At 68.5% G+C, this 114,234-nt stretch carries 104 protein-coding genes and 2 pseudogenes (2 of these 106 cut by a window edge); 63 read left to right on the top strand and 43 right to left on the bottom strand.

Annotated features, from left to right (window positions below; all coding sequences use genetic code 11):
* On the bottom strand, positions 1-637 hold the 5' end (the start) of the coding sequence (locus FE263_RS13940; protein WP_205880384.1) for an aldehyde dehydrogenase family protein. The gene continues 839 nt to the left of window position 1, outside the view; the window shows 637 of its 1,476 coding nt (coding positions 1-637); the start codon lies at positions 635-637; its stop codon lies off the left edge, out of view.
* A 150-nt stretch (positions 638-787) separates the two neighbouring features.
* Between FE263_RS13940 and sppA the strand changes: the two genes are divergently transcribed.
* From sppA to FE263_RS13925, 3 genes and pseudogenes are all read left to right on the top strand, one after another.
* The gene (gene sppA, locus FE263_RS13935; RefSeq protein ID WP_138326612.1) at positions 788-1,738 is read left to right on the top strand and encodes a signal peptide peptidase SppA; all 951 of its coding nucleotides are present in this window, start codon (positions 788-790) and stop codon (positions 1,736-1,738) included.
* A 9-nt stretch (positions 1,739-1,747) separates the two neighbouring features.
* Positions 1,748-2,059: pseudogene (locus FE263_RS13930) on the top strand (integration host factor subunit beta); the annotation flags it as partial.
* Between the two features lie 118 nt (positions 2,060-2,177).
* A complete protein-coding gene (locus FE263_RS13925) occupies positions 2,178-2,381 on the top strand; it encodes a hypothetical protein (protein WP_138326610.1) in 204 nt (67 codons plus the stop codon).
* Here the strand turns inward: FE263_RS13925 and FE263_RS13920 are convergent.
* Complete coding sequence (locus FE263_RS13920; protein ID WP_138326609.1) at positions 2,372-3,319, bottom strand: helix-turn-helix domain-containing GNAT family N-acetyltransferase; 948 nt, start codon at positions 3,317-3,319, stop codon at positions 2,372-2,374. The two genes, FE263_RS13925 and FE263_RS13920, sit on opposite strands and share 10 nt — an antisense overlap.
* A 139-nt stretch (positions 3,320-3,458) precedes the next feature.
* Between FE263_RS13920 and FE263_RS13915 the strand changes: the two genes are divergently transcribed.
* From FE263_RS13915 to FE263_RS13905, 3 genes are all read left to right on the top strand, one after another.
* Complete coding sequence (locus FE263_RS13915) at positions 3,459-3,752, top strand: hypothetical protein (protein ID WP_205880382.1); 294 nt, start codon at positions 3,459-3,461, stop codon at positions 3,750-3,752.
* Between the two features lie 71 nt (positions 3,753-3,823).
* The gene (locus FE263_RS13910) at positions 3,824-4,816 is read left to right on the top strand and encodes a hypothetical protein (RefSeq protein ID WP_171034109.1); all 993 of its coding nucleotides are present in this window, start codon (positions 3,824-3,826) and stop codon (positions 4,814-4,816) included.
* Between the two features lie 36 nt (positions 4,817-4,852).
* Positions 4,853-6,310: a mannose-1-phosphate guanylyltransferase/mannose-6-phosphate isomerase gene (locus FE263_RS13905; protein WP_138326608.1), complete on the top strand. Its 1,458-nt coding sequence runs from the start codon at positions 4,853-4,855 to the stop codon at positions 6,308-6,310.
* On the opposite strand, the gene FE263_RS13900 is transcribed toward FE263_RS13905, so the two are convergent.
* From FE263_RS13900 to trxB, 6 genes are all read right to left on the bottom strand, one after another.
* Positions 6,307-7,455 (bottom strand): DUF1501 domain-containing protein, encoded by a 1,149-nt coding sequence (locus tag FE263_RS13900; protein WP_138326607.1) that lies wholly within the window; start codon positions 7,453-7,455, stop codon positions 6,307-6,309. The two genes, FE263_RS13905 and FE263_RS13900, sit on opposite strands and share 4 nt — an antisense overlap.
* 4 nt (positions 7,456-7,459) lie before the next feature.
* On the bottom strand, positions 7,460-8,872 hold the full coding sequence (locus FE263_RS13895; protein ID WP_138326606.1) for a DUF1800 domain-containing protein: 1,413 nt from the start codon (positions 8,870-8,872) through the stop codon (positions 7,460-7,462).
* Positions 8,873-9,042: 170 nt separating this feature from the next.
* Positions 9,043-9,270, bottom strand: a complete 228-nt coding sequence (locus FE263_RS13890) for a hypothetical protein (RefSeq protein WP_138326605.1) — start codon at positions 9,268-9,270, stop codon at positions 9,043-9,045.
* 147 nt (positions 9,271-9,417) lie between these two features.
* Positions 9,418-9,849 carry a hypothetical protein gene (locus FE263_RS22400; protein WP_205880381.1) on the bottom strand — a complete coding sequence of 144 codons (432 nt, stop codon included), beginning with the start codon at positions 9,847-9,849 and terminating at the stop codon, positions 9,418-9,420.
* A 124-nt stretch (positions 9,850-9,973) separates the two neighbouring features.
* A complete protein-coding gene (locus FE263_RS13880; protein WP_138326683.1) occupies positions 9,974-10,858 on the bottom strand; it encodes a LysR family transcriptional regulator in 885 nt (294 codons plus the stop codon).
* A gap of 76 nt (positions 10,859-10,934) precedes the next feature.
* Positions 10,935-11,918, bottom strand: a complete 984-nt coding sequence (trxB, locus tag FE263_RS13875; RefSeq protein ID WP_138326604.1) for a thioredoxin-disulfide reductase — start codon at positions 11,916-11,918, stop codon at positions 10,935-10,937.
* A 238-nt stretch (positions 11,919-12,156) separates the two neighbouring features.
* Here trxB and FE263_RS13870 point away from each other — a divergent pair, with 238 nt between their 5' ends.
* From FE263_RS13870 to motA, 5 genes are all read left to right on the top strand, one after another.
* Positions 12,157-12,645 (top strand): Lrp/AsnC family transcriptional regulator, encoded by a 489-nt coding sequence (locus FE263_RS13870; protein ID WP_240759568.1) that lies wholly within the window; start codon positions 12,157-12,159, stop codon positions 12,643-12,645.
* Positions 12,646-12,647: 2 nt separating this feature from the next.
* Positions 12,648-13,778 carry a glycosyltransferase gene (locus FE263_RS13865; protein WP_138326602.1) on the top strand — a complete coding sequence of 377 codons (1,131 nt, stop codon included), beginning with the start codon at positions 12,648-12,650 and terminating at the stop codon, positions 13,776-13,778.
* Between the two features lie 14 nt (positions 13,779-13,792).
* Positions 13,793-15,274: a glycosyltransferase family 39 protein gene (locus FE263_RS13860; RefSeq protein ID WP_138326601.1), complete on the top strand. Its 1,482-nt coding sequence runs from the start codon at positions 13,793-13,795 to the stop codon at positions 15,272-15,274.
* A gap of 68 nt (positions 15,275-15,342) precedes the next feature.
* Positions 15,343-16,506 carry a flagellar motor protein MotB gene (locus tag FE263_RS13855; protein ID WP_138326600.1) on the top strand — a complete coding sequence of 388 codons (1,164 nt, stop codon included), beginning with the start codon at positions 15,343-15,345 and terminating at the stop codon, positions 16,504-16,506.
* Positions 16,507-16,518: 12 nt separating this feature from the next.
* Positions 16,519-17,385 carry a flagellar motor stator protein MotA gene (gene motA / locus FE263_RS13850; protein ID WP_138326599.1) on the top strand — a complete coding sequence of 289 codons (867 nt, stop codon included), beginning with the start codon at positions 16,519-16,521 and terminating at the stop codon, positions 17,383-17,385.
* Between the two features lie 60 nt (positions 17,386-17,445).
* Here motA and FE263_RS13845 read toward each other — a convergent pair whose 3' ends face one another.
* The 4 genes from FE263_RS13845 to FE263_RS13830 form a co-directional block, all read right to left on the bottom strand.
* Entirely contained in the window at positions 17,446-17,916 is a 471-nt protein-coding gene (locus tag FE263_RS13845; protein WP_205880380.1) for an NUDIX hydrolase, read from the bottom strand.
* Between the two features lie 8 nt (positions 17,917-17,924).
* On the bottom strand, positions 17,925-18,383 hold the full coding sequence (locus FE263_RS13840) for a GAF domain-containing protein (protein WP_240759567.1): 459 nt from the start codon (positions 18,381-18,383) through the stop codon (positions 17,925-17,927).
* 46 nt (positions 18,384-18,429) lie between these two features.
* On the bottom strand, positions 18,430-20,226 hold the full coding sequence (locus FE263_RS13835; protein ID WP_138326597.1) for a putative bifunctional diguanylate cyclase/phosphodiesterase: 1,797 nt from the start codon (positions 20,224-20,226) through the stop codon (positions 18,430-18,432).
* A gap of 136 nt (positions 20,227-20,362) precedes the next feature.
* The gene (locus FE263_RS13830) at positions 20,363-20,944 is read right to left on the bottom strand and encodes a chalcone isomerase family protein (RefSeq protein ID WP_171034108.1); all 582 of its coding nucleotides are present in this window, start codon (positions 20,942-20,944) and stop codon (positions 20,363-20,365) included.
* Positions 20,945-21,137: 193 nt separating this feature from the next.
* Here FE263_RS13830 and FE263_RS22140 point away from each other — a divergent pair, with 193 nt between their 5' ends.
* From FE263_RS22140 to FE263_RS13800, 6 genes are all read left to right on the top strand, one after another.
* Positions 21,138-21,461 carry an acyl carrier protein gene (locus tag FE263_RS22140; protein ID WP_171034107.1) on the top strand — a complete coding sequence of 108 codons (324 nt, stop codon included), beginning with the start codon at positions 21,138-21,140 and terminating at the stop codon, positions 21,459-21,461.
* Positions 21,458-22,684, top strand: coding sequence for a beta-ketoacyl-[acyl-carrier-protein] synthase family protein (locus FE263_RS13820; RefSeq protein WP_138326595.1), 1,227 nt, complete (start codon positions 21,458-21,460; stop codon positions 22,682-22,684). The genes FE263_RS22140 and FE263_RS13820 overlap by 4 nt, the downstream gene beginning before the upstream one ends.
* A gap of 13 nt (positions 22,685-22,697) precedes the next feature.
* Positions 22,698-23,783, top strand: coding sequence for a type III polyketide synthase (locus FE263_RS13815; protein ID WP_138326594.1), 1,086 nt, complete (start codon positions 22,698-22,700; stop codon positions 23,781-23,783).
* Between the two features lie 44 nt (positions 23,784-23,827).
* Positions 23,828-24,550, top strand: coding sequence for a methyltransferase domain-containing protein (locus FE263_RS13810; RefSeq protein ID WP_205880379.1), 723 nt, complete (start codon positions 23,828-23,830; stop codon positions 24,548-24,550).
* Positions 24,547-25,665, top strand: coding sequence for an NAD(P)/FAD-dependent oxidoreductase (locus FE263_RS13805; RefSeq protein ID WP_138326592.1), 1,119 nt, complete (start codon positions 24,547-24,549; stop codon positions 25,663-25,665). Before FE263_RS13810 ends, FE263_RS13805 begins: the two co-directional genes overlap by 4 nt.
* 355 nt (positions 25,666-26,020) lie before the next feature.
* A complete protein-coding gene (locus FE263_RS13800; protein WP_138326591.1) occupies positions 26,021-26,407 on the top strand; it encodes a hypothetical protein in 387 nt (128 codons plus the stop codon).
* A 30-nt stretch (positions 26,408-26,437) separates the two neighbouring features.
* On the opposite strand, the gene FE263_RS13795 is transcribed toward FE263_RS13800, so the two are convergent.
* Positions 26,438-27,493 carry a methyltransferase domain-containing protein gene (locus FE263_RS13795; RefSeq protein WP_138326590.1) on the bottom strand — a complete coding sequence of 352 codons (1,056 nt, stop codon included), beginning with the start codon at positions 27,491-27,493 and terminating at the stop codon, positions 26,438-26,440.
* A gap of 22 nt (positions 27,494-27,515) precedes the next feature.
* Positions 27,516-28,307 (bottom strand): sterol desaturase family protein, encoded by a 792-nt coding sequence (locus tag FE263_RS13790; protein ID WP_138326589.1) that lies wholly within the window; start codon positions 28,305-28,307, stop codon positions 27,516-27,518.
* Positions 28,308-28,361: 54 nt separating this feature from the next.
* On the opposite strand from FE263_RS13790, the gene FE263_RS13785 reads away from it, so the two are divergent.
* From FE263_RS13785 to FE263_RS13770, 4 genes are read left to right on the top strand one after another with little or no spacing between them, the layout of a single operon-like run.
* A complete protein-coding gene (locus FE263_RS13785) occupies positions 28,362-28,937 on the top strand; it encodes a TIGR04282 family arsenosugar biosynthesis glycosyltransferase (RefSeq protein ID WP_138326588.1) in 576 nt (191 codons plus the stop codon).
* Entirely contained in the window at positions 28,934-29,659 is a 726-nt protein-coding gene (locus FE263_RS13780) for a glycosyltransferase (protein WP_138326587.1), read from the top strand. The genes FE263_RS13785 and FE263_RS13780 overlap by 4 nt, the downstream gene beginning before the upstream one ends.
* A complete protein-coding gene (locus FE263_RS13775) occupies positions 29,649-31,070 on the top strand; it encodes a dihydrolipoyl dehydrogenase family protein (RefSeq protein ID WP_138326586.1) in 1,422 nt (473 codons plus the stop codon). Before FE263_RS13780 ends, FE263_RS13775 begins: the two co-directional genes overlap by 11 nt.
* The gene (locus FE263_RS13770) at positions 31,058-32,038 is read left to right on the top strand and encodes a radical SAM protein (RefSeq protein ID WP_240759564.1); all 981 of its coding nucleotides are present in this window, start codon (positions 31,058-31,060) and stop codon (positions 32,036-32,038) included. The genes FE263_RS13775 and FE263_RS13770 overlap by 13 nt, the downstream gene beginning before the upstream one ends.
* Positions 32,039-32,042: 4 nt before the next feature.
* Here FE263_RS13770 and FE263_RS13765 read toward each other — a convergent pair whose 3' ends face one another.
* On the bottom strand, positions 32,043-32,444 hold the full coding sequence (locus FE263_RS13765; RefSeq protein WP_138326585.1) for a (R)-mandelonitrile lyase: 402 nt from the start codon (positions 32,442-32,444) through the stop codon (positions 32,043-32,045).
* Positions 32,445-32,544: 100 nt separating this feature from the next.
* On the opposite strand from FE263_RS13765, the gene FE263_RS13760 reads away from it, so the two are divergent.
* A complete protein-coding gene (locus FE263_RS13760) occupies positions 32,545-33,438 on the top strand; it encodes a LysR family transcriptional regulator (protein WP_138326584.1) in 894 nt (297 codons plus the stop codon).
* A 20-nt stretch (positions 33,439-33,458) separates the two neighbouring features.
* Here FE263_RS13760 and FE263_RS13755 read toward each other — a convergent pair whose 3' ends face one another.
* Entirely contained in the window at positions 33,459-33,653 is a 195-nt protein-coding gene (locus FE263_RS13755) for a hypothetical protein (RefSeq protein ID WP_138326583.1), read from the bottom strand.
* Positions 33,654-33,894: 241 nt separating this feature from the next.
* On the opposite strand from FE263_RS13755, the gene FE263_RS13750 reads away from it, so the two are divergent.
* Together FE263_RS13750 and FE263_RS13745 are read left to right on the top strand one after the other, a co-directional pair.
* A complete protein-coding gene (locus tag FE263_RS13750) occupies positions 33,895-34,365 on the top strand; it encodes a CBS domain-containing protein (RefSeq protein ID WP_205880378.1) in 471 nt (156 codons plus the stop codon).
* Positions 34,366-34,472: 107 nt separating this feature from the next.
* Positions 34,473-34,787, top strand: coding sequence for a hypothetical protein (locus FE263_RS13745; RefSeq protein WP_138326581.1), 315 nt, complete (start codon positions 34,473-34,475; stop codon positions 34,785-34,787).
* Here the strand turns inward: FE263_RS13745 and FE263_RS13740 are convergent.
* The 3 genes from FE263_RS13740 to adh form a co-directional block, all read right to left on the bottom strand.
* A complete protein-coding gene (locus FE263_RS13740) occupies positions 34,772-36,016 on the bottom strand; it encodes a c-type cytochrome (protein ID WP_138326580.1) in 1,245 nt (414 codons plus the stop codon). The genes FE263_RS13745 and FE263_RS13740 overlap by 16 nt on opposite strands.
* A gap of 11 nt (positions 36,017-36,027) precedes the next feature.
* The gene (locus FE263_RS13735) at positions 36,028-37,791 is read right to left on the bottom strand and encodes a PQQ-dependent dehydrogenase, methanol/ethanol family (protein ID WP_138326579.1); all 1,764 of its coding nucleotides are present in this window, start codon (positions 37,789-37,791) and stop codon (positions 36,028-36,030) included.
* A gap of 92 nt (positions 37,792-37,883) precedes the next feature.
* Positions 37,884-39,413, bottom strand: a complete 1,530-nt coding sequence (gene adh / locus FE263_RS13730; RefSeq protein WP_138326578.1) for an aldehyde dehydrogenase — start codon at positions 39,411-39,413, stop codon at positions 37,884-37,886.
* Between the two features lie 374 nt (positions 39,414-39,787).
* Here adh and pqqA point away from each other — a divergent pair, with 374 nt between their 5' ends.
* The 4 genes from pqqA to FE263_RS13710 all read left to right on the top strand — a co-directional run bounded on the left by pqqA (position 39,788) and on the right by FE263_RS13710 (position 42,538).
* Positions 39,788-39,868: a pyrroloquinoline quinone precursor peptide PqqA gene (gene pqqA, locus FE263_RS22925; protein WP_138326679.1), complete on the top strand. Its 81-nt coding sequence runs from the start codon at positions 39,788-39,790 to the stop codon at positions 39,866-39,868.
* Positions 39,869-39,983: 115 nt separating this feature from the next.
* Positions 39,984-41,135 carry a pyrroloquinoline quinone biosynthesis protein PqqE gene (gene pqqE, locus FE263_RS13720; protein WP_138326577.1) on the top strand — a complete coding sequence of 384 codons (1,152 nt, stop codon included), beginning with the start codon at positions 39,984-39,986 and terminating at the stop codon, positions 41,133-41,135.
* 5 nt (positions 41,136-41,140) lie between these two features.
* A complete protein-coding gene (locus FE263_RS13715) occupies positions 41,141-42,172 on the top strand; it encodes a GAF domain-containing protein (protein WP_240759561.1) in 1,032 nt (343 codons plus the stop codon).
* Positions 42,173-42,538 (top strand): DUF779 domain-containing protein, encoded by a 366-nt coding sequence (locus FE263_RS13710; RefSeq protein ID WP_138326576.1) that lies wholly within the window; start codon positions 42,173-42,175, stop codon positions 42,536-42,538. It begins immediately after the preceding gene.
* On the opposite strand, the gene pqqD is transcribed toward FE263_RS13710, so the two are convergent.
* From pqqD to ppdK, 6 genes are read right to left on the bottom strand one after another with little or no spacing between them, the layout of a single operon-like run.
* Entirely contained in the window at positions 42,527-42,781 is a 255-nt protein-coding gene (gene pqqD, locus FE263_RS13705; protein WP_408886191.1) for a pyrroloquinoline quinone biosynthesis peptide chaperone PqqD, read from the bottom strand. The genes FE263_RS13710 and pqqD overlap by 12 nt on opposite strands.
* A 16-nt stretch (positions 42,782-42,797) precedes the next feature.
* Entirely contained in the window at positions 42,798-43,541 is a 744-nt protein-coding gene (gene pqqC / locus FE263_RS13700) for a pyrroloquinoline-quinone synthase PqqC (protein WP_138326574.1), read from the bottom strand.
* Positions 43,538-44,464 (bottom strand): pyrroloquinoline quinone biosynthesis protein PqqB, encoded by a 927-nt coding sequence (gene pqqB, locus FE263_RS13695; protein ID WP_138326573.1) that lies wholly within the window; start codon positions 44,462-44,464, stop codon positions 43,538-43,540. The genes pqqC and pqqB overlap by 4 nt, the downstream gene beginning before the upstream one ends.
* 31 nt (positions 44,465-44,495) lie before the next feature.
* The gene (locus tag FE263_RS13690; RefSeq protein WP_138326572.1) at positions 44,496-44,966 is read right to left on the bottom strand and encodes an acyl-CoA thioesterase; all 471 of its coding nucleotides are present in this window, start codon (positions 44,964-44,966) and stop codon (positions 44,496-44,498) included.
* A complete protein-coding gene (locus tag FE263_RS13685; RefSeq protein ID WP_138326677.1) occupies positions 44,966-45,823 on the bottom strand; it encodes a pyruvate, water dikinase regulatory protein in 858 nt (285 codons plus the stop codon). Before FE263_RS13685 ends, FE263_RS13690 begins: the two co-directional genes overlap by 1 nt.
* Positions 45,824-45,852: 29 nt before the next feature.
* Positions 45,853-48,570 (bottom strand): pyruvate, phosphate dikinase, encoded by a 2,718-nt coding sequence (ppdK, locus tag FE263_RS13680; RefSeq protein ID WP_138326571.1) that lies wholly within the window; start codon positions 48,568-48,570, stop codon positions 45,853-45,855.
* Between the two features lie 235 nt (positions 48,571-48,805).
* Between ppdK and FE263_RS13675 the strand changes: the two genes are divergently transcribed.
* Positions 48,806-50,329, top strand: coding sequence for an acetyl-CoA hydrolase/transferase family protein (locus tag FE263_RS13675; protein ID WP_138326570.1), 1,524 nt, complete (start codon positions 48,806-48,808; stop codon positions 50,327-50,329).
* 27 nt (positions 50,330-50,356) lie between these two features.
* Here the strand turns inward: FE263_RS13675 and FE263_RS13670 are convergent, their stop codons facing one another.
* Entirely contained in the window at positions 50,357-51,778 is a 1,422-nt protein-coding gene (locus FE263_RS13670) for a helix-turn-helix domain-containing protein (protein ID WP_138326569.1), read from the bottom strand.
* 85 nt (positions 51,779-51,863) lie between these two features.
* Here FE263_RS13670 and FE263_RS13665 point away from each other — a divergent pair, with 85 nt between their 5' ends.
* Complete coding sequence (locus FE263_RS13665) at positions 51,864-52,403, top strand: UPF0262 family protein (protein WP_240759555.1); 540 nt, start codon at positions 51,864-51,866, stop codon at positions 52,401-52,403.
* A gap of 1 nt (position 52,404) precedes the next feature.
* On the opposite strand, the gene FE263_RS13660 is transcribed toward FE263_RS13665, so the two are convergent.
* Positions 52,405-54,345 (bottom strand): sigma-54-dependent Fis family transcriptional regulator, encoded by a 1,941-nt coding sequence (locus FE263_RS13660; protein ID WP_138326568.1) that lies wholly within the window; start codon positions 54,343-54,345, stop codon positions 52,405-52,407.
* Between the two features lie 296 nt (positions 54,346-54,641).
* Between FE263_RS13660 and FE263_RS13655 the strand changes: the two genes are divergently transcribed.
* From FE263_RS13655 to FE263_RS13595, 14 genes are all read left to right on the top strand, one after another.
* Positions 54,642-55,685: an NAD(P)-dependent alcohol dehydrogenase gene (locus tag FE263_RS13655; protein ID WP_138326567.1), complete on the top strand. Its 1,044-nt coding sequence runs from the start codon at positions 54,642-54,644 to the stop codon at positions 55,683-55,685.
* A complete protein-coding gene (locus FE263_RS13650; RefSeq protein WP_138326566.1) occupies positions 55,682-56,695 on the top strand; it encodes a CobW family GTP-binding protein in 1,014 nt (337 codons plus the stop codon). The genes FE263_RS13655 and FE263_RS13650 overlap by 4 nt, the downstream gene beginning before the upstream one ends.
* Positions 56,695-57,846 carry a WD40 repeat domain-containing protein gene (locus FE263_RS13645; protein WP_138326565.1) on the top strand — a complete coding sequence of 384 codons (1,152 nt, stop codon included), beginning with the start codon at positions 56,695-56,697 and terminating at the stop codon, positions 57,844-57,846. The genes FE263_RS13650 and FE263_RS13645 overlap by 1 nt, the downstream gene beginning before the upstream one ends.
* On the top strand, positions 57,839-58,015 hold the full coding sequence (locus FE263_RS22135; RefSeq protein WP_171034106.1) for a hypothetical protein: 177 nt from the start codon (positions 57,839-57,841) through the stop codon (positions 58,013-58,015). Before FE263_RS13645 ends, FE263_RS22135 begins: the two co-directional genes overlap by 8 nt.
* Before the next feature lie 417 nt (positions 58,016-58,432).
* Positions 58,433-60,058, top strand: coding sequence for an aromatic/alkene/methane monooxygenase hydroxylase/oxygenase subunit alpha (locus FE263_RS13640; protein ID WP_240759553.1), 1,626 nt, complete (start codon positions 58,433-58,435; stop codon positions 60,056-60,058).
* Between the two features lie 75 nt (positions 60,059-60,133).
* Positions 60,134-61,177 (top strand): NADH:ubiquinone reductase (Na(+)-transporting) subunit F, encoded by a 1,044-nt coding sequence (locus FE263_RS13635; protein ID WP_138326563.1) that lies wholly within the window; start codon positions 60,134-60,136, stop codon positions 61,175-61,177.
* A gap of 66 nt (positions 61,178-61,243) precedes the next feature.
* Complete coding sequence (locus FE263_RS13630; RefSeq protein WP_138326562.1) at positions 61,244-62,344, top strand: aromatic/alkene monooxygenase hydroxylase subunit beta; 1,101 nt, start codon at positions 61,244-61,246, stop codon at positions 62,342-62,344.
* Positions 62,345-62,405: 61 nt separating this feature from the next.
* Positions 62,406-62,729, top strand: a complete 324-nt coding sequence (locus FE263_RS13625; RefSeq protein ID WP_240759548.1) for an MmoB/DmpM family protein — start codon at positions 62,406-62,408, stop codon at positions 62,727-62,729.
* A 44-nt stretch (positions 62,730-62,773) separates the two neighbouring features.
* Entirely contained in the window at positions 62,774-63,793 is a 1,020-nt protein-coding gene (locus FE263_RS13620) for an amidohydrolase family protein (protein WP_138326560.1), read from the top strand.
* Positions 63,794-63,805: 12 nt separating this feature from the next.
* Positions 63,806-64,603: an iron-sulfur cluster assembly protein gene (locus FE263_RS13615; RefSeq protein ID WP_138326559.1), complete on the top strand. Its 798-nt coding sequence runs from the start codon at positions 63,806-63,808 to the stop codon at positions 64,601-64,603.
* 71 nt (positions 64,604-64,674) lie between these two features.
* A complete protein-coding gene (gene groEL, locus FE263_RS13610; RefSeq protein ID WP_138326558.1) occupies positions 64,675-66,312 on the top strand; it encodes a molecular chaperone GroEL in 1,638 nt (545 codons plus the stop codon).
* 43 nt (positions 66,313-66,355) lie between these two features.
* On the top strand, positions 66,356-68,341 hold the full coding sequence (locus FE263_RS13605) for a sigma-54-dependent Fis family transcriptional regulator (protein WP_138326557.1): 1,986 nt from the start codon (positions 66,356-66,358) through the stop codon (positions 68,339-68,341).
* Between the two features lie 54 nt (positions 68,342-68,395).
* Complete coding sequence (locus tag FE263_RS13600; RefSeq protein WP_138326556.1) at positions 68,396-69,292, top strand: transporter; 897 nt, start codon at positions 68,396-68,398, stop codon at positions 69,290-69,292.
* 81 nt (positions 69,293-69,373) lie between these two features.
* Complete coding sequence (locus FE263_RS13595; RefSeq protein ID WP_138326555.1) at positions 69,374-71,302, top strand: ABC transporter ATP-binding protein; 1,929 nt, start codon at positions 69,374-69,376, stop codon at positions 71,300-71,302.
* A 40-nt stretch (positions 71,303-71,342) separates the two neighbouring features.
* Here FE263_RS13595 and FE263_RS13590 read toward each other — a convergent pair whose 3' ends face one another.
* Positions 71,343-73,709, bottom strand: a complete 2,367-nt coding sequence (locus FE263_RS13590) for a TonB-dependent receptor (protein ID WP_138326554.1) — start codon at positions 73,707-73,709, stop codon at positions 71,343-71,345.
* 139 nt (positions 73,710-73,848) lie between these two features.
* Here FE263_RS13590 and FE263_RS13585 point away from each other — a divergent pair, with 139 nt between their 5' ends.
* Complete coding sequence (locus FE263_RS13585; protein WP_138326553.1) at positions 73,849-75,171, top strand: HAMP domain-containing sensor histidine kinase; 1,323 nt, start codon at positions 73,849-73,851, stop codon at positions 75,169-75,171.
* A complete protein-coding gene (locus tag FE263_RS13580) occupies positions 75,168-75,773 on the top strand; it encodes a response regulator (RefSeq protein WP_171034105.1) in 606 nt (201 codons plus the stop codon). The genes FE263_RS13585 and FE263_RS13580 overlap by 4 nt, the downstream gene beginning before the upstream one ends.
* A 62-nt stretch (positions 75,774-75,835) precedes the next feature.
* On the opposite strand, the gene FE263_RS13575 is transcribed toward FE263_RS13580, so the two are convergent.
* Positions 75,836-77,440, bottom strand: coding sequence for a cation acetate symporter (locus tag FE263_RS13575; RefSeq protein WP_138326551.1), 1,605 nt, complete (start codon positions 77,438-77,440; stop codon positions 75,836-75,838).
* The gene (locus FE263_RS13570) at positions 77,437-77,814 is read right to left on the bottom strand and encodes a DUF485 domain-containing protein (RefSeq protein WP_205880377.1); all 378 of its coding nucleotides are present in this window, start codon (positions 77,812-77,814) and stop codon (positions 77,437-77,439) included. Before FE263_RS13570 ends, FE263_RS13575 begins: the two co-directional genes overlap by 4 nt.
* A 222-nt stretch (positions 77,815-78,036) precedes the next feature.
* Here FE263_RS13570 and FE263_RS13565 point away from each other — a divergent pair, with 222 nt between their 5' ends.
* A complete protein-coding gene (locus FE263_RS13565; protein ID WP_138326550.1) occupies positions 78,037-78,387 on the top strand; it encodes a hypothetical protein in 351 nt (116 codons plus the stop codon).
* Between the two features lie 27 nt (positions 78,388-78,414).
* Here the strand turns inward: FE263_RS13565 and FE263_RS13560 are convergent, their stop codons facing one another.
* From FE263_RS13560 to FE263_RS13550, 3 genes are all read right to left on the bottom strand, one after another.
* A complete protein-coding gene (locus FE263_RS13560; RefSeq protein WP_138326549.1) occupies positions 78,415-78,819 on the bottom strand; it encodes a response regulator in 405 nt (134 codons plus the stop codon).
* Positions 78,820-79,135: 316 nt separating this feature from the next.
* Complete coding sequence (locus tag FE263_RS13555) at positions 79,136-81,400, bottom strand: putative bifunctional diguanylate cyclase/phosphodiesterase (RefSeq protein ID WP_171034104.1); 2,265 nt, start codon at positions 81,398-81,400, stop codon at positions 79,136-79,138.
* Between the two features lie 111 nt (positions 81,401-81,511).
* On the bottom strand, positions 81,512-83,809 hold the full coding sequence (locus FE263_RS13550) for an amylo-alpha-1,6-glucosidase (protein ID WP_240759545.1): 2,298 nt from the start codon (positions 83,807-83,809) through the stop codon (positions 81,512-81,514).
* Between the two features lie 98 nt (positions 83,810-83,907).
* Between FE263_RS13550 and ligD the strand changes: the two genes are divergently transcribed.
* A complete protein-coding gene (gene ligD / locus FE263_RS13545; protein ID WP_171034103.1) occupies positions 83,908-86,448 on the top strand; it encodes a DNA ligase D in 2,541 nt (846 codons plus the stop codon).
* 11 nt (positions 86,449-86,459) lie between these two features.
* Positions 86,460-87,356: a non-homologous end joining protein Ku gene (gene ku / locus FE263_RS13540; protein WP_138326545.1), complete on the top strand. Its 897-nt coding sequence runs from the start codon at positions 86,460-86,462 to the stop codon at positions 87,354-87,356.
* 99 nt (positions 87,357-87,455) lie between these two features.
* Here ku and FE263_RS13535 read toward each other — a convergent pair whose 3' ends face one another.
* The gene (locus FE263_RS13535; RefSeq protein WP_171034102.1) at positions 87,456-88,763 is read right to left on the bottom strand and encodes a uracil-xanthine permease family protein; all 1,308 of its coding nucleotides are present in this window, start codon (positions 88,761-88,763) and stop codon (positions 87,456-87,458) included.
* A gap of 29 nt (positions 88,764-88,792) precedes the next feature.
* Between FE263_RS13535 and FE263_RS13530 the strand changes: the two genes are divergently transcribed.
* From FE263_RS13530 to FE263_RS13470, 13 genes and pseudogenes are all read left to right on the top strand, one after another.
* Positions 88,793-90,166 (top strand): amidohydrolase family protein, encoded by a 1,374-nt coding sequence (locus tag FE263_RS13530; RefSeq protein WP_240759542.1) that lies wholly within the window; start codon positions 88,793-88,795, stop codon positions 90,164-90,166.
* Positions 90,163-91,152: a DUF2891 domain-containing protein gene (locus FE263_RS13525; protein ID WP_138326543.1), complete on the top strand. Its 990-nt coding sequence runs from the start codon at positions 90,163-90,165 to the stop codon at positions 91,150-91,152. The genes FE263_RS13530 and FE263_RS13525 overlap by 4 nt, the downstream gene beginning before the upstream one ends.
* A gap of 74 nt (positions 91,153-91,226) precedes the next feature.
* Positions 91,227-92,543 carry an adenosylhomocysteinase gene (ahcY, locus tag FE263_RS13520; protein WP_138326542.1) on the top strand — a complete coding sequence of 439 codons (1,317 nt, stop codon included), beginning with the start codon at positions 91,227-91,229 and terminating at the stop codon, positions 92,541-92,543.
* 64 nt (positions 92,544-92,607) lie between these two features.
* Positions 92,608-93,726, top strand: coding sequence for an OmpA family protein (locus FE263_RS13515; RefSeq protein WP_138326541.1), 1,119 nt, complete (start codon positions 92,608-92,610; stop codon positions 93,724-93,726).
* A 55-nt stretch (positions 93,727-93,781) separates the two neighbouring features.
* Positions 93,782-94,816, top strand: a complete 1,035-nt coding sequence (pstS, locus tag FE263_RS13510) for a phosphate ABC transporter substrate-binding protein PstS (RefSeq protein WP_138326540.1) — start codon at positions 93,782-93,784, stop codon at positions 94,814-94,816.
* A gap of 10 nt (positions 94,817-94,826) precedes the next feature.
* Positions 94,827-95,798 carry a phosphate ABC transporter permease subunit PstC gene (gene pstC, locus FE263_RS13505; RefSeq protein WP_138326539.1) on the top strand — a complete coding sequence of 324 codons (972 nt, stop codon included), beginning with the start codon at positions 94,827-94,829 and terminating at the stop codon, positions 95,796-95,798.
* A gap of 3 nt (positions 95,799-95,801) precedes the next feature.
* Complete coding sequence (gene pstA / locus FE263_RS13500; RefSeq protein WP_138326538.1) at positions 95,802-96,695, top strand: phosphate ABC transporter permease PstA; 894 nt, start codon at positions 95,802-95,804, stop codon at positions 96,693-96,695.
* 112 nt (positions 96,696-96,807) lie between these two features.
* Entirely contained in the window at positions 96,808-97,554 is a 747-nt protein-coding gene (pstB, locus tag FE263_RS13495) for a phosphate ABC transporter ATP-binding protein PstB (protein WP_138326673.1), read from the top strand.
* 15 nt (positions 97,555-97,569) lie between these two features.
* Positions 97,570-98,265, top strand: a pseudogene (gene phoU / locus FE263_RS13490) (phosphate signaling complex protein PhoU); the annotation flags it as partial.
* 200 nt (positions 98,266-98,465) lie between these two features.
* Positions 98,466-99,140, top strand: coding sequence for a phosphate regulon transcriptional regulator PhoB (gene phoB, locus FE263_RS13485; RefSeq protein WP_240759597.1), 675 nt, complete (start codon positions 98,466-98,468; stop codon positions 99,138-99,140).
* A 16-nt stretch (positions 99,141-99,156) separates the two neighbouring features.
* Positions 99,157-100,311: a sensor histidine kinase gene (locus FE263_RS13480; RefSeq protein WP_171034101.1), complete on the top strand. Its 1,155-nt coding sequence runs from the start codon at positions 99,157-99,159 to the stop codon at positions 100,309-100,311.
* Positions 100,312-100,458: 147 nt separating this feature from the next.
* Positions 100,459-102,210, top strand: coding sequence for a hypothetical protein (locus FE263_RS13475; RefSeq protein ID WP_138326534.1), 1,752 nt, complete (start codon positions 100,459-100,461; stop codon positions 102,208-102,210).
* A 103-nt stretch (positions 102,211-102,313) separates the two neighbouring features.
* Positions 102,314-103,897, top strand: a complete 1,584-nt coding sequence (locus tag FE263_RS13470; protein ID WP_138326533.1) for an aldehyde dehydrogenase (NADP(+)) — start codon at positions 102,314-102,316, stop codon at positions 103,895-103,897.
* 122 nt (positions 103,898-104,019) lie between these two features.
* On the opposite strand, the gene FE263_RS13465 is transcribed toward FE263_RS13470, so the two are convergent.
* From FE263_RS13465 to FE263_RS13425, 9 genes are all read right to left on the bottom strand, one after another.
* On the bottom strand, positions 104,020-105,507 hold the full coding sequence (locus tag FE263_RS13465; protein WP_138326532.1) for a tetratricopeptide repeat protein: 1,488 nt from the start codon (positions 105,505-105,507) through the stop codon (positions 104,020-104,022).
* 19 nt (positions 105,508-105,526) lie between these two features.
* Positions 105,527-106,579 carry an aldo/keto reductase gene (locus FE263_RS13460; RefSeq protein ID WP_138326531.1) on the bottom strand — a complete coding sequence of 351 codons (1,053 nt, stop codon included), beginning with the start codon at positions 106,577-106,579 and terminating at the stop codon, positions 105,527-105,529.
* Positions 106,580-106,625: 46 nt separating this feature from the next.
* Positions 106,626-108,095: an aminotransferase class I/II-fold pyridoxal phosphate-dependent enzyme gene (locus FE263_RS13455; RefSeq protein WP_138326530.1), complete on the bottom strand. Its 1,470-nt coding sequence runs from the start codon at positions 108,093-108,095 to the stop codon at positions 106,626-106,628.
* A 95-nt stretch (positions 108,096-108,190) separates the two neighbouring features.
* The gene (gene rutD / locus FE263_RS13450) at positions 108,191-108,958 is read right to left on the bottom strand and encodes a pyrimidine utilization protein D (protein WP_138326529.1); all 768 of its coding nucleotides are present in this window, start codon (positions 108,956-108,958) and stop codon (positions 108,191-108,193) included.
* Positions 108,955-109,380 carry a pyrimidine utilization protein C gene (rutC, locus tag FE263_RS13445; RefSeq protein WP_276611195.1) on the bottom strand — a complete coding sequence of 142 codons (426 nt, stop codon included), beginning with the start codon at positions 109,378-109,380 and terminating at the stop codon, positions 108,955-108,957. Before rutC ends, rutD begins: the two co-directional genes overlap by 4 nt.
* A complete protein-coding gene (gene rutB / locus FE263_RS13440) occupies positions 109,377-110,132 on the bottom strand; it encodes a pyrimidine utilization protein B (RefSeq protein WP_138326528.1) in 756 nt (251 codons plus the stop codon). Before rutB ends, rutC begins: the two co-directional genes overlap by 4 nt.
* Positions 110,133-111,221, bottom strand: a complete 1,089-nt coding sequence (gene rutA / locus FE263_RS13435; RefSeq protein WP_138326527.1) for a pyrimidine utilization protein A — start codon at positions 111,219-111,221, stop codon at positions 110,133-110,135.
* A 52-nt stretch (positions 111,222-111,273) separates the two neighbouring features.
* A complete protein-coding gene (locus FE263_RS13430) occupies positions 111,274-112,869 on the bottom strand; it encodes a S53 family peptidase (RefSeq protein WP_138326526.1) in 1,596 nt (531 codons plus the stop codon).
* A 57-nt stretch (positions 112,870-112,926) separates the two neighbouring features.
* Positions 112,927-114,030: a 2-aminoethylphosphonate--pyruvate transaminase gene (locus FE263_RS13425; protein ID WP_240759531.1), complete on the bottom strand. Its 1,104-nt coding sequence runs from the start codon at positions 114,028-114,030 to the stop codon at positions 112,927-112,929.
* Between the two features lie 93 nt (positions 114,031-114,123).
* On the opposite strand from FE263_RS13425, the gene FE263_RS13420 reads away from it, so the two are divergent.
* Positions 114,124-114,234, top strand: partial view of a lysylphosphatidylglycerol synthase domain-containing protein gene (locus FE263_RS13420; protein WP_138326524.1) — the beginning only. The gene runs 939 nt beyond the window's last position; 111 of the gene's 1,050 nt are visible here — the first part of the coding sequence; the start codon lies at positions 114,124-114,126; the stop codon falls past the right edge of the window.

The following is a 114,234-nucleotide window of genomic DNA, read 5'->3' as shown; positions in this document are numbered from 1 at the left end:
GCTCCAGCGTGACCGGCACCAGCCTGGCGGCGGCTTCCTGCATCACCGCGCGGCCGACGCCGGTCGAGCCGGTGAACAGCAGGTGGTCGAACTCCAGGGCGCAGAAGGCGCGTCCCACCGTTGCGTCGCCTGGCGTCACGGCGATCTCCGCGCGGTCGAATTCGTCGCCGAGCATGATGGCCAGCAGCCCGGCGCAGGCGGGGGCAAGTTCGGACGGCTTGAGCATGATCCGGTTGCCGGCGGCGAGCGCGTCCACCACCGGCTGGAGGGACAGCAGGAACGGGTAGTTCCAGGGCGAGACGATGCCGACGCAGCCGGCCGGCCGTATCTCCACCCAAGCGCGGCCGGGCTGGAAGCGCAGGCCGACCGGCACCCGGCGCGGGCGCATCCAGCGTCCGACCCTGGCCCGCGCGTAGGCGATGGCGTCCAGCAGCGGCAGGATCTCGGCGAGCACCGTCTCCGGCCGTGCGCGGTTGCCGAAATCCTCCATCAGCGCCCGCTGCATTCGGTCGGCATGGCAGTGCACCATTCCCTCCAGCCGTGCCAGCGCGGCGCGGCGCTGCGCGACGTCGGGGATCGGCTGGCGCATCGCCGCCTGTTTCTGGACGAGTAGGGTATGCTGCAACTGTCCGGTCATGTCGGCTCGCCTCTCTGTGCTGTCAGCAACGCCCGGACGCACGCCGGATCGATTTGCCGCCGCAGGATTTTGCCGTAGCTTCAGCGTCGCAGTCGCCCGACGAACCCGGTCGACCGATGAAGCCGGATGACAGATGAGCCCAGCAGCCTGATGAGCCTCGAATCGGATCTGGTGGCGGATCGGTTGCGTCTGAAGCGCAACCTGGCGTTCTGGCGCGTGGCGGCGGTGCTGGCCTTCATGGTCGCCGTGCTCGGCTTCGGCGGCTTCGGCCTGCACCACGCCGCCGGGCCGCATCTCGCGCGGCTCAAGGTGGACAACATCATCACCGACGATGCCGATCGCATTGCCCGGATCGACCGCGCCCGCAAGGATCCGAACGTCAGGGGCATGATCCTGTCGATCGACAGCCCCGGCGGGTCGGTCGCCGGCGGCGAGAACCTGCATGACGCCATCGCCCGCTTCGCAGCCGCCAAGCCGGTGGTGACCGTGATGGGCGGTACCGCCGCCTCGGCCGGCTACATGATCGCGGTGCCGTCGGCGCGCATCTTCGCGTCCAATGCGACGCTGACCGGCTCGATCGGGGTGCTTCTGCAGTCTCCGGACGTCTCCGGATTGCTCGACAAGGTCGGGATCGGCGTCGACGAGCTGGTCTCCGGTCCGCTGAAGGGGCAGCCCAGCGTCGTCAAGCCGCTGTCGCCGGAAGGCCGGGTCATGCTGCAGGGCGTGGTGATGGATCTCTACGACCAGTTCGTCGGCATGGTGGCGAGCGGGCGGCACATGGACGTGGCGCGGGTGCGCGAACTGGCGGATGGCAGGCCCTATACCGGCCATCAGGCGATCGGCCTCGGCCTGATCGACCAGATCGGCACCGAGCAGGATGCACGCGACTGGCTGAAGGCGAACAGGCACATCGCCCTCGAGCTGCCGGTGCGGTCCCTCGATGCGCCTGCGCAGGGGCCGTGGTGGCGCCGCAGGATGGGCGCCTCGATGGACGGCCTGCTGCTGTCGGCGCTGGATGTTCTCGTTTCGGGCACGGCCGCAAAAACCTTTGCAGCGCAAGGACTTGTCCTTGACGGCCCGGTGGCGCTCTGGCAGCCTTGAAGGCCTGTTCGGGGGGACAGGATGACCAAGTCGGAGTTGATCGCAGAGCTCGCTTCGGCCAATCCGCACCTGCTCAGCCGTGACATCGAGCTGATCGTCTCCACCGTCTTCGACGAGATCACCGCGGCCCTCGCGCGCGGAGCACGGGTCGAGTTGCGCGGCTTCGGCGCCTTCACCATCAAGCAGCGGGACGCCCGCACCGGACGCAATCCACGCACCGGCGAGGCGGTCGCGGTGGGCGAGAAGGTGGTGCCCTTCTTCAAGGCTGGCAAGGAACTGCGCGAGCGGGTCAACAAGCGTCCGACAGGCCGGCGTGCGTAGGCGTCGTAGTCTAGCGTTCTTGATTTGTTCAGGACTGGTTGCTATGGTTCCTGACAGGTCGGGGCAACCGGAGGGCCATTCGATGCGAGGGTCGTTGGGGGGCGCGATTTGCCTGCTCATGCTCGCCGGCATCGCCTGTCAGCCGGCGTCGGCGCATGAGCAACTGCTACGCTGCGCGACCTCCCCGGCCACGGCTCGCCCGGGCCATCGCGTGCAGCATTTCGCCGAGAGGCCATTTTACGCGCCGGTGCTGAACGCGATGTTCTTCTCCCACCCGGACACGCTCTGCCGCTGGAAGGCGCCTGCCCGCTATCACGGCTGATCCGAGGCCGGCGCGTCCCGAAGGGTCTTCTCCCAGGTCTCGCCCTGCACCGGCTCGCCGAATTCGTGGTGAACATCCGATGCGATGCAAACGAAGCCGTGGCGTGCATACAGGCGTCGGGCTGATTCCAGGACCGTATGGGTCCAGAGGGTGATCCGGTCGTATTCGTGCTCGCGGGCGAAGCCGGTGCAGGCGTCGACCAGCGCGTCGCCGATCCCCCGGCGGCGGGCGAACGGCTCCACATGCAGCAGCCGGAGCCGTGCCGCGTGCCCGCGATCAGTCGGGCCTTCGTCGGTCAGGAACACCGCGCCCGCCATGACGCCATCGAGCCCGGCGACCCAGCACTGCTCGCGCCCCGGTTTGAAGCGGCGCAGGAAGGCAGCCGCGGTCTCCGCGACCAGGGTTTCCAGCTCGTGTCCCCAACCATGGCTTTCGGCGTAGAGCATCGCCTGCCGCGCGGCGATCTGGCTGACCTCGCCGGCCTGGGCGGGTCGTAGCGCAAGCTCGGCGGGAGAGGCTGGATCCAGCAGCAGGCGTGCCCTGGTCAGCGCCTGCACGAGGTCGTTCCGTTCGGTCCGGCCGAGCCGGCCCAGATCCTGCGCCACGGCCGCGCGCTGGCGCTGGTCGATCGCATCGGCAACAGCTCGGCCCGCTGCCGTCACGGCGATGGCGCGGGCACGTGCATCGGCGCCGGTCCGCTCGCGGGTGATCAGGCCATGCTTCTCGAAACCAGCGAGCATGCGGCTCAGGTAGCCGCGATCCAGCCGCAGGGCGCCCTGCAGCATGTTGGCCATCACCGGCTGCCGCCGGACGATCTCGAACAGCAGCCGCGCCTCGGACAGGTTGAGGTCGCTATCCAGGAATCGTCGGTCGATCGCCCCGACATGGCGGGTGAAGAAGCGGTTGAAGGTCCGTACCGCCTCGATTGCGTGCTCCATGCAACCCACTACGACCATATAGTTGACCGGGTCAACTATACTGGAAAGGCTGCCCGGCAGGAAGCGGTCTTGCGACCGGCAGCCGGTTCGCCCAGAACAGCCCGGCGGCCCATCCGGTGCTGTTGCGGAGAGCAGTGCGATGTTCAGGAAGTCGACTGGCGAGGCAACCTCGTCCCGTCCGAAGGAAGCCGATGCCAAGCCCCGGACCGGCACGCCGTCCGCCGCCACGGCGGCTGCGACCAGCAACGGCAAGCTCGCCTACGAGGCGCGGCGGGCTGCCAAGGCGGGCGTCAGCCTCGACCGCTGGATGGCCGACAAGCAGAAGCGCGTGCAGGCCGAGCAGGAGGCCGAACGCCGCGCCGTGAAGGCCCGCACCCCGACCAAGCCGGGCCTGTTCAAGCGGCTGCTCGACCGGGCGCACAAGCCGATCTGACCGCCGACCCGCATCGCGCCTATTCGGTCGCCCTGCACGCCGACTGGAGCGTGCAGGCAGCGAAGCGCTGGATGACCATCGCGACAAGGCGCGACCGCGTCTGGAGCGTGGCTGCGCCTGAACCGGTCGGTGCGGTCGCGAGCCTGCTCGAGCGGTTGCGCGGGCTTGCCGCGCCACCCGGTGGTGCGATCGCCTTCGGCATCGACTGTCCGCTGGGACTGCCGCGCGCCTATGTCGAGCGCCATCCTGGCCCGGCGGACGATTTCCGCGGCTTCCTGGCGTCCCTGGCCGCGGATCCGGGATATCCGGAGGCAAGCTTCCTGCAGGTCTGTGCCGGTCTGAACGAGGTCGACGCCACACGGCCATTCTATCCGGCGCGTGGTGTGCGCGGCATGAGCCGCGCCGCGCATGCCGCAGCACTCGGGTTGGCCAGCGCGGCTGACCTGTCGCGCCGGTGCGATCGGGCGACGGCGACCCGCCCGGCCGGAGCGCCGGTGTTCTGGACACTGGGCGCCAACCAGTCCGGCAAGGCCGCGATCTCGGCTTGGCGCGAACTGGTGCTACCCGAACTCTGCGCCAGGCCCGACCGGCTGCGTCTCTGGCCGTTCGACGGCACCCTGGCCGCCTGCGTCGCGACCGGTGGCGATCCGGCGGGCGTGGTCACGCTGGCGGAGACCTACCCGGCCGAGGCGCTCGACCAGCTCGGCCTGCGCCTGGCTTGCGCAGGGCATCCATCCCCGGGCATGCGCGGCAGCAAGCGCCGGCAGGACGACCGGGCTGCCCTTGGCGGCGCGCTGCTCGCCAGCCTGGATCGGGTCGGCGCGGCCGCCGAGCCGCGCTTGCGCGACATGGCGCTGTCGGGCTTCGGCAGCGATCCCGCCGGCGAGGACCGTTTCGATAGCGTGGCAGGCCTGCTGTGCGTGCTTTCGGTCCTCGGCGGCTTCCGTCGCGACCACGTTCCGGACGATGCCTGGGTGCGGCGGTGGGAAGGCTGGGTCCTCGGCCAGGGGCCCGGCGATACCGGAAGCGCCAATGCTGGAAGCCTGGAAGCGGCATCGCTATGATCGCCTTGCAAAACGTTAGCGGGGGTCGTCCGGATCATGGACAGTGAGGTTCAGCTTGCGACGGTGCCCGTCGACGGCGTCACCGTGGTTCCGGTCATCCTGTCGGGGGGATCCGGCAGCAGGCTCTGGCCGGTCTCGCGTGCGAGCTTCCCGAAGCAGCTCTGGCCGCTGATTTCCGAGCGCTCGATGCTGCAGGAGACCGCGCTGCGCGGTGTCGGCAGCGGCTTCGCACCGCCGATCATAGTCTGCAACCAGGAGCACAGGTTCCTGATCGCCGAGCAGATGCGCGAAGCCGGGATCGAGGGCGCGCGCATCGTGCTGGAGCCGGTGGGCCGCAACTCCGCGCCGGCCCTGGCGGCGGCTGCCCTGCTCGTCGCCGAGGAGAACCCGCAATCGGTGCTCTGGATGATGGCCGCCGACGCCGCGATCACCAAGCCGGCGGCGCTGGCGGAAGCGGTCTCCGCCGCCGTCGCTGCCGCCATCGGCGGCCGCATCGTCACCTTCGGCATGAAGCCGGTGCGGCCGGAGACCGGCTACGGCTATATCGAGGCCGGTGCGCCGCTGGCCGGGCTGCCCGGCGTGCGCGAACTCACCGCCTTCGTCGAAAAGCCGGATGCCGCGCGGGCGGCCGAGCTGTTCCAGTCCGGGCGCCATCTCTGGAACTCCGGCATGTTCGTGTTCACCGCCGAGACGTTGCTGGAGGAGATGCAGCTCTATGCGCCGGCCGTGCTGGCGGCGGCGCGCAAGGCGGTGGAGGCGCGCACCAGCGACCTGCATTTCATCCGGCTCGACCCGGCGACGTTCCGCCAGGCGCCCGACATCAGCATCGACTACGCGGTCGCCGAGCATACGAGCCGGGCCGCCGTGGTCCCCGCCGATCTTGGCTGGTCAGATGTCGGAAGCTGGGACGCGCTTTGGGAGATCAGCCCGAAGGACGCCACCGGCAACGTGGCGATCGGCGACGTCTTCCTCGAGCATACCAACAATTGCTACGTCCGCAGCGACGGCATCGTCACCGCGGTGACCGGCCTGCAGGACGCCATCGTGGTGGTGACCGAGGATGCGGTGATGGTGACCCATCGCGACCGCGCCCAGGACGTGAAGAAGGTGGTCGAGCGGTTGCGCGCGCACGGCCGGCACGAGGCGGTGGCGCATAATCGCGTTTACAGGCCATGGGGCTTCTCGGAGAGCCTCACTGCCGGCGATCGCTTCCAGGTCAGGCGCGTGCTGATCTCGCCAGGCGCGCAGATCGCCATGCAGAAGCACTATCACCGCGCCGAGCATTGGATCGTGGTGGCGGGCGTGGCGCTGGTGACGCGCGAAGGCGAAGAGACGCTGGTGCGCGAGAACGAGAGCATCTACCTGCCGCTCGGCTGCGAGCACCGGCTGGAGAATCCCGGCCGCATCCCGCTCACGCTGATCGAGGTGCAGTCCGGACCCTATCTCGGCGAGGACGACATCGTCCGGTCGGGCGGCGGGGAGGCCGACAGCTAGGCGACGATCAGGCCGGTCATCGGGCGGCCCGGCGGGGCGGCGGCGAACAGGGCGCGTGCGACCTTGCCCGGGTCGATGCCCAGGCTCTCGCCCGCGACGCCGGCGATCAGCGCGTCGAGACCGGTGGTCGGGCGCAGGTCGCGCTGCTCATAGAGCTGCCCGGCGGCGAGACCCGGCCAGTCCGCGATCACCCGGCCACCACGGACCGCGCCGCCCGCCAGGATGGCCACCGCGCCGGTGCCGTGGTCGGTGCCGCCGGTACCGTTGATTGCCGCCGTGCGGCCGAATTCGGTGGCGATCAGCACGGTCGTCCGGCTCCAGACCGCACCGAGACCGTCCTGCAGGGCCGCCAGCATGGTGTCCAGCGCCTTCAGCTGCGCCGCGAGGCGCGGGGCCTGCGCATTGTGCGTGTCCCAGCCCCCGGTCTCGATCATCGCGATCCGGGGGCCGTTCTCCTGCACGAGGAAGCTGGCCGACAGCCGGCCGAGACTGGCCGGGTCCTGCTTGGCAGACACGTGCCCGGCCAGGGAGCTGGCGTTCAACGCGGCATCCCAGAGCGGGTGCAGCTGCGGATCGGCGTCGTACAGCGTCGCGACGCGCGTCATCAGGTCGTCGCTGGGTTGCGGCAGGCTGGACGGCGCATACGACGAGACCGGCGTCTTGCCGCGCAGCGCCATCGGCACGGTGTCGGCGACCGCGATGGCCTCGTCACGTATGCGCGGCAGCAGCGATGCCAGCCGGTTCAGCCATCCGTCCTTCAGCTGATAGGGACGCGAGCCGCCGGTCTCCAGCACGTTCTGGCCGTCGAAATGCGACCGGTCCCGATAGGGCGACGCCACCGCATGCACGAACAACGCCTGGCGTTGCGCATACATCCGGCCAAGTTCGACCATGGCGGGATGCAGGGCGAACAGCCCGTCCAGTCGGATCGGCTTCGACGCACCGTCCGCGAGGGATCCGCGCAGGGCACTGTACGCAGGGTCGCCACAAGGGCGCACGATATCCAGCCCATCGGCGGCGCCCCGCTGGATGATGAAGACGAAACGCCGATCGGTGCCGACGCTGGCCAGCGCCATCTGCGGGTTGACCCATAGGGCGCCGGCGCCGAGTGCAGCGCAGGAAAGGAAGTTTCGGCGGACAAGCATCGGCCTATCTCCTGAGGAAATCGGGCGAGACGAGCAGCAGCGCCAGCGCACTGGCGGGGCTCTCGGACCGCCTGACCTGCTCGGCGGTGGCTTCCGAGAGCGAGGCGGGCATGACACGTGCGCCGATCACGCGGGCATCGATGCGGTCGCCGAAGGGCGCTGCCAGCCGCGATGCGAACTCCACCCGGCGCAGCAGCGCATCCGGCGCCGCCCAGCTTGCGGCGGTGTCGTCCCATCCGGCCGGGGAGCCCGGCTTCCACACCGGCTGGCCGAGCGCCGACTGCACGCCGGCCAGCTGCAACTGACCGGGCCCGGTCTGGTCCATCCCGCGTAGAGCCGAGATGGTCCATTCCCAGGGCGTCTTGAACTTCAGCGGCGTGGCGGCCCAGGGCTCGGGGGACAGGATCAATACCCGGTAGAGGCTCGGCAGGTCGCCGCCGCTCCGCTCGAACTCCTGTGCGAGCCGCGCCACCAGACGCGGCGGCGGCGTGTCGCCGGCGAAATGACGCCCGAGCTTGGTGGCGACATGGCTGGCGGTGGCGGGCGACCTGGCAAGGTCGAGCAGCACGGCGGTCGCCTGGTCCTCGCCGGCCTGGTCGTAGGTGTGGCCCATGACCCGGCGCGGACCCGGCTCATGCTGCATCGGCCGGAAGGCGAACGCATCCGGATCGCCCTCGCGGTCATGGCCACGTCCAAGGCCATCGATGGTCCAGCCGGTCAACGCGCGGGCGAATTCGGTGACGTCGGCCTGGCTGTAGCCCGACCGCACGCCAAGCGTGTGCAACTCCATGATCTCGCGTCCGAGATTCTCGTTCAGGCCGAGCCGCCGTCCAGGCTCGCGTTGTTCCGCCTTCAGCGCAGCCGGGCTGTCCGGTCCGATCGAGGCGATCTGGTTGAGATAGATCAGCATCGCCGGATGCTGCTCGACGGCCAGCAGCATGTCGGAGAAGCGGCCGAGCACGTGCGGCCGGATGGCGTCGCGCTCGAAGCTGCCCGCATAGGCGGCAAGCTCCGGATTGTCTGTCGAGATGCAGAAATGGTTCGACCAGAAATGCACCATGCGTTCGACGAACGGCGCGGCCGTAGTCAATGCGCTTTGGGCGCGGGCCTGGACCGCATCGCGATACAGCGCACGCGTGGTCTGCATGTACGCCTCGCGGATCGGCTTCAGGCTGGCTTCCAGGGTTCCTGGAGCGGCACCCGCGGCCTGCTTGAGCGCGCGCTGCTGTGCGCGATATCGCTGCACGACGATGCCGGCATCCGCGAGCGTGGCCATTCCCGCCGGACGGATCTCGAAATCCCTGAACTGCTCGAGCAGCCAGCGCCGTGCTTCCATGGGCTGGTCGTCGCCCGGGCATGCCCCCAGCCCGAAGCGGTTGAGGGCGATCGCGGCGGCGGAGAGGGGGCGTGCGGTCATCGCCTGCTCAGGCAGGACGCAGCACATAGTGGCCGGGCGCCCAGAGGCAGGCGAGCAGAAGCAGGCTGGCGCAGATGCGCATGACGGCAAACTCCGTGCGAGGTCGGCAAAACTGCGTATCAGCCCCGGTGGCCCGGGACTTGGTGCGGACCGTTCCGGTGTGATCCTATTCAGACCGGGCCAACAACGACCGCCGCCGCCGCCCGTACCACCGGGCCGGGGGGCGCCCAGCCAAGGCCCGGGTGCCAGCGATAGCCGGCATGCCATCCCCAGCTCCGACGCCAGCCATCGTGCCAACCCCAGGCAGTGGCGGGCGCCGGGATGAGCGGGGTGATCGACGTGATGGCCATGACGGTCGCCACGACGCCATCATGCAGGTGCGTGATGAATTTTCTCATAACGGTGCCCTCACCAGATCCGGCAGCGTCCCGGATCGACGCCGCCATGGGGCACGATACGGCCAGGGCGGCAGGCGCATCCGCCGAGGGACGCAACCAGCAAGGCGACACCGGCGATGCAGCGGAGACGGGTGCCATGCCCGGCCATCATCGTTGTCCCTGCAGGGCCGGCGACGCGCCGTTCGCGAGATCACGCCGCGCTGCACGCCGTACCTGAGCGTAGTGCCGGACGTCATTCAGGGTGACGTAGCCCTTATGTCCAATATCGATGTCATCGAAATGATTTGCGACCATGCGCAAGTCGCCATCCTGCGCCTGCAACAGCGTAAGGTGGCCGTCATGCGTCGTGTTCGCCGCATCGAACCGTTCCTGCAGGCGATGTGCGTGTAGCGCCGGTGACGAGGCGGTTGGCGGCGTGTCCTGCGCGAACACTGCCGAGAGCGGCGCCGCGGCCACCAGGCACGCGGCCACCAACCCGAAGATCCTGCGTGCTGACAGGCCTGTTTGCCTTCGGAAAAAAACTGCCGACATCGTCGGGTGCTTCTTGCGGTTGCGCACTTCCCGCGCGCCGGCTGTCATCAGCGGCAGCGCGGCATGGTGGTGGAATGCATGACGATCTCCTTCCTGGTCCTCCTTGAACGGAGGCCGGTCGGAAACCCGTCGCTATTTCACCTGACGAAAAGTCGCAACGCCGTCGCGCGCGTCAGCTTCGCGCGGCCATCTCCGAGAGCAGGAAATCTCGGAACACCGCGACACGCTTCGAGGTACGCAGCTCTTCCGGATAGACGAAGTAGGCCTCGATTACCGGCGACTTCACCCCGGTAAGGATCTTCTTGAGGCCGGGCCGATCGTTCAGCATGTAGTGCGGCAGGGTGCCGATCCCGAGCCCCGCCTCGATCGCGTCGGCCATCGCGGCCAGGTTGTTGACCTCCAGCGTCGACAGCCGCTTGGAGCCGTTCGGCCGGCCGGCGCTGGCGATCCAGTTGATGTCCGGCGAGGGTGGATGATAGCTGCCGAACAGCACCAGCCGATGGTTGTCGAGTTCCTCGATGGTATTCGGCGTGCCGCTGCGGTCGAGATAGGACTGCGCCGCGCAGACCGGAAGGTGGATGTCGGCGAGATGGCGCTGCACCAGGTCGGGCTGCCGGGGAGGATGCATGCGTATGGCGACGTCCGCCTCGCGCATCCCGAGATCGAGGTCGCCATCCTCCAGGATCAGCGTGATGGTGATGTCGGGGTGGGCCTCGAGGAAGGCGGGCAGCCGTGGCGTCAGCCAGGTGCCGCCGAAGCCGGTGGTGGTGGTGACCTTCAGCCGTCCGGCCGCCTTCTCCTTGCTCTCGGTGAGCAGCGCCTCGGTCATCGCCAGCTTGGCGAACACCTCGCGGACGGTGCGGTTCATCGCCTCGCCCTGCTCGGTCAGGATCAACCCGCGCGCATGACGGTGGAACAGCGGCACCTGCAGCGCCTCCTCCAGCGCCGAGATCTGTCGCGAGACCGCGGACTGGCTGAGATTGAGCACGTCCCCGGCATGGGTGAAGCTGCCGGCCTCGGCCACGGCATGGAAGATGCGGAGCTTGTCCCAATCCATGCTCATGCTGTCCCGCCCACCCTGCCAAGCTTCAACGCAGCGCCGCCATCATCGGCCTGTTCTCATACCCATGCCGTCACTCGGCGGCGAGGGCCTGCGCCGGATGAATTTCCGCAAGGTAGCGTTCCGCTTCCAGCGCCGCCATGCAGCCGGTACCGGCCGCCGTCACCGCCTGGCGAAAGATCTTGTCCTGCACGTCGCCGGCGGCGAACACGCCGGGCAGCGAGGTCTGTGTGGAGCCTGGCCTGGTGACGACGTAGCCCTCCTCGTCGAGCTCGACCTGGCCGCGGAACACCGAGGTGTTCGGCGTGTGGCCGATGGCGACGAATACGCCGTCCACCGCCAGCTCGCGGCTCTGGTCGGTCGCGACGTCGCGCAGCACGATCCCGCCTACCACCGGCGGGCTGCCGGTCTCGGTGATGTCCTCGACCACGCTGTTCCAGACCACCGAGACCTTCGAATGCGCGAACAGCCGGTCTTGCAGGATGCGCTCGGCGCGCAGCCGGTCGCGGCGATGCACCAGGGTGACGTGGTCGGCATGGTGGGTGAGGTAGAGCGCCTCCTCGACCGCGGTGTTGCCGCCGCCGACCACCGCCACCCGGCGGCCGCGATAGAAGAAGCCGTCGCAGGTGGCGCAGGCCGATACGCCCGCACCCTGCAGCTTCTTCTCGGACGGCAACCCGAGCCAGCGCGCCTGGGCGCCGGTGGCGATGATGACGCTGCCGGCGAGGTAGATGTCGCCCGAGTCGCCGACCAGCCGGAACGGCTCGCCCGGCGCGCGCGGGGCAGCCAGATCGGCCTGCATGATCAGGTCGTGGATCATGCGGGTGCCGACATGCTCGGCCTGCTGCGCCATCTGCTCCATCAGCCAGGGGCCCTGGACCGCCTCGGCGAACCCTGGATAGTTCTCGACGTCGGTGGTGATCATCAGCTGGCCACCCGGCTGCAGCCCTGCCACCAGCACCGGGCGGAGATTGGCGCGCGCCGCATAGATCGCCGCCGTGTATCCGGCCGGACCGGCGCCGATGACCAGGACGTCGGTCGAGATGGTCTCACTCATGGTCGCTCTGAACTCCCTTGCGGCCCCAGGGCGCACCCGTGGGGTCGAGGATATCGGTGGGATTCCATGCTGTGCAAGCAAGATGCCGGCCGAACAGGCTGTCGCGAAGCGGCTTTGTGGCGTTTCCGGGCTGCTGCCTTATATGCTTGGTGCCGATGTCGCACCCCCCGCCGCCCACACGCCTTCGCCAGCCAGAGCCGTCCATGCCGTGTTTTTTCGTTACAAAGTCCATACGATCGTGACCGAGCTCGATGCGATCGACCGGCGTATCGTGGCCGAACTGCAGGAGGACGGCCGCATCACCAACGTTGAATTGGCCCGGCGTGCCGGCATCTCGGCGCCCCCCTGCCTGCGCCGGGTGCGCCGGCTTGAGGAACTCGGGGTCATCCGGGGCTACCATGGCGATAGCGATCCGCAGCTGCTCGGCTGGGCGATCACCTTCTTCGCCCTGATCGGCCTGGACAGCCAGAAGGACGCCGTACTCGCCGGCTTCGAGGCCATGGTCGCGGAATGGCCCGAGGTGCGCGAGTGCCACATGATCCGCGGCGGCGGCGACTTCCTGCTCCGACTGGTCGCGCGCGACACCGTCCACGAGAACCAGCTCACCCGCCGGCTCACCGAGGCCGTGCACGTCAGCCGGGTGCAGACGCTGCAGACAATCCGCACCAGCCGCAACCTGGTCGGCGTGCCGGTCGAGCCTCCGGACCGGCCGGCCGGGAGGACATAGACATGTCGACCACCCTTGATCGCCCGGCCATGGTCGCCACCGCGCCGATCCTCAGCATCGTGGTGCCTTGCTACAAGGAGCGCGCGAACGTCCGCCCGCTGGTTGCCGCGCTCGAGGCAGCCCTCGATCCGACCCTGCGCGGCGCCTGGGAGGTCATCTTCGTCGATGACGACAGCCCGGACGGCACCACCACCGAGATCCGCACGCTGGCGGCGCAGGACACCCGGGTGCGCGGCCTGCGCCGGGTCGGGCGGCGCGGCCTGTCCTCGGCGGTGATCGAGGGGGTGATGGCGTCCTCGGCCGAGTTCGTCGCGGTCATGGATGGCGACCTGCAGCATGACGAGACGCGCCTGGCGCCGATGCTGCAGGCGGTACGTTCCGGCAGTTGCGACATCGCCGTGGGCAGCCGCCATGTTGCCGGCGGCGACAATGACGGGCTGAGCAATGCCTGGCGGCACCGGCTGTCGGATGGCGGGATACGCATGGCGCAGGCAATGCTGCCGGTGCGACTCGGCGACCCGATGAGCGGCTATTTTGCCTGCCGCCGCGACTATTTCGACGAAGTCACGCCGCGCCTGAGCGCCAAGGGCTTCAAGATCCTGCTCGACCTGATCCTGAGCGCGCGTACGCCGCCACGGGTGGTCGAGATCCCGTGCCACTTCAAGCAGCGCGCCGCCGGCGAGAGCAAGCTGGACGCCCTGGTGCTGGTCCAGTTCATCGCGATGCTGCTCGACAAGGCGGTGGGCGGCCTGCTGCCCACGCGGTTCATCGCCTTCGCCGTGGTGGGCGCCACCGGGGTCGCGGTCAATATCCTGGTGCTGGATCTCGCGCGCTACGGCGGACTGAGCTTCTCCAAGGCGCAGCTCACCGGCACGCTCGTCGCCATCCTGGTCAATTTCGCCCTGGACAACTCGCTGACCTATCGCGATCGCCGTCTCACCGGAGCGCGGTTCTGGCTCGGCCTGCTGTTCTTCATCGTCGTCTGCTCGGCTGGCGCTCTTGCCAATGTCGGCATCGCGAGGGCCCTGTTCATCGCCCATCGTGGCTGGGGCCCGGCCTCCGCCGCCGGCGCGGTCATCGGCGTGGTGTGGAACTACGCAGTGTCGTCGACGCTGGTCTGGCGCCGTAAATAGGGCCGCCTGCGCCCATGGCTGGCGAACGTCGCTGGTTTGCACCCCTGGGATCGCCACTCCTGGTGTGGTCGCTCCTGGCGGCGTTGACCTTCCTGCGCCTGCTGGTCGCCGCATGGTCGCCGGTGTCTGCCGACGAGGCGTACTACTGGACCTGGTCGCACGCGCTGGCGCCGGGTTACCTCGACCATCCACCGATGACGGCGCTGTGGATCGCCGCCGGGACCTTCCTCTGCGGCGACACGGCGCTCGGCATCAGGCTGCTTGCACCGCTTGCGGCGACCCTCGGCACGCTGCTGCTGGCCGGTGCCTGCCGCGACCTGCTGGCGACGCCTGCTGCGGTGGCGATCCGCGCGGCCATCCTGCTGAACGCGACCCTGCTGCTGGGCGTCGGCGCGGTCACCATGACGCCGGACACCCCGCTGCTGTTCTTCTGGACCGCGGCGCTCGCGGCATTCGGGCGGGTCATTGCCACCGGGCGCGGCGCCTGGTGGCTGGCGGCAGGTGTCGCGATCGGGCTGGCGATGGACAGCAAGTACACTGCCCTGCTGACCGCCGCCGGCCTGCCGCTCTGGCTGCTGCTGACTGCAGCCGGGCGGCGCTGGCTGTTTACGCCCTGGCCCTGGCTCGCCGCCGCGCTGGCGCTGCTGCTGTTCGCGCCGGTGCTGGAGTGGAATGCGGCGCATGCCTGGGCCAGCTTCATCAGGCAGGGCGGCCGGACCGGTGACTGGCATCCGGCCCGCGCGGTCCGCTACCTCGCCGAATTGGTAGGCGGCCAGGCCGGGCTCGCGACGCCGATCATCTTCGTGCTGCTGGTGTGCGGGATCGGTCGGCTTGCCCGCCGCGCCGCAGGCCCCGGGGAGACGCTGCTCGTTGCGGTCACCCTGCCGGCGGCGTTGGTTTTCGTACAGCACGCCTTCGGGGACCGGGTGCAGGCGAACTGGCCCGGCCTGCTCTACCCGGCCTGCGCGATCGCGGCCGCCCCGATTGCCCGGCGCTGGGGCCGAGCCGGCGCGATGCTCGGGTTCGCCCTGACCGGCCTGGTCTACCTGCAGTCGGTCGCGGCGCCGCTGCCATTGCCGCGCCCGCTCGACGTGACGCTGATGCGGCTGGCTGGCTGGCCGGCCCTCGCAGCACGGGCCGCCGCCATCGCCGGACCAGGGGTGCCGCTGGTCGCCGACGAATACGGCCTGGCCAGCGAACTCGCCTTCGCCGGCACCGGCCATGCGGTGCTTGCGGCCGAGCCACGCTGGCGCCTGTTCACGCTGCCGCATCCGGCGCTGGGCAGCGTGCGCATGCTGCTGGTGCGCAGCACGAAGCGGAAGGACGCGCCGGACCCGCTGCTGTTCAGCGATGTCGGGCGGCTGGCGACCCTTGATCGCGGTCGCCCCGGGCGGCTGGCGGAGCGTTACACCCTCTACCGGGTCACCCTGCGCCCGGGATTGCCGGCCAACCTCGGAACCGAACTGGCGCTGCTGCCGGTTCCGTCGCGCCGCTAACGCCGGCTTAACTCCCCTCAGGCACTCTGCCTCCAGGCCCCGCATGGGTCGCAACGGAGGCGGCACAGATGGCGGGCGGACGAAGCAACGGCAAGAACGCTGCACGCGGTGGCGGCAACGTCATCATCCGTCGCGAGGAGATCGTGGAGGGCGGCCATCACGGCGGCGCCTGGAAGGTCGCCTACGCGGATTTCGTAACCGCCATGATGGCCTTCTTCCTGCTGATGTGGCTGATCAACGCCACCACGCAGGACCAGCGCCGCGGCATCGCCGCTTATTTCAGCCCGATGGCCAAGGTCGAGAACGGCTTCTCCGGCACCGGCATGGTGCCGGGCGGCGCCTCTCCGGTCGCGGACGGCGCGCAGCTCATCGATCAGGGGCCGCCGCAGCTTGCGACCCTGTCGGCGCACGCCGACAAGCAGACCCCGGAGAACGATGGCGATCCCGACACCGGCACCGCGTCGGAAGCCAAGCCCGGTCCGCTCGGCGTCGGGCCGAACGCCACCTACGTGTCCGCGCCGCCGTCGCCGGCTGGTCCGCCACCCGGAGCGAAGGACAGCAAGCTCGCCACGTCGACCGCAAGTGGCAAGGCGGTCGCCGGGAGCGATGGGCCGCCTGGCGGGCTGGCCAAGGGCGATACGGGTAGCCGAACAACCCTCGATGCCGGCCAAGGCGATGGCCAGGCGGCGGCACAGGCCGAAGCCGCGACGCTGCATGATGCGGCAGAGGCGATGCGGGCGGCGGTCGCGAACGATGCGTCGCTGCGGGCCTTCGCCGGGCAGATGTCGGTCGACGTGACGCCGGAAGGGCTGCGCATCCAGATCATGGACTCCGAGCGTCAGCCGATGTTCGCCACCGGCTCGATGGTGCCGAACGAGCGGGCTCAGCAGCTGCTGCGTCTCGTCGCCCCGTTCATCGCCAAGCTGCCGCAGATGGTCTCGATTGGCGGCTACACCGATGCCGGCGTCTACCGCGCCGGGCAGGTGTCCAACTGGAGCCTGTCGTCGGGACGCGCCGATGCGGCCCGCAACGTGCTGGTCGGGGGCGGCCTCTCCGAGAGCAGGCTGAGCAACGTCACCGGCTATGCCGATCACGGCCTGCTGCTGCCGGCCGACCCGCTGTCGCCGTCGAACCGGCGCATCGTGCTGACCCTGCAGCGCATCCTGCCGGCACCCGGGGTGGCCGCTGCCGCCCGCGACGGCGCCGGCACCGATGCCGCAGCGGCCCGGTAGGAGGAGCGGCACATGCTTACCATCGGTGGCCTGGTCTTCCTGATCCTGTGCGTGTTCGGCAGCTTCATGGCGTCGGGGGGCGCCATCGGGGCGCTGATCGCGTCGATGCCGTTCGAGCTGCTGAGCATCCTGGGCGCCGCGATCGGCACCTTCATCATGGCCAACTCGATGCACGACCTGAAGCATACGGTCGGCGGCCTCATCAAGACGATCAAGGGACCGGCGTTCAAGAAGGACGACTATGTGGAGCTGCTCAGCCTGCTGTTCTTCCTGGTCAAGCTGGCCTCCACGCGCGGCGTGATGGCGCTGGAGCCGCACATCGAGAACCCCTCGACCAGTTCGGCCTTCGGCAAGTTTCCCAAGATCAGCGCCAACCACCACGTCACCGTGCTGATCTGCGACTACCTCCGCATGGTGGGCATGAACGCCGACGATCCGAACCAGCTCGACGACCTGATGGGGCGCGAGCTCAAGAAGATCCTCAACGAGGAGCTGCATCCGGCGCATGCGCTGCAGACGATGGCCGATGCGCTGCCGGCGCTGGGCATCGTGGCCGCCGTGCTCGGCGTCATCAAGACCATGTCGCATATCAACGAGCCGCCTTCGGTGCTTGGCGAGATGATCGGAGGCGCCCTGGTCGGCACCTTCCTCGGCGTCCTGCTGGCCTACGGCGTGGTGGCGCCGATCGCGTCGCGGCTGCAGACCATCATCAAGGAGGAGAGCAAATACTACGAGCTGATCCGCGCGGTTCTGGTCGCGCATCTACATGGCAATCCGCCGCAGGTCAGCATCGAGAGCGGCCGCAAGATGGTGCCGAGCGAGCAGATGCCCAGCTTCCAGGAACTGGAGACTGCGGTGCAGGCCCTGGAGATCACCTAGGGCAGCATCCGGTCGCTTGGAATCGCGTTGCGATGCCAAGTGTCGGACCAAGCTGCTCCATCAATCGACAAGCGGAGCATGATCGATCGGGTCATGCTCTACCCGCCGCAGTGCCTGGGTGATCAGGGTGCCGAGACGCGGGGAGAAGCGGTGCGGTTCGCCGGCCACGGCGCCGAGGTCGAACCAGGACGCGTCGTGTGCGTCGGACGCTGCCGACGGACGACCGCCGCAAAAAACGCACAGCACCGGCAGCAGGACATAGTGCCCGAGCAGCAGCCCGTCGGCTCGCCGGTACAGCAGGTCGAACGGTGTCAGCAGCCGCACCGCCTCGGCCACCACGCCGGTCTCCTCGAGAAGCTCGCGCAGCGCCGCCGACGCGATGGTCTCGCCGGTCTCGATCTTTCCACCCGGGCAGCCCCACAGCATGGCGTCTGGTGGATTGCGACGCTGCACCAGCAGGATGCGGTTGGCCCGCAGCACCACGGCCAGTGCGGCCGCCACCGGTCGGATCACGTCCGGAGCGGTCGGCAACGTTGCGGTCAGTCCGACGACGCGTCGACCACCAGGCGCGCGACCTGCTCGCACAGAAGGCGGTCGGCGTCGGAGAAGCGCGCCGTGACCGGGCTGTCGATATCCAGCACGCCGAGCAGCCGGTCGCCGCGCAGCAGCGGCACCACGATCTCGGAGCGAGACGCAGCATCGCAGGCGATGTGGCCGGGAAACTGGTGGACGTCCGGCACGACGATGGTCTCGCGGCGGGCCGCCGCGGTGCCGCAGACGCCCTGGCCAAGCGAAATGCGGACACAGGCGACCCGGCCCTGGAATGGCCCGAGCACCAGCACCTCGCCGCGCAGGATGTAGAAGCCGGCCCAGTTCACCTGCGGCAGGCGCTCGAACAGCAGGGCGGCGGCATTCGCGCAGTTGGCGACGAAGTCGGGCTCGCCGGCGACCACGCTCCGTATCGCGTCGACCAGGTCGTCATCCAGGTCAGGGCTCACCCGTGCCTCGCGCCAATCGGTGGAACTACGGGATGCCGCAACTCGCTCAGGCCCGCAACCCCGGCAGCAGAAGCTTGCCGCCGGCGACCGGCGGGCGGGCGGCTTGCAGGTCGAGCAGCCGGGTGATGGCATCCGCGGCCATCGGCCGGCTGATCAGGTAGCCCTGGCCCTCGGTGCAGCCCTGGTCACGCAGCCAGTCGAGCTGTTCGACACTCTCGATGCCCTCCGCCATGCAGGCGACGTCGAGATTGCCGGAAAGGCCGATGACGGTCCGGGTGATCGCCGCCGCGTCGGCCGCGCGTGTCACGTCGCGGGTGAACGAGCGGTCGATCTTCAGCCGGTCGAGCGGGAAGTGGCGCAGATAGCTGAGCGACGACCAGCCGGTGCCGAAATCGTCCACCGCGAGGCTGACCCCGAGCTGCTTGAGCTCGCGCATGATCCGGATCGCGCTGCCCAGGTCGTCGAGCGGCATCGCCTCGGTGATCTCGAGTTCCAGCCAGTGCGGCTCCAGCCCGGCGTCGCGCAGGATGGCGGCCACGTCTTCCACCAGGCTGTCGCTGTAGAACTCCGCCGGCGAGAGATTGACCGCCATGCGGAAGGGCGGGTAGCCCGCCTGCTGCCAGCGCGCCGCCTGGGTGCAGGCCATCGCCAGCGTGTTCCTGCCGATCGCGCACATCAGCCCCTGCTCTTCGGCAAGCGGAATGAAGCTGGCTGGCGGAACGTTGCCGAATTGCGGATGGGTCCAGCGCAGCAGCGCCTCGACACCGCAAATCGCACCGGTGCGCAGCATGATCTGTGGCTGGTAGTGGAGGATGAAGTCCTGGTCGCGCACCGCGGCGTGCAGGTCGCGTGCGAGTTGCAGGCGCGTCTGCAGCGGCTGGCCTTCCGGGCGGAACAGCCGCACCTGACCGGGCCCCGCCGAACGGGCATCCTGCAAGGCGACGCTGGCGCGGCGCAACAACCCCTCGGCATCGCTGGCGTCCGACGGATGCACGCTGATCCCCGCGATCGCACCGAGCGCCAGGGTCTCACCCCCGTCGGTCCGCACGGTCTGCAGGCCGCGGACCATCTCGCCGGCACGTGACATCGCCGTCTCGGCGTCGCCGACCCCATCCAGGGCAGCCGCGAACAGGTCGGTGCCGATACGGGCGAACAGGTCCCCCGCCGACAGGCAAGCCTGTATCCGACGGGCCGCCTCGGCCAGCGCCACGTCCCCGGCCTGGTAGCCGAAGACGGTGTTGACCTCACGCAGCCGGTCTAGCGCGATCACCACGACGGCGGTTTCCGGCGCCTGCAGCGGGATCGCCACGCCGACACGCAGCGCCAGCTCTGCCTCGAAGGAATGGCGATCGGGCAGTCCGACGACTGTAGGGGTGGAGCGGGTGGCGGTCCGGGCGAGGCCACCGCCCGCATTGCGGATCGGCGTGGTGCGGCGCTCGAGGATCGTCGCGACCCGGGCCAGCACCTCGGGCCCGCGCAACGGCCGCACCAGCATGTCGTCATGCAGCGGAAAGCGCGAGGCCGGATCCGCCAGTTCAGCCTCGGTCGTGACCAGGATGCTGGGAATGAAGCTGACCCGACCAAGTCCGCCGCCGGACTGCACCAGGATCAGGTCGGGAATGCTGTCGGCCGGCGATGAATGCTGCACCGATCCGATGCGGTGGCAGCGTACCTGGTAGCCGGCAGCGGTGAGCAGGTCCGACAAGGCCGGGAGTTCGTCCATGTCGCCGTGCAGGATCGAGATGCGTGGGCCGCCGGCGGCCGGCGGGACGCCGGGGTCCTGCCGGCGCGCGGCCTCTCCGCCTGGCAGCAGCCTCGACGGCTCGATGACACTCTGCAGCATCGCACGCCTCCGTCCTTACGCTCGCCCCCATCTGCACAGGCTGGCCCGGTTCATCCTCGAAGCGAACAGCTCCGGCGCCCGGTTGGTTTCCACGCGGTAACATCAACGTTAATAAGACATAAATTATGTTTATCAGTTATTGCGTTGTCAAACCCAGCAGGCCGTCGCGCAACGGCACCGTGGGGGGCTGCTCGCCGAGGAAGCTGGCCAGCAGGTGATGGCTGAACTCGGCGCCGGGGATGGTGGCGATCCTGCTGTCGTTGAACATCACGTCGAGCTGCTTAGGCATGAAGACGAAGCTGGTGATGTCGCCGGATTTGACCGGGCGCGCGGTGCCCAGCAACTGCTCGAAGGCCGCCTCTTCGGTAGCCGAGCAGTGCGGGACGCAATTCAGCCGGTGCCCGCGCTGATACTCGTCCTGCACCCGTCCGACGCTGGCCTGGCGCACGAACTGGATCTTCAGCACCTTGGGGCCGGGTTCGGCCAGCAATGCGGCCGGGTCGTGGGTCGGCGCCGGAACATACAGGCCGGCGACGTAGCCGCGTATGTGGAGAAGCGTGAAGCTTCGCACCCCCATGCCATTGAGGCGGAGCGGCTGGCCCTGCAACTGCAGGCTGTCCGGCATCCCGACCCCGTCCAGGGTCATGCCCCACGCCGGGCTCCAGGCAAGAGCGACGAGGGCGGCGAAGGCTGCCTTGCGAAGGCTGCTGCCGATCATCCTGGGCGGTCTCCGGCATCGAACGATCGGAGCAAGACAGGGCATCGCGGGAAATCCAGCTATTTTCGCCATCCATCCCTTCCGCCATGATCGCCGTCAAGAAAAGCGGATGCGCCGGACGCGGCTGATCGCTAATGGTCTTCCAACAAGGGGACCGGACTTCGCAAGCGGGCCCGTCAGACGAAGGATGTCCATGCTACAGCCCGAGCCTCAGCTGGCCAGCGACCCCAGGACCGCCGAGATCCTCGATATCGTCGCCAAGGAGACCCAGATCGACCGTGCCAGGCTTACGCCCGATGCCTCGATCGAGGCCCTTGGCATCCCGTCCCTGGACATGGTCCAGGTGATCTTCGAGATCGAGGCCCGCTACGATGTCGAGATCCCGGTCGCCCCGGAGCGGGCGGGCGGCGAGTTCAGCACCATCGGTGACCTGGTCGCGCATGCGTTGCGCGCCATCGACGCAGCCCGCGGTGCCGACCCCCGGATGAGCGGCACGACGGATACGGCGCGCGGGTGAGGCGTCGGGTCGCGGTCACCGGTCTCGGCGCGATCGCCTCCATCGGCGCCGACATGGCGTCGCTCTGGACCGCAGTGCAGCACGGAACGTGCGGCATCGGTCCGATCACCACCATCCCGACCGAGCGCCTCACCACCCGGGTCGCCGCCGAGATCCGCGATTTCGATCCGTTGGCCTTCTTCGATCCGCGCCAGCTGGTGCTGCTGGATCGCGGCACCCAGTTCGCTCTGGTCGCCGCCCGCGAGGCGGTGGGGATGTCCGGCCTGGACACCCGCGCGGCCGGCGCGCGCGGCGGCGTCGTGCTGTCGGCCGCGGTCGGCCAGCACACCTTCGACTCGTCCTACAAGGCGTTCTACGGCGACCTCGTGAAGCGGGTTCACCCGCTGACGGTGCCGCGCGTGATGCCGAGCAGCGCCACCAGCCACGTCTCGATGGAATTCGGCCTGCGCGGTCCGAGCGTCTCCATGGCCTCGGCCTGCGCGTCGGCGAACCACGCGATCGGCCACGCCTTCCAGATGATCCGCGCCGGCATGCTCGACTGCGCCATCACCGGCGGCGCCGATGCCTCGGTGGTGGTCGGCTTCCTCAAGGGCTGGGAAGGCCTGCGCGTACTCAGCCCGGACCGCTGCCAGCCGTTCTCGCTGGAGCGCAAGGGGCTGGTCATCGGCGAGGGCGGCGCGATCCTGGTGCTGGAGGAGTGGGACGCAGCCCTGGCGCGGGGTGCCGTGATCCAGGCCGAGCTGATCGGCTTCGGCAGCTCCGCCGATGCGGGCGACATCACCGCGCCGGACGTCAACGGCGCCGCCGCCGCCATGCGCGCCGCCATCGAGGATGCCGGGGTGTCCGCCGATGCGGTCGGCTACGTGAATGCGCACGGCACCGGCACCCGCCTGAACGACCGCACCGAGGTGGCGGCGTTGCGTGCCGTGTTCGGGCGCCATCTCGACCGCATGGCGGTGTCCTCCACCAAGTCGATGCTGGGGCACTGCATGGTCGCCAGCGGCGCGCTCGAGCTGGCGGTCACCGTGTCGGCACTGCGCGACAGCGTGCTGCCGCCGACCGTCGGGTTCACCACCCCCGATCCCGACTGCGACATCGACTGCGTGCCGAATGTCGCCCGCCCGGCGCCGATCGAGGTAGCCCTGTCCAATTCCTTCGCCTTTGGCGGCCTCAACGCCACCCTGATGGTGCGCCGCGCCGCGCCTTCCCGGAGATCCTCATGATCGTCATCCCGGCTTGAGCCCGCCCCTCGCCCTGCCGCATCTCAACCGCGTCGCCACCGCGGTCCCCGAACATGACGTGCACCTGGCGTTCCTCGGCTTCGCCCGCACCCTGCTGGAGGACGACCGCGCCCGGCTGGTGTTCGACCGCATGGCCGAACGGTCGGGCATCGCGCACCGCTACTCGAACTTCCGGCCCGGCTCGCTCGAGGCTGGCGAGGTCGACGCCGACGGCTTCTACCGGCGTGGCGCCTTTCCCTCCACCGGCGCGCGCATGCGGCTGTACGAACCGTTCGCCCGCACGCTGGCGCTGGAGGCGATCGGCCGGCTCGGGCTGGAGGGCGAGACCGATCGCATCACCCACGTGGTGGTGGCCTCCTGCACCGGCTTCACCGCGCCCGGCCTCGACCTGCAGATTGCCGACCGGCTCGGCCTGAAGGCGACCGTCGGCCGCACCATGGTCGGCTTCATGGGCTGCTCGGCGGCGGTGCCGGCGCTTCGACTGGCCTACGACACCGTACGCGCCGATCCGCGTGCACGCGTGCTGATGGTGAACTGCGAGCTCAGCACGCTGCATCTGCAGGAGACCTCCGACCTCGAGACGGTGCTGTCCTTCATGCTGTTCGCGGACGGCGCTTCGGCTGCGCTGATCACCGCGGATCCGGTCGGGCTCGCGCTGGAGGATTTCCGCAGCGAGATCGTCCCTGACAGCGCCGGGTTGATCACCTGGCGCATCGGCGACCAGGGTTTCGACATGCACCTGTCGGGCAAGGTGCCCGGCCGCATCGCCGGCGCCCTGCGCGGCGATGGCGAGCAGCCCTGCAGCCTGCTGCGCGGCCTTCCCGCCGGCGCCTACGACCTCTGGGCGGTGCACGCCGGCGGCCGCACCGTGCTGGATGCGGTGGAGGTCGGACTGGAACTGGATCCGACGCGGCTGCGCCATTCGCGTGCGGTGCTGCACGAGTACGGCAACATGTCGTCGGCCACCGTCATGTTCGTGCTGGCCCGCATCCTGGCCGGGCAGGACGGCTCGCGCGGCATCGGCATGGCGTTCGGCCCGGGCATGGTGGCCGAGAGCTTCCGGTTCCGCCGGGCCGGCTGATGGAGCTGCCGCCACGGCGCTTGGATCTGCCGCCTCCACGGCGAGTGGACCTTGCCGTCCGGGCCGATGGTCCGGAGATCCTTGACGGCGAGGATGTCGGGCCGGAAACCTACGACGCGGTGATGAACGACCTCGCATCGGTCAGCCGGGTGATGCTGGCGCACGCGCCGACCATCGGCTTCCTCGAACGCGCCACCCGGGGCCTTGCACGCGGGACGCGGATCTCGGTGCTCGATGTCGGCTTCGGCGAGGGTGACCTGCTGCGACGCATCGGACGCTGGGCGCGCCGGCGCGGGCTGCGGGTGGAACTGGCCGGCATCGACCTCAACCCGCGCAGCGCCGCCGCCGCCTGTGCCCGCACGCCGGCCTCGATGCCGATCGAGTTCCAGGCCGGCGACGTGTTCGGCTGCGACCGCCAGGCCGACTTCATCGTGAGCTCGCTGTTCGCCCACCATCTCGATGACGTGGACGTGGTGCGCTATCTGCGCTGGATGCAGCGTCATGCGCGACGCGGCTGGTTCATCAACGACCTGCACCGCCATCCCCTGGCCTATCACGGCTTCGGGGTGACCGCCCGCCTGGCCCGCTGGCATGCGATCGTGCGCCAGGACGGCATGCTGTCGGTGGCGCGCAGCTTCCGCTCGGCCGACTGGCGCGCGCTGCTCGACCAGGCCGGGATCGAGGCCCGGCTGCTCTGGAGGCCGATGTTCCGACTGTGTGTCGAATATCTGGAAGAGGCTCGCCAGGACGAGCGGCATCCGGGATGATCCTGGTGGCCGGCGGCGGGTTGGCCGGTGCCGCGGCCGCCTGCGACCTGGCGCAGCAGGGGCGGCCGGTTACCTTGTTCGAGCGCGAGCGCGTCGCCCGGCACAAGATCTGCGGCGAGTTCATCAGCATCGAGGCGCGCCGGCATCTCGCATCGCTCGGGCTCGACCTTGACGCTCTCGGGGCGGTCGCCATCGAGCGCGTGCGTGTGGCCCGCGGTTCATCGCTGATCGAGGCGGCGCTGCCCTTCACCGGCAGCAGCCTGACCAGGCGACGGCTCGATGCCGCCCTGCTGTCACATGCGGCGGCGTCGGGCGCCGGGATCCGCACCGGTTGCCTGGTTCGGCGTACGGTGACCGAGAGCGGCGCGACCGGGCTCGAACTGGATGGCGGCGAAGGTGTGCGGGGCGAGGGCGTGCTGCTCGCCACCGGCAAGCACGACCTGCGCGGCATGCGGCGGTCGCCGCCCGGCCGGAGTTCCCGGAGCCAGTTGTGCTTCAAGAGCTACTTTGCGTTGCTGCAGGCAAGCAGGACTGCCCTGGAGGGCCATGTCGAGCTGATGCTGTTCCGCGACGGTTATGCCGGGCTGCAGATGGTCGAGGGCGGCATTGCCAACCTCTGCCTGGTGACGACGTCGGACCGCTTCGCGCACGCAGGCGGTGACTGGCGTGGCCTGCTGCAGTCCCTGACGGCGGAGAGCGCGCATCTGCGGCATCGCCTGCAGGGGGCAACGGACCGCCTGGACCGGCCGCTGAGCATTGCCCGGGTGCCGTACGGCTTCCTGCATCGCGGCGGCGAGGAAGCGCCCTGCGATCTGTACAGGCTGGGCGACCAGATGGCGGTGATCCCGTCGTTTACCGGCGACGGCATGTCGATCGCCCTGCATACCGCCAAGCAGGCGGCCCGTGCGGTGCTGACGGGTGAAGCCGCTGCAGCCTACCACGAGCGGATGCACCGGGCGCTGCGGCCGCAGATGCGCATCGCCAGCGGCCTGAGCGCACTCGGCCGAAGCACCGGCGGGCAGGTAGCGCTGCTGTTGGGGGCGCGGTTGTGGCCCGGCCTGATCCAGCGTCTGGCGATCGCGACCCGGGTACCGGACCTTCCGGTGCTGCCGTAGCAACGGCAAACAGGCATTTCGCCGTCTTGGTCGATACTTTAGGAAAACGGTTTTTGTGGTTTGATATTTTTGATGTCTTGAGTGGCCGACTCGATTTGACAGCGATCCTCGATCAAGATTGCGCGGACGGCTTGGGCCAGGACGTCCTATCGCCGTACTGACGAAAATTACCAACATCGTGAACGTGCGGATCGACCGCCGTCACAGATGAAGTGCGCCTTGACGCCATCCCGCTCCATTTGCCGACGGAAGATCCCGTGGCCGTTGCAATCCTGAGTGTCGCCGCCTCCATCGGTTCGTGCGCCGATATAGCCTTTTCAACACGCTGTATGTGAACGCAACGGCGGCGGCCGACATGAAGTATCTCGGCATTTCGCACGTACGCGACCTTGCCCCCGGCAACGACCCTGCCTCCTTCGCGCCCTACGCCGCCCTCGCCGGGCTGGCATACGCATCCGGCTCGCTACCGGCGCCTGCGCTGACGCCGACGCTCGCGAACCTGCCCGTTACCGCACGCACGGTGCTGATGGAGAAGCCGGACGGCAGCCTCTGGCTGGCAATCTGGAACGAGAGCGCCACCAGCCCGACGACCGTCAGCATCTACCTCGGCAACGTCACCTCAGATGCGTCGGTCTACGATCCGCTCACCGGCACTGCCCCGGTCAGCACAGGCAGCGGCGTCACCGGGATGACGGTGGCACTCGGCACCGATCCGTTGATCGTCTCTATCCAGCCGGAGTGATCCGCGCGGACGGATCGCGGGCGGCGTCGATCAGCAACACGCCGCGGCCTTGGCCGCTCCCGGGGGGTTGCCTGCAAACGGGCTCGACGTGCCGCAGCCCGGGAACACGCCGTAGTGCTGCGAGAAATCGCCGCTGAACTGGAAATGCGGCGCCAGGCGGGATCCGGCCAGCATCCGCCACGTGTTGCCGCAGACCGGGAAGATGCGACCGGTCTCGATCGCATGGTGGCGGTCCAGGTCGAACCGGCGCGGACAGCCCGCGATGCTGCCGAGATAGCGCACCGCTTGGCCGTAATCCTCGCAGCGCGGCTCCAGCCCGTCCAGCTTGAACAGGCGCCAGGTCGCGGCAAAGAAGCCGATGCCGTCGACAAGCCTGGCGATACGTCCATCGCCGATGCCGAGCGGACGATCGCCGACCAGACGCGGATCGGCGAAGCCGGCCAGTTTCGCGAGGTGCTCGAAATCCCCCCAGTAGAGCGCCCCGGACAGGCATTCGCCATGCAGAACCGGATCGTGGCGCAGCGCCGCCGGCACCCGCCGATCGGCATAGACATCCGAGAAGTAGAACTCGCCGCCGGGCTTCAGCAGCCTGTGCACGGCAGCAAGCACGGCCTGCTTGTCCGACACCAGGTTGATGACGCAGTTGGACACGATGACGTCGTAGCCTCCCTCGGGCAGATCGAGCTCGTCCAGGTGTTCGATATCGCCATGCTGGAAGCGAACGTTCGAGCGGGCGTAGCCGAAGCGGTCGCGGTGCCAGTCGAGATGCCGCGTGGCGATGTCGAGCTGTGCGGGCGTGGCGTCGATGCCGGTGACGCTGCCGCGCTCCCCGACCAGCTGCGCCAGCACGTAGGCGTCCTGTCCGGAGCCGGATCCCAGATCGAGGATATGCGCGCCCTCGATGGCATCCGGGGCGACCAGCCCGCAACCGTAGTAGCGCGCACGGACCTCGTCATGCACGCGGGCGAGGGCGTCGCGGATCGCCGGCGGCGGTGCCGCGGTGGTGCAGCATGCATCGGTGCGCAGGTCGGCCGAGCCCTGCAGGATGTCGCCGTAATAGCTGCGGCTGTTCTCGATCGTGTTCATGGTGAATTCCTGGTCGCTGGCGTCAGAGATAACGTTCGGGCGACGGCATCGACCGGAACGGCGCGCGCAAGGCGCCCCATAATGTCATGTCGTCCACCGCCGCCGGATCGTCGATGCCGGTCACCGGCGTCGATTGCGGGACATCCAGGCGCATGGTGCGGTGCAGCCGGTCCCAGAGGCTCAGGCCGCTCGACCAGTTGCTGTCGCGTTCGATCCGGCCGACCGAATGGTGGATGCCGTGCATGCGCGGCGTCGTCAGGACCCAGGCGAGCCGGCGATCCCATTCGCCGGGAAGCCGCCAGTTGCTGTGATGGAACAGGATGGAGAGCGTGAAGAAGCGCCGCCAGGCCGCCAGTCCGTCGGGATCGATGCCGCTCACCCGCACCTGGACCATCCGCCAGGGCAGCGACACCAGCATGTCGACCAGGTGGAAGCGCAGCGCCGTCGAGAGGCTGAGGTCGGCATCGACATGGTGGACCCGGTGGAAGCGCCAGAGCGGGGCCAGCCGGTGGGTGGCGACATGCCAGAGATAGAAGCCGTAATCCATCGCCAGGAAGGCCGCGACCTTGCCAAGCGGGCGCGGCAGGCGCTGGCCGAAGCCGCGTCGCCGCGTCATGTTGTCGCGGGCGATCCGGTCGGTGATCGGAGCCTCGAGACCGGCCACCACCGCCGCGCACAGTGCCCCCATGACGAGGTTGCGCCCCTCGTGGACCAGCACCGGCTGGCGAAGTCGACGCAGCGGCCAGACCCGCTCGGCAACCAGGATGGCAAGGCAGGCGACCGCGCTGGCGATGGCGGGACGTGGGCGCGACATGCAGCCGACGTTGCGCGATAGGCGTCGCCGCGTCGAGGCGCTAAGTCGTGAGCCATGTCCCCAGGGCTTGCCATCTTCGCCCGCTACCCGACCCCGGGCCTCGCCAAGACCCGGCTGATCCCGGCGGTCGGCGCGGCGGCGGCGGCGTCGATCCATCGCCGGCTGGTCGAGCGCACCCTGCAGGCCGCCCGCGGCAGTGGCCTGAAGTTCGAGCTGCGCGTGACTGGCGCCGAGCCCGCCGTCTTCTCGGAGTGGCTGGGCGAGGATGTGGCGGTGGTCGGGCAGGGCGACGGCGATCTCGGCGACCGGCTGGCGCGTGTCCCTGCACCGGGGATGGTGATCGGCAGCGACGCCCCTGGCCTGACCGCCGCAAGGCTTCGGGAGGCCGCCGCTGCGCTCGCGACGCACGACGCGGTGATCGGCCCCGCGCTCGACGGCGGCTACTACCTGCTCGGCTTCCGGGCGCCGGTACTGTTCGCCTTCGAAGGCATGGCTTGGAGCACCGACACCGTATTCGCCGAGACGATGCGCCGGCTACAGGAGCACGGCATCGCGCCGCTGGTGCTGCCGCCGCTCGCGGATATCGACCGCCCGGAGGATCTGGCGGATTGGCCGGAACTGCATCCATGACCGATGTTGCCATCGTGGTGCCGATGCTGGACGAGGCAGCCGCGCTGCCGCGGCTGATCCGGGTGCTCGCCGCGCTGCATCCGCCCGCTGCCGAGATCATCGCGGTGGATGGCGGCAGCGCCGATGCGAGCGTGGCGCTGGCGCGCCAGGCCGGCTGGCAGGTCGTGACGGCGCCCAGGGGCCGCGCCGTGCAGATCAATGAGGGTGTCGCCGCCGCCCGGGCGCCGCTGGTCTGCGTGCTGCACGCCGACACCATCCCGCCGGACGATCTCGTCGCTGTCGTCGCCGGTGCGCTGCGCGACCCGAGGCTGGCGCTTGGCGGCTTCATCCCGCTGATCTGCGGCCCGGAGCGGACCCGCTGGGGCACCAGCCTGCATAACTGGATCAAGACCTGGTATGCGCCGCTGCTGATGCGGCCGCTGCTGTTCGCACGCGGAGGCCGGCTGCTGTTCGGCGACCATGCGATGTTCTTCCGGCGCGCCGACTTCCTGCGCGTAGGCGGCTGCGATCCCGGCACGCCGGTCCTGGAGGAAGCCGACCTGTGCATCAAGTTCATCCCGCTCGGACGGATCGGTCTGGTCGGGCGGGTGGTGCAGACGTCCGACCGGCGCATCGCGGCCTGGGGACCGCTGCGCGCCAACTGGGTCTACCTGAAGGTCGGGCTGCTCTGGGGCCTTGGCGCGCGTCGTCGTCTTGGCCGGCATTATCCCGATGTCCGGTAGGCCGGATCGATTCGACCTGGTGGTGATCGGCGCCGGAGCCGCCGGGCTGACCGCGGCCGGGGGCGCCGCCATGTTCGGCCTGCGGGTGGCCCTGGTCGAGGCCGGCGCCATGGGCGGCGAATGCCTGCACACCGGCTGCGTGCCGTCGAAGGCGTTGATCGCCGCCGCTGCACGCGCCCACTCGGGACGCCAGGGCGGCCGCCTGGGTGTGACCCTTAAGCCGCCGGACGTGGACTTCGCAGCGGTGCGCGAGCACGTCGCGGGGGCGATCGCGGAGCTGGCGCCGGCCGACAGCCAGCAGCGCTTCGAGGCCATGGGCGTCACGGTGATCCACGCCCGCGCCCGCTTTCTCGACCCCGTCACCCTGCAGGCCGGCAACCACCGGCTGCGCGCCCCACGTACCGTGATCGCCACCGGATCGCGCCCGTCGCTGCCGCCGATCGAGGGTCTTGCCGAGGCAGGGCCGCTGACCAACGAAACCCTGTTCGACCTGGCGACCTTGCCGTCCCATCTCCTCGTGCTCGGCAGCGGTCCGATCGGGCTGGAGATGGCGCAGGCGTTCCGGCGGCTCGGATCCGCGGTGACGGTGATCGATCCAGGCGTGCCGCTTGCCCGTGACGATCGTGATGCAGCCAACGTGGTCGTGAAGCAGCTGCAGGCGGAGGGCGTGCGCTTCGTGCACGACACCGCGCAGCGCGTGGAGCGCCACCCGGGCGTGATCGTACGTTGCGCCGGTGGCGAGGCCATCGCCGGCAGCCACCTGCTGGTGGCGACCGGCCGGCGGGCGAACACCGAGGCGCTGGATCTCGCGGCTGCCGGGGTGCTGGAAGGGGCGGATGGAATCGTGGTGGATGGACGCAGGCGGACCAGCAACCACCGGATCCATGCGATCGGGGATTGCCGGGCGGGTCCGCGTTTCACCCACCTGGCCGGCTACGAAGGCGCGCTGGTGGCACGCGAGGTCGCTCTGGGCGCGCCGGCCCGGATGGACTGGCGTGCCCTGCCACGGGTGACCTACACCGATCCGGAGCTGGCGCAGGCCGGTCTCACCGAGGCGGAGGCGCGTGATCGGCATGGCGACGTGACGGTGACCAGCGAGCCGTTCGCCCGCAACGACCGCGCGGTGACCGAGGCGGATACTGCCGGCTTTCTCAAGCTGGTGCACGCGCGTGGGAAAGTCGTCGGCGTCACCATCGTCGGCGCGCATGCCGGCGAGCTGCTGCTGCCCTGGACCCAGATCATCGGCGGCAAGGCATCGTCGTTCGCCTTGATGTCGGCCGTCGTCGCCTATCCGACCCGCAGCGAGATCTCGAAAGCCGCCGCCTTCGCAGCCTGGCAGCCGGCAATCTTCGGCACCTGGCCGAGACGCTGGGCGCGCGCGGTTGCCGCGAGCCGTCGGTGGCGCGCCTGATGCGGCCGGCGGGCGCCTCGCCGTTCCGTGTCGCGTTGCCGGTGCTGGCGGCCGGCAAGTTCGTCGACCCGGAGCTGACCCGGGCCGGCGAGCCGCGCGCCCACGTCACGCTGCGGGCGCTGGAGACGCTGTGGTTCAACACCGGCACCTTGTGCAATCTCGCCTGCTGCAACTGCTACATCGAGAGCACGCCGACCAACGATGCGCTGGTCTATCTGCATGCCGCCGAGATGGCACGCTTCCTGGACGAGATCGCGTTGCACCGGCTCGGCACGCGCGAGATCGGCTTCACCGGCGGCGAGCCGTTCATGAACCCGGACATCATCGAGATGCTGGAGCTTGCCCTGGCGCACGGCCATGCGGTGCTGGTCCTCAGCAACGGCATGCGGCCGATGCGCCGGCACGAGGCCGCCCTGCTGCGCCTGCGCACGGCGCACGGCAACCGGCTGACGATCCGGATCAGTCTCGATCATCACAGCCAGGCCGTGCATGAAGCCGAGCGCGGTCCGCGCAGCTGGGTGCCGGCGCTGGACGGGCTGCGCTGGCTCCATACCAACGACATTTCCGCCGCCGTGGCGGGGCGTCGCCTTGCCGGCGAAACGGAAGAGGAGGCACGCGCCGGCTACCGGGCCTTGTTCGCGGCGCAGGGCCTCGCCATCGACGACGCCGACCGTTTCCGCCTCGTACTGCTGCCCGAGATGGACGCCACCGTCGACGTGCCCGAGATCAGCACCGCCTGCTGGGGCATCCTTGGCAAGTCGCCTGCCGACGTGATGTGCGCGAACAGCCGGATGGTCGTGCATCGGCGCGGCGAGGCGCAGGCCCGGGTGGTCGCCTGCACGCTGCTTCCGTACGATCCCGAGTTCGACCTCGGCGCGACGCTGGCGGAGGCGTCCCGCCCGGTCGCCCTCAACCACCCGCACTGCGCGCGCTTCTGCGTCCTTGGTGGCGCCAGCTGTTCCGGATGAGCCCTCAGGCCGGGCGCTGGTAGTCGGCGTCGCTGACCTGCTCCAGCCAATCGACCGGAGAGCCGTTCAGCTTCTCCTGGATGGCGATGTGGCTCATGGCCGTGGCCGCCGAGGCGCCATGCCAGTGCTTCTCGCCCGGCGGGAACCAGACCACGTCGCCGGGCCGGATCTCCTCGACCGGGCCGCCGTCTCGCTGCACCCAGCCCAGCCCGGTGGTCACGATCAGCGTCTGGCCAAGCGGATGCGTATGCCAGGCGGTGCGCGCGCCCGGCTCGAAGGTGACCAGCGCGCCGCCGACGCGTGCCGGATCGGGTGCGGCGAACAACGGATCGATCCGGACGGTGCCGGTGAACCAGTCCGCCGGTCCCTTGGTGGAGGCCGTGCTGCCTGCCCTGGTGATGTCCATCGAAGCTCCCCTGCTGCGTGATCCCGTTGATCACATGGGGCGTGCCGGGTCCGGCGATTAGCCGCTATATCCAGCACGACCCTATAAGCCTGGCTTTCCAATGACGCGGCTGGACCTGAACGACCTGCGCGCCTTTCTTGCGGTGGCGCGGGAACGCAGCTTCACCCGGGCGGCGGCCCGGATCGGGGTGTCGCAATCCGCCCTGAGCCAGACCTTGCGCGGCCTCGAGGCTGAGCTCGGCGTGCGGCTGCTGACCCGGACCACGCGCAGCGTCGCGCCGACCGAGGCGGGGGAGCGGCTGCTCCGCTTCGCCGGGCCACGGTTGCAGGAGATCGACGAGGAAGTGGCAGCAATCGGCGGCCTGCGCGAGCGCCCGGCTGGCACGATCCGGATCACCGCCCACGATCATGCCGTGAAGTCGGTGTTGTGGCCGGTGCTGGCCCGGCTGCTCCCCGACTATCCCGACATCAAGGTGGAGCTCGCCGTCGAGTACGGCCTTACCGACATCGTGGCCGGCCGCTTCGATGCCGGAGTGCGTATCGGCGAGATGGTCGGACACGACATGGTCGCGGTGCGCATCGGCCCCGACCTGTGCTCGGCTGTGGTGGGAGCGCCCGCCTATTTCGCACGGCGCCCGAAGCCGGAGACGCCGCAGGAGCTGATCGCGCACTCATGCATCAATCTGCGTCTGCCGACCCTCGGCGGCCTGTATGCCTGGGAATTCGAGCGCGACGGCCGGGAGGTGCGCGTGCGCGTTGACGGCCAGCTCACCTTCAACGCCAGCGCGCCGATGCGCGACGCCGCCCTGGCCGGGCTGGGGCTCGCCTATCTGCCGCTGGACGAGGTGCAGCCCGATCTCGATGCCGGCCGGCTGCATCGCGTACTGGCCGACTGGTGTCCGTCCTATCCGGGCTACCACCTCTACTACCCGAGCCGCCGCCAGCCCACCGCCGCCTTCGCCCTGCTGGTCGAGGCGCTACGCCGGCGGGCCTGATCCCTCGGGTCCGTCAAACGTTACTGGGTGGGACCGATCAGACCTATGCGCAGCATCTGCCCACGAAGGCGGGCACGGTCGTGGCGATCCGGCATCGCCGCCAGCCAGTCGCACACGCCGCACCGGTCCGAAGCCTGGCCCGATCCGGCGGCCGTGATGTCGGCGCGGCAATCCACGCAGACGAATTCAGAGACAACCATGATCTGGCACAGCAACCGCTCTCCCGAGTCTCATCCGATGAGACAGCCTCAACCTCATGCGGTCAATCGGGTTGCAGGGCGCCGGGTCGCCCCGGCGTAACGGTAGGGCGAATTCTCAGGGCGGCGCCGCTCGGGCGTCCCTGTGCTGGCTTGTTTTGTAGACGGACCGGACCGATGATGAAACCGCGAGCAGGTCGCGCGGGATCAGTCCATGCAAATCAAGGATAGGCCGGAATTCAGTAGCAAGCCTTCGCCCGTGGTGCTTCCGGAGACCGAATTCGTCTCGGTCGCCGTGGAAATAATGGCCAAGCGCAATATCGGCTCGGTGGTGATCACCGACGAGGCCAGGCGGGTGAGGGGCATCGTCACCGAGCGTGACCTGCTGCGCCGCCTGCTCGGCAACCACATGGATCAGGACACCACCCGGCTTTCGGAGATCATGACCTCCGAGGTCAGGACCGCGCGTGCCGATGACGAGATCATCGACTGGCTGCGCCAGATGTCCAACGAGCGGTTCCGGCATCTGCCGGTGGTGGACGAGGAGGGGCGACTGATCAACATCCTCTCCCAGGGCGACTTCGTCTCCTACACCTGGCCGGAACTGCTGAGTTCGTTCCGCGCCAAGGCCGGCGAGACCCTGCGCAGCGGGTCGGCGCCGATCCCGATCCTGATCGGCGCGATGATGCTCTACACGCTGGCGATGATCCTGATCTTCAAGGCGTTCTGAGAGGACGAGGTTCACGGCTCCGACCGAACGGGCGCAGGAGTGCAGACTTACGCGCAGCGGGCGATCTCGATACGCTGGTCGCGATAACTGGACCAGGCGATGTGCCCATGGGCGCCGACGCAATCGGAGCCGCCGGCTGGATGCTGTGCAGCCTTGCCGCCGTGCTGGCGACGATCGCAGCGCGCCACTGGCGCCGGACCCAGCGCAGGGCGCGGTTACAGGGTGCGCGACGCAGCTATGCCGAAGGTCTTGGCGCGGGACATCTTGATCTGGGGCGGGATTGGCTGCCGGGCCAGCCGCTTTGTGCCGAGTGCCCCTATCCTCCGGGCACCGACGACCATTTCCTCTGGCTCCAGGGCTACCTGGATGCCAGCCACCCCGTGATGCCGACGCAGCCGGCTACCGGCTATTTGCCGCGATAGATCAACGGCACGTTCGAGGTCAGTGTGGCGTCGAACACCAGCGGGTTGCTTCCCGCCGGATAGCCGTTCTGCTGCAGGATGTAGGCCATGATCTGCGTGTAGTCGTCGTGCGACAGGCTGCCCGGCTGCGTCGATGGCATGTTCTTCACGACGATGTTGAAGATGTCGCCGACATGGAAGTTGGCCTTGGCGGATGCGAACAGGTCGCCCTTGAGCGCGGGTCCGGCCATGCCCTCCAGGTTATCGCCGTGGCACTGCGCGCAGTTGTCGGCGAATTTCTGCTTCCCGGCATCGGCCTGCGCCGCGGTGTAGAGCGCCGGCGCCGCATCCGGTGAGCCGCCGCCGGCCGCAGGTTGCGTCATCGCCGCAGCCGCCGAGACCAGCAGGATCGGCGACCCCGTTCCGGCATCCGATCGGCGAACCCCGCGGGTGCCGTCGGCACTGACCGAGGCATAGGGCGACAGCAGCGGTTCGAGCCCGCCGCTGTCGCGCAACGCCGCCACGCTGTGGTCGAACGCGGATGCCGCCCCGGCCTGTGCCGGATCGTGCAGCCCGACCAGGTTCCAGCGGGCATGCGGCTCGTCGAGCTGGTGCCACTTGAAATCCGACGTCAGGTGATGCGCCAGCAGATAGCTCACGATCGTCGGGCGCCAGACCATCGCCGCGCGATCGTGGTGCTCGACCAGGGACGCGATCGTGTCGGCATCCTTCTGGTAGATATCGGCGGCGATGTTCGGATGGTTCTCGAAATAGAGGTTCGGCATCGTCTCGTTGGTGACCGCGACATCGGTGCCCTTCGGCAGCGACGCCAGGCTGTCGGCACGGCTTGCGCTCGGCGTCACCAGGACGAAGCCGATCCGCCCGTATGGCGCCGTCGCGACCAGCCCTGCGGGTGCGGTGCCACGCGTCGCATCGAGCGGATAGCCGAGAATGATCTGGCACTGGTCTGCCGCCAGCGCCCTGAAGTTCTTGTAGTCGTAGCCGTCATCGTCACCGCTGCCGTCGAATTCGTGCACGGCGAGCGCTCGATGCTGCTGCGACGCCACCGCCTGCGCCAGCTTTCGATCCATCGGTGCCACCGGGCTCGACGTGTCGATGCAGACGGACAGCGTCGAGGCGTTGGCGGGCATCGAAGCCGCAGTGGCGGGGCCGTGCATGAGCACGACCCCCAAGGCGACACCCACGGAGATGCCAAGTGCGGCAGACGGATTACGCAGCGGAGCACGCATCAACGATATTCCTAGAGTGCGAACACATACAGGTGGCCGCCTTGCGGAATGCCGCGCACCTTCGGATCCTTCGCCATGTCGCCACCCCAGATCGGAACGGCGCCGCCCCAGCCAGCATAGACGCCGACATACTGCTTGCCGTTCACCTGCCAGGTGCTGGGCACGCCCACCACGCCGGAGGTCATCTTCGGGGACTTCCAGGCGACGGCGCCGGTCTTGGCGTCGAAGCCGTAGAGGTAGCCGTCGGCGCTGCCGGAGAACACCAGCCCGCCTGCGGTCGCGAGCATGCCGCCGTTCCAGGGCAGTTCCGACTTGAAGATCCAGGCGCGCTTGCCGGTGTTGAGGTCGATCGCCTGCACCGAACCCCAGATGTCCGGATTGTCCGGATCGTGCTGCACCTTGAAGGTCTCGCCGAGGAACGGCAGCCCGGCCTTGTAGCTTACGGTGGCGCCCTTCATGCTCATGCAGGTGTGCAGGGTCGGCACGTAGGCATAGTGCGTCTGCGGGTCGACGGCGATCGGCCACCAGTTCTTGCCGCCGAGGAAGCTCGGGCAGGTGAACACTTCCTTGTCGATCGTCGGGCGCATCGCGATGTCGGTGATCGGCGTGCCAGCCTTGGACATGCCGGTGACCGAGGTCGCGTGCGCGAACGGCTGCGCGTAGATGAGCTTACCGTTGAGCCGGTTGATGGCGTAGAACCAGCCATTGCGGCTGGCGCTGACGACTGCCTTGTAGCTGTGGCCCTTGTAGTCGACGTTGGTCAGCACCGGCTCGTTGACGCCGTCATAGTCCCAGGTGTCGTGCGGCGTGTACTGGTAGTGCCACTTGATCTTGCCGGTCGCGGGGTTCAGCGCGATCAGGCTGTCGGTATAGAGGTTGTCGCCCGGACGCATGGTCGCGAGCCACGGACCCGGGTTGCCGACGCCCCAGAGAATGCTGTCGCTCGCCTCGTCATAGCTGCCGGTGAGCCAGGTGCCGCCACCGCCGGTCTTGTAGGCGCCCTTTGGCCAGGTCTTGCCGCCGGGCTCGTTCGGCGCGGGAACGGTGGATTGCTGCCAGACAACGTCGCCTGTCTTGGAGTTCAGCGCAGCCACATAGCCACGCGCCCCATACTCGCCGCCGGCGACGCCGACCACGACCATGCCCTTGACGATCAGCGGCGCGGCGGTCATCGCCTCGCCAAGATCGGGCTCGCCCATCGACTTGTTCCAGACCACCGAGCCGGTCTTGGCATCGAGCGCCACCACATGGTTGTCGAGCGTCGCCATGTAGACATTGTCGCCGTAAAGCGCCACGCCGCGGTTCACGACGTCGCAGCAGATGGTCTTGAAGCCGACCTTCGACAGGTCGTGCTGGTATTTCCAGAGCTGCTTGCCGGTGCTGGCCTCGAAGGCGAGCAGCTCATCCTTCGGGGTGGTGATGAACATGTAGTTGCCGTTCACCACCGGGGGAGCCTCGTGCCCGCTCTTGAAGCCGGTCACGAAGTCCCAGGCCGGTTTCAGCTGCGCGACGTTGCCGGTGTTGATCTGGTTCAACCCTGCATAGCCGGTGCTGCCATAGTCGTGGCGATACATCAGCCAGCTGTTGTCCTTGGTGGCATTGCTGAGCCGCGCGTCGGTCACCGGTGCGTAGGCATCGCCAGAGCCGGCCGGCTCGACGGCGCGCGCTGCAGGAGAAGCCAGGCCGGCAACACAGGCAAAAGCCAGCAGGCCGGAAGTGAGCAGACTCGCGCGCCGATTAAACCCGCGCTTGGGGGTCTGGTTGGAGTGGTGCATGGGCGGTTTCCTGATCAGGCGTTTCTTGGTCTTCTGGTTTCGCTGGGCAGGCCCGGTGACGGACGGGCCACAGGCCCGTCCGTCCAAGTCGGTCAGAAGAATCCGAGTTTGCTGGTGCTGTAGCTGACCAGCATGTTCTTGGTCTGCTGGTAGTGGTCGAGCATCATCTTGTGGGTCTCGCGGCCGATGCCGGACTGCTTGTAGCCGCCGAACGCCGCATGCGCCGGATAGGCATGGTAGCAGTTGGTCCAGACACGGCCGGCCTTGATCGCGCGGCCGAAGCGGTAGCAGCGGTTGGCGTCCCGGCTCCACACGCCGGAGCCGAGGCCGTACAGCGTGTCGTTGGCGATGGCCAGCGCGTCGGCATCGTCCTTGAAGGTGGTCACCGAAACCACCGGCCCGAAGATCTCCTCCTGGAACACCCGCATCTTGTTGTGCCCGCGCAGCACCGTCGGCTTCACGTAGTAGCCGCCTGCGAGGTCGCCCTCGAGATGGTTCTGCTCGCCACCGGCGAGCACTTCGGCACCTTCCTGGCGCGCGATGTCGAAGTAGCTGAGGATCTTTTCCATCTGCTCCGACGAGGCCTGCGCGCCGATCATGGTCTGCATGTCGAGCGGGTCGCCCTGCTTGATGGCGGCGACGCGGGCCAGCGCCTTCTCGATGAAGCGGTCGTAGATGCTCTCATGGATCAGCGCGCGGCTTGGGCAGGTGCAGACCTCGCCCTGGTTGAGCGCGAACATCACGAAGCCCTCGATCGCCTTGTCGAGGAAATCGTCATCCTCCGCCATGACGTCGGCGAAGAAGATGTTCGGCGACTTGCCGCCCAGTTCCAGCGTGACAGGGATCAGGTTCTGGCTGGCATACTGCATGATCAGCCGGCCGGTGGTGGTCTCGCCGGTAAAGGCGATCTTGGCGATGCGCGGGCTGGACGCCAGCGGCTTGCCGCATTCCAGGCCAAAGCCGTTGACGATGTTGAGCACGCCGGGCGGCAGCAGGTCGCCGATGATCTCGGCCCAGACCAGCAGCGAGGCCGGAGTCTGCTCGGCCGGCTTGATCACCACGCAGTTGCCGGCGGCGATCGCGGGGGCCAGCTTCCAGCACGCCATCAGCAGCGGGAAGTTCCAGGGAATGATCTGGCCGACGACGCCAAGCGGCTCATGGAAGTGGTAGGCGACGGTGTCCTGGTCGATCTCCGAGATGCCACCTTCCTGCGAGCGAATGCATCCGGCGAAATAACGAAAATGATCGATTGCCAGCGGCACGTCGGCCGCGGTGCTCTCACGCAGCGGCTTGCCGTTGTCCCAGCTCTCCGCCTCGGCAAGCACCGACAGGTTCTTCTGCATGCGGTCGGCGATATCGTTCAGCACCTGCGCGCGTGCAGCGGGACTGGTCCGGCCCCAGGCATCCTTGGCGGCGTGTGCTGCATCGAGCGCGCGCTCGACATCGGTGGCATCGGAGCGGGCGATCTCGCACAGCACACGTCCGTTGACCGGCGAGGTGTTCTCGAAATAGCGGCCGGCGGCGGGCTCGACCCATTCACCACCTATGTAGTTGCCGTAACGCGGCTTGAAGTTCGGCTGCGCGTGGCGGAGCAGGCTTGCATCGGTGATCGGCTTGTTCATCGGAGCGCGTCCCTCATGATTTTCTTCGAGCGATGCCGTGGAACCACGGGGCGGAACCATGGGCTGCCAGCGCCTCGCCGCGGCGTCGTTGCCGTAGCATTCTCCCCTGGACACGTCGCTGTCACGTCTGGAGAAGCGGCGCAAAGGTCGATCTGTCGCAAAGCTGCTACAGGTGCATGTCCAAAGCGCTGTCCTCCGAAGTATCGGGCCAGGCGGCCGGGTATTTGCGCCCATCTGGACAGTAATGTTGCAACGCAACAAGGCGGGGATGGCCGGGGTCGATGACGGTGAATACTGCCTTGACTGTCCTGTTGGTCGCGCACAGATTAGAAACGCCGTGTCATGTGACCCGAGCATAGCTTCGGAGAGTATCTATGAAGTGGAACCGTCCCAAGGTCGTCGAAATCGCGCTCGGCGCGGAAATCAACTCCTACGCCTGTGCCGTTTCCAAGTAGGCATCAGGCAGCGTGATTCGATCCGCGCCCGCAGGCGGCGCGGATCGAACATGCTGCACTCCGGTTGTCCTGGACCCGCCGATACGATCCCACAGATAATGATGCGTGTGTCAGGATGAGCGTGAATATCGTCCCACCGCCGATGGGCCTGCTGGCGGAGTTGACGCATCGTTGCCCGTTGCAATGCCCGTACTGCTCCAACCCGCTCGAACTCGAAGCCGCCGCTGCCGAGTTGACGACGGCGGAGTGGTGCAGCGTGCTCGATCAGGCTGCCGCGATCGGCGTCCTCCAGGTGCACTTCTCCGGCGGCGAACCAATGGCGCGGCGCGATCTGCCCGAACTGGTGCGGCACGCGGCCGATCGCGGCCTCTACAGCAACCTCATCACATCCGGGGTGCTGGTCAACGCCAGGCGCCTGGACGAATTGCAGGCCGCCGGCCTCGACCACGTCCAGCTCAGCTTCCAGGATACCGAGACCGCGAGCGCCGAGCGCATCGGCGGCATGAAGGGCGCCCAGGCGCTCAAGCTCGAAGCCGCCCGCCTGATCGGCGAGAGCGACATGGCGCTGACCGTGAACTTCGTCGTGCACCGGCAGAACCTGGCGCGCGTGCCCGACATGGTGAAGCTGGCCGAGCAGCTCGGCGCTGCCCGGGTGGAGATCGCCAACACCCAGTACTACGGCTGGGGCCTGCTCAACCGCGACGCGCTGCTGCCGACCCGGGGGCAATCCGACCTCGCCAACGAGCAGGTCGAGGCGGCGCGGCTGCAGTACAAGGGCCGCATGGTCATCGACTACGTCACCGCGGACTACCATGCCGCGCTGCCGAAGGCCTGCATGGGCGGCTGGGCGCGCCGCTTCGTCAACATCTCGCCGATCGGCCGGGTGCTGCCTTGCCACGCCGCCGAGATCCTGCCCGGCATGACCTACCCCTCCATCCGCGAGCACAGCCTTGCCGAGATCTGGGGGCATGATCCGGCCTTCCTGAAGTTCCGTGGCACCGACTGGATGCCTGAACCGTGCCGTAGCTGCGACCGTCGGGAGATCGACTGGGGCGGCTGCCGCTGCCAGGCGCTGCTGCTGACCGGCGATGCCGCCAATACCGATCCGGCCTGCGTGCTTTCGCCGCATCATGGCGTCATGCAGGATGTGGTGGCGCAGGCCGGCACCGGATCCGAAGGATTCCGCTACCGCCGCCCCGGCGGTCAGCGCATGATGCCGGGCGCGCCCTCCGGCCCGGGAGCGCAGGTAGACGAACTGGTGGAGTGATCGGCATGTCCGGCCCCGTTGGTTTGCGTATGCGTATCGCCTCGGCTTCACCGACTCCCAGCCGCGCCGCCGGGACCGAGAGCCATGCCGGCCGAATCCTCGCGGTGGCGGGCGACAGCTCGGCGTCGGCACGCTCCGCCCTGGCAGCCTCCTGGGTGCGCTCGCTGAACCGCTACGGCCTCGATCCGATGGACCAGCGGCCGCCGCTGACCCTCACCGATTGCGAGTTGCGTGAAGCCCGCGAACGGGTCGAGCCGCTGCTGCGGGCGGCGCAGGCGAACCTGGACCTGCTGTTCCATGCGGTCGGCGGCACCGGCTGCTGCGTGCTGTTCACCGACCGCAATGGTGTCCCGGTCGACCGTCGCGGTGCCGAGGGCGACAACGAGACGTTCCACCGGTGGGGCCTGTGGCCCGGGGCGGTGTGGAGCGAGCAGCACGAGGGCACCAACGGCATCGGCACCTGTCTCGCCGAGGAGCGTCCGCTCACCATCCATCGCGACGAGCATTTCCATTCCCGCAACATCGGCCTGAGCTGTACCGTCGCGCCGATCTTCGACCATGAGGGCAAGCTGGCGGCGGCGCTGGATGTCTCGTCCTGCCGCAGCGACCTCACCGGCGCCTTCGTCGGCCTGATCGCCACCGCCGTCGCCGATGCCGCCCGCCGCATCGAGGCGCAGAACTTCAAGCAGGCCTTCCCGGATGCCCGCATCATCCTGGCGCCGGACACCGATCGCTGCACCACGGCGCTGCTGGCGGTTGATGCCGACGACCTGATCATCGGCGCTACCCGGGCGGCGCGCGCGGCCTACGGCATCACCAGCGGCCGCCTGGCCAAGCCGCTGCCGGCCAGCACCATCCTGGACCGGCTCGCCGACCGCCCGGAGGATTTCGAGCAGGCCGAGCGCGGGCTGCTGCAACGGTCGCTGGCGCGTGCGCAGGGCAACGTTTCGGCGGCGGCGAAAGCCCTGCACATCAGCCGGGCGACCCTGCATCGCAAGATGAACCGGCTTGGCCTGCACCCCAACAGGAGGACCTGAATGCCGTCCGCGCCACCCCGGGTCACCGCCACGCCGGCGGCCCTGGACCTGCTTGCCACCATTGCCTCGGAGCACGGCCCGGTGCTGTTCCACCAGTCCGGCGGCTGCTGCGACGGCTCGTCGCCGATGTGCTATCCGCAATCGGACTTCATCGTCGGCGACCGCGACGTCAATCTTGGCGAGATCGGCGGTGCGCCGGTCTATATCGGCGCCGATCAGTTCGAGCTGTGGCGCCACACCCAGCTCATCATCGACGTTATCCCGGGACGCGGCGGCATGTTCTCGCTCGATAACGGCACCGAGAAACGTTTCCTGACCCGCGGGCGCACCTTCACGCCCGATGAGACGGCGCTGCTAGCCGCGTAGCGCGCCCTTGCCGGCGAGGTCGTCGACCATGCCGAGCACGTCGGCGGCGATCTCTTCCCGCGGGGCCGCATAGCGTGCGGCCAGAGTGTCGATGATGCCGGCGAGCGTCGCCTCGCCGTCGACCAGCCGCAGGATCTCGAGGGCGATCTCGTCTGGCACGAATGCCCGTTCCGGCGCCAGCACGACCCACTGGTTGCGGGCCTCGTCATGACGCAGCCGGACGCCGCGCGGAAACGACGGCACGCTGCTCTCATCCAAGTCAGGAGGGCCGGAACGCGCCGGGCGGAATGCGTCCGGGCGAGACATAGCTGTAGTCGAGCGCGTCGAGCATCGTCCAGAGCAGCGAACACTTGAACCGCAGCGCGTCCAGTGCGCCCTGCTGCTGCTCCGGCGTGCGTGCATGCTCGCGGACATAGGCGAGTGCGAAATCGGAATCCTTTGGCGCCTGGGTCAGCCGCGGGGTGAAATAGGCCAGCGTCTCCTGGGTCACGAAGTCGTAGTGCCGCAGCATGCCGGACACCCGCTCGCCGATGATCAGCGGCGAGAACAGCTCGGTCAGCGACGACGCCACCGCCTCGAGCACCGTACGCTCGCGCACGAAGGTCACATAGGCATCCACCGAGAACCGCGTGGCCGGCAGCAGGCCTTCCAGCGAGGTGACATAGTCGCGGTCCAGTCCCAGCCCGTCGGTCAGCACCAGCCAGCGCGCCACGCCGCCGGTCCCGGGCGCATCGCCATCGTGGTCGACCAGGCGCGACCGCCATTCGCGGCGCAGCTCGGCGGTCGGCAGCCGGGCCAGCAGGCTCGCATCCTTGGCCGGGATGCGGCTCTGGTAATAATAGCGGTTGAGTGCCCAGGCCTGCACCTGGCCACGCGACAGCCTGCCGTCATGCAGGGCGCGGTGGAACGGGTGCAGATGATGGTAGCGCTCGGCGCCGATCGATCGCAGCGCCTCTTCCAGGGAGTCCGGAGACAGCAAGGGGGCGGGAGACAACACGCTCATGGCGTTACCTTCATGCCGTCATGCGCGACCGTCCAGCCCGCATCGGCCGCGATCCGGCGCTCCTCGCTGTCGGCGAGCAGCAACGGGTTGGAATTGTTCAGGTGGATCAGGATCCGCTGCCGGATGGACAGGTCGCGGAAACTGTCGATGACGCCACCCGGGCCGCTGACCGACATGTGGCCCATGCGCTGTCCGGTCTTCGCCCCCAGCCCCGCGCGGATCATCTCGTCGTCCTGCCAGAGCGTCGCATCGAAGAAAACGCAGTCGGCGCCGTCGAGACGGGATCGCAGCGAGGGCGTCACCATCGCGCAGCCGGGGATGTAGAGCAGTCGCCGGGTGCCGTCGGTGATCTCGAGTCCGACCGTCTCGCCATCCTCGATTGCGGAGTCCGGCTCGAAAAGCGCGCCCTCCGCATAGAGCGGCACCTTGCCCGGTACGGCGAAGGCGGTGACCTGCAGGCCCGACGGCGCGCCGTCGATCAGCGTCAACTGCGCCGCATGGCCCGGCCGGATGGCGACGCGCGGCACCACATCGCGCGCGAGCACCTCGAAGATCGGGTTCGCATCGAGACGGGCCAGCACCGGCGCGGTCGCGAGGATGGTGAACGCCTGCCGTTCGCGCAGGCTCAGCAGCCCGGTCACGGTATCGACCTCGGCGCCGGTCAGCACCACGCCGGCGATCGGCGTCGAGCGTATCCCGCCATTCGGGTGCAAGGCGGGGGTGCGCTCGATCTGGATGCGAAGATCCGGCGCGGCGTTGAGCAGGAACCAGTGCCGCCCGTCGCCGCTGACCGCGACCGAGGCCTGCGTGGCAGGCGGCGCCAGCGTGTCGCCGGCACGCGCGCGGCGGCAGCCCTGCGCATCGGAGTTCCATTGCGGGAAGCCTCCGCCGGCCCCCGCCCCGAGCACGATCGCCTCGATCATCGCCGCGCGGCCGGACCCGTCCCGACCCGTGTCATGGCGCCAGGCTGCGATCGCCGAACGGCATGCGCTCGGCCAGCGCCGCTTCCGCCTGCAGGATCCCGAGCAGCGCCGCCGGGATCGGCCGGCTGCGCAGGGTGGTCGGGTCGACGCACACGCAGACCGTCTCCGCCATCCAGCACAGGCGGTCGCCCGCCTCGCCATGTCCGACCAGCTCGAACCCGAGCGAGGAGCGACCGACCCGGCGCAGCGCCACGCTGATCTCCAGGATCTCGTCCGCGCGCATCGGCGACAGGAAGGTGCAGGAGAGCGATGCGAACACGATCTGCAGGCCGCTCTCGGCGGTGTCGGCCAGCACACGGATCGCCAGCCAGCGCTCTACCGTCTCCACGGTGAAATGCGCGATGCGCGGCGTGTAGACGATGCCGGCCGCGTCGGTATCCTCTGCAAGGATCCGGCGACGCTGCATGAACAGCGTGTCCGGTTTCACGAGCTCGGGCGCCATCAGGCGGACCCGCCCGCATGGCGAAGATGCCAGGCCTCGGCCAGCTCGATCACCGCGGCCGAGGTCTCCTCGATGGAGCGGCGGCTGACATCGATCACCGGCCAGCCGTTGCGCGAGCACAGCCGGCGCGCCCAGACCACCTCGTCGCGCACCGCCTCCGGATCAACGTAGATGTTGTCGTCCTCCTTGATGCCGCCCATCGTGCCGCCCGGGGCGATGGCGCGCAGCCGGTGGCGGCGGATCTCGATCAGCGTGCGCGGGTCGATGGTCAACCCAACGATCGGCCGCTGCAAGGCCAGCAGTTCCGGCGCCACCGGCACGCCCGGCACCAGCGGCACGTTGGCGGCCTTCACGCCGCGGTTGGCAAGGTAGAACGAGGTCGGCGTCTTGGAGGCGCGCGACACGCCGACCAGCACCACGTCGGCCTCGCGCAGCCCGGCCATCGCCTGCCCGTCGTCGTGCGCCAGCACGTAGTGCATGGCATCGATGCGCTTGTAGTACTCCTCGTCGAGCACGTACTGGATGCCGGGGCGGCCCTGCACGGTCTCGCCAAGGGTCTCCTGGAGCATCGACAGCACCGGGTCGAGCACGTTCACCACCTGGAGCTGCAACTGCTTGCAGGCCAGGTCGAGCGCGCTGCGCAGCTTGGGATCGATCACCGAGGACAGCACCGGGCCAGGATTGGCCTCGATGCCCTCCAGCACGCGGTGCAGGTGCAGCCGGGTGCGGATGAGGTTCCAGCGGTGATATACCACATGGGTGTGCTGGAACTGGGCGACGCTGGCGCGCGCGATGGCGTTTAGCGTCTCGCCGGTCGCATCCGACACCAGGTGCAGGCTGATCCGGTGCTCGTCCATCGCTGCAACCCGCGCGTCCGCCTCCGCCGTCATGCCGTCGCCTTGTTCCCGGACTTCGCCGCCTGCTGCTTCGCCGCCTCTGCCGTAGCCGCCTGTGCCATGGCCGCCTGGGCGGCTGCCAGCCGCGCGATCGGCACCCGGAACGGCGAGCAGGACACGTAGTCGAGCCCGGCCTCCTCGCAGAACGCGATCGAGGCCGGATCGCCGCCATGCTCGCCGCAGACGCCGAGCTTCAGACCCGGCTTGCGGCCGCGACCCTTGGCGACGGCGATCTCGACCAGGGCGCCGACGCCCTCGCGGTCGATGGTGACGAAGGGATCGCGCGGCCAGATCTCGCGCTCGATATAGCGCGGCAGGAAGCCGCCGGCGTCGTCGCGCGACAGTCCGAAGGTGGTCTGCGTCAGGTCGTTGGTGCCGAACGAGAAGAAGTCGGCGTGCTGGGCGATCGCATCCGCGGTGAGTGCGGCGCGCGGCAGCTCGATCATGGTGCCGACCTGGTAGTCGAGCGCCACGCCGGCCTTGGCGATCACCTCCTTCGCGACCCGGTCGACCTCGGCGCGTGTCAGCTCCAGCTCGCGCGCGGTGCCGACCAGCGGGATCATCACCTCCGGCACCACCGGAGAGCCGGTCTCGCCCGCCACCAGGATCGCCGCCTCGAAGATCGCGCGCGCCTGCATGGCGTAGATCTCCGGGAAGGTGATGCCGAGGCGGCAACCGCGATGCCCCAGCATCGGGTTGCTCTCCTGCAGCGCGGCGTGACGCTCGCGCAACGCATCCAGGCTCTGGCCGAGGCCTTCCGCCACCGACAGCAGGTCGGCGTCGGTATGCGGCAGGAACTCGTGCAGCGGCGGGTCGAGCAGCCGGATGGTCACCGGCAGCCCGGCCATGATGCGGAACAACGCCGCGAAATCATCGCGCTGGAACGGCAGCAGCTGCTCCAGCGCCTTGGCACGCGCCGCCTCGCTGCCGGCCATGATCATCTGCCGTACGATGCCGATGCGCTCGGGCGCGAAGAACATGTGCTCGGTGCGGCACAGCCCGATGCCCTCGGCGCCGAACCGGCGTGCGGTCTCGGCATCCTCCGGGGTCTCGGCGTTGGCGCGAACCTTCATGCGACGCAGGCTGTCGGCCCAGCCCATCAGGGTGGCGAAATCGCCCGACAAGGTCGGCTCGATGGTGGCGACGCGGCCGGCAAACACCTCGCCGGTGGAGCCGTCCAGCGTGATCCAGTCGCCGGCCTTGAGCACATGGCTGCCGGCGGTCAGCGTCTGCGCCTTGTAGTCGACGCGTACGCCGCCGCAGCCGGCGACGCACACCCGGCCCATGCCGCGCGCCACCACGGCGGCGTGGCTGGTCATGCCGCCACGTGTGGTCAGCACGCCGCGGGCTGCGTGCATGCCGTGCACGTCCTCGGGGCTGGTCTCGATGCGCACCAGGATCACCGCCTCGCCCCTCTGCGCGCGGCTCTCGACCTCGTCGGCGGTGAACACGATGGCGCCGGCGGCGGCACCCGGGGAGGCCGGCAGCCCGCGCGAGATGACGGTGCGCTCGGCCTTGGGGTCCAGCGTCGGGTGCAGCAGCTGGTCCAGCGACGACGGGGTGATGCGGCCGATCGCCTCCTCGTGGCTGATGCGGCCCTCCTGGGCCATCTCGATGGCAATCCGCAGCGCCGCCGCCGCGGTGCGCTTCCCGGAGCGCGTCTGCAGCATGTACAGCTTGTTCTGCTGCACGGTGAACTCGATGTCCTGCATGTCGCGGTAGTGCCGCTCCAGCGTGTCGCGCACCGCCAGCAGATCCCGATAGGCGTCCGGCAGCACCGCCTCCATCGACAGCTCGCCGGGCTTCGCGCGCGCCTGCGACATCGGCTGCGGCGTGCGTATGCCGGCCACCACGTCCTCGCCCTGCGCGTTCACCAGGTATTCGCCGTAGAACGCGTTCTCGCCGGTCGACGGGTCGCGGGTGAAGCAGACGCCGGTGGCGCAATCCTCGCCCATGTTGCCGAACACCATCGCCTGCACGTTGACCGCGGTGCCCCAGCTCGCCGGGATATCGTTGAGGCGGCGATAGGTATTGGCGCGCGGGTTCATCCACGAGCCGAACACCGCGCCGATCGCCCCCCAGAGCTGCGCCGTGGGGTCCTGCGGGAACGGTGCGCTGGTCTCGCGCTCGACCAGGTCCTTGTAGGACAGCACCACCTGCCGCCAGGCGTCGGCGTCGAGGTCGGTATCCTCCAGCGTGTTCAGCTCGTTCTTGACGTCCTCGATGATCTCCTCGAAATGATGGTGGCCGACGCCGAGCACCACCGAGCCGTACATCTGGATGAACCGGCGGTAGCTGTCCCAGGCAAAACGCGCGTCGCCGGACGATGTCGCCAGGCCCTCCACGGTCTCGTCGTTCAGCCCGAGATTGAGCACGGTGTCCATCATGCCCGGCATCGAGACGCGGGCGCCGGAGCGCACCGAGACCAGCAGCGGCTTTGCCGGGTCGCCGAAGCCGAGGCCGACCGCCTCTTCGACGCGGGCCAGCGCCTCCTGCACCTGCGCGTCCAGCTCGTCCGGATAGCGCCGGCCGTTGTCGTAGAAGGCAGTGCAGACCTCGGTGGTGATGGTGAAGCCGGGCGGCACCGGCAATCCGATGCCGGCCATCTCGGCGAGGTTTGCGCCCTTGCCGCCAAGCAGGTCACGCAACTCGGCGCGGCCCTCGTTGCGACCCGCACCGAAGCTGTAGACCCATTTCGTCGTTGACATGATCGTTTCCCGCAAGACGCTTCTTTGCTCTGACATATCATGCAGGTCCGGATTGCCATCGAGAGCGCGAACTGGACATGCCACTTCCATTCCTAGACCAGCATTCGCGTTCTGACCAAGCCGGATTATGACCCTCCGTCATGCGGGCGTAACCATTGGATCGAAGCCGGCCCATGTGTTCGCATGCTTGCTGCAACTTTGATTACTTAGACAAAACCCACATGCCGGATCGGATATGAGCCAGGTCTCGGGCCGCATACACAACCGCGCACTGCTTGGCCGTGTGATGCCGGCCGGGGCCGCCGCCGCCTTCATCGAACCCGGCTCCACCGTGGGCATGAGCGGCTTCACCGGATCGGGCTACCCGAAGGCGGTACCGATGGCGCTGGCGCATCGGATCGAGGCCGCGCACGCATCCGGACAGCCCTTCAGCGTCAAGGTCTGGACCGGCGCCTCCACCGGCCCGGAGCTCGACGGCGCGCTCGCGCAAGTGAACGGGATCGAGCTGCGACTGCCATACAATTCGGATCCGGTCTGCCGCGAACGCATCAATCGCGGCGAGATGGAATATCTCGACATGCATCTGAGCCAGGTGGCGCCGATGGCATGGCAGGGATTTCTCGGACCATTGGATACGGCGGTGATCGAAATTTCCGGCATCCGGGAGGATGGCAGCCTGATCCCGTCCTCCTCGGTCGGCAACAACAAGACCTGGCTGGACCGCGCCCGGCGGGTGATCCTGGAGGTCAACGCGTGGCAGAACCCGGCGCTGGACGGCATGCACGACATCTATTACGGCACCGCGCTGCCGCCGGATCGCAAGCCGATCATGCTGACGCGTCCGGACGACCGCATCGGGGTGCCGCATTTCCGCTGCGATCCGGACAAGATCGTGGCGATCGTCGAGACCGCCTCGCCGGATCGCAACCTGCCGTTCGCGCCGGCCGACGCGGCCTGCCGGATGATCGCCGGCCATCTGCTGGAATTCCTGTCGCACGAGGTCGCCCGCGGACGCATGCCGGCCGCGCTGCTGCCGCTGCAATCCGGCGTCGGCAACATCGCCAACGCCGTGCTGACCGGCCTGGCGAGCGGCCCGTTCCACGGCATGACCGCCTATACCGAGGTGATCCAGGACGGCATGCTCGACCTGCTCGATAGCGGACGCCTGCTGGTGGCGTCGGCGACCGCATTCTCGCTGAGCCCCGATGCGGCGAACGATCTCAACAGCCGGATGGAGGCTTTCCGCAACCGGCTGATCCTGCGGCCGCAGGAGATCAGCAACCATCCCGAGCTCATCAGGCGCCTCGGCTGCATTGCGATGAACGGCCTGATCGAGGCGGACATCTACGGCAACGTCAACTCCACCCACATCATGGGTTCGCGTATCCAGAACGGCATCGGCGGCTCCGGCGACTTCGCGCGCAATGCCTTCCTGTCGGTGTTCATGACGCCGTCGACGGCAAAGGGCGGCGCCATCTCGGCGATCGTGCCGCACGCCTCGCATGTCGACCACATCACCCAGGATGTGCAGGTGATCGTGACCGAGCAGGGGCTGGCCGATCTGCGCGGCCTGTCGCCACGGCGGCGCGCGCGGGTGATCATCGATCGCTGCGCGCACCCGACATACCGGCCGCTGCTGCAGGATTATTTCGCCCGTGCCCTGCAGGGATCGTATGGCCTGCAATCGCCGATGCTGCTGGACGAGGCGCTGGCCTTCCACCAACGCTATTGCGCGACCGGATCGATGTTGTCGTCGTAGTCCATCTGCCGGGCCGTTTGCCTACGACTACCCACCCGGCATCCCTGGCGTGATCATCGGCGTGCTGGAGCGGCGGTTCACGTCCAGCGACAGGCGGTGGTCGAGCGGCGGGAAGGCGCGGCTGCGGCAGTCGCGCCAGTCGCACAGCCGGCAGGACAGGCCGATGCGGGTGATCGCGCCGTCGAGATCGATGCCGTCCGCATAGACCAGTTCCGCCGCATGCGAGATCTCGCAACCCATCGCGATCACATGCGTCGGCGGCGGCTCGTGGAAGCTGGTCGAGATGCCGGTCACCACGCGCGCGAAGCACAGGTAGGTGGCGCCGTCCGGAAGCTGGCCGACCTGGACGTTGATCCGGCCGGGATTGCCGAAGGCGGTGTTGGCGACCCACAGCGGGCAGGAGCCGCCGGCCTGGGTGAGATGGAAGCCGGCGCCGGCGAACGCCTTGGTGATGTTGCTGGCAGCATCCATGCGCAGGAAGAACAGCGGCACGCCGCGCGCGCCCGGCCGCTGCAGCGTCGACAGCCTTTGCGCCGCCTGCTCGAACGACACCGTGAAGCGCGCCGCCAGCACCGCCACGTCGTAGCGCAGCGCGGTCGCGGCCTCCAGCATGGCTGCATACGGCATCAGCAGGGCCGCGGCGGCGTAGTTCAGCAGCCCGATGCGTATCACCGAGGCGGCTTCCGGCGAGGAGGGCGCGGCGCCGGCGACCAGCGTCTCCATGACGTCGTGCGCCTCGATCAGCATGAGCTGGAAGGCCATGTGGAAGCCTCGGCTTTCGCGCCGCAACAGGTCCGACAGCATCAGCAGCCTTGCCTGCGGATCGTACGAGCGCAGCGCGCCGGCAAGCGGGGCGACGCGCACCACCATGCCGTGCCGGCGGCGCAGCCGCTCCGCGATGGCGTGGTTCAGCTCGGACTGGCCGCCGAGCCCGGGCGGCAGCCCGTCCTGCTCGAGCGCCAGGCGCACCGTCTCAGCCGCCAGTTCCAGCGCGGGGAAGTAGTTGGCGTTCTCGTCGAACAGCGCCCGCGCCTCGCTGTGCGGCAGCCTGATGCGGTGGCCGGACGGCAGCGCCATGCCGGAGGCATCCTCGCGTGCCGCCGCCCAGGCGCGCGACAACGCCAGCACCGCGCGGGCTGCGGTCGGGTAGGCGGCGATCGCGATGAAGGCGTCGTCGCTGATCGCGTCCGCACCCAGCAGCGGCTCGGTGAGCGCCTCGCGCAGCGCCACCGCGAGGCTGCGCTCCTCGGTGCCGGCCAGCGCCTCCAGGTCGACATCGAGCAGGCGGGTCAGCTTGATCAGCAGCGACGCGGTGACCGGCCGCTCGTCATGCTCGATGAGGTTGAGGTAGCTTCCCGAAATGCCGAGACGCGACGCCAGGCCGGCCTGGGTCAGGCTGCGTTCCTGCCGCAGGCGGCGGATGGTTCGACCGATCAGCGTTCGGTTCATGACCATCCTTTACAGGATTGACACTGCTTGGCGAAGCGCCGCCTTTCGACTTGTGCGGGCAGGGTGAATTCCATACAGCTTTGCCATGATGCAAGGCGATGACGGCGCGGGTGCCGCGGGATCCCAGCTCCGGACACGTAGTCCGGAAGCGGGCGATGGGGATCGCGGCAATCGGCTGGCACAGGTCGTGCTGCCCGAGCACGCCGGTAGCCGGGCCACGACGCTGGCCCAGAAGAACGACCTGCAGCAGGCGATCACCGACCTGCAGCATGACAGCCTGTTCGCCCTGGTCGGGCATTCCGGTCCATTCGTTCTCTCCCTGTCGGTGCAGGGCCGCAGCCTCGCTCTGGACGTCCGCCGCGAGGACGGCACGCCGGTCCGGGCGATCGGGCTGGCGCTCGGCCCGTTCCGGCGCATCATCAAGGACTACCGGCTGCTGATCGACGCCTATGACGAGGCGCTCGCCGACAGCAACGCGTTCCGCATCCAGGCGATCGACATGGGCCGGCGCGGTCTGCACAACGAGGGTGCCGGCATGATGATCGAGCGCCTGGCCGGCAAGGTCGAGATCGACTTCGAGACCGCGCGCCGGCTGTTCACGCTTGTCTGCCTGCTGCAGCAGTAACTCAGCGTGTGGTCGCGTTCGCTGACTTGCCGATCGCGCGGTAGATGGTGTTGCGGGAGACCCCGAGCCGGCGCGCCGTCTCGCTGAGATTACCGCCGGTGTCGCGGTAGGCCGATGCGATCCGGTTGCGCACCGCATCCCGCAAGGTCGGCGTGCGGCCCGGTGCCGGGATCCGCTCAGCCTCGTCCGGCAGCGGGCGCGCTGCCGCCGGGCCTGCCTGCAGCAGGGCCTCGATCGCCTCGGCATCGAGGGGCCGGTCCGGTTCGGTCAGGGTAAGCCGGACCAGCATGTTGCGGAGTTCGCGGATGTTGCCAGGCCACGCCAGGTGCTGCAGCCGCTCCAGCGCACACGGCTGCAGCCTGCAACCGGGTGCGATGCTGGCCAGCAGGTGGCCTGCGATGGCGGCGAAGTCCTCGCGCGCCCGCAGCGGCGGCACCCGCACGTCGACGGCGGCGAGGCGGTAGTAGAGGTCGGCGCGGAACCGCCCTGCCTGAACGGACTGCTCCAGCGGCGCGTTGGTCGCCGCAATCAGCAGCACGTCGACCTGCCGGCTGCGACCGCCGCCGACCGGGCGGACCATCCAGTCATCGAGCAGGCGCAGGAGCACTGCCTGCAGCGCCATCGGCATGTCGCCGATCTCGTCCAGGAACAGCGATCCGCCATCCGCCTCGCAGACCAGGCCGCGCGCACCACCGCGCCTGGCCCCGGTGAAGGCACCCTCCGCATGGCCGAACAGTTCCGCCTCGATCAGCGTGTCCGACAAGGCGGCGCAATTCACCGGCACGAAGGCACCCTCGCGACCGCTTGCCTCGTGGGCGTAGCGGGCAAGCTGCTCCTTGCCGGTCCCGGTCTCGCCCCGCACCAGGATCGGCAGTCCCCGCGCGGCGCCGGCGGCGACCTGGCGCAACACCGCCCTGACCGCCGGATCGTCTGCGACAAAGGCAGCCCTGGGCAACGGGGTGGCTCGGGCCATGCGGGCCGGCATCCGGCACTTCGTCGCGGAAGACACCGCGATCCCGGGCAATGCCTTCCTGCAGGGCGCAGTTTCGATGGTTGCGATCATGACGCTGCCGACGCGGTCTTCCAGGCGCTGCTGCTCGGGGCTGAAGCCCCGGTCGAGTACCGTCGAAAATCGTGTGCGGAACAGATCGTCGAAATGTCGTCCCGGCAGCGCGGGCAGGCCCTGCAGCAGGAAGGCGGCCTGCGGATTGGCGCCCAGCACGGTGCCGTCCGGCGCCAGGGCAAGCAGTCCTGCGCTGAGCGTATGCAGATATTCGCCCCGGCTATGGAAGGCGATCACCAGGTCGCCGTGGTGCGCATGGCGGAACAGGCCGTTCTCCACCTGGGTCGCGGCCATGCCGACCAGCGCCCGCGTATGAGGCTGCCGTGTGCCGCAGTGTGACGACGCATCGAGGACGCCGACCAGCGTGCGGTCGGGTCCGAAGATCGGCGCCGCGGTGCAGGTCAGGCTGCCGTGACGGGTGAAGAAATGTTCGCCGCCATGCACAGTCAACGCCCGTCCGGTCGCACCGACGGTGCCCAGGGCATTGGTGCCGCAGCGGCCTTCGGTCCAGAGCGTGCCCGGCCGTATGTTGGCGGTGCGGGCCGCCGCCCGGAAGCTCTGGTCGGCGATGGTATCGAGCAGGATGCCGTCCGGATCGGCGAACGCGATCAGGAAGTTCGATCCGGCGATCTGGTTGTAGAGCGCCTGCATCTCGGCGACGGCGAGGCGGCGCGCGAGGTCCGCACGCTCGCGGGCGACCTGCAGTCCGGCGTCGTCGATCTCCTCCAGCGGCACCGGGCGATGCGGGTCCAGCCCGGCCTCGAGGCAGCGCGTCCAGCTCGCGGAAATCTCCGGTGCCAGCAGTCCGGTCCGTGCCGATCCGGTACGTTCCAGCAGGATCCTGGCCTGACGCAGATCTTCGTCGACGGAACCGCGCATCGCATCCCCCGCGCCGCCACGTTGGGCAGCCTTTCCCTGTCGGCGTCACGCGGCGCCGATCGGCAGGGCACCATAGTCCCATCGTGCGCACGCACGCATCCCTCCGGGCGGACAATTCGCTGCCGGATTCACGAATTGCGCCGGATCGGAACAGTGTACCACCTCGTCTTTGTTGCGGGATGGAACAGTCAGCCCTGAACATTCCGGGCAACAGTTCAACCCAAACAACGGGGTAGTCGTTGGCACACAGGTTGCAAAGTTCAATGTCAAACGCTGGAACAAGAGGGAACAAGCCGATGAAGGCTGCCATACTCGAGCGATACGACGAGGCGCTGACCAGCGAGCAGTTCGTCCGCTACACCGACGTCGAGGATCCCAGGATCGACGGCCCGAACGATGTCATCGTGCGCATCGGCGGCGCCGGCGTCTGTCGCACTGACCTGCACATCGTCGAGGGCATCTGGCGAAGCAAGGTGGAGGTCAGGCTGCCCTACATCATGGGGCACGAGAACGCAGGCTGGGTCGAGGCGATCGGGCGAGGTGTCGAGGGCGTCAAGGTCGGCGACGCCGTGGTCTGTCATCCGCTGGTGACCAGCGGCCACTGTCTCGCCTGCCGCCGTGGCGACGACATGCACGCCACCGACAGCAAGTTTCCCGGCATCAACGCCAATGGCGGCTATGCGCAGTATCTGCTCACCGGCGAGCGCGCCCTGATCAAGCTGCCGAAGTCGCTGACGCCGAAGGACGTGGCCCCCTATACCGACGCCGGGCTGACCGCCTACCGGGCCACCAAGAAGGCGTCGCGGCACCTGCTGCCCGGACAGTATGCGGTGGTCATCGGCGCCGGCGGCCTCGGCCATATCGGCATCCAGGTGCTGAATGCGCTGTGCGCCGCGGAAATCATCGCCATCGACCGCGCCGATGCCGGCCTCGCGCTGGCGAAGGAATGCGGTGCGCATCACCAGGTGAAGGCGGACGGCAACGAGGTGGCCGCGATCATGGAGCTGACCGGCGGGAACGGTGCCGAGGCGGTGATCGATTTTGTTGGCGAGGGCGACGCGATCGCCCGTGGCCTGGCGATGACCCGCAACGGCGGGTACTACTACATCGTCGGCTATGGCGGGAAGATCGAGATCCCGACCATCGACATGATCACCTCCGAGAAGACCATCGTCGGCAATCTCGTCGGCACCTACCCGGAGCTGGTCGAGCTGATGGCGCTGGCCGATCGCGGGCTGGTCAACCTGGTGACGCGGGAATATCCGCTCGAGCAGGCCAACCAGGCGCTGCACGACCTGCATCACGGCCGCATCAAGGGGCGTGCGGTGCTGGTGCCATGACGCAGCCGGCAGCAGCCGTCGAGGCAGTGGCCACCCAGGATCGTCGCGTGCCGGTCACCGTGCTGACCGGCTTCCTCGGTGCCGGCAAGACCACGCTGCTGAACCGTATCCTCTCGGAGGCGCATGGCCGGCGCTATGCGGTGATCGTCAACGAGTTTGGCGAGCTGGGCATCGATGGCGGGCTGGTGGTCGGCGCCGAGGAGGAGGTGTTCGAGCTCAACAACGGCTGCGTCTGCTGCAAGGTCCGCGGCGACCTGCTGCGGGTGATCGGCGGCCTCTCGAAGCGTCCGGGCCGGTTCGACGGCATCCTGATCGAGACCTCCGGGCTCGCCGATCCCGCGCCGGTGGCGCAGACTTTCTTCAGCGACGACCTGGTCCGCCACTATGCGCGGCTGGACAGCATCGTCTGCGTGGCCGACGCGCGGCATCTGGTGGCCAACCTCGCCGGCAGCCGGGAGGCTCCGGCGCAGCTGGCGCTGGCCGATATCGTGCTCGTCAACAAGACCGACCTGGTCGATGCCGCGGGACTGGCGGCGGCGGAGAACGCGGTGCTGCGCGCGAACCCGTCGGTACGGCTGCTGCGCAGCGTGCGCGCGGCGGTGCCGCTGGACGAGGTGATGGATCGCGGCGGTTTCGACCTGTCCAGGCTCGACCTGCGGGATATCGAGCCTGATACGCATCGTCACGAGCCCCATGTCGCGCGGCACGGCGACACCATCGGATGCGTCAGCCTGCGTCTCGACCGGCCTCTGGAACGCACGCAGTTCATGGCGTGGCTGCAGCGTCTCGTCATCGAGCAGGGCGCCGATCTGCTGCGCGCCAAGGGGATCGTCGACCTCGCCGAGACGGAGGAGCGGTTCGTGTTCCAGGGCGTGCACATGATGATGGACACCGAACTCGACCGGCCCTGGCGAGCGGACGAGACCCGGGACAGCCGGCTGGTGTTCATCGGCCGGCACCTCGATCGCGAGGACATGCTGCACACGCTGAAACTCTGCGAGGCGGCCTGATGCGCGGGCTTCCGATCGGCGCCTCTTCCGGATCGCCGTCGCCGTTGCTGGACGTGCTGGGGGCGTCCTGGGCGCTTGGTGCCCCGGTAGCCGGTGTCGCGTGGGACGGCGACCTCGCAGGCTTCGGGCTCGGCGACGGCTCGCTCGCCATGGGGCGCGCCCAATGGCAGGGCGGTCCGCAGCTGGAGCCGGTCGAGGGTGGCACGCGGCTGATCCCCGCCACGCAGGCGCAGCCGCCGGCGACCCGCCTCCGTGTGCATGACGGCGCCTGCCTTGCGATTGCCCGCCACCCGGGCGGCGGCTTCCTGACCGGCGGCGACGATGGCGTGCTGGCCGGCACGGATGCGGAGGGCACGGTCACGGTGCTGGCCAGGCAGCCGGGCCGCTGGATCGACCTGGTCGCGTCCGGTGCGTCGGGCTGGACGGCCGCAGCCAGCGGACGGCAGGTCGCACTCGGCGGGCTCGGCCAGCATATGCTCGACCTGCCGGCCACGGCGACCGCGCTTGCCTTCGACGCCGGCGGCGGGCGGCTCGCGATCGCGCATTATCGCGGCGTCACCCTCTGGTCGCCGGACGCACCGGTCCGCGTGCTGGTGACACCGGGATGCCCGCTTTCGCTCGCCTGGAGCCAGGACAGCGCCTATCTCGTCGCCGGCCTGCAGGAGAACGCCCTGCATGGCTGGCGCCTGTCGGATGCCGGCGACATCGAGATGGGCGGCTATCCCGGCCAGCCGCGCTCGCTGTCGTTCTCCGCAGGCGGCCGCATCCTGGCGAGCAGCGGCGCGCCACGGGTGGTGTGCTGGCGCTTCGATCCTCCCGGGGAAGGCAGCACGCCGATCGAATGCGGCCTGCCGAGCAGCCGGTTGCCGGTCTGCCGGGTTGCCTGCCATCCGACCCGGCCGTTGATCGCCGCCGGCTACCACAACGGCGCCGTGCTGCTCTGCCAGCCGGGCAGCGACGACGTGCTGTTCGTGAAGTCGTCCGGTGGCGGGTCGGTCACCGCGCTCGCCTGGTCGGACGATGGTGAGCGATTGGCCTTGGGGACCCAGGGCGGCGAGGCCGGGCTGATTCCGTTGCCGGGCCTGCTGTTCCGCTTCGCTTCGTCCGATCCGACATCAACCCCTGCCAGCGGAGCCGTGCGACATGAGTGACGAGAGCTCGTCCAAGGATGGCTTCTTCGAGCGGCTTGGGCTGCTCTCCGACGAGATGATCGCAGCCCACGGCAAGGACTTCACGATGGGCGCGCTGGTCCTGGCGGCGCGCTTCATCGCCGAGGGGAAGCCGGTCGGGCGCCGCCCCGCCGCCGAGAGCGGGCACTGAGGTTCGGATGGGTGCCGCTGTCGCAGGTCTCGTGCGGGAGCGGACACACTGTCCCAAATTGGGACATGCTGCAGAGCAATAAAGCTGTTGCGAACATTGAATTCGAGGCTATCCGCCAAATAAAACACGCCACAGCGGTGGCATAGCACTTGCACTGAAGGCCTTTGCGTAGTTGAATATCCCTCGAGCACAGATACCAAGTATCTGGGAATGCTGCGGCGCACCAGGATGGGCCGGATAAGCTAAAAACAATATGTCCGAACTAATCGGACAGGCTGATTGCCGGCTATGCAAGCGTAGAAGCTGTCATTCCCGAATACTGTTGCATCAAGTGCAGGGCTACGCGCAGTGCAACCCAAGAGGAGCTCCAATATGTCGGCTAGTCTTTCGCTTACGAAAATCACCAGCCAGAAAGGGATGAGCATCGCAGACGCGGCCAAGCGCACCGCCGATCTCGGCTGGACGCCAAGCTACGTGCAGGAAGCGATGACCTTCCCGACCGACTACAAGATCAAGAAGGCGCCCCGCGACCCGATGAAGCAGGTCCTGCGGTCGTACTTCCCGATGCAGGAAGAGAAGGACAACCGGGTCTACGGCGCGCTCGATGCGGCGCTGCGTGGCGACATGTTCCGCAATGTCGAGCCGCGCTGGGTCGAGTGGATGAAACTGTTCCTGTCGATCATCCCGTTCCCGGAAATCTCCGCGGCACGCTCGATGGCGATGGTGGCCCGCCTTGCGCCGGGTGAGGAGCTGCGCACCGGGTTCACGATGCAGATGGTGGACGAGTTCCGCCACTCGACCATCCAGATGAACCTCAAGAAATGGTACATGGAGAACTACATCGACCCGTCGGGCTTCGACATCACCGAGGCAGCGTTCGGCAAGTGCTATGCGACCACCATCGGCCGCCAGTTCGCCGAAGGCTTCGTCACCGGTGACGCGATCACCTCGGCCAACATATACCTCACCGTGGTCGCCGAGACCGGCTTCACCAACACCCTGTTCGTGGCGATGCCGTCCGAGGCCGCGCGCAACGGTGACTACGCGCTGCCGACCGTGTTCCTGTCCGTGCAGTCCGACGAGAGCCGGCATATCGGCAACGGCCATTCCATGCTGATGTCGATCATCAACGATCCCGACAACCACCAGCTGATCGAGCGCGACCTCAAATACGCGTTCTGGCAGAACCACGCGATCATCGACGCCGCGGTCGGCACCATCGTCGAATACGGCACCACGAACCGCGACAAGAACAAGGAGAGCTATGCCGAGCTCTGGCATCGCTGGATCTACGAGGACTACTACCGGACCTATATGCTGCCGCTCGAGAAGTACGGCATCAAGATCCATCATGACGACGTCAATGCGGCATGGGACCGGATCGTCAAGAAGAACTACGTGCACAAGACCGCGCAGTTCTTCTCGGTTGGTTGGCCGGTGGCGTTCTGGCGCCAGGAGGCGATGACCGAACGCGACTTCGAGTGGTTCGAGCACAAGTATCCCGGCTGGTATGCCGAGTTCGGCAACTACTGGAAGTGGTATGCGAAGCTGAGCCAGCCGGGTGAGCAGAACATCCTGTTCAACCAGGAAGTCGGCTACGTGTATCCGCATCGCTGCTGGTCGTGCCTGGTGCCCTGCCTGATCCGGGAGGACATCAAGACCGACACCGTCGACGGCAAGCTCTACACATACTGCTCGGAAGTCTGCCGCTGGACCCACAAGACCGCCTTCGCGGCGGAGTACGAGGGTCGTCCGACGCCCGCGATGGGCCGCTTCAGCGGTCGCCGCGAGTGGGAGGATTGCTACCATGGCTGGGACCTGGCCGACGCGCTGGTCGATCTCGGCTTCGTGCGCAGCGACGGCAAGACGCTGGTGCCGCAACCGCATCTGCATTTCGACGACAGCAAGATGTGGACGCTGGACCATGTGCGCGGCAACACCCTCGGCAGTCCGCTGCGGACCCTGCGCGAAATGACACCGGAGGCGCGCGAGGCGTCGCTGGCCACCTATCGCGCCGGCTTCACCATCACTTCGCCGAACTGACGCCAGAGACAGGAAAGGGGGCCGGCCTCGCGCCGGTCCCCGACCCGCTCCCCAATTTTGGAGACTTGATCTTTCATGGCCGATGCAACCGGCTTCACCGTCCGCTTCGAGCCCGTGGGCGTCGAGATGGACGTGCATGAGGGCGAGACCGTGCTGGACGCCGCGTTCCGGCAGGGTATCTCGGTCATGCACGGCTGCAAGGAAGGCCAGTGCGCGAGCTGCAAGTCCCGGCTCGTCGAGGGCGACATCGAGTTGCTGAAATACTCGACCTTCGCCCTGTCCGACGCCGAGCGGGAAACCGACCATATCCTGCTCTGCCGGACGCTGGCGTTCAGCGACATCACCGTCGAGCTGCTGAACTACGACGAGGACCTGATGAGCCGCTCGATCGCGGTGAAGGAGTTCCCCGGCTGCGTGGTATCGGTGACCTCCCTGACCCACGACATACGGTTGCTGACGGTCGAGCTCGAGACACCGCTGCGGTTCTGGGCCGGGCAGTATGTGGACCTGGCCTTGCCGGGCCATGGCGTGACGCGGGCGTACTCGATGGCTAACCCACCGACGGGTGGCACCACGCTCGAGTTCATCATCAAACTCTACTCGGGCGGCGCTTTCTCCGCACTGCTGGATGGCAGGCTGGCAGCGGGCGACGCCGTGGTCGCGAAGGGCCCGTACGGCACCTGCTTCCGGCGCGAAGGCCGGACCGGGCCGATGGTGCTGATCGGCGGCGGGTCCGGAATGTCGCCGCTCTGGTCGATCCTGCGCGATCATGTCGCCGGCCGGGAGCAGCGTCCGGTGCGCTTCTTCTACGGGGCACGCACGCGCAACGACCTTTTCTTCCTCGACGAGTTCAGGAAGATGACGGCGGCGCTGCCGGACTTCGAGTTCATCCCGGCTCTGTCGCACGCCGATCCGGCGGACCCGGAGCCCTGGGACGGAGAAACCGGCTTCATCCACGAGGTGGTCCGTCGACGCCTGGCGGCCGAACAATTCGGCGATGGCATCGACGCCTATTCCTGCGGGCCGCCGCCGATGATCGATGCGGTGCTGCCGGTGCTGCAGATGGCCGGCGTCGAGCCCGAGCACATCTATTTCGACAAGTTCACCACAGCGATCTGAGGGCATCGGCCTGGTAGCGGGCGGGCCGCCGCTGCGCCGGTCATTCGAGCAACAAGGGACGCGACCATGAGTTTGACACAAGAGCCGATCGCTGATGCCAAGCCGGAACCGAAGTCCGGGGCCGCGGGAGCCGCCAAGTTCGCGGGGTCCGAGAGCCGCAAGTACAACTATTTCGATCCCAAGGGCCGGCGGGCGACCCACTACGAGGACATGACCGTCGATGTCCAGCCAGACCCGGCGCGGTATCTTCTGCAGGACTGGATCATCAATTTCGCCGATGGAACGCCGACCTACTCGCAGAGCTGGACGCAGGCGAAGAGCAGCAACTGGCACCTGTTCCGGGCCGTCGACCAGGAGTGGGAGCGCACCCACTACCAGCGGCAATCGACGATTGTCGGCATGATTGCCAACGTCACCGAGAACGGCCGTCGTTCCGGTGCGGTCAAGCGGTTCGACCGCGCGTGGGTGAAGGTGCTGCAGGACCATCTCGGTGCCTACAAGCACGCGGAGTTCGGCCTTGGCATGGCGACGATGCAGGCCCAGCGATACGGCTACACGCAGATGATCAACAACGCGATCCTGACCAACTCGTCGTACAAGCTGCGCTTTGCCCAGGACCTGACGCTGTACCTGGGCGAGATCGGGCTGGATCTCGACAAGTTCGACCAGGATGCCGGCAAGGCGCACTGGCTGGACGATCCGCTCTGGCAGGGCGTGCGCCGGTTGATCGAGACCATCGGCGGCTCGACAGACTATCTCGAGCAGTATTTCGCGGTGAACGTGGTGTTCGAGCCGCTGGTTGGCGAGCTGTTCCGCAGCGGCTTCGTGATGCAGGTGGCGGCGTCTCAGAACGACTTCATGACGCCGGCGGTAGTCTCGGCGGCAGAGGGCGACTACGAGCGCAACCTGGCCAATACGATCGAGCTGTACCGGATCCTGGTCAACGACGAGCATCATGCCGAGGTAAACCGGGTGCTGTTCGAGGGCTGGGTGAACAAGTACGGCACGTTGGCGACCGAGGCCGCCTATCAGCTGCAGCCGATCTGGTCGCAGCCACGGGTGAAGATTGCGCCCTTCGTCGATGCGCTCGAGCAGTCGCACGACCGCCTGCGCGCGATCGGCGCCGAGATCGGCATAGACGTCAGTTCGGTCGTTCCGACCCGCTGACCGGCCAGACTGCTTACAAAGGAACAGAACCATGTCCCATACGGACAATATTTTCCAATCCATGAAGGACCTCAAGTTCGAGGGCACCATCTCGCACCAGTGCGGGGTGACCATGAACGACAGCGTCGAGGCGCGCGCCATCGCCGAGGTGATGGGCGAGAAGCCCGGCATCACCGTCACCTACATGCCGGCAATGATCCGGATTGACGGCGAGGGCCGGCTGGACTTCAAGATGGACGAGATCAGCGAGCGGCTGGGACGCGAGATCACCCCGCATCTGTTCGAGATTTCGACATCGACGCATTACGGCCGGATGGTCCTGATCGACGACAACACCGTGTCGCTGTTCGGCAACATGGACGACGTCAAGGAATACATTTCCTAACACGCCGCAGGGCGCGCCAAGACAAAAGAGAGGAAGGTCATACGATGTATCGCACCAAGGATGGCGAGGACATCTTCATCATCGACGGGCACGTCCATAACTGGGATGCGCGTCCGGAAAACCAGAAGAACGTGCACGGCGCCGAGTTCATCAACTGCTTCTACGCCTACCATACCGGGTTGAGCCCGAAGGAAGAGCTCTGGAGCCGCGAGAAGTTCGAGCGCTACGGGTCCGAGCAGATGGTGCGCGACCTGTTCATCGACGGTCCGGACGACATGGCGATCCTGCAGCCGACATACCTGAAGGACTTCTACGTCAACGGCTTCAATACGACCGAGCAGAACGCCGAGATCGCCGAGCAGCATCCGAACCGCTTCATCCTCAACGGCGCCTTCGATCCGCGCGACGGCGAGCGTGGCATCGAGGCGCTGCATGCGCTCGCCGAGAAATACCACCTGAAGGGGGTCAAGCTCTATACGGCGGAGTGGAAGGGCGAGAGCAAGGGCTACAAGCTGTCCGACAAGGAGAGCTACCGCTATGTCGAGGCGGCGCAGAAGCTCGGCATCAAGAACATTCACGTGCACAAGGGCCCGACCATCCTGCCGCTGAACCGGGATGCGTTCGACGTCGCCGACATCGACGATGTCGCGACCAGCTTCCAGGGCATGAACTTCATCGTCGAGCATTGCGGCCTGCCGCGCCTGGACGATTTCTGCTGGATTGCGACCCAGGAGACCAACGTCTACGCGGGTCTCGCGGTGGCGCTGCCGTTCATCCACAGCCGGCCGGCCTACTTCGCGCACATCATCTCGGAGCTGCTGTTCTGGGTCGGCGAGGACAAGATCCTCTACGGCAGCGACTACGGCATCTGGACGCCGAAATGGCTGGTCGAGAAGTTCATGAACTTCGAGCTGCCGGACGACGTCGCCCGCGAGACCGGTGTGTCGCTGACGCGTGAAACCAAGAAGAAGATCCTCGGCCTGAATGCCGCGCGCCTCTACGACATCAATGTCGAGGAGCAGAAGCAGAGGCTCGGTCTCCGCGAGCGCGTGGCGGCAGAGTAGCGGAGCGGGGCGATGTCCTATCTTGTGCCTGTCACGGGCGAGGGCGGTCGGGTCAGCGAAGTGCTGGCCCGGCTTGCCCGGGTCGATGACCCGGAACTCGACGAAAGCGTGCTTGATCTCGGTTTTGTCACCGGCGTCGGTGTCGACGACGCCGGAGCAGTCGATATCGGCTTCCGGCTGCCGACATACTGGTGCGCCGCCAACTTCGCCTTCCTGATGGCGGACGACATGCGGCGCGAGGTGGCGTCGCTGCCCTGGGTCGGCCGCATCCGGCTCGAACTGGGCGACCACATGTATGCCGAAACCATCAACCGCGCGATGGCGAGCGGGCAGTCCTTCCAGGAAGCATTCGCCGAGGAGGCCGACGGCAACCTGGAGGCGGTGCGACACATCTTCGCGCTCAAGGCATTCCAGCGGCGGCAACTGGCGGTGCTCAACCACCTGAGCGGCGCCGGCCATGACGAGGCCGCCATCCTGTCGCTTTCGATCGGCGGCCTGCGGTCCGTCGACCTGCGGCCTGAGGGCGCTCGTCTGGTCGCCCGCTATCTCGCCCGTCGCAGCCTGGTGGGGCCGGCCGGCGATGCCGACCCGGCGTTCGTCAACGAGCGGGGCGACGCGGTCACGCCGGCATCGTTCGCTGCCCATCGCCGCGACCTGCGCCGGGTGACGGTGAATGTCGAGTTCAACGGCGCGCTCTGCCGCGGTCTGCTGGCGGCACGCTTCGGCGAGGCGCTGCCCGAGCCGGCCCGCGAACCGACGCTGCTCGACTTCGTACGTGGCCGTGCGGGGGGACGACCGATACCGGCCTGACCACCGTCCCACTGCCGCAAGACCAAGAACAAGAATGCCGCTCGCAAGAGAACAGGCTGGGGAAGCATGACATGGCCAAGATGATGCTGCACGACGAGGCTGCCCGCGAGGCGCTCGGACGCGGAGTGGCAAAGCTCGCCAAGGCGGTGCGCGGCACGCTGGGGCCGAAGGGCATGAACGCCATCATCGATCGGCCGGTCGGCACCCCGCTGGTGTCGCGCGACGGCGTCAGCATCGCGCACGAGATCGAGCTGGAGAACCCGTTCGAGAACATGGGCGCGCAGGTGGTGCGCGAGGTCTCCCACCAGACCAACGAGGTCGCCGGCGACGGCACCACCACCGCCACCGTGCTCGCCGACGCGATGGTGCAGCAGGGGCTCGCGGCGCTGGCCCGCGGCGCCAATCCGGTCGAGCTGGTGCACGGGCTGGAGCAGGCGGTCGACGCCGCCGTCGCGGCGCTGAAGCACAGCGCGCGGCCGGTGGCGGGGCTGCGCGAGACGCGGGCGGTTGCGGTGATCGCCGCCAACGATGCGGCGATCGGCAGCATGGTGGCAGAGGCGATCGACCGGGTCGGCGAGACCGGGATCGTCACCGTCGAGTTCGGCACCAATGTGGAGACCACGCTCGAGGTGGTGGACGGCATGTCGTTCGACCGCGGCTACCTGTCGCACCACATGGTGACCGACATCGAGCGCATGCAGGTGGTGCTCGACGAGCCGCTGATCCTGATGACGGATTGCAAGCTGACCAGCCAGGCCGACGTGGCGGCGATCGAGGCGATCCTCGCCGGCAGCATGCAGCCGTTGCTGATCATCGCCGAAGAAGTGGCGCCGGCCTGCGTGGTGCAGCTGCTGGCGCGCCGCGACCGCAACCAGGCGCCGGTGGCGGCGATCCATCCGCCCGAATACGGCCATTGGCGCAAGTCGATGCTGGAGGATATCGCGATCGCCACCGGCGGCCGGGTGATCGCGCGCGACCTCGGCGGCAGCATCGCCGAAGTCCAGCGACGCGATCTCGGCAGCGCGCGCCAGGTGCGGGTGTCGGCCGACCGGACGCTGATCATCGCCGGCGGCGGCGATGAGACCGCGATCGCCGCGCGCCGCACCCAGATCAGCCGGCAGTTCGACAACGCGCCGCAGAACATCGAGCGCGACAAGTACCAGGATCGCCTCGCCAAGCTGTCCGGGGGATCGGCAACGATCCATGCCGGCGGTGTCACCCCGGTGGAGCAGAAGCGGCGCGTCCAGCTGATCGAGGATGCGATCAATGCGACGAGGGCGGCGGTCGAGGAGGGCATCGTCCCCGGCGGCGGCACCGCCATGCTGCAGGTCGTGCCGGATCTGGCGGGCCTGGTGGACAGCCTGTCCGGCAGCGCACGCGAAGGCGCCAACCTGCTGCTGTCGGCGTTGGCGGAACCACTCACCTGCATTGCGGCGAACTGCGGCCTGTCGCCGCAGGAGATCGTGAGCCGGGTGTCGGCGTCGCCGCGCGGCACCGGCTATGACGCGCGCAGCAACAGCTTCTGCGACCTGATCGAGGCCGACGTGATCGATCCGGTGCGCGTCACCACCACGGCGATCCGCAATGCCGCTTCTGTCGCCGGCCTGATCCTGACGACGCAGACCCTGATCGCCACCAGGCCGGACAATTTCGATCCGACCGCGGGTGTTGCACTCGGCGGCGGCGGCGAGCTGCTGGGGCGGGCGTGATGGCGACGCTGCCCGGAAGCCAAGGGTCGTGCCGGTAGGTCGGATGACCGGACGCGTCGCGGCACACCGGGCGGGTGCCGGCCGGCCACGCCTTGCCGATCCGGTGCTGCTCGCGACCCCGGCGATCGCGCGGCATACCGAGGCGAGCGACACCATGGAGGCGTGGGAGCGCTTCCTGACCGGCGATGGCTCGGTCATGGTGCCGTCGCGCAACTTCGTGGTGGCGTCCTGGCTGCGCAGCCGCCAGCTCGGCATCAATCCAACCGGGCGCTCGGCGCCGATCGTGGCTTCCGGTGGCGCCATGGCGTTGCTGCGGGCACGCAATGCCGAGCTGCTCGCCGCTGCCGGCGAGGTATTCGCCCAGGTCGGCGAGATGTTCAGCGGCTCGCGTTCGATGATGCTGCTGACCAACCGCGATGGCGTGATCCTCGAGGTGGCCGGCGATCCGCACACGCTGGGCGAGGGCGAGGAGATCCACCTCACGCCAGGCGGCGACTGGCGCGAGCAGTCGATCGGCACCAACGGCATCGGCACAGCGATCGCCACCGGCCGGCCGGCGCAGGTGCATGCGTCGGAGCATTTCTGCGAGGGCATCAAGGCCTGGACCTGCGCCGCCTCGCCGGTGTTCGAGCCCGGCACCGGGGCGATGCTGGGGGTGATCGATATCTCCGGGCCGCCCTCGACCTACCAGCGCAACAACCTCTCCCTGGCGGTGTCGACAGCGCGGCAGATCGAGCTGGTGCTGGCCGAGCGCGCGATGCACGAGCGCATGCGCCTGCTGGAGATCTGCCTCGACCGCGTGTCGGAAGCCGACGTGGCCGGCATGGTGGCGATCGACCGGCGCGGGCGGCTGGTGCACAGCACCGGCCGGGTGCCGTCGATGGTGGCGATCGGCCAGCGCGTCCCCGGCCTCGATGACAGTTCGGCGGTGGAGGCCTGGGCGGACCGGTTGCCGGACGGGCTGCGTCCGGAGTGGTTCAGCCCGGTGCGCTTCGACGGGCGCTCGATCGGCGCGGTGCTGGTGGTGCCGTCGCAGGTGCGGCCGGGCACCGCCTGCGCCGTGCCGGCGAGAACGGCAGGCGAGGCCGATTTCGACCGCATCATTGGCCGGAGCGCGGGCATGGTCGAGACCAAGGCACGCGCGCGCAGGCTGGTCGGCAAGCCGGTCCCGGTGCTGATCCACGGCGAGACCGGGGTCGGCAAGGAGCTGTTCGCACGCGCGATCCATGGCATGGCAGCGGGTGACGAGGCGGATGGCGGCCGCCGTCCGTTCGTGGTGTTCAACTGCGGCGCCGTCGCCCGCGACCTGCTTGCGGGCGAGCTGTTCGGGCATGTCCGCGGCGCCTTCACCGGGGCGACCAGCGAGGGCCGACCCGGCAGGTTCGAGATGGCACACGGCGGCACGCTCTGCCTCGACGAGATCGGCGAACTGCCGCTCGACCTGCAGCCGGTGCTGCTGCGGGCGCTGGAGGAAGGCGTCATCTACCGGCTGGGGGATGGGCATCCGCGCCCCGTCAACGTCCGGCTGCTGTGCCTGACCAATCGTGACCTGCTGGCAGAGGTCGCGGCCGGACGCTTCCGGAAGGATCTCTATTATCGCATCAGCGTCACCACGATCCGGCCGCCGCCGTTGCGCGAGCGCACGGGCGATGTTCCTGTCCTGATCGAGCATTTTAACAGAAGCCTGTCGGCTCGGCACGGGGTACCGATGCGCCGGTTCGGACCGGAGGTGATGCGGCTGGTGGAAGCGTATCACTGGCCCGGCAACGTCCGCGAACTGCGCAACATGGTCGAGAGCCAGCTGCTGATGGCGGAGCAGCCCGACGTCGAGGTAGGCGAATTGACGATGGAGACGGTGCCGGCACCACCCGGTGCCACGATTGCCGGTGTTGCGACGCTCGGGATGGCCGAGCACGCGACGATCCTGCAGACAATACGGAACTGCAATGGAAATCTTGCAGCAGCGGCAAGGCTTCTTGGCGTCTCGCGCAGCACGCTCTACAGGAAAATGAGCAGCGCCCACTTCTGAAGACTATGAAGACGCAACAAAAGCGTCGATTATAAAACCTGGGGGAAACGCAAAATGATTCGAATGATCGAGCGGATAGCCGCGTCTGCGATCGTTGCGGCGGTTTCGAGCCTCGCCTGTACTTCACCCGTGCGCGCGATCGATGTGGAAGCAAACGACTATGTCGATGCGCCGGACGGCACCAACGTCGTGCTGGGGTACTATTCGTTCTCGCACGCCAATGCATACAACAGCACCACCGCCGGAACGTACACCAGGCAGACGCATCTGGACGAGAACCTCGGCATATTCAGGTATGTATACTACAACTCCGTGTTCGGCGTTCATTATGTGGCGCAATTCCTGATCCCGGTCGCCAGCCTGAACAACGTCGATATCGGAGGGGCGCACCTGAACAACACCTTTGGCGCCGCCGATCCGATCCTGAGCGTAGGCGTGTGGGGTATTTCGAATGTTGCCGCCAAGCAGTACCTGACGCTGTTCAGCTACACGTCGCTGCCGATCGGCAGCTACAGTTCGAGCCGCGCCCTCTCGATCGGCACCAACAGCTGGGCCGAGGACATCCAGGCCAACTATACCCAACGCCTCTACAAGGGTCTCGGGATCGACATCGACCTCGACTACATCTATACTGGCGACAACACCGACGCCAATGTCCTGGGCCAGACCCTGAAGCAGAAGAGCAGCTACCAGGTCGAGACGTGGCTCAACTACGACATCACACCGACCTCGTTTTTCGCTGTCGGGTGGCTCGGCGAGTTCGGCGGCACGCAGACCATCAACGGTATTCCGAATGGCAGCAAGACCGAATACCAGCAGATCCGTGGCGAGTATGCCTTCCGGCCGACACCGACGATCCAGCTGCTCGCCAAGGTCTATCACGACATCAACGTCGTCGGCGGCTTCAAGGACGATATCGGCTTCACGCTGCGCTTCGTGAAGGCATTCTAGGCTCGCCGAGGGCCTGCGGACCGGCGGACAGCCCGGCGGGGGCGTGTTGACGTGCGGGCGGGGGCGGTGCATCGCCTCCCCATGCTCGGTTTCTTCGAACGCCTGCTGTCTCCCACAGCCCTGCCGCCGGACCGGCCGCCGCCGCCGGTGGACAGCGCCCGCGCGCTGTCGCGCTTCTATTGGCACTTCGTCCGGCAGGCGCCCGGGCTGGTCGCGTCCCTGTTCGTGGCCGGGCTGGTGGTGGCCCTGCTCGACACCCTGATCCCGGTTTTCATCGGTCGCGTGGTCAGCCTGGTGTCATCGCTGAGGCCGGACCGCCTGTTCGCCGTCGCCGGCCACCAGCTACTCGGCATGGCTGCGGTGCTGCTGCTGTTGCGTCCGGCGGCGCTGCTGGCGCAGTACCTGGTCACCAACCAGGCGATCGCGCCCGGAATGTCGAACCTGATCCGCTGGCAGAACCACTGGCACGTGGTTCGGCAGAGCTGGACCTTCTTCCAGAACGACTTCGCCGGCCGGATTGCCAACCGGGTGATGCAGACCGGGCCCGCCCTGCGCGAGAGCGTGGTCGCCGGCACCAACGCGGTCTGGTACATCATGGTGTATGGCGGCAGCGCCATCGTGCTGCTGGCGCGGGCCGACTGGCGGCTGGCGATCCCGATCGTGCTGTGGTTCGTGGCATACGGCACCCTGCTGCGGGTATTCGTGCCCCGCATGCGCGAGCGCTCGCGGCACATGTCCGAGGTGCGCTCGAACCTGACCGGCCGCATCGTCGACAGCTACACCAACATCCTCACCGTCAAGCTGTTCGCCCGCTCCACCGACGAGGATGCCTTCGTGCGCGAGGCCATCGACCAGCATACCGGCGCGTTCCATCGCCAGCTGCGGCTGATCACGCTGTGGAGCGTGACGCTGGCCTTGATGAACGCCACCATGGTGGTCGGCACCGGGCTGCTGGCGATGCTGGCCTGGCGGGCTGGCCGGGTGCCCGTCGGCACGGTCGCCACCGCGCTGCCGCTGGCGTGGCAGATCTCCAACATGGCCGGCTGGGTAGCGCAGAACATCACCGGCATCTTCGAGAATGTCGGCGTGGTGCAGGACGGCATGCGCTCGATCGCGGTGCCCCGGCAGATGCCGGACCGCGACCAGGCGGTGCCGCTGCAGCTGTCCCGCGGCGCCATCCGCTTCGAGCATGTCGGCTTCGACTACGGCCGTGTTGGACCGGATGCCGAGGAACCGGCGCCCGATCGCCTGAGGGCCGGTGGCGGCCGGCGCGGCGGCGTGTTGCGCGACCTGGATCTTTCGATCGGCGCCGGCGAGCGGGTCGGATTGGTCGGGCGCTCGGGGGCCGGCAAGTCCACCCTGGTCAACCTGCTGCTCAAGTTCCACGACCCCGCCTCCGGCCGCATCCTGATCGACGGCCAGGACATCGCCGGCGTCACCCAGGAGAGCCTGCGCGCGCAGATCGGCATGGTGACGCAAGACACCTCGCTGCTGCACCGCTCGATCCGCGACAACCTGCGCTATGGCCGTCCGCAGGCCAGCGAGGCCGAGATCATCGATGCCGCGCGGCAGGCGCACGCGCTGGAGTTCATCGAGCAACTGGAGGATTGGCAGGGCCGCCGCGGTTTCGAGGCGCATGTCGGCGAGCGCGGCGTCAAGCTGTCCGGCGGCCAGCGCCAGCGCATCGCGATCGCCCGCGTGGTGCTGAAGAACGCGCCGATCCTGGTGCTGGACGAGGCGACATCGGCGCTGGACTCGGAGGTCGAGGCGGCGATCCAGGAACAGCTCGATACGCTGATGCAGGGGCGCACGGTGATCGCGATCGCGCACCGGCTGTCTACCATCGCGCGCATGGACCGCCTTGCGGTGATCGATGCCGGCCGCATCGTGGAGCACGGCACCCACGCGGCGCTGCTGGAACGCGGCGGCGCCTACGCGGCGCTTTGGCAGCGACAGTCCGGAGGCTTCCTGGATGAGGCGGCGATCCAGCTGGGCGAGCGGACCGGATGATGCTGCCAGGGCGCTTCGGCCGGGGTAGCCGGAACGGTCATCAGAAACTCACCCGCACTCCGCCGAAGCCGCCGATCGGGGCTGCCGGCGAGTAGCTGCGCGGATTGGACGCATTCGGCGCCTGCGACAGATAGACCGCGGCTGTCGGCGAGAAGGTGCCGTAGGTGTAGTAGCGTTCGTTGCCGATATTCTGGATCTGGCCGAACAGCTGGACCCGCTGGGTGAGCTGGTAGCGGGTGTAGAGGTTCGCGGTAATGAATCCCGGCAGGCGCGGAGTGAGGTTCGCCTCGTCGCCGACAAGATATTGTCCACTCTGGTACAGCGCGCTGCCGCCGATCAGCCACGCATCGGTCAGCTGCAGGCTGCCGCCGAACTTGATCTGGTTCGGCGCCACCCCGGGTAGCCGGTCGCCTCGCATGATGGTGACGTTGCCGTCGGCGTCGGCGGCGGGATTGCTGCCGGCGCTTTCCACGTAGCCGGTCAGGTAGGTCGCGTCGGTGTAGCTGTAATCGACATAGACGCGCCAGCGCCGTCCCCGCACCGCGAGGCTCGCATCCACTCCCTGCCGCCTCGTGCCACCGATATTCTGGAAGAAGGCACGTCCCAGCGTCAAGCTGTTGACGAAGCCGATGTCGTCGTCGAGATCGGTGCGGTACAGGCTTATGTCGTAGGTGGCGCGGATGCCGGAAGCGGCGCCTAACGTGCCGCGTAATCCGGCTTCGACGGTGTGAGCCACCACCTGCTTGAGGTCGGGATCGCCGGTGAAGAAATTGGCGAGGCTGCAGCTATCCGCCGGGCTGGCGCAGGACAGCTCCGCCGGCGTCGGGGCCCGGTTCGCCTCCGAGTAGCCGGCATAGGCGGTCAGCCAGGATCGCACCTTCCAGGTGGCGCCGATTGCGGGGTTGAACCGGCTGTAGCTGTGCTGGCCGGTGAGATCGCCGCCCTGCTGGTCGGCGAGGTCGATCTCCGCGTTGTTGAAACGGCCGGATGCGGTGATGGCGATTGCCGGGGTCAGGTCAAGCGTATCGGCGAGGAAGGCACCGGCATAGGCGTCGCCGACCGCGACCCGCACCGGGACGTTGCTGCCTGGCTCGTCGATCAGGATGCCGGGACCGGCGAATGCGCGGGTGTCCGCCGTGAGGCCGCCGATATAGGCGGCCGCGCTGAACATGGTCTGCGCGCCATCGAAGCTGCCGCCTGCCACGAAATGGTTGTGCAGGCCGAACAGGGTGGCGGTGTTGGTGATCTGTGCCGACACGCCGTAGCCGTTGGTGTTCGTGGTCTGCTCGTCGAGTTCGGAATACGGCCCGCCTTGCAGGAAGTCGGTGATGGTGGCGCCGTCGCGCGTGGTGGACGGTGTGCCGGGATCGCTGCACAGCAGGCCGGAACCGTCGTCGCAGGGCACGTCGTTCGGGGCGTTGCCGTTGACCACGCGCTGCTGCAGATACTGGTAGTAGGCGACCGCCTGCAGCGAGGTGTCGTCGGTGATCGCATAGCTGCCGTTGAGGTTGGCGGCGATATAGTTGTTGGAATTGGCGTTCGGGGCGGTGAACTGGGCGGCCGGATCGGCGGCCAGCAGCTCCACCGGCGAGGTGCCGGGACCGTTCAGCACGGAGTTCGCCAGCGTGAGGTTGGCATGCAGCTCGATGGCGTCGCGCCGCCAGCCCACATCGCCATAGAAATTGCGGACGTCGGAACTCTGCAGGTCGCGCCAGCCATCCTGGTGCAGCACGTTGCCGGCGACATAGATCGCGGTGTCGCCGCTCACTGCGCCATATTGCGCCTCGCCCTGTGCCTGGCCGAACGAGCCACCGGACGCGTCGGCCTCGCCGCCCGCGTAGGTGAAGCCGTTCTTCATCCGGACGTTTAGCGAACCGCCGAGCGCGTTCAGTCCGAATACCGGGTTGGAGCCTTCGACGTCGATCCGGTCGATGGCCACCTGCGGGATCACGTCCCAGTTGATGGTGTCGCCGAACGGCTGGTTGAAGCGCGCGCCGTTCAGATAGACCGCAAGCCCCTGCTCGGTGCCCTGCAGCGGAGACGCCTGGAAGCCGTGATATTGCAGGGTTGGCTGCAACGGGTTGCCGGATGCGGCATCCAGGCTGACCCCGGGCAGCTGCTCGTTGAGTGCGGCCAGCAGATCCGGAGTGCCGTCGCGCGCAAGGTCGGCGCGGTCCAGCACGCTTGTCTCGGCCGGCACGCTGTCGCGAGCGATGCCGGATCCGGGCAGCGGCGAGGTGCCGATGACGATGACCTGCTCCGGCGCGGGCGGCGCGCCCTGGGCTAGTGCACCTCTCGCCAGCAGTCCGCTGACCGCCAGGAACCCGCCGATAGTCAGGAGGGTGGCCGTCAGGAACCTGTGGGTCGCGGTCACGATCGGGGCGGGCAGTGCAGGGGCTGCACGCATGGCTAGGCTGGTCCGCTAAATCCATTCCATTCGGCCCGCCTTTCCGGCGCCGCGCCATGGGCGCATCTCCCGGAGAGGGCGGGAATTCTTCCCGACGTGCCGCTTGACAGTCCTCGGCGTCTGGTATCGTTGCCCTCGCATGTCATTGCGCCGTCGACTGATCCTGGCCGTGGCGGCGGCCCTGTTCGCAAGCTTCGCGGTCGGGACCTGGATCACCGCCCTGCAATCGGCGCACATGGTGCGCTCCGAGCTGTCCGCGGCGCTGCGTACCGGCGCCGGCAGCGTCGCCGCCGCCCTGCAGGATATCGGCAGGCCGCCCGGCAGGGAGGCGCTGCGTCGCCTGGTCGGCGGCTTCGACGGCAGCCGTCATCTGCGGGCCGAGCTGGTCGTCGGCGGCACGGTGGTGCAGGGCTCGCAGCCGGCGCACGGCAAGCTGTTGCCCCCTGCCTGGTTCACGGTGCTGGTCGCGCCCTCGCTGCGGCCGGTCGAGCTTGTGGTGCCAGGGGGGACGCTGCGGCTGGTGCCGCTGGCATCGAACGAGATCGCCGAGCGCTGGAGCGAGGCGAGGCGGCTGATCGGCCTGCTGCTGCTCTCGTCGCTGCTGTCGGCATCGTTCTGCGTCGCCACCACGGCAATGAGCCTGCGCCGCCTGCGCCCGCTGGGCGACGCCTTGCGGCGGATCGAGCAGGGGCTCCCCAGCCACACGCTGGCCGAGCTGGGGCCGCCGGAGATCGCCCAACTCACCGCGTCGTTCAACCGCATGCAGGCCGCCCTGGCGCGCGCCTCTGCCGACAACCGCCGCCTGTCGGTCCAGCTCGAGCGCCTGGCCGACGAGGAGCGCGCCGAACTCGCGCGCGACCTGCACGACGAGGTCGGCCCGCTGCTGTTCGCCCTGACCGCCTGGGCAACGGCGGCCGAGATGCAGCAGCGGGACGGCGATCACCCGGCGGCGGGAGGATCGCTGCGCTGCATGCGTGAAGCGGCCGAGGGGCTGCAGGCGGCGGTGCGCGGGATGCTGCACCGGCTACGCGACAGTGCTCCCGCCCCGGTGGAGCTCGCCGGATCGGTGGCCGGCCTGCTCGATTTCTGGCGCGGCGTCCGGCCGCAGACGGTGTTCACCGCCGAGATCGAGCCGGAGCTGGACACCCTCGGGGAGCCGGTACGCGCGGCTTTGTTCAGGGTCGCGCAGGAGGGCCTGTCGAACGCGGTCCGGCATGGCAGACCGTCGCATGTCGTCGTCGCCGCCGCCGTGCATGGCCCGGTCGCGTCGCTCAGCGTCGAGGATGACGGGCAGGCGGCCGCGATCCAGGGCACCGGGCTCGGCCTGATCGGACTGGAAGAGCGGCTGCGCGCCCTGGGTGGCACACTGGAGGTCCGGCGCGAGGGCGGCTGGCGCCTCGCCGCCGTGGTTCCCGCCCAGGGCCTGGCCGCGGCGCCATGCCAGGGAGCCGCGGCGCCGTGAAGATCCTGATCGTGGATGACCATGCGGTGCTGCGGGCCGGGCTGCGCCAGGTGCTGCAGGTCGGGCTCGGGGCGGAGCTGCGCGAGGCCGACGGCGCGGAGATGGCGCTGGCGGTGGCGGAGGCATTCCGCCCGCGTCTCGCGGTGCTCGATATCGGCCTGCCCGGGCGCAGCGGCCTAACCGTGATTGCCGAGTTGCGCGCCCTGGGTGTGCAGGTGGTGGTGTTGAGTGCCTATACCGAGCCGCTCTATGCGCAGCGCGCGCTGCAGGCCGGTGCCCTGGGCTACGTGACCAAGAACGCTGCACCGCAGCAGCTGCTCGACGCGTTGCGCGCGGCGTCGGAGGGGCGGCGCTTCATCGAGCCTTCGGTGGCGCAGGATCTGGCGCTGCGTCAGGTCTCGGCCGGTGGCGCGCTGGATCGCTTGACCAGCCGCGAGATGGAGATCCTGCGTCTGCTGGCCGAGGGCAGCAGCCTGACCGAGATCGCGAGCGCCCTGTCCGTGAGCTACAAGACGGTCGCCAACACCGCCAGCCTGATGCGCGCCAAGCTTGGCATCACCCGCATGGCCGACCTGATCCGGCTGGCCATCGGAATGAGCTGAAAGGCGCAGGGATTTCGCAGGGACCCGGGCCCCTTCCGCTACCTGGGCGCGCGGGTGACGTGTCAGTGCGCCTCGGCCCCGGCGGCACCGATGCCGGTCTGGCTGCGCACATACTGCTCGTCGAATGCCGCCGCCTCGTTGGTATCGCGTGCGCTGCCGAGCCGCGAGCCGAGCCAGCAGCACAGGAAGGCGAGCGGCATCGAGAACAAGGCCGGGCTGTCGTAGGGGAAGATCGCGTGCGGGTGCCCCAGCACCTTCACCCAGATGCCGGGGCTGAGCACGGTGAGCACCACCGCGGTGACCAGCCCGGCCCAGCCGCCGAGCAGGGCGCCGCGCGTGGTCAGTCCGCGCCAGTACATCGAGAGCAGCACCAGCGGGAAATTCGCACTTGCCGCCACCGCGAAGGCGAGGCCGACCATGTAGGCGACGTTCTGTTTCTCGAACAGGATGCCGAGCAGGATGGCGACGATGCCGAGTGCGACGGTTGCGTAGCGCGACACCCGCAACTCGCCGGCCTCGTTGCTGCGGCCGCGCGCGAGCACCCGCGCATAGAGGTCGTGGCTGACCGCGGCGGCGCCGGCCAGGGTGAGGCCGGACACCACGGCGAGGATGGTGGCGAACGCGACCGCGGAGATGAAGCCGAGCAGCCAGTCGCCGCCGACCGCCTGGGCGAGGAACACCGCGGCCATGTTGTTGCCGCCGCGCAGCAGGTGCGCCGGCGTCACGTACGCGGGGTCGGTCGAGACCAGCACGATGGCGCCGAAGCCGATGATGAAGGTCAGCACATAGAAATATCCGATCAGGCCGGTCGCCCACAGCACCGACTTGCGGGCCTCGCGCGCATCGCGCACGGTGAAGAACCGCATCAGGATATGCGGCAGGCCGCCGGTGCCGAACATCAAGGCCACACCGAGCGAGATCGCCGAGATCGGATCCTTGGCGAGCGCGCCCGGGCGCAGGATGCCGAGGTGCTTCGGATGCACCGAAACCGCGCGCGCGAACAGGGCCGGCAGGCTGAAGCCGAACCGGTTCAGCACCAGGAACGCCATCAGGGTGGCGCCGCCCAGCAGCAGCAGCGCCTTGATGATCTGCACCCAGGTGGTGGCGAGCATGCCACCCAGCGTGACGTAGAGGATCATCAGCACGCCGACGATGATCTCGGCATAGGCGTACGGCAGGCCGAACAGCAGCTGGATGAGCTGGCCTGCGCCAACCATCTGCGCGATCAGGTAGAAAGCGATCACCACCAGCGAACTGATCGACGTCAGGCAGCGGACCGGAGTTTCGGCGAGCCTGTACGAAACGACGTCGGACAGGGTGTAGCGGCCGAGATTGCGTAGCCGCTCGGCGATCAGGAACATGATGATCGGCCAGCCGACCAGGAAGCCGATCGAATAAAGCAGCCCGTCGAAGCCGTTGGCATAGACCAGCGCCGAGATGCCGAGGAAGGAGGCCGCCGACATGAAGTCGCCGGCGATGGCGACGCCATTCTGCGCGCCACTGATGCCGCCGCCGGCCGCGTAGAAATCGCTGGCCGACCGGGTGCGCCTTGAGGCCCAGGCGGTGATCGCCAGGGTTAGCAGGACAAAGCCGCCGAACAGCACGATCGCCGTCCAGTTGGCGCCCTGCGCTACCGCCAGGTGCGGCGCTGCGACCGCGCTCGTCATGCCAGGCGCTCCCCGTAGGGCGCGAGCCCGGGGGCAGGCGAAAGATCGGGCGGCGCGACACCTGCGCCCGGAGCGCAGCGCTTCACGATGTCGCGCTGCATGCGGTCGAAGCGGGCATTGGCGACGGACACGTAGATCGCGGTGAGCGCCACCGCTGCGACTATGACCAGCAGGCCGAGCGGGAAGCCGAGGGTGATCACCCCCCAGACCGGGGTCGCCAGCACCGCGGGCGCCAGGGCGACCAGGAATACGAAGCCGAAATACAGCACGACCATCAGGCCGGCCAGCGTCCAGCCGATCCTGGATCGGGCCCGCGCCAGGGCGATGAAGTCGGGATCGCGTCGCAGCGCCGCGACCGCGGACGGGTCCATCATGAAGTCTCTCCCCCGGCGACTTTTATGCTGACGCCTTTGCCGTGAGAGTGACAGGCGACGCGGCCGAATGCAAAGCACCCGGAAAAGGGTGGGCGGCGGGGTGAGCCTGTGAGGACAGACCGGCTTTGCCGTTATCCTGTCAGCAAGAACGCGAAATTATCTGGCAAAGGGTAGGGGCGGCCGCTAGGTTCATCGCCAAGCCGCAAACGGGTCGTCCAAGTCATGAGCTGTAGTTACCAGCTGGTCCTCGAGCCCGCCGAGGACGAGGAGCGCCACAGCCATGTTTTCCAGGCGGAAGTCGGCCGGGTCGTGCAGGAGCTCGAGGCGCAGGGGCTGCGCATATCGCGCGGACGACGCACCGGCGATGAGCGGCAGGTCGGCCTGTTCTTCGTCGAACAGCTGGACGCGCGTTCCGAGATGGTGTTCGGAGCGACCACGGCTGCGGTGTTGAGCCGATACGTGTCCGGGCATGCAAGGCGGCAAGTACGGCTGCGGATCGGCGAGGAGGAGTTCGTCGCCTACTCCGTCAGCGGGATAGCAGAGCTCGCTCGGATACCACACGAAGAAGATTAGTTAAGAACAGAGCCTCGGTCTCGTGGATCAGGCACGCGCGATCGCCGCGGCCCGGTTGTCCAGGTGCGCGGGAGTCATCACGCTGTTCAGCAGTGTCAGCAATTGCACGCTGCTATACGGCTTGCTGACGAAACAGGTGCCCTCGTCGAGGTCCTCGGCCCTGGGCCGTGCATGACCGGACGTCACGACGATCGGACAATCCGGCCGGATGCGCCGGATATATTTCGCCAGCGTGAAGCCGTCGGGTTCCCCTGGCATCCTGACATCGGTGAAGACGCATCCGATCTCCGGCCGGCCCTGGACCGAGATCATCGCCGCGTTGCCATCCGCCGCCTCGAGAACGTCGAACTCGTTCTCGCGCAGGATCTCGGCCACCAGCATGCGGATCAACTCGTCATCTTCTACGAGCAGGATAACGGGCTTCGCAGTCATGGCTCTACCTGTAGTCTCAGCAGCAGAGTCATAGTCGCAGCAGCCGAGGTTCAGGCCAATTGACGTTTGCTTGATCCAAGTAGCTGGGTCGACAGCCTGCTCGATGTCTGTATTCAGTGACCGGTCTTAAATCTGTTCGACTGCTGATACTGTCTGCAGGCGGATCAAATTATCAACAATCGATTTCTTTTGTCGCAGTCTGGACAGGCGGGATTCCGCCTTCTTGATTTGGGCTGCTCGTCATGTCCGGGCAGGTCGGAGAATGGTGTTTGCCTGTGACCGCGAGGGCACACCGAACGCCGGATCGCGGCAGGCGTCAGCAGCTGATCACCTGCAGCGCGCGCCGCCGGGTGTCGGCTGCGACCAGTGCTGAAAGCTGGTCCACCGGCATCGGGCGGCCATGCAGCCAGCCCTGGAATTCATTGATGCCGAGGGCTTCCAGCTTGCGCTGCTGAGTCTCGGTCTCGATCCCCTCCGCCATCACCGCGATGCCGAGCCCGGCGCCAAGATCGCGGAAGGCGCGCATGATCGCCGGGATCGCCGCCTTGCTCCCGAGCTGCGTGGTGAAGGAGCGATCGATCTTGATGCGGCTGATTGGCGTGTCGGCGATGTAGCTCAGGCTGGAATAGCCGTTGCCGAAATCATCCAGCGCCAGCGAGATGCCCTGGTGCCGCAACCCGAGCAGGTTGGCCTTGGTCTGGGTGTCGCGCGTCATCAGGACGCTCTCGGTGATCTCCATTTCAAGACGGTCGGCGGCAAATCCGGTGTCGGCCAGGATCCCGCGCACCGCCTCGACGAAGCCGGGTGCGCGCAGTTGCAGCGGCGAAACGTTGACCGCGACGCGGAGCCCATCGAGCAGGATGGTGTCGCGTATGGCACGGCGGATCGCCCAGAGGCCGAGGTCCTCGATCAGGCCGCCTTGTTCGGCGATCGGGATGAACTGGTCCGGGCCGACCACACCGTAGGTCGGGTGGGTCCAGCGTGCCAGGGCCTCGACGCCGATCAGCCGGCCGCTGCCGCTGCGCTGTGGCTGGTAGGCAAGCTCGAGCCCGCCGGCCGGCAGCGCGCTGCGCAGATCGAATTCCAGCGCGCGGCGCCGCCGCAACTCCTCGCCCATGGCGGGGCGGTAGACGCAGAACCGGCCGCGGCCGTTCTTCTTGGCGTGGTAGAGGGCGAGGTCGGCTTCGTAGAGCGCGGTGTCCACCGGCGCCTCCAATGGCGGCGAGGTGGCGCCGTCCGACGGGCCGGACAGCAGCGTGGCACCGATGGAGACAGCAAGGCGCACCCACCCGGACGGCAGGCTGAGCGTTCCCGATATGCTGTTGACCAGCGCCTGCGCCTGCAAGCGCAGGCCGTCGAGGCGCATGTCCGGCACCAGCACGGCGAACTCGTCGCCACCGATGCGCGCCATCAGGCTGGCGGGCGGACAGGTCGCGCGCAGCCGGCGCGCCACCTCGACCAGGACATGGTCACCGGCCCGGTGGCCGTAGCCGTCATTCACCAGCTTGAAGTCGTCGAGGTCGAGATACAGCACGCCGATCGAGCCGCTGGGGCCGAGGCGGGCGATCCAGTCCTGCAGCGCGGCATTGAACCCGGCGCGATTGCCGAGCCCGGTGAGGCTGTCATGCAAGGCAGCGTATCGCGCGCGGGCCTCGCTCTGGGCCAGCGCCGTTCGCCCGGCTTCGAGTTCTTCCTTGGCGCGCCGGTCGGCATCGATGTCCATCAGCGTGCCGGACATCACCAGCGGCTCGCCGTCGGCGCTGCGCAGGATGACGCGACCCCAATCCCGCACCCAGCGATAGGCGCCGTCGGCGCAGCGGATGCGATACTCGCTGCGATAGTTCGCGCATCGGCCGAGCTGGCTGTCCTGCATTGCCTGCTCGGTGGCGGCGCGGTCATTCGGATGGATCAGCGACAGCCAACCCGCCCCGGTCTCGTCGACCTCGCCGGGCGCGTAGCCGAACAGTCTGCTCCAGCGCGGATTGCGCGTGATCCTTCCGGTCCGGCAGTCCTGCCGCCAGGAGGCCAGCTGCGCCCCGTCCAGCACGCCGTCGAGCAGATCCCGGGCTTCCGCCAGGGCGACCTCGGCCCGCTTGCGCCGCGTCAGGTCGGTCAGCACGGCGAAGACCCGGCGGTGCGCGCGGCCCTGCTCCGGGGGCATCGGGCTGGCGTGCAGCAGCAGCCAGACCCAGTGCCCTTCGCAGTGCCGCAGGCGCAGCTCCGCCTCGTGATGCGCCAGTCGGCCTGCAACAAGCTCCTGGATCGCGTCTTCGAGCGACGTAAGATCGTCGGAGTGCAGCAGCGTGCGCCAGTCGGGCAGCGGCGAGGCCACGTGGTAGCCGAGCAAGCCGGTGAGACGCTCGTCGCAGGTCATGGCCTCCGTCTCCGGATCCCACCAGAAACGGCCCACCCCGGTCGCATCGAGCGCAACCTCGAGCATGTGCTGCACCTGCGGCAGCGAGCCGGCGCTCATGTCACGACCGACGCGATCGCGCCCCGCCTGATCTGCCACGGCATCGGCTGGTCGCTCGTCCGGGGCGCCAGGCTCGCTGGACGCCAGAACGTCCGGATCTCCTCGCACTCGGATCGCCTCGCTCTCGAGCCTTAAAGCGGCAAGCTATATTGTTCCGCCTCCGAATGCATAATGATGACGGAAACGTGATCGCACGGATGCAGCCCCTCGCCGCGATGCTCAGCTTGTGATTTGCACCTTGATCGCGCCCTCGCGCTCCAGGACGTTGATCGCCACCTCGCCGCCGAGGCGGGAGACGTGGACGCTGACCCGGCCGCCGCCAACCGACAGGTTGTAGAGGGTGAGCTGGTCCAGGAAGGGCGGCAGCCGCGGGGTGTCGAAGTGCACCGTCACCGTCGCGGGGTCGAAGCGAAGCCCGAGGCAGGCCTGTGCCAGCGAGGGCAGGGTGGCCGCCGCCCATGCCTGCGGCGAGCAGGCGACCGGATAGCGGACCGGACCCTCGCCGCGCTGGCGGGCGAAGCCGCAGAACAGTTCCGGCAGCCGGCGCAGGTCGGCATACAGCGCCGCGTCGAACAGCGCGCCGAACAGCCGGGCAGCTTCGTCCTTGTAGCCGTAGCGGGCCAGGCCGAGGGCGATCAGCGCGTTGTCGTGCGGCCAGACCGAGCCGTTGTGGTAGGCCATCGGGTTGAAGCGGGCCTCGCCGACCGGGATGGTGCGTATGCCCCACCCGGAAAAGAAGGTCCGGCTCATCAGTCCGGAGACGATCCGTGCGGCACGCTCCGGTGGCACGATGCCGCTGAGCAGCGTATGGCCGGCATTCGAGGAGCGCACCCGGCAGGGCTGCTTGCGGCCGTCGAGGGCGATTGCGTAGGTGCCGAGGTCCTCGAGCCAGAACTTGACGTTGAAGGCCACCCGCAGGGCGGCGGCCTCGGTCTCAAGTCGCAGGGCAAGCGCGGTGTGGCCGAGCCGCCGGCCGATCGCAGCCGCGCTCAGCTTGGCCTCGTAGACATACGCCTGCACCTCGCAAAGCGCGATCGGGCCTTCCGCGAGCGTGCCGTCGGCGTGGAAGACGGAGTCGAAGCTGTCCTTCCAGCCCTGGTTGGCGAGGCCGTTCTCGTTGCGCCGGCCATATTCGACGAAGCCGTCGCCGTCCCGGTCGCCGTACTGGTCGATCCAGTCGATCGCCCGCTCGATGTTCGGCCACAGCACGGCGATGGTGGCGACGTCACCGGTCCGTTCGAGATATTGACCTGCCAGCATGACGAACAGCGGGGTGGAATCGACGCTGCCGTAGTAGTGGCGGAACGGCACCTCGCCGAGTTCCGCCATCTCGCCGCGCCTGGTCTCGTGCAGGATCTTGCCGGGCTCGGCGTCGGCCACGTGGTCGACCACCTTCGCCTGGTTCTCGGCAAGGAACGCCAGCACCCCGCTGGCAATCGCCGGATCGAGCCAGAGCATCTGCATCGCGGTGATCAACGCGTCGCGTCCGAACGCGGTGCTGTACCAGGGCACCCCGGCATAGGGATACGGGCCGGTCGGCTTGTCGGTCACCAGCATGTAGATGTCGGAGATGCAGCGCCGGATCGCTTCGTTGAAGATCTCGTTCGAGGTGGCGATGGCGGCGGCGCGCGCCGAGGAGATGCGCAGCGCCCGGCGCGCCTCGACCATGGAGAACAGGAACTGCTCGGCCGGACGTGCGGCGTGGACGGAGTGCGGTACCGCCGGGTCGCGGGCTTCGTCGAGATCGGGGTCGCACTCGATCACCACATGCACCAGCCTGCGCTCGCCGGGCTTGAGCGACAGGTCGAAGCGCGCGCTGGTCGCGGTCAGCCGGTCCGGACGCGGCTCGAAGCGCAGGCGGGTGCGCCGGACCCGGTCGTCCAGGCCGGTGTAGCACAGCAGCACGCTGTCCTCGTCGACGCGGGCCGGCGACAGCGTGCCGTGCTTTGCCCGCGGCGTGCCGCGGGCCTCGAACAGGTCGGCGAAGTCAGCGAAGAATTCGATCTCGATGTTGGCGTCGCGCGTCTCGACATCGAAATTGCGCAGCAGCAGCCGCTCGTGGCAGGCGCGGTTCCACAGGAACCGGGTGCGGCGCACGTGGATGAGGTCGTGCGACAGCGTCTCGCACTCGGTGCATCCCGCCCTGGGTGCAAGCTGCAGTTCCGGATTGGTCAGGTCGCAGGACAGGGTCGCGTTGTTCTCGCGCAGCGTCGACGACAGCAGGATCGGCCGCGCGCCGCACAGGCTGAGCGACAGCGCCGAGAGGTGGCGGGTGTCGAGATAGTAGAGACCATCCGCGATGCCGGGGCCGAACAGGATGTTGCCGCTATGGTCGAACACGCCGAACAGGTCGCCGTGCTTCAGCGTGTGCTGGCCGCGCTCGGAGATCTGGGCCGTGGCGCCCACCACGTAGGCATTCGGCACCGACTGGATCGCGGCAGCCGAAGGGTCCGCCGGAGCAGGCCCGGTACCCGAGACGGGGCTGGGCGTCGCGCTGGCGTCTGGATGGTTGTCCAATGGGCGGCTCCTCTTCTCGCGCATCGCGGCAAGATCTGGCTGCAGGGTTAGACGAAGCGGCGGCAACCGGCCAGTGTGGAGGACGTTGCCATGCCGTTATGGCTCGATCCCCCGCATCATCCGGCGCCAAGGCGCCACAGTCGTACGACGACAAGCGCGATTTCTCGCGGACGCCGGAGCCGCGTGGCGGGGCCTCCGGGACGTCGGGGACGGATCCGATCTTCGTGGTGCAGAAGCACGACGCCAGCCGGCTGCACTGGGACTTCCGGCTCGAGCATGACGGCGTGCTGTGGAGCTGGGCGGTGCCGAAGGGGCCGTCGCAGGACCCGAAGGACAAGCGGCTGGCAATGCACGTCGAGGACCATCCGGTCGAATACGCCAGCTTCGAGGGCACCATCCCGGAAGGCAACTATGGCGCCGGCACCGTCGAGCTGTGGGACCACGGGCACTGGCGGCCGCTCGCCGACGACCCGGCGGCCGCCCTGCAGAAAGGCGAGCTGAAGTTCGTGCTCGACGGCAGCCGGCTGCATGGTGGTTTCGTGCTGGTGCGCCTCAAGCCGCGGCTGTCGAGGACCGGGGTGCCGGAGAAGGCCGAGAGCTGGCTGCTGATCAAGGAGAAGGACGACGCGGTGGAGCCAGGCGCCGATGCCGCCGCGTTGGAGAGCCGGGTTCCGCGTGGGCAGAGCAAGGCCAGGCCATCACCGGACGCCAAGCCCGCGAGGGCGAAGGCCGGGAAGGCCGCCAGGCGGTCGGGCGGCGATCCGCTGCCGGAGACGCAGGCGCCGCAGCTCGCCACCCTGGTCACCGAGGCTCCCTCCGGCGAGGGCTGGGTCAGCGAGATCAAGTTCGACGGCTATCGCATGCTGTGCCGCCACGATGGCGACGCGGTGCGGCTGTTCACCCGCAACGGGCTGGACTGGACTGATCGCATACCGGCGCTGGCAAAGGCGGTGGCGGCGCTGCCGGCAGCCCGCCTGCTGCTCGACGGCGAACTGGTGGCGCTCGATCGTGACGGGCGTACGTCGTTCGGGGCGCTGCAGGACGCGCTGTCGAACGGGCGCACCGGCAAGCTGGTCTACTACGCCTTCGACCTGCTGCACCGGGACGGACGCGATCTCCGCGGGCTGCCTTTGCGCGATCGCAAGCAGGCGCTGGACGAGCTGCTGGGATCGCAGCAGGAGGGCATGATCCGGCTCAGCGAGCACCTGGCGTCCGATGCCGCGCAGGTGCGGACCGAGGCCTGCAAGGTCGGACTGGAGGGCATCGTCTGCAAACGTCTCGACTCGCCGTACCAGGCCGGCCGCTCGCGCGACTGGCTGAAGCTCAAGTGCGAGAATCGCGAGGAGGCGGTGATCGTGGGCTCGACGCCGCCGAAGGGCAGCCGGGCGCATCTCGGCTCGCTGCTGCTGGCGCGGCACGATCCGGACGGCAGGCTGCGCTTCGCCGGCGGCGTCGGCACCGGCTTCTCTGCGGCGACCCTGCGCATGCTGGACGAAAAGCTGCGGCCTTTGGTGTCGAAGTCGGCGCCGAAGGATCTGCAGAACCGCGAGGCGGCGCCGCGCGATGCGCGCTGGCTGAGGCCGGTGCTGGTAGCGGAGTTGCGTTTTGCCGGCGTCACCGATGACGGCATGTTCCGCCATGCGAGCTTCCTCGGACTGCGCGAGGACAAGCCGGCCCAGGAAGTGGTCGCCGAAGTGGCCGCTAAATTGGTTCCTGGGAAGCCTCCGGCGAGCCGCATCGTCACCGCGACGAAGCCCGGCAGCCGCGACGTGCGCGAGGTGGCGGGGCAGCGTCTCACCCATCCGGACCGCCTGCTCTGGCCGAACCAGGGCAGCGATCCCGGCGTGAGCAAGGCGGATCTCGCCGCCTACTGGCAGGCGGTCGCCGAGCGGGCACTGCCGGAGATCGCCGACCGGCCGCTGGCCCTGGTGCGCTGCCCGGACGGGATCGAGGGCGAGCATTTCTTCCAGAAGCACAAGACCCGCGGCATGCCGGACGCATTGCGCGAAGGCTCCGAAGACGGGGCGCCCTTTCTTGCGCTGTCCGACATGGCCGGGCTGGTGGCGGCGACGCAGATCGGCGCGATCGAGCTGCATGGCTGGGGCAGTCCCGGCTCCGATCCGGCGCATGCCGACCGGCTGGTGTTCGACCTCGACCCAGCCGAGGATCTGCCATTCGAGCGCTCCGTGGAAGCGGCGCTCGAGGTACGGCGCCGGCTCAAGGTGGCGGGCCTCGAATGCTATCCGCGCACCAGCGGTGGCAAGGGGCTGCATGTGGTGGCGCCAATCACGACCCAGATGGACTGGGACGCGGTGCGCGCCTGGTGCAGAAGCTTTGCGGAGAGCATGGAGCGGGATGCGCCGGAGCTGTTCGTGTCGAGCACCCGCAAGACCCGCCGCACCGGGCGCATCCTGATCGACTGGCTGCGCAACGGGCTCGGCTCGACGGCGGTCGCTTCCTACTCGCCGCGTGCGCGGCCCGGCGCCCCTGTGGCGACCCCGCTGTCGTGGCGGGAGGTCACGCCGAAGCTCGACATCAAGGCGTTCAGCATACGCACGGTTCCGGCGCGCCTGCGCAAGGCGGACCCATGGCTCGATTTCGACCGCGACCGGCGTGAACTGAAACCCACGAAGAAATAAGGAGACCTGCGATGGCTGAACGTCCGATCTGGCGCGGACTGCTGCGCCTCGCGCTGGTTTCCTGCCCGGTGGCGCTCTACAGCGTCCGCCAGCCGAGCGAGACGCTGCATTTCCACTTCATCAATCCGGAGACCAACAACCGCGTGCGTACTGTCACGCTCGACGCCGAGACCGACAAGGAACTGTCGCGCCGCGATCTCAAGCGCGGCTACGAGTTCGAGAAGGATCGCTATGTCGTGCTGGACGACGAGGATTTCGAAAGCGCCAAGATCGAGAGCTCCGGGGTTCTGAAGATCGAGAAGTTCGTCGAAGGAGACAGCATCGACCCGATCTATTATGATGCCAGCTACTACGTCGTGCCGGACGGCAATGCGCGCGACCGCCAGGATGACGTCTATGTCGTGCTGCGCGAGGCGATCGGCCGCACCGGACGGGTGGCGCTTTCGCGCGTCGTGATCGCGCGGCGCGAGCGTGCGGTGGCGATCATGCCGATGCAGAATGGACTGGTGCTGCACACGCTGCACGACATGCGCGAGATCGCCGATCCGGAGGATCTGTTCGCCGACCTGCCGAAGACGGTTGCGGACAAGGAGATGGTCGGCCTCGCCAGCCAGTTGATCGATCGCCAGACCACGCGCTTCGAACCCTCCGACATGGAGGACCGCTACGAGAGCCGGCTGCGCGCGGTGATCGAGGCGAAGCTGAAGGGCGTTGCGCCGGAACCCGAGCCGGAAGAGGAGGAGCGCGGCAACGTCGTCGACCTGATGGCGGCGCTGCGGCAGAGCCTGGGCGAGAGTTCGGCAAAGACGACGGGGGCCGCGAGCAAGGTGAAGTCCACGGCTGCGAAGTCGAAAGCGAAGCCGAAGGCGTCACCGGCGTCGGGCAAGGCGACCAAGCGGCGCGCCTGAAGCGCCATTTCAAACGATCTCCTGGTCACTGCTGCCAACTGTTCAGCATGCGGAGGATCCAAACCACATCGTCCGCCACGGCATGGATCAGAATGTTCTTCAGCCGCGGCGGCCCGGCAGCAGCAGGTTCAATACGATCGCCGATGCCGCCCCCACTGCGGTGGCCGACCCCAGCAGGCAGCGCGCCAGCCGAGGCAATCCAGCCAGGAACTCCGGCGGCAGCAGCGCCGTGCCGAGGCCGAGCAGGATCGGCAGGCCGGCCACCATCATGTCGCGCTCGTCCAGGCGCAACGCCGCAAGAATGCGGATCCCGTTCATGACGATCACCACGCACAGCACGCCGAACACGCCGCCGATCACCGGCGCGGGTACTGCCGCGATGACGGCGGCCAGCTTGCCGCACAGCCTGAAGCAGAACAGCGCGACGCCGGCAGCGGCGAACACGCGCCGGTCGGCAATCCCGGTCAGCGCCACGATGCCCGCGTTGGACGCGTAGCCGGTCACCGGCAGGCTGCACAGCAGCGCCGACACCAGGCAGCCGAGACCCTCGCCGGCGGCGCCGCGATCGTACTGCCCGGGGCGCAACGTCTCGCCGGTCACGGCGCCAACCGCGAGCCAGGTGCCGGTGGTCTCGGCGAGCACCACCGCATAGACCGCGAGCATGGTCAGGATGGCATCCGGTGACAGACGCAGCTTCACGTCGATACCTGCGAGCAGCGGGCGCTGCAGCCACGGCGCGGATGCGATGGCGCTGCCGTCGAAGCGTCCGGCAAAGGCTGCAACCACGCTGCCGCCGGCCAGCGCCAGCAGCACCGAGCCGGCCCGCAGCCAGCGTCCGCGCGCCCCGAGCGCGATCCCGCCCAGCCCGGCACCGACCGCGAACGCACCCGACGCCAGCGCCAGCAGGATGTTCCCGCCAAGCGCCGCCCGGTCACCGCCCAGCACGTCGGCCTGCAGCGCGACCGGCATCAGGGTGATGCCGACCACCACGATGATCGCGCCACCGGCCAGCGGCGGCACCAGCCGCGCCACGATCCGGTGGAACAGCCGCAGCGGCCAGGCGAGCAGGACCATCAGCACCGCTCCGGGGATCAGCGCGCCGAACACCCCGCCGAGAGCCGCGATCCCGCCACCGGCTGCATCGTGAGCGATGGCGACCACCGCGCCGATCGGCACGTAGGACGGTCCCTGCACCACCGGCATGCGCAGGCACAGCTGCGACTGCACCAGGGTGGCGAGGCCGGCGGCCAGGAAGGTCGCGCCGATCAGCGATGCGGTGTCGGCTGCCGGCAGGCCGAGCAGCGTGCCGACCAGGAACGGCACCACGTAGACATCCATCGCCAGCGCATGCTGCACTCCGAGGATGACGGTCTGGACGAGGCCGGGTGGCGCATCCCGGTCTGCCATGGCGCTCGTCATCAAGCAGGAGCCCTCCGTTGCCGGTCGAGAGCGTCACCCTCACCATCAGGGGCGCCGTGATGCACACGCCATGCCTCGGCGGCCTGGAGCGCCACGCGGATGCGGTGCTGGAGGTGTCGGCGGACGGGGCAATCGGAGCCTTGCATCCGGCCGGCGGTGCGGGGCACGCCGCCGCGCTGGAAGCCGTCGGGCGCACCAACAGGTTGCTCACCCTGACCCCGTCGCAGACCCTGGTCCCGGGGTTCGCCGACCTGCACGTGCATGCGCCGCAATGGCCGCAGGCGGGACGAGCGCTCGACCTGCCGCTCGAGCGCTGGCTGCACGAACACACCTTCCCGCTCGAGAGCCACTATGCGAATACCGGCTTCGCCCGCGCCGTCTATGACGACCTCGTCCGTTGCCTGCTCGCGAACGGCACCACCACCGCCGCCTACTTCGCCACCATTCACGAGGCGGCGACGCTGGAGCTGGCGCGCATCTGCCTGGACCTCGGACAGCGCGCCTTCGTGGGCCTGGTGGCGATGGACGATCGCGGGCAATGCCCGGACTTCTACCGCAACGAGGATGCCGGAGAGGCCATCGCGGCGACCCGACGCTTCATCGGCGCCGTGCGCAACCTGCCCGGCAACGCGGCGGCCCTGGTCCGCCCGATCATCACCCCGCGCTTCATCCCGGCCTGCACCGACGCGCTGCTGCACGGACTCGGCCGCCTGGCCGGGGAGACCGGCTGCCTGGTGCAGACGCATTGCTCGGAGAGCGACTGGGAACATGCATACGTCGCAGCGCGCACCGGCCGCTCCGATACCGCCAGCCTGGACGGCTTCGGGTTGCTGCGCCGGCACGCAATCCTCGCGCACGGCAACTTCATCGACGACGACGACATGGCGCTGATCGCAGGAAGCGGCGCCGCGATCGCGCATTGCCCGATCTCGAACGTCTTCTTCGCGGGGGCCGTCTTTCCGCTGCACAAGGCGCTGAGAAGCGGCGTGCCGGTCGGTCTCGGCACCGACCTCGCCGGCGGCTACAGCCCCTCGGTGCTGGACAATGCACGCCAGGCGGTGCTGTCGGCGCGCATGCTGGCCTCGGGCGTCGATCCCGATCGCGGCGCGTCGGCACGCGGCGCGGGCGAAGACGTCCGGTTCGGCTTCCGCGAGGCGTTCTGGCTGGCGACGGCGGGTGGCGGTGCAGCAGTCGGGCTGCCGGTCGGGCGCTTCCTGCCCGGCTACCGCTTCGATGCGGTGCTGCTGGACGCTGATGCCCCCGGATCGAACATCAGGCTCAAGAACGGCGAGAGCGACGATGACCGGCTGCAGGCGTTGTTCGGCGCGACCCGTGCCAACATCGTCGCCGTCTGGGTCGATGGCAGGCTGGTCAGCGGAGGGACGTCATGAGGCTCGATGCGGAGATCGCGACCCGGCTGGCAACGCTGGCGCTCGGGCACGTCACCCGGGAATATCCGAACCACCTCGCGCACCTGCTGCACGGTCCCGAGGACGCGCTCACGCCGCGCGCGCTGCATCCGGTGTTCTATGGCAGTCTCGACTGGCATTCCTGCGTCCACTCCTACTGGATGCTGGCCCATCTGCTGCGGCGCCATCCGGACATCGCGCCGGCCACGCAGATCCGCACGCTGCTCGACACCCAGCTGACCGGGGCCAATATCGCCGGCGAGTGCACCTATTTCGAACGGCCCGGGACCGGCTCGTTCGAGCGCCCCTATGGCTGGGCGTGGCTGCTGCAACTGGCGACCGAGCTGCGTCATCCCGGATGCGAGCGCTGGCAAGCGGCGCTGGCACCCCTCGAGGCCATCATCGTCGCGCGGTTCCAGGCCTTCCTGCCGAAGGCGACCTATCCGATCCGCACCGGCACCCATAACAACACCGCCTTCGCGCTTGCCCTCGCATCCGGCCATGATCAGCTTCGTCCGCTGCTCCTGGACGCCGCCGGGCGCTGGTACGGCAACGACCGCGCCATCCAGGCCTGGGAGCCGGGCGGCGACGACTTCCTGTCGCCGTCGCTCGTCGAGGCGGAGTGCATGCGCCGGCTGCTGCCGCGGGACCGGTTCGCGCCGTGGTTCGACGCCTTCCTGCCTGACCTCGCCCACCGCCAGCCCGCCACGCTGTTCCAGCCGGCGACGGTGACCGACCGCAGCGACGGCAAGATCGCCCATCTCGACGGCCTCAATCTCAGCCGAGCCTGGTGCCTGCGCCGGCTCGCCGGCTCCCTCGCCGAGGCCGATCCACGGCGCACGGCGATGCTCGACGCCGCCCAGGCGCATCTCGACGCCAGCCTGCCGCATGTCGCGGGCGACTACATGGGCGAGCACTGGCTGGCGAGCTTCGCCGTGCTGGCGCTGACCGCCTCGGAGGCCGGCTGAGAGCTCGCGGTTCCATCCGACGCCCGCAGACTGTATAGGCGGGAGCGAAATCGAGCGACGAACACAGGAACCCCATGAACGCCATCAACAGCGCCGCCACCTCGGCCGACTACAAGGTGAAGGACCTCTCCCTGGCCGAATGGGGCCGCAAGGAGATCTCCATCGCCGAAGGCGAGATGCCCGGCCTGATGGCGCTTCGCGACGAGTTCGGCACCAGCAAGCCACTCAAGGGCGCCCGCATTGCCGGCTGCCTGCACATGACGATCCAGACCGCGGTGCTGATCGAGACGCTGATGGCCTTGGGCGCCACGGTGCGCTGGTCGTCGTGCAACATCTTCTCGACCCAGGACCAGGCCGCGGCCGCCATCGCGGCGGCCAACATCCCGGTGTTCGCCTGGAAGGGCCTCACCGAGGACGAGTTCTGGTGGTGCATCGAGCAGACCGTGCGCGGGCCGGACGGCTGGACCCCGAACATGATCCTCGATGACGGCGGCGACCTGACCGTGCTGATGCACGACAAGTACCCCGAGCTGCTGAAGGACGTGAAGGGCATCTCCGAGGAGACCACCACCGGCGTGCACCGGCTGTGGGAGATGGCCAAGAAGGGCACGCTGGCGGTGCCGGCGATCAACGTCAACGACAGCGTGACGAAGTCGAAGTTCGACAACCTGTACGGTTGCCGCGAGAGCCTGGTGGACGCGATCCGTCGCGGCACCGACGTGATGATGGCCGGAAAGGTCGCGGTCGTCGCGGGCTACGGCGATGTCGGCAAGGGCTCGGCGGCGTCGCTCAAGAACGCCGGCTGCCGCGTGCTGGTGACCGAGGTCGATCCGATCTGCGCGCTGCAGGCGGCGATGGAGGGCTACGAGGTGGTGACGATGGAGACCGCCGCCCCGCGTGGCGACATCTTCGTCACCGCCACCGGCAACGTCGACGTCATCCGCATCGAGCACATGCGCGAGATGAAGCACCGCGCCATCGTCTGCAACATCGGCCACTTCGACAGCGAGATCCAGATCGACGCGCTGCGCAACAACAAGTGGGACAACGTCAAGCCGCAGGTCGACGAGGTCGAGTTCCCCGACGGCAAGCGCCTGATCGTGCTGTCGGAAGGCCGGCTGGTGAACCTCGGCAACGCCACCGGGCACCCGTCCTTCGTGATGTCGGCGTCGTTCACCAACCAGACGCTGGCGCAGATCGAGCTGTGGACCGCCCCCGAGGGCAAGTATGAGCGCAAGGTCTACACCCTGCCCAAGCATCTCGACGAGAAGGTCGCGGCGCTGCATCTCGCCAAGGTCGGCGCCGAGCTGACCGTGCTGACCGACAAGCAGGCCGCCTATATCGACGTCGCCGCCGCGGGTCCGTTCAAGCACGAACTCTACCGCTACTGAACTTAGCAGCCCCGCCCTGGCTGCCGATGCTGTAGCGTCGGCAGCCACAGGCCGGATTTTCCCAGTGCTCCAAGTCATCCGACTAAGCCTGGTCGCGCTGTCGCTGGCGTCCTCAACGGCCGCCCGTGCATCCCAGCCCGGCCCCGGGATCCCCGCCGCCGACGCCCCGGGGACCACCGACAGCCGCTACCTGCCACGATACGACGGCGCCCGGCTGATCGCGTCGGACCGGCTGGACGACGAGCAGGCCACGCTGCCGACCGGCCCGTTCCGCGACTTCGGCTTCGCCGGGGTACGCACGATCGATGGCGAGGTGTCGCGCCACGCCTATGTGGTGCCGCGCATGGTTTCCACGATGGAGGTGATGCGGTTCTTCCACGATGCCCTCCAGGGCGCCGGCTTCACCACGTCCTATAGCTGCTCCGGTGCCGGCCCAACTGGCGGCTGCGGCGGCTTCGGGTTCGGCGAACTGCTGACCCAGCCGATGGTGGAGGCGCATGCCGGAGAGGCGGGTGGCCTGATCATCGATTTCCTGCATCCCGTCGGCGACGACATCCGCTACGTGCTTGCGTCCGCCGACCGCCCCGGTGCGCGGGTGACGCTGGCGCTGGCGATCGCCCGCCATGTTGGCCGCGAGCCCGGCATCTTCATCGAGACGGTGCGCGAGCCGACGCCGATCCGGCAGCCGGCGGCGACCGCGCCGCTGATCGCAGCCGCCCTGCGCACACAGGGGCACATCGCCCTCTATGGCCTGCGCTTCATGGCAGACACTGCCGTTCTGGCGTCCGGCTGGCGTCCGGTGCTGGCGCCGGCCGCGGCACTGTTGCAGGCCAACCCGGACATGCGGCTGATGGTCGTGGGCCATACCGGCGACGACAGGCAGACCGTGGCGGACGCCATGCGGCTGTCCGACGCGCGGGCAAACCGCGTCATGCAGGTCCTGGTGGCCAACTGGCGCATCCCGGCCGGCCAGGTGACCGCGATGGGGGTGGGGCCCGCGGCGCCCCTGACAGCGGACGACGATACCGCCGGACAGGCGCTCAACCGGCGCATCGAGCTGGTCGCCCAGCCTCCCGGCCCGGCCCGGCCCGATCCGAAGGGGGCCGACCCGGGACCGCCTCCACCTTCCGTCCAGAAAACGTTGCGTCCGGTGTCGGGTGTCATCAAACCGTCATCGAATTGAAACACGCGCGCCACCGCCGTTTTGTAAAGCCGCCGCGACAACGAAAGGTCCTCGTATGCGCGCTGCCCTGTTTGCCCTGTCGGCTGGCCTCGGTTTGCTGCCCCTCGCGTCCGGCGCGGCACAGGCGGTCGATATCACCGGCGCCGGCTCGACCTTCGCGGCTCCGATCTACGGCGCCTGGAGCGCCGCCGCGCGCGACACCCTGGGCATCTCGCTGAACTACCAGGCGCTGGGCTCCGGCGCCGGCCAGAACCAGGTGATGGCACGCACCGTCGATTTCGGCGCGTCCGACGCCCCGGTGGCGGCGGCCAAGCTCGCCTCGAACAAACTGCTGCAGTTCCCGACCGTGATCGGCGGCGTGGTGCCGATCGTCAACCTGCCCGGCATCGCGCCGAACCAGCTGCACCTGACCGGCGAGGTGCTGGCCGGCCTGTTCAACGGCGACATCACCACCTGGAACGACCGCCAGATCGCCGCCCTGAACCCGGGCGTGGCGCTGCCCGACATCGCGGTGGCGCCGGTGCATCGCGCCGACGGCTCGGGCACGACGTTCGTGTTCACCTCCTACCTGTCCAAGGCGAGCGCCAACTGGAAGTCGAATGTCGGCGCGGCGAGCTCGATCTCCTGGCCGTCCGGCGCCGGCGCGCGCGGCAATGACGGGGTCGCCGCCGTGGTCCGCAATACCCGGGGCGGACTCGGCTACGTCGAATATGCCTTCGCCGACAAGAACCACCTGACCACGGTCGAGCTGAAGGACGCCGCCGGTGCCTACGTCGCGCCGAACCTGGACAGCTTCAGCAAGGCCGCCGCCGCCGCCGACTGGGGTTCGGCCAAGAACTTCGCAGTCGACATGCTGAATACCCCGGGCGAAGGCGCCTGGCCGATCGTGTCGGCGACCTTCGTGCTGCTGCCGACCGACCCCAAGGACACCACCCGCAGCGGGGCGGTGATCAAGTTCTTCGACTGGGCCTTCACCCATGGCGGTCCGACCGCCACCAGCCTGCAATACGTGACCCTGCCGGCTTCGGTGCAGGCGAACGTCCGGCGAGCCTGGAGCCAGGTGCCGGGAGCGCCCGCCGCTGGCCGGTAACTCGCCACCGGTGGATGCGACGCCAGCGGGCGGCCGGGCCGGCACCCGCAAGGTCGATACCGGCCTTGGCGGCAAGCTCGGCGACCAGCTGTTCGCCGGGATCGCGTGGGCCGCGGGCATCGTCGTGCTGCTGCTGATCGTCGGCATCATCCTGGTGATGCTGGTCGGCGGCAGCCACGCGCTGCAGGTGTTCGGTGTCGGCTTCCTGACGCACGCCGTCTGGAACCCGGTGGTCGATCACTACGGCGCCGCCGCCCCGGTGTTCGGCACCCTGGTGACCTCGTTCATCGGCCTGCTGGTGGCGGTGCCTCTCGCCTTCGGGGTGGCGTTCTTCCTGACCGAGATGGCGCCCGGCTGGCTGTCGCAGCCGGTCGGCACCGCCGTCGAACTGCTCGCCGCGGTGCCCTCGATCATCTTCGGCATGTGGGGTTTCTTCGTGATCGTGCCGGTGATGGCGCAGGACGTGCAGCCGGCGCTGATCGACACCATCGGCCATGCCCCGATCATCGGCCGGCTGTTCTCCGGCGCACCCTTCGGCACCGGCCTGCTGACCGGCGGCCTTATCCTGGCGGTGATGATCACGCCGTTCATCGCCGCCGTGATGCGCGACGTCTTCAACTCGATGCCGGCGGTTCTGAAGGAGAGCGCCTACGGGCTCGGCTCGACCCGCTGGGAGGTGATGCGCAAGGTGGTCATGCCATGGTCGCGCGTCGCCGTCAGCGGCGGCATCATGCTCGGGCTCGGACGTGCGCTCGGCGAAACGATGGCGATCACCTTCGTGATCGGCAACTCCAACCGCATCGGCGCCAGCCTGTTCGCGCCCGGCAACACCATCGCGTCGCTGATCGCGCTCGAGTTTCCGGAAAGCCCCGCCGGTAGCCTGAAGCTGTCCGCGCTGCTGGCGCTGGGACTGATCCTGATGGTGATCTCGTTCATCACACTTGCCTGCTCGCGGCTGCTGCTGCGCCAGCGGGGGAACTGAGCGATGTCGGCGACCACAACCCGGCTCGGCGCGGCTTCCAGGCATGTCGCGCCGGAGGCCGGGCGCGCGCGACGCCGCCGCTTCGCCAACCTCGCCGCCACAGTGCTGTGCGCGGTGGCGACCGCCATCTTGCTGGCGGCCCTGGTTTCGATCCTGGTCACCCTGGTGTCGCGCGGCCTCGGTGGCCTGCATCTCTCGACCTTCACCCGGATGACGTCGCCGCCCGGCTCCGGCGGCGGCCTGCTCAACCCGATCGTCGGTTCCATCATCCAGACCGTGCTGGCCGTGCTCGTGGGTGCCCCCGTCGGCCTGCTGGCCGGCGTGTTCCTCGCCGAATTCGGCACCGGCTCATGGGTCGCCGACGTGGTGCGCTTCGTCTCCGACATGCTGCTGTCGGCGCCCTCGATCCTGGTCGGCCTGTTCGTCTACCTGATCCTGGTTGGCCCGGTCGGGCACTTCTCCGGGTTCGCCGGCGCGATGTCGCTCGCCATCCTGGTGATCCCGATCGTGGTACGAACCACCGAGGACATGCTGCGACTGGTGCCGACCTCGATGCGCGAGGCGGCGGCGGCGCTCGGCGCGCCGCGATGGAAGGTGGTCATGCTGATCTGCGTGCGCGCTGCCCGGAAGGGCATCGCCACCGGCATCCTGCTCGCCGTCGCCCGGGTGTCCGGCGAGACCGCGCCGCTGCTGTTCACCTCGCTCGGCAACCTCTCCTGGTCGGTGAACCTGAACGCGCCGATGTCCAGCCTGCCGGTAACGATCTACCAGTATGCCGGCTCGGCCTACGACGATTGGGTGCAACTCGCCTGGACGGCGGCGCTGCTGATCACGGCCGGTGTCCTGATCATCAACATCATCGCACGCCTCGGGCTTGGCGGACGGGACAGCACATGAGCGATCAGCCATGAATGACCAGATCGGGCAGAACGCCGCCGCTCGCCCGCAGCAGGGCGTCTCGTTCGCCCAGACACGCGGCGCGCCGCAGGCGCTTGCCCCCGGGCGTGCGATGCTCAGCCTGCGCGGGCTCGACTTCTACTACGGTGCCAACCACGCGCTGAAGAACATCTCGATCGACTTCCCGGAGCAGCGCGTCACCGGGCTGATCGGGCCGTCCGGCTGCGGCAAGTCGACGCTGCTGCGCGTGATGAACCGCATGTACGACCTCTATCCCGGGCAGCGCGCCACCGGCGAGGTGCTGCTCGACGGCCAGAACATCATCGCACCGGGCACCGACACCAATGCGCTGCGCTCGCGCGTCGGCATGGTGTTCCAGAAGCCGACGCCGTTCCCGATGTCGATCTTCGACAACGTGGCGTTCGGGGTGCGCCTGCACGAGAGCCTGGATCGTGCCGCCATGGAGGCGCGCATCGAGGATGCGCTGCGCCGGGTGGCATTGTGGGCCGAGGTCAAGGACCGGCTGCGCGCGCCGGCGGCGGCGTTGTCCGGCGGCCAGCAGCAGCGCCTGTGCATCGCCCGAACCATCGCGACCCGTCCCGAGGTGATCCTGCTCGACGAGCCGACCTCGGCGCTGGACCCGATCAGCACCGCGCGCATCGAGGAACTGCTTGACGAGCTGAAGGTGGAGTTCACCATCGCCATCGTCACGCACAACCTTCAGCAGGCGGCGCGTTGTGCCGACCAGGTGGCGTTCTTCTACATGGGTGAACTGGTCGAGGTGGCGCCGGCCGACCGCCTTTTCACCGCGCCACGCGAGAAACGCACGCAGGACTACATCACCGGTCGCTTCGGCTAACAGGAAGTTCTTGGCATGAGCAGCAACGACCCGCGTCGCATCGTCCGCAGCTACGAGCAGGAACTCAACCAGCTGCGTGCGATGATGGCGCGCATGGGCGGCATGGTGGAAAGCCAGACCGCGAATGCACTGGCCGCGGTGCTCAACCGGGACAGCGAGGCGGCGCAGCAGGCGATGGAGCAGGATCCCGAGGTCGACGCGGTGGAGCGCGACGTCGAGGGCCGCGCGATCCGCATGCTGGCGCTGCGTGCGCCGATGGCGCAGGACCTGCGCGAGATCGTCTCGGCGCTCAAGGTCACCAGCGACCTGGAGCGGATCGGGGATTACGCCGCCAACATCGCCAAGCGGTCGCTGCGCATCGGCTCGGGCGATGCCGGGCTCTCGCTGGGCGCGCTGCGCAACATGGGCCGGCTGGTGCAGGAAAGCCTGCGCCTCGCCATCGACGCGCTGAGCCAGAACGACGAGGCCAAGGCGATCGAGGTCTGGAACTCGGACAAGGCCGTCGACGAACTCTACAACTCGATGTTCCGCGAACTCATCACCTACATGATGGAGGATCCGCGCAACATCAGCTCCTGCACCCACCTGCTGTTCATCGCCAAGAACCTCGAGCGCATTGGCGACCACTGCACTAACATCGCCGAGCAGGTGCACTATTCGGTGACCGGCGAGCTGCTGCCAGCCGCCCGGCCGCGCGGTGGCCAGGGGTCGGAGCGTGGCTTCCATCTCGATCCCGACGATCCGGAGGAAGGCGCTCAGGATGACCGCGACCGCGACCCGGCCCGAGGCGTGAGCGATCAAGGCCCCGCCGGCCCAGAACTGGGGAGCAGATGATGCAGTCCGCAACCGAAAGCCTGTACAGGAGCGACGTGCCAACTTCGCGTGAAGACCAGCACAAGCCGCGCGTGCTGATGGTCGAGGACGATCCGGCGCTGGCAGTGATGCTGCGCTACAACCTCGAGAAGCTCGGCTATGTCGTCGACGAGGCCGGCGATGGCCAGGAGGCGCTGCTGCGCGTCGTGGAGTTCGCACCCGACATCGTGCTGCTCGACTGGATGCTGCCGAGCCTGTCCGGCCTCGAGGTCTGCCGGCAGATCCGCCGCCGGCCGCAGACACGCGACCTGCCGGTGATCATGCTGACCGCGCGCATGGAGGAGCAGGACTCGATCCGCGGCCTGAACACCGGCGCCGACGACTACATCACCAAGCCGTTCTCCATGGAGGCGCTCACCGCGCGCATGCGGGCTCTGCTGCGTCGCGCGCAGCCGCAGCCGGCCGGCCGCACCATGCAGTTCCACGACATCGTCATGGATCCCGGCGAGCACCGGGTGCAGCGCAACGGGCGGCCGGTGCATCTCGGGCCGACCGAGTATCGCCTGCTGGAATTCCTGCTGCGCCACCCCCGCCGGGTGTTCTCGCGCGAGGACCTGCTCGATGCGGTCTGGGGCGCCGACATCCATGTCGAGGCGCGCACCGTCGACGTGCATATCCGTCGCCTGCGCAAGGCATTGAATGCGCCCGGCGAGGCGGATCCGGTACGCACGGTGCGTTCGGCGGGCTACGCGCTGGACGTCGAACAGACCTGATCCCCGGCAGGTCGTGGTGTCCGACCTGTCGCTCGTCAGCATCGGTCTCGTCGTGGCCGCCGCCTTCCTCGCCGGGTATTGCGTCAGGCCGCTCAAGGCGCGGCTGCTCAACCCGGGGCTCGATGGCGGCGACCTGCCGCAGGAGCCCGGCCCGGACCAGCAGCCGCTCGCGTGGCTTTCCGACCTGGTCGAACTGCTGCCTTGTCCGCTGCTGCTGATCGACCGCCAGGGCGCGCTGATCCACGCCAACCTGGCGGTGCGGGATTCGTATGGCGACGTGGTGTCGTCGCTGCTGCGCCACCCGGCGCTCGACGACACGCTGCTGCGCGTCGATGGCGGAGACATCGTCAGCGCCACCGTGAAGCTGGATGTCCCGGTGGCGCGTGCGTTGCAGGTCTCGATCCGCGCCCTCCCGCACATCGATCCCGGGTTGCTGGTGCTGGCGCTGTCCGACCAGACCCAGCAGGAGGCGGTGGAGCGGATGCGCGCCGACTTCGTGGCGAATGCCAGCCACGAGCTGCGCACGCCGCTGGCGAGCCTGATCGGCTTCATCGACACGCTGCTCGGCCCGGCCGCAGACGACGTGCAGGCGCAGCGACGTTTCCTTGCCATCATGCAGACGCAGGCCGCGCGCATGCGCCGGCTGATCGACAACCTGATGAGCCTGTCGCGCATCCAGCTGATGGAGCACGACCGTCCCCGTGGCCGCGTCGATCTGGCGCCGGTGATCGCCAACGTCGCCGACGGCCTGGAACCGCTGTTGCAGAGCCGCAACATCGAGCTGAAGATCGATCTTGCGTCCGGCCTGCCCTCGGTGCGAGGCGACGCTGATCAGGTCGCCCAGGTGCTGCAGAACCTGCTCGACAATGCCCTCAAGTATGCCACGCGACGTATCACCCTGTCCGCCAGTCCGGTGCAGGGCGGCGTCTGGCCGGCCGCCGCCGGGGTGGTGCTGGCGGTGCGCGACGACGGACCCGGCATCGCCGCGCATCACCTCCCCAGGCTCACCGAGCGCTTCTACAGGGTGGAGGAAGGGCAGGCCGGCCGGGTCGGCAGCGGGCTCGGCCTGGCCATCGTCAAGCACATCGTCGGACGCCACTCGGGACGGCTGCAGATCGAAAGCAGCCAGGGCAAGGGCAGCCTGTTCAGCGTCTGGCTGCCGCGGGCGTGAGCCGTTCCGGTCGCAATGGCGTCGGCTGCTGTCATAAAACGGTCATCCAGATGCAAACAAATCATCGCGATACGTTCGAGACGTAAAACATTATTGAGAGGCCGCCGAACGGTGGGGGGGGGTCCTTGCCGGGCACGGAATTGCATCATGAATAGAAGACGCTTCCCGAAGGCAGGCCTGTTGGCTGCGACCGCTCTGACAGGGGCGGCGATGTCCGGGGCCGTGCCGGCACGTGCGGACGACACCGGCTCGCAGATCAGTTCGATCGAGAAGCAGATCCGCCAGCTGCAGGGCGAGCTTGGCCGCATGAAGCACAGCCTGACGCAGCGCGACGCCGACGTGCGCGCCGCCCGCGCGGAGGCCGCAGCCGCGAACCGGCAAGCGATGTCTCTGTCCGACCGACGCACCAATTCGTTCGGCCAGCCGATGGCGCCCGGATCGTTGTCGGCGCCGCCGGGCTACAGCGTCAACATCGCCGGCAGCGGCTCGATCCCGAAGTACGGCCCGTACGTCTATGTCGACGGCGTGCCGACCCCTGTGCTGTATCCCGGTCCGAAGCTGAAGCAGGGCCAGTTCGCCCTCGGCGGCATCCGCGTGACGCTGGGCGGCTTCATCGCGGCGGAGGCGATCACCCGGACCCGCAACGAGACGCTCGACGTCGGAAGCAACTTCAACAACAGCATTCCGTACGCCAACAGCCCGAACTACCACACTCCGGAATTCCGCGAGTCTGCGCGCCAGAGCCGGATCTCGCTGCTTGCCGAGGGTAATCCGGACAGCGTGACCACGCTCAGCGCCTTCTATGCGGCGGACTTCCTCGGATCGGGTTCCGGCTCGAACTCGACCGAGAGCAACAGCTACGTGCTCCGCGAGCGCGAGCTGTATGCCACCTACGCCCGCAAGGACTGGGACTTCTATGTCCTCGGTGGCCAATCCTGGTCGTTGGCGACGATGTTCAAGACCGGCATCACGCCGCGCCAGGAAAACGTTCCGCTCACCATCGACGCGCAGTACGTCCCGGGCTTCGTCTGGACCCGCAACACGCAGATCCGCTTCGTGAAGGGTTTCGACCACGACCGCTTCGATCTCGGCCTCTCGTTCGAGAGCCCGCAGGCCAGCTACTACACCGGCGGCAACGGCAACGGCGTGCTGACCGGCACGGTCGACGCCACCAACACCGGCAGCGGCACGCTGAACCCGGATACCAGCTACTCCGACGACATCGCCCCGGACGTGATCCTGAAGGGCACCGCCGATCCGGGCTGGGGCCATTACGAAGTCTTCGGTCTTGCGCGCTTCCTGCACGATCGCACCAGCCTCGTCGGCAGCGGCAAGAACCGCACGGTCCCCGCGGGGGGCGCCGGCGCCGGCGCCATCCTGCCGCTGGTGAAGGGCAAGCTCGACCTGCAGGGCAACGTGCTGGTCGGCGACGGCATCGGCCGCTACGGCTCGGTGCAGCTGCCAGACTCGACCTTCTCGCGCAACGGCGATCCGCTGCCGCTGCCGGAAGTCATCGCGATGGTTGGCCTGGTCGGTCATCCGGTCAAGGCGCTCGACCTGTATGCCTATGTCGGCACCGAGCAGATCACCCACCGCGAGGCTTTCACCGCGGGGGGCAAGGGCTACGGCTACGGCAGCGCGCTCTACAGCAACGCCGGCTGCAACATCGAGGAGCCGATCGCAACCACGCTGGCGTCGCCCTGCACGGCCAACACCTCGGGCGTCGTGCAAGGCACCCTGGGCGGCTGGTGGCGCTTCCTGAAGGGCGACTACGGCACCATGCAGGTCGGCACCCAGTGGTCCTACACGCGCAAGACAGCGTTCTACGGTGTCGGCGGCGCGCCGCGGACCGACGAGAACATGGTGTATTTCTCCTTCCGCTACCTGCCGTTCCAGTAACCCGACGCCAGCCTGACGCCACCCGCCCGCGGTGCCGGCTGACCTTGCGCAGCCGGACCTGCAGGCGCATTTCATCGGCATCCAACCACAGGAAAGATGCCGCATGTCTGGATCCATCACCGGCAACCTGCTGCTTGCCGGCCGCTCCGAGCGCGGCTCCCAGGGTGCCGTGCGCGGCATCGAGGCTGCGACCGGTGCTGCGATGGAGCCGGATTTCGGCGGCGCCAGCCCGGCCCAGATCGAGGCGGCCTGTGCCGCCGCGCACAGTGCCTTCCAGACCTACCGCGAGACCGGCCTCGAGCAGCGCGCGGCATTCCTCGAAGCCATCGCCACCAACATCGAAGCGCTTGGCGACGCGCTGATCGTGCGATGCATGGCCGAGACCGGCCTGCCGCGCCCGCGTCTCGAAGGTGAGCGCGCCCGCACTGCCGGCCAGCTGCGGCTGTTCGCGTCGGTGCTGCGCGAGGGCTCGTTCCTGGATCTGCGTCTCGACACCCCGCTGCCCGATCGCAAGCCGTTGCCGCGCGTGGACCTGCGGCTGCGCAACATCCCGCTCGGGCCGGTCGCGGTATTCGGCGCCAGCAACTTCCCGCTCGCCTTCTCGGTCGCCGGTGGTGACACCGCGTCGGCGCTGGCGGCCGGCTGCCCGGTCATCGTCAAGGCGCACCAGGCGCATCCCGGCACTTCCGAGCTGGTCGGACAGGCGGTGACGAAGGCGGCCGCCGATGCCGGGCTGCCGGGCGGCGTGTTCTCGCTGCTCTTCACCGAGGGTGCCGGCGGCGCCCAGGCGCTGGTGGCCGATGCGCGCATCAAGGCGGTCGGCTTCACCGGCTCGCGCGCCGGCGGCACCGCGCTGATGAAGATCGCGCAGGGCCGTCCCGCACCGATCCCGGTCTATGCCGAGATGAGCAGCATCAACCCGGTGATCCTGCTGCCCGGTGCGCTGGCGGCGCGCGGGGCGGCGATCGGCACCGCGTTCGCAGGCTCGCTGACGCTCGGTGCCGGCCAGTTCTGCACCAATCCCGGCCTCATACTGGCGCTGGAAGGCGAGGGGTTGGACAGCTTCGTAGCCGCTGCCGCCGAGGCGATCCGTGGCGCCGCGGCCGCGACCATGCTGACCCCCGGCATCCGCGACGCCTACGATGCAGCGGTCGGAAAGCTTGGTGGACATGAAGGCGTGCGGACCCTGGCGCGTGGCCAGCAAGGCGGCGCCGCAGCCGGGCAGGCGGCCCTGTTCGAAACCACCGCCGCCGGGTTCCTTGCGCATCACGAGCTGCAGGAAGAGGTGTTCGGCGCCAGCGGACTGGTGGTGCGCTGCCCGGACCTCGCGTCGCTGCACCGGGTGATCGAGACCCTCGAGGGCCAGCTGACCGCTGCCCTGCATATCGACGAGGCGGATCACGAGGCGGCGCGTGGCCTGTTGCCGCTGCTCGAGGGAAAGGTCGGCCGCATCCTGGTCAACGGCTTCGGCACCGGGGTCGAGGTCAGTCACGCGATGGTGCATGGCGGCCCGTTCCCGGCCACCTCGGACGGCCGCAGCACCTCGGTCGGCAGCCTGGCGATCCACCGCTTCCTGCGCCCGGTCAGCTACCAGGACCTGCCGCAGGCCCTGCTTCCGGAAGCGCTCCGCGACGGCAACCCGCTTGGCCTGCCCCGCATGATCGACGGCAAGCCCGGCCGGGACTAGGCCGCGTGTACCCACCGGGGGCCAGCTTGACCCCCACTGCCGCGAAGTCTTCCGTCCGGCGTCTCACTCCTCGATCCGTGGGACGTCCGGCAGCAGGATCGGCTTCCTGCAGTCCAGGCAGGTCAGAGTTCGGCCAGGGCCCTTGCGACGCGCTGCACCACACTGGTCCAGTCGCCCGGCACTGGCTGGCGGAACTCGCGTAGCGTCGGGTACCACGGCGCGTCGCGATGTGCGGCCGACCAGCGCCAGTCCGCATCCGCGCGGTTGAGCAGCCAGACCGGATGCCCGAGGGCACCGGCAAGATGGGCCACCGCGGTGTCGACGGTGATCACCAGGTCGAGGTTGCGGATCGCGGCTGCCGTCTGCGCGAAGTCCGTCATCAGCCCGGAATGATCGAGAATATCCAAACCTGGAAGTGCGATCGGCAGATCGGCAGCCACCTCGCCCTTCTGCAGCGACACGAAGCGACATCCGGCGACGGTATCAAGCGGTGCCAGCAGCTCGAGCGGGATCGACTTGCGTGCGTGGATGATGCGGCTGACCAGATCCGGCCGTACGCCGCTCGACCAGCATAATCCGACCTTCAATCCCGGCCCGGCAGGCAGCAGGGCGGCCCAGCGTGCGACATCAGCCCCCGCCGCATGCAGATAAGGCACCTCACGCGGAATATCGTCCGGAACCCGGCTAGCGCAGGCAAGCGGCAGGCTCATCATCGGGCATTGCAGGTCAAGCGGTGGAAGCGGCGCGCCACGCGGCACAACCTGCAAAGCCGTGCCCGCCGGTGCCGCCAAGGTTTCCAGCAGGCGCACCAGGCCCGGCTGCACCTCCAGCACAACCGCGCCCGCGCCCTCGATGAAGGGCACGTAGCGGCACATCTGCAGGGTGTCGCCGAGACCCTGCTCGGCGTGGATCAGCAGACGCCGGCCAGCGATCGGCTCGCCGAGCCATGGCGACAAATCGGCATGCCGACGGTTCCCGGCATTCTCCGGCACCGCCCAGCGCCATTCGAACTCGCGCCAGCCTCGCGCAAGATCGCCCCGCATCAGCAGCGCCTGGGCCAGGATCGTGTGCAGTCGCGGGGCTTGCGGCGCGGTTGCGAGCGCGCCCTCGACAACCGCCACCGCATCACTGGCGGCACCCAGCGCCAGCAGGGCAATCGCCAAGGCAGCGCTCGCCTTCACATGGCCCGGCGCCACCTGCAGCACCCGCCGCTGACAGGCAACCGCGTCCTCCCAGCGCGACACATCCGCGTAGGCGATCCCCAGGTTGAACCAGGCCGACGGCGACTGGACGATCTGCAACCCCTGCTGCAGGCGCCGCACCGCCTCCGCCGGCTGCCCCAGCGCGCGCAGTGCTGCGCCGAGATTGACCAGCGCCGAGGCGTCATGCGGATCAAGTTCGAGCGCAATCTGGAGGGCATCCACGGCGGCCTGCGGCTCGTCCAGCACCACCGAGAGCCCGCCGATGCGACGATAGATCCCGGCGTTGCCACCATCGGCGGCGAGTGCCTCCCGGCAAGCCTGCAACGCCTCCGCGAACCTGCGCCGCTCCGACAGGATATCGGCACGTCGCAGCAGACGGGCCGCAGCCTTGGCCCCGGTGGCAGCCACGACCGGGCCGCCTGATGCGCTACTCCATCTCGGGCGCGAGTTCCGTCACGGACTCCACATCGTCGCCGAGCCACGCGTTGTTCTTGGCCGTCCCGTCGAACGTGGAGCTGGTCTTGAACAGCTCGTACTTGCCCTCCAGCGCATACGGACGGCTTCGCGCCAGCAGCTCGCTCATCGCGCTCCGGTCCATCGGCCGGAAGGTGCGCGCGGCCTCGAAGGCCTGGTCGAGATCGCGCTGGCTCTGGATGCCGGTGATCACCACCGAGGTCGGCAGGTTGAGCTGGTAATGCAGATACTCGACCGGCGCGATCGGCGCTCCGCTCTTCAGCAGCACGCTGTCGGCGAATGCCTTCATGCCAAGCACCGCGATGCCGTGCTCGACCAGATAGGGCAGCACGAGATGCGCGAAGCTGCGGAAATGCGCGTCCATCACGTTCAGCGGCATCTGCACGGCATCGAAATGGAAGCCTCGCTCGGCGGCGACCGCCAGCATCTGCAGGTGGATGCGCGGGTCCTTGTGGCCGGTGAAGCCGATATGGCGAAGCTTGCCGGCCTGCTTCGCTTCGACGAAGGCCTCCATCGCGCCGCCCTCGGCGAAGATGCGGTCCGGGTCGTCGTAGCGCAGGATCTCGTGATGCTGCACCAGGTCGATGCAATCGGTGCGCATGCGCTTGAGCGAGACATCGATCTGTTTCGCCGCCTCGGCCTTCGAACGGCCATCCACTTTGGTCATCAGGAACACGCGGTCGCGGTAGCCGCCCTGGTCGAGCGCCACGCCGACGCGCAGCTCTGACTGGCCTTCGTTGTAGTCCCAGCAGTTGTCGACAAAGTTGATGCCGCGATCGATCCCCTCGTGCACCAGGCGCACCGCCTCGGCATCGGTCAGCGACTTCTTGCCGAGATGGAACCCGCCGAGGCCGATGGCGGAGATCATCTCGTCGGTGCGTCCGAAACGCCGGTACAGCATGTCGCCGCGACGCTCGCCGGCATCGGTCACGAACGGCAGGTCGGCCGGATCGTCCACGCGCATCGCCGGCAGTGCCGGGCTGTTCAACGATTGGGCCTGGTCCATGGTGGGGTTCTCCTGAATGGCGGCACGGTCGCGAGGGCAGCCGGCATCATGCACGCACGACCCGTATGCGGTCCTTGCCGTGGTTGGTCGGGTCCGGCAAGTAGGCACCAGCCGCCAGGCAGCCGAGCAGGTAGCTTACATGCACTGCCCCGATACGCTGGCCCGGCACCAGCCGCGGCACTTCCGGCGGCGAGGGGCCGACGATCTCGGCGGCGATGCGACCTATGGACTCCCGGAGCGGTACGATCTCGTACGGCGCCCGAAAGGCCACAGCCGCAGGCATCGCCATTTCGACGTCCAGGTCGGCGACCGAGGGCACCGGCTGGTCCGGACGCCCGAGACGCTCATCGCCGGCACGGGCCGCCGCTGCCAATGCCGCCACCGCATCGACCAGCCGGTCGGTGTCGGCCTGCTGCGTTCCGATGCCGAACACCGCCAGCAGATGGTCCATGTCGGCCAGCACCACGCTGACCCGGCGCTCGGCCTGCAGCCATTCGTCGGCCTGGAAGCCGGTGATGCCGAGGCCCTTCACCGAGAACACCACCTTGGTCTCGTCGAGATCGACCGCGCCCGCGCCACCGAGGATCTCCCGGCCGCGCACCGCCACGCCGTCGATGTCGGCGAGTTGGCGGCGGGCCTGCCGCGCCTGTGCAAGCACCTCGCCCCAGAGGCGTTCGCCGTCTCGCACGTGATGCCGGCGGGCGGCGTCGATCGAGGCGAGGATGGGCACCGATGGGCTGGTGGTTCGGAAGCTTTCATAGGCGAGGATGAAGCGGCCCGGATCGACCAGCTCGCCGCTCACCACGGACACCGAGCCCTGCGCCAGCGCACCCATGGTCTTGTGCACGCTCGACACCACGATGTCGGCGCCCTGCCGGGTCGCAGCCTCCGGCAGTCCGCTGCAGAAGGCATGCGCGGCGCCCCAGGCGCTGTCGACAACCAGCGGCACGCCGCGCGCGTGGCACACCGTGGCCAGGGCCGGAATGTCGCTGGTGACGCCATAGAAGCTCGGGCTGACCACCACGACCGCCTTGGCGGTGGGACAAGCCTCCAGCTGAGCCGCCAGCACCGCCGGGTCGACGCCGTGCTCGATGTCGAGGTCGCGATCGACCACCACCGGCAGCACGCGCAGGTCGACCCCTGCCAGCACGGCGGCATTGAACTCGGCGCGGTGGGCGTTGCGCGCGATCAGCACCGGCTCGCCCGGGCCGGCGAGGGCGCTGATTGCGATCTGCAGCGCCTGCGTCGAGCCGCCGATGCCGAAGCGGCACAGGTCGCCGCCCCAGGCCTCGGCGGCGAGCGCCCAGGCGCGCTGCATGACCTGTGCCGATTCCGACCGGTCGTCGAGGCCCTTCGGCGTCAGCACGTCCGCCTCGAAGGCACGCTGGCCGAGCAGGGCGCGGATGTCGTCGTCGACGCCCTGCCCCATGTTGTGGCCGGGACCACCGAAACCGGTGATCGGGTGGCGCTGCACGATGTCCAGCGCGTCGAGCACCGGTGCCTGATCTTGATCCATGGGCGATGACATGGCCCGACGATCCGGCTTGCCAAGCCGGTGCGGTGCCTCAACACCGAGCTGTCACGAACGTTCACGCCCCTTTGAGCGCGCGTTTACGAGACGAGGAAATCCAGGCAGAGCGCATCGAAGGCGTCGGGCGCAGTGATGTTGCAGGCATGGCCACCGTCCAGGCGGGCCGATGCCGTCCCCGGCAGCGCCGCCGCCAGGCGCTCGGAGCAGACCGGAGGCACCAGCAGGTCGTCGTGCGACACCACCACCAGGGTCCTGCAGGTGAGCGCCGGCAGCAGCGGCATGGCGTCGAAGCCGAGCAGCGCCTCGATGCGCAGCAGGGTGTTGGCGACACCCGGGAAGTGCGCCGCCGCATGGACCTCGTCTGCTGTCAGGCGATCGGCATTGGCTGCCATCCAGGCGGACGGATACAGGAACAACGGCTGTGCCCGCAGATACGGCCTGATGCCGGCATGCCGCAGCAACGCGCGCCGTACGTCGAAGCAGCGCACGGTGTGCGGGTCCGCCCGCATCCAGCCATTGACCACGACGAGGTGGCTGACGAGGTCCGGCGACCTGGCGGCCACCGCCAGTCCGACCAGGCCGCCGAGGGCGTGGCCGATGAACCGGCAGGAGCGGGCGCCGACGGCGTCGAGCACTTCGAGCGCATCCTCCGCCATGTCGGAGATGGCGTAGGGAGCCGCCAGCGCCGCGGGACTACGGCCGGTACCGCGCTGGTCGTAGGTGACGACGCGGTACCGCCGGGCCAGCGCCGGTATGTTCGCCGTCCAGTAGGCGCCCGAACCGCCCAGGCCGGACGACAGCAGCAGCACCTCGCCGCCCTCGGGCCCGGTGCAGTCGTAGTGGATCATCCGCCGGCGGGCCCGCCGACCTGGCTGCCGACCTGGCTGCCGACATGCGCGATGCTGGCGATCTCGACCAGCGCCTCCGGCTTCGCCAGGCCGCACTGGATGCAGTAGCGCGCCGGCTTGTCACCGGGGAAGTACTCGGCATAGACGCTGTTGAGAGCCGGATAGTTGGCCCAGTCGGTCAGGAAGATCATGTTGAAGGTGACGTCGGCCATGCTCCCGCCCGCGGCAGCGATGACGCCCTTGATGGTCTCCAGCACATGACGCGTCTGCGCCGCGGCGTCGCCCGGATACACGACGTTGTTGGACGCATCGAACGGCAGCGTGCCGGATACGTACACCACGCCGTCCGCCAGCGTGCCAGGCGAGAACGGCGCGATCGGCGTCCCGCTGCCCGGCGGAACGATCGCCTGCATCGGCATCATGGCACACCCTCCGGGGCATCGTCCGCAGGGGCAGCCTGGCGCACGGCGCCGCAGAAATCGGTGACGTTGGAGACCCAGCCGAAGAAGGTCTCGATATTGTACAGCGCCGCCTTCTGGACGTAGTCGGGGCCCGCCTGGTGGGTGGCATCCTCGAGTACGATGCCGAAATATTCCAGGAAGAAGCCGTCGCGCAGCGTGCTCTCGACGCAGACATTGGTGGCGATGCCGGTGAACACCAGCGTGCGAATGCCGCGCGCGCGCAGCAGGGTATCGAGCTGGGTGTTGTAGAAGGCGCTGTAGCGCGGCTTGGGGATCACGATGTCGCCCGGCTGCGGCTGCAGCGCATCGACCAGCGCGTAGTCCCAGCCGCCCTTCGCCAGCAGCGTGCCGGCAAGCTCCGGGCGCTGGCGCATGGTCTTCAGCGCATTCGATTTGTGGAAGTTGGGCGAACCGGGGCCGCCCGCTTCGATGTAGTCCGCATCCCAGCCGTTCTGGAACCACACCACGACCATGCCGGCCTCGCGGGCGGCGCGGACCGCGACCACGATGGCCTCGATCACGGCCTGTGCGCCGCTGATGTCGAAGCCGGCGAGATCGAGGTAGCCGCCCTTGCTGGCATAGGCGTTCTGCATGTCCACCACCACCAGGGCGGACTGTGCCGGATCGAGCGACAGCGCCTCCGGTCGCGCGGGCAGCGTCACCCGCCTGGAGCTGCCGCCAAGCGGGCCGGTGCCGGGAGTTTCGATGGTCATTCAGGCGGCCTCGACAGTGCTGGCGATATGTGCGCGCGAGCGCATCAGCGGCTGGATGCGGGTGCCGAAGTCCTCGACCCCTCCGATGAACTCGTCGAAGGTCAGCAGTACGCCCTCGGTGCCGGGCACGGTGGCGATCTCGTCGAGCAATGCGGCGACGGTTGCGAACGAGCCCACCAGCGTGCCCATGTTGATGTTCACCGCAGAGGTCGGGTTGGCCATCTGGCGAACGTTGGTGTCGGCACCCGAGCGCGTGTCGGCGGCACTCTGGGTGGTGAGCCAGGCGAGGGCGGCATGATCCGCTCCCGCCTTGTAGTGCTCCCATTTCGCCATCGCCGCCGCGTCGGTCTCGTCGGCGATGATCATGAACAGCGCGTAGGTCGTGACCTGCCGGCCGGTGATCGCGATGGCGTCCTGCAACTTGCGGGCGGCGGGAGCAAACGCGGTCGGCGTGTTGACGCCCTTGCCGAAGCAGAAATTATAGTCTGCGTAGGTTGCCGAGAACATCATGCCGGCATCGCTCTGCCCGGCGCAGATGAGCTTCATGTCGGCCCGCGGGCGCGGGCTGACCCGGCAATCGCTCATCTGGAAGAACTCGCCGCGCCGGTCGCAGCGCCCGGTCTCCCACAACTCGCGCAGGATCTGCACATATTCGGCCACGAAGTCGTAGCGGCGGGTGAAGTACTCGTCGCCGGGCCACAGGCCCATCTGCGAGTATTCCGGCTTCTGCCAGCCGGTGATGACGTTGAGCCCGAAGCGGCCATGAGAGATCGAATCGATGGTCGCCGCCATGCGGGCCGCGATCGCCGGTGGAATGGTCAGCGTGGCGACGGTGGCGAACAGCTGGATCCGGCTGGTGACCGCGGCGAGGCCGGCCATCAGGGTGAAGCTGTCGAGGTTGTGGTCCCAGAACTCGGTCTCGCCGCCAAAGCCGCGCAGCTTGATCATCGACAGCGCGAAATCCAGCCGGTGCCGTTCCGCACGCTGCACCACCTCGCGGTTGAGGTCGAAGCTCGGCATGTATTGCGGCGCGTTCTTCGAGATCAGCCAGCCATTGTTGCCGATGGGAATGAAGACGCCGATTTTCATGGCCCGACCTCTGGCGAAAGCTGCCCCCGGGGGGCAGCAAACGCCGTGCCAGTCAGGCCGAGGCACCCCCGTTCGTCGTTCCACCGGTGAGCGCGTCGAACAGCGCCTGGCCGTTCGGCCGGCCGAGCCCGGTGCAGGCATTCCAGCCGGAGCCGGCATCGTAGCCGAGATCGGTGCCGGTCGGCTTGTTGTTGCCGCTGGTGATCTGCACGGTGAGCGCGCTGTTCGACCCGATGTTGGCGTAGAGCCACGTCGGCAGGAAGCCGACCGGGTTTGACGCCTTCTGGTTGATCAGCGCGGTCAGGCCGGCCCACAACGGGGCCACCGCACTGGTGCCGCCCACCACTTCGGTCTGCCCGTCCACCACCACCGAATATCCACTGGCCGGCGCCGCATCGCCGCCGACATCCGGCACCCCGCGGCCGCGGCGGCCACCGTTGACGCTGGCCGGCAGGGTCACGCCCTCCTGGAACGCCGGAATGCCGAACAGGTCGCTGATGCCGCCGCCGGTGCCGCTGGTGCCGTCGTTCCAGACCACCTCGCGGCTGATGGCGGTGCCCTTCTCGGTGATGTGGCTGCCGCCGCAGCCGATCGCGCTCTGCGACGAGGCCGGGAAATCGACGTGGGCCTTGCCGTCGCTCACCCCGTCGGTGGCAAGGCTGTCGCCGGCCGCGACGTAGACGGAGATGCCGAGTGCCGCCGCTTCCTGCAGCACGGTGTTCATGGTGGTGACCGACTGGCCGTCCCAGCTCGATTCCGGGCCGCCCCAGGAGATCGAGATCACCGAGGGCTTGTTGGTGGTGTCGTGCGTCGCCTGCGAGATCGCGTCGGCGAAGCCGGCGTTGGTGTTTGGCGTGAAATAGACCGCAATCGATGCACCCGGAGCCACGCCACCCGCCACCTGGATGTCGAGCGCCACCTCGCCGTCGGCATCCGAGCCGGACTGGTCGTTGGTGGCGCCGTCCACCAGCACCGCGGTCACCTTCGGCGGCGTCAGGCCCATCGCCTGGAACGCCTGCTGGGTGTCGCTGTCGCGGAACCCGCCGCCAAGCTCGATCAGGGCGATGGTGACGCCGCTGCCGTCCACGCCGGTCGGGAAGTCGTATAGTTTCGCAAGCTGGTTCGGCAGCACGCTCTGCGGCTGGGCAGCCCTCGGCCGAACGATGCGGGCATGCGCCACCGGGCGCGAATCCAGCCCAAGCACGCTCTCGACGATGCCGTGCAGATGGCGGGGGATCATGACCCCGCCGGTGCGTCCGCGGAATGTCGTGCCGTCATGCTCATAGGTGGACAGCGTGGTTCCGAACGCCGCCTCCATCTTGGCCGCGGTGCCGCCCACCCGCACCAGCCGGCGCGCCGGATCGGCCTCCAGCACCGTCAGGCCGTGGCCAAGCGCGAAGCTCTCGATGCGGTGGATGTCGTCGCGATGCGCGGTCCGGCGGTGCTTCGCCAGATGCTCGCGGCGCTGCTCCACGCTGCCGGTCAGCGCCGTCTCGGTGGTCTGATGCTGGTCGCGCGGCTTGAGGTAGATGCTGACCTCGACCTGCTGGTCGCGCGGCGAGGGGCCGACCATGCGCGCCCCGGCCGGGATGGTGTGCTGGCTGCCGGGAAGTTCGAGCGGCGTGGCGGCTTCGGTCGACGAACTCATGCGCTATCATCCTGTGCTGAGTGTTGATGTCCTGCCGCAGGCGGCCATCGTTCCAGTCTAGTTCGTCCCAACCGGCTCCGCCTGCTGAGCGGTGATCCGGGCGATGCAGTCCAGCGCCCGGGCGATGTCGTGCCCGTCGATCGCCCCGATGCATCCGATGCGGAACGACGGCGCCTGGGTGAGCTTGCCGGGGTAGATCACGATGCCCTCGGCCTGCAGCGCATCGTAGAAACGCGTGAAATCGAATCCGGCTCCCGGCTCGTCGAATGTCACGATGATCGGCGCCTGCAACGCGGCGGGCAGGGTGGTGCGATAGCCGAGCCGCGCCATGCCGGCGGTCAGCATCGCGTGGTTGTTCCGGTAGCGGGCGAGGCGTGCCTGCGGGCCGCCTTCGGCATCGAGCTGGTCCAGCGCCGCCTCCAGCGCCGCGGCCACCTGCACCGGCGGCGTGTAGCGCCACTGGCCGTTGGCCACGAAGCCGCGCCATTGGGCATGCAGGTCGAGCGACAGGCTGTGCGACTGGCCGGCGCAGGCTGCCAGATGGCTGCGTTCCGCCACCACCACGCCGATGCCGGGGACACCTTCCAGGCACTTGTTCGAGGAGGCCATCACGGCGCTGGCGCGGATTTGGCGGAGGTCGAGCGGCAACGCGCCGAACCCGCTCATGGCGTCGACCAGCAGCCGCCGCCCGGCCTCGGCGACGATCCCCGCCACCGCCTCGACGGGGTTCAGCAGGCCGGTGGTGGTCTCGCACTGCACCACGGCGACGTCGGTGATCGAGGCATCCTCGCGCAGGATGGCACGTACCCGCCCGGGATCGACCGGCGCCGTCTCCGCCCAGCGCTCGACGCTGCAGGCGCGTCCGATCTGGCCAGCGATCGCCGCCATGCGCTCGCCATAGGCGCCGTTCGCCAGCACCAGCAGCCTGCCGTCGCGTGGCACCAGGGTGCCGATCGCCGCCTCCACGGCGAACGTCCCGGAGCCGGCGAGGAGCACCGCGTCATGGGTGTCCTCGCCGTGGGCGATGGCCGCAAGCCGGCTGCGCAGCCGGCTGGTCAGGGCCACGAACGCCGGATCGCGCGAGCCCCAGTCATGGCCGAGCGCCGCCCGGGTGGCGTCCGTGGTGGTGAGCGGGCCGGGAGTGAGGAGCAGGGTTCTCAATATTTACGGTGTCCACTATGTGTCCGCATCGATCCGACTATGACCGCGGGGCATGGACAGCTTGCCCGAGCCCATGGAGATGCAAAAGCGCGCATGAAGCTGTTGACCGTCATCGGAGGCGTGCTCGGCGCCGCACTTACGGTCTGGTTGCTGGCGCGCTTCGGCCTCGGCCACATCCTCGGCCTGCTGCACGAAGCCGGCTGG

Source organism: Lichenicoccus roseus (genome assembly GCF_005844085.1).
Taxonomy (GTDB): domain Bacteria; phylum Pseudomonadota; class Alphaproteobacteria; order Acetobacterales; family Acetobacteraceae; genus Lichenicoccus; species Lichenicoccus roseus.
The sequence above is the reverse complement of the archived record's forward strand: the minus strand, read 5'-3'. Positions and strand labels throughout refer to the sequence as shown.

What these genes read in the sequence shown, in the direction of transcription:
- sppA (WP_138326612.1), top strand. Translation starts at nt 788, where the DNA reads ATGAGCCTCGAATCGGATCTGGTGGCGGATCGGTTGCGTCTGAAGCGC.
- FE263_RS13925 (WP_138326610.1), top strand. Translation starts at nt 2,178, where the DNA reads ATGCTCGCCGGCATCGCCTGTCAGCCGGCGTCGGCGCATGAGCAACTG.
- FE263_RS13920 (WP_138326609.1), bottom strand. Translation starts at nt 3,319, where the DNA reads ATGGAGCACGCAATCGAGGCGGTACGGACCTTCAACCGCTTCTTCACC.
- FE263_RS13915 (WP_205880382.1), top strand. Translation starts at nt 3,459, where the DNA reads ATGTTCAGGAAGTCGACTGGCGAGGCAACCTCGTCCCGTCCGAAGGAA.
- FE263_RS13910 (WP_171034109.1), top strand. Translation starts at nt 3,824, where the DNA reads ATGACCATCGCGACAAGGCGCGACCGCGTCTGGAGCGTGGCTGCGCCT.
- FE263_RS13905 (WP_138326608.1), top strand. Translation starts at nt 4,853, where the DNA reads ATGGACAGTGAGGTTCAGCTTGCGACGGTGCCCGTCGACGGCGTCACC.
- FE263_RS13900 (WP_138326607.1), bottom strand. Translation starts at nt 7,455, where the DNA reads ATGCTTGTCCGCCGAAACTTCCTTTCCTGCGCTGCACTCGGCGCCGGC.
- FE263_RS13895 (WP_138326606.1), bottom strand. Translation starts at nt 8,872, where the DNA reads ATGACCGCACGCCCCCTCTCCGCCGCCGCGATCGCCCTCAACCGCTTC.
- FE263_RS13890 (WP_138326605.1), bottom strand. Translation starts at nt 9,270, where the DNA reads ATGAGAAAATTCATCACGCACCTGCATGATGGCGTCGTGGCGACCGTC.
- FE263_RS22400 (WP_205880381.1), bottom strand. Translation starts at nt 9,849, where the DNA reads ATGACAGCCGGCGCGCGGGAAGTGCGCAACCGCAAGAAGCACCCGACG.
- FE263_RS13880 (WP_138326683.1), bottom strand. Translation starts at nt 10,858, where the DNA reads ATGGATTGGGACAAGCTCCGCATCTTCCATGCCGTGGCCGAGGCCGGC.
- trxB (WP_138326604.1), bottom strand. Translation starts at nt 11,918, where the DNA reads ATGAGTGAGACCATCTCGACCGACGTCCTGGTCATCGGCGCCGGTCCG.
- FE263_RS13865 (WP_138326602.1), top strand. Translation starts at nt 12,648, where the DNA reads ATGTCGACCACCCTTGATCGCCCGGCCATGGTCGCCACCGCGCCGATC.
- FE263_RS13860 (WP_138326601.1), top strand. Translation starts at nt 13,793, where the DNA reads ATGGCTGGCGAACGTCGCTGGTTTGCACCCCTGGGATCGCCACTCCTG.
- FE263_RS13855 (WP_138326600.1), top strand. Translation starts at nt 15,343, where the DNA reads ATGGCGGGCGGACGAAGCAACGGCAAGAACGCTGCACGCGGTGGCGGC.
- motA (WP_138326599.1), top strand. Translation starts at nt 16,519, where the DNA reads ATGCTTACCATCGGTGGCCTGGTCTTCCTGATCCTGTGCGTGTTCGGC.
- FE263_RS13835 (WP_138326597.1), bottom strand. Translation starts at nt 20,226, where the DNA reads ATGCTGCAGAGTGTCATCGAGCCGTCGAGGCTGCTGCCAGGCGGAGAG.
- FE263_RS13830 (WP_171034108.1), bottom strand. Translation starts at nt 20,944, where the DNA reads ATGATCGGCAGCAGCCTTCGCAAGGCAGCCTTCGCCGCCCTCGTCGCT.
- FE263_RS22140 (WP_171034107.1), top strand. Translation starts at nt 21,138, where the DNA reads ATGCTACAGCCCGAGCCTCAGCTGGCCAGCGACCCCAGGACCGCCGAG.
- FE263_RS13805 (WP_138326592.1), top strand. Translation starts at nt 24,547, where the DNA reads ATGATCCTGGTGGCCGGCGGCGGGTTGGCCGGTGCCGCGGCCGCCTGC.
- FE263_RS13800 (WP_138326591.1), top strand. Translation starts at nt 26,021, where the DNA reads ATGAAGTATCTCGGCATTTCGCACGTACGCGACCTTGCCCCCGGCAAC.
- FE263_RS13795 (WP_138326590.1), bottom strand. Translation starts at nt 27,493, where the DNA reads ATGAACACGATCGAGAACAGCCGCAGCTATTACGGCGACATCCTGCAG.
- FE263_RS13790 (WP_138326589.1), bottom strand. Translation starts at nt 28,307, where the DNA reads ATGTCGCGCCCACGTCCCGCCATCGCCAGCGCGGTCGCCTGCCTTGCC.
- FE263_RS13785 (WP_138326588.1), top strand. Translation starts at nt 28,362, where the DNA reads ATGTCCCCAGGGCTTGCCATCTTCGCCCGCTACCCGACCCCGGGCCTC.
- FE263_RS13780 (WP_138326587.1), top strand. Translation starts at nt 28,934, where the DNA reads ATGACCGATGTTGCCATCGTGGTGCCGATGCTGGACGAGGCAGCCGCG.
- FE263_RS13775 (WP_138326586.1), top strand. Translation starts at nt 29,649, where the DNA reads ATGTCCGGTAGGCCGGATCGATTCGACCTGGTGGTGATCGGCGCCGGA.
- FE263_RS13765 (WP_138326585.1), bottom strand. Translation starts at nt 32,444, where the DNA reads ATGGACATCACCAGGGCAGGCAGCACGGCCTCCACCAAGGGACCGGCG.
- FE263_RS13760 (WP_138326584.1), top strand. Translation starts at nt 32,545, where the DNA reads ATGACGCGGCTGGACCTGAACGACCTGCGCGCCTTTCTTGCGGTGGCG.
- FE263_RS13745 (WP_138326581.1), top strand. Translation starts at nt 34,473, where the DNA reads ATGGGCGCCGACGCAATCGGAGCCGCCGGCTGGATGCTGTGCAGCCTT.
- FE263_RS13740 (WP_138326580.1), bottom strand. Translation starts at nt 36,016, where the DNA reads ATGCGTGCTCCGCTGCGTAATCCGTCTGCCGCACTTGGCATCTCCGTG.
- FE263_RS13735 (WP_138326579.1), bottom strand. Translation starts at nt 37,791, where the DNA reads ATGCACCACTCCAACCAGACCCCCAAGCGCGGGTTTAATCGGCGCGCG.
- adh (WP_138326578.1), bottom strand. Translation starts at nt 39,413, where the DNA reads ATGAACAAGCCGATCACCGATGCAAGCCTGCTCCGCCACGCGCAGCCG.
- pqqA (WP_138326679.1), top strand. Translation starts at nt 39,788, where the DNA reads ATGAAGTGGAACCGTCCCAAGGTCGTCGAAATCGCGCTCGGCGCGGAA.
- pqqE (WP_138326577.1), top strand. Translation starts at nt 39,984, where the DNA reads ATGAGCGTGAATATCGTCCCACCGCCGATGGGCCTGCTGGCGGAGTTG.
- FE263_RS13715 (WP_240759561.1), top strand. Translation starts at nt 41,141, where the DNA reads ATGTCCGGCCCCGTTGGTTTGCGTATGCGTATCGCCTCGGCTTCACCG.
- FE263_RS13710 (WP_138326576.1), top strand. Translation starts at nt 42,173, where the DNA reads ATGCCGTCCGCGCCACCCCGGGTCACCGCCACGCCGGCGGCCCTGGAC.
- pqqC (WP_138326574.1), bottom strand. Translation starts at nt 43,541, where the DNA reads ATGAGCGTGTTGTCTCCCGCCCCCTTGCTGTCTCCGGACTCCCTGGAA.
- pqqB (WP_138326573.1), bottom strand. Translation starts at nt 44,464, where the DNA reads ATGATCGAGGCGATCGTGCTCGGGGCGGGGGCCGGCGGAGGCTTCCCG.
- FE263_RS13690 (WP_138326572.1), bottom strand. Translation starts at nt 44,966, where the DNA reads ATGGCGCCCGAGCTCGTGAAACCGGACACGCTGTTCATGCAGCGTCGC.
- FE263_RS13685 (WP_138326677.1), bottom strand. Translation starts at nt 45,823, where the DNA reads ATGGACGAGCACCGGATCAGCCTGCACCTGGTGTCGGATGCGACCGGC.
- ppdK (WP_138326571.1), bottom strand. Translation starts at nt 48,570, where the DNA reads ATGTCAACGACGAAATGGGTCTACAGCTTCGGTGCGGGTCGCAACGAG.
- FE263_RS13675 (WP_138326570.1), top strand. Translation starts at nt 48,806, where the DNA reads ATGAGCCAGGTCTCGGGCCGCATACACAACCGCGCACTGCTTGGCCGT.
- FE263_RS13670 (WP_138326569.1), bottom strand. Translation starts at nt 51,778, where the DNA reads ATGAACCGAACGCTGATCGGTCGAACCATCCGCCGCCTGCGGCAGGAA.
- FE263_RS13665 (WP_240759555.1), top strand. Translation starts at nt 51,864, where the DNA reads ATGATGCAAGGCGATGACGGCGCGGGTGCCGCGGGATCCCAGCTCCGG.
- FE263_RS13660 (WP_138326568.1), bottom strand. Translation starts at nt 54,345, where the DNA reads ATGCGCGGTTCCGTCGACGAAGATCTGCGTCAGGCCAGGATCCTGCTG.
- FE263_RS13655 (WP_138326567.1), top strand. Translation starts at nt 54,642, where the DNA reads ATGAAGGCTGCCATACTCGAGCGATACGACGAGGCGCTGACCAGCGAG.
- FE263_RS13650 (WP_138326566.1), top strand. Translation starts at nt 55,682, where the DNA reads ATGACGCAGCCGGCAGCAGCCGTCGAGGCAGTGGCCACCCAGGATCGT.
- FE263_RS13645 (WP_138326565.1), top strand. Translation starts at nt 56,695, where the DNA reads ATGCGCGGGCTTCCGATCGGCGCCTCTTCCGGATCGCCGTCGCCGTTG.
- FE263_RS22135 (WP_171034106.1), top strand. Translation starts at nt 57,839, where the DNA reads ATGAGTGACGAGAGCTCGTCCAAGGATGGCTTCTTCGAGCGGCTTGGG.
- FE263_RS13640 (WP_240759553.1), top strand. Translation starts at nt 58,433, where the DNA reads ATGAGCATCGCAGACGCGGCCAAGCGCACCGCCGATCTCGGCTGGACG.
- FE263_RS13635 (WP_138326563.1), top strand. Translation starts at nt 60,134, where the DNA reads ATGGCCGATGCAACCGGCTTCACCGTCCGCTTCGAGCCCGTGGGCGTC.
- FE263_RS13630 (WP_138326562.1), top strand. Translation starts at nt 61,244, where the DNA reads ATGAGTTTGACACAAGAGCCGATCGCTGATGCCAAGCCGGAACCGAAG.
- FE263_RS13625 (WP_240759548.1), top strand. Translation starts at nt 62,406, where the DNA reads ATGAAGGACCTCAAGTTCGAGGGCACCATCTCGCACCAGTGCGGGGTG.
- FE263_RS13620 (WP_138326560.1), top strand. Translation starts at nt 62,774, where the DNA reads ATGTATCGCACCAAGGATGGCGAGGACATCTTCATCATCGACGGGCAC.
- FE263_RS13615 (WP_138326559.1), top strand. Translation starts at nt 63,806, where the DNA reads ATGTCCTATCTTGTGCCTGTCACGGGCGAGGGCGGTCGGGTCAGCGAA.
- groEL (WP_138326558.1), top strand. Translation starts at nt 64,675, where the DNA reads ATGGCCAAGATGATGCTGCACGACGAGGCTGCCCGCGAGGCGCTCGGA.
- FE263_RS13605 (WP_138326557.1), top strand. Translation starts at nt 66,356, where the DNA reads ATGACCGGACGCGTCGCGGCACACCGGGCGGGTGCCGGCCGGCCACGC.
- FE263_RS13600 (WP_138326556.1), top strand. Translation starts at nt 68,396, where the DNA reads ATGATTCGAATGATCGAGCGGATAGCCGCGTCTGCGATCGTTGCGGCG.
- FE263_RS13595 (WP_138326555.1), top strand. Translation starts at nt 69,374, where the DNA reads ATGCTCGGTTTCTTCGAACGCCTGCTGTCTCCCACAGCCCTGCCGCCG.
- FE263_RS13590 (WP_138326554.1), bottom strand. Translation starts at nt 73,709, where the DNA reads ATGCGTGCAGCCCCTGCACTGCCCGCCCCGATCGTGACCGCGACCCAC.
- FE263_RS13585 (WP_138326553.1), top strand. Translation starts at nt 73,849, where the DNA reads ATGTCATTGCGCCGTCGACTGATCCTGGCCGTGGCGGCGGCCCTGTTC.
- FE263_RS13575 (WP_138326551.1), bottom strand. Translation starts at nt 77,440, where the DNA reads ATGACGAGCGCGGTCGCAGCGCCGCACCTGGCGGTAGCGCAGGGCGCC.
- FE263_RS13570 (WP_205880377.1), bottom strand. Translation starts at nt 77,814, where the DNA reads ATGATGGACCCGTCCGCGGTCGCGGCGCTGCGACGCGATCCCGACTTC.
- FE263_RS13565 (WP_138326550.1), top strand. Translation starts at nt 78,037, where the DNA reads ATGAGCTGTAGTTACCAGCTGGTCCTCGAGCCCGCCGAGGACGAGGAG.
- FE263_RS13560 (WP_138326549.1), bottom strand. Translation starts at nt 78,819, where the DNA reads ATGACTGCGAAGCCCGTTATCCTGCTCGTAGAAGATGACGAGTTGATC.
- ligD (WP_171034103.1), top strand. Translation starts at nt 83,908, where the DNA reads ATGGCTCGATCCCCCGCATCATCCGGCGCCAAGGCGCCACAGTCGTAC.
- ku (WP_138326545.1), top strand. Translation starts at nt 86,460, where the DNA reads ATGGCTGAACGTCCGATCTGGCGCGGACTGCTGCGCCTCGCGCTGGTT.
- FE263_RS13535 (WP_171034102.1), bottom strand. Translation starts at nt 88,763, where the DNA reads ATGGCAGACCGGGATGCGCCACCCGGCCTCGTCCAGACCGTCATCCTC.
- FE263_RS13525 (WP_138326543.1), top strand. Translation starts at nt 90,163, where the DNA reads ATGAGGCTCGATGCGGAGATCGCGACCCGGCTGGCAACGCTGGCGCTC.
- ahcY (WP_138326542.1), top strand. Translation starts at nt 91,227, where the DNA reads ATGAACGCCATCAACAGCGCCGCCACCTCGGCCGACTACAAGGTGAAG.
- pstS (WP_138326540.1), top strand. Translation starts at nt 93,782, where the DNA reads ATGCGCGCTGCCCTGTTTGCCCTGTCGGCTGGCCTCGGTTTGCTGCCC.
- pstA (WP_138326538.1), top strand. Translation starts at nt 95,802, where the DNA reads ATGTCGGCGACCACAACCCGGCTCGGCGCGGCTTCCAGGCATGTCGCG.
- pstB (WP_138326673.1), top strand. Translation starts at nt 96,808, where the DNA reads ATGCTCAGCCTGCGCGGGCTCGACTTCTACTACGGTGCCAACCACGCG.
- phoB (WP_240759597.1), top strand. Translation starts at nt 98,466, where the DNA reads ATGGTCGAGGACGATCCGGCGCTGGCAGTGATGCTGCGCTACAACCTC.
- FE263_RS13475 (WP_138326534.1), top strand. Translation starts at nt 100,459, where the DNA reads ATGAATAGAAGACGCTTCCCGAAGGCAGGCCTGTTGGCTGCGACCGCT.
- FE263_RS13470 (WP_138326533.1), top strand. Translation starts at nt 102,314, where the DNA reads ATGTCTGGATCCATCACCGGCAACCTGCTGCTTGCCGGCCGCTCCGAG.
- FE263_RS13460 (WP_138326531.1), bottom strand. Translation starts at nt 106,579, where the DNA reads ATGGACCAGGCCCAATCGTTGAACAGCCCGGCACTGCCGGCGATGCGC.
- FE263_RS13455 (WP_138326530.1), bottom strand. Translation starts at nt 108,095, where the DNA reads ATGGATCAAGATCAGGCACCGGTGCTCGACGCGCTGGACATCGTGCAG.
- rutD (WP_138326529.1), bottom strand. Translation starts at nt 108,958, where the DNA reads ATGATCCACTACGACTGCACCGGGCCCGAGGGCGGCGAGGTGCTGCTG.
- rutC (WP_276611195.1), bottom strand. Translation starts at nt 109,380, where the DNA reads ATGATGCCGATGCAGGCGATCGTTCCGCCGGGCAGCGGGACGCCGATC.
- rutB (WP_138326528.1), bottom strand. Translation starts at nt 110,132, where the DNA reads ATGACCATCGAAACTCCCGGCACCGGCCCGCTTGGCGGCAGCTCCAGG.
- rutA (WP_138326527.1), bottom strand. Translation starts at nt 111,221, where the DNA reads ATGAAAATCGGCGTCTTCATTCCCATCGGCAACAATGGCTGGCTGATC.
- FE263_RS13430 (WP_138326526.1), bottom strand. Translation starts at nt 112,869, where the DNA reads ATGAGTTCGTCGACCGAAGCCGCCACGCCGCTCGAACTTCCCGGCAGC.